Here is a 115343-nt window from a genome sequence, read left to right on the forward strand (position 1 = left end):
GCGAAGCAGGAACCCCCTGGGGCGACCCAGGGAATCCCCGTTCCTTCAGGGCGGGGAGGAAGTCAACGCCATACTCCTTCGGTGGTCACAGGCCGATCTTCCCGGTGGCCCAGTACGCATTGACCGTGACGTCACGGCGACGCGGGCCCTTGGCGCGCAGCAGCGCGCGGGCCCGCTGGGCGGTCCGCGCGTGCCCGGCCAGCATGATGCGGACTCGTACGGAGGCGGCCGCCTCGATGCGGTCGGTCCAGGCGGTGAGGGCGGTACCCGCCCCGTCGCCGACCGCGCGGGTTCTGCTCTTCGAAGGTCGGCATCGTGGATGCGTCCTCTCAGGAGGTGGCGGGTGCCGGGGCGGCGGGGGCGAGCCGCCAGCCACCGGCGCGTTCGCGCTCGCGCCAGAACGCGGCATACCGGCCGTCGGTGGCCAGCAGTTCGTCGTGACTGCCTTGCTCGGCGACGCTGCCGCTGTCCAGCACGAGGATCTGGTCGGCGTCGCGGACCGTCTGCAGGCGGTGTGCGATGACCAGCAGCGTCTTGTTCGCGGTCAGCGCGGTCAGCGCTTCCTGGACCGCGGCTTCGTTGGCCGGGTCGAGCGCTGCGGTCGCCTCGTCGAGCAGCACGATCGGGGCGTCCTTGACGATGGCGCGGGCGATGGCGATGCGCTGACGTTCCCCGCCGGACAGCCGGGCCCCGCCCTCACCGACCCGGGTCCGGTAACCGTCGGGCAGCCGGTCGACGATCTCGTCGACGCGGGCCAGCCGCCCGGCGCGTTCGATGTCATCGTCGGTGGCGTCGGGGCGACCGGTGCGGATGTTGTCGGCGATCGTGGCGTCGAACAGGTAGACGTCCTGGAACACCAGCGACAACTGGGCCATGAGCTGCTCGGTGGTCTGCTCGCGCACGTCGGTCCCGCCGACCCGTACGACGCCGGCATCGACGTCGAAGAACCGGGCGACGAGCCGGGTGATGGTGGTCTTGCCGGAGCCGGACGCACCGACCAGCGCGGTCATGCTGCGGGGCGGCACCCGCAGGCTCACGTCCGACAGCACCGGCCGCTCGGTGGTGTAGCCGAAGCTGACCCCGGCCAGTTCGATGCTGCCGTCACCCGGATGGCCGGCGGCGGGGTGGGCCGGTTCCGGCAGTGTCGCGGTACGTAGCAGTTCGTCGATCCGGGTGAGGGAGTTGCGGGCGATCCGCAGCGCACCGCCGAGGTCGGCCGCCGTGACCAGCGGCTCAGCGAACCGGATCACCAGGACGAGCAGAGCGATCAGTTCGGCCGCGTCAACGTCGCCGCCGACGGCGAGTGCGGCACCGACGAGGAGCACGGTGGTGACGGCGACCTGCACGGTGAGTACGAAAGCGGCCAATCCTGGAACGGCGCGGACGAGTTGTGCCCGTCCGGCGCGTGCCTGTTCCGTCAGGGACGCGTCGAGTTGGGCGAAGCCGTCGCGGGCGCGGCCGTGGGCCCGCAGCACCGCCTGGGTCTGGGCGTACTCGACGACCCGGGCGGCGGCCTCCGCCCCGGCCGCGTCGACGGCATGGTCGCTGGCGGCGACCAGGTTGCCGGTCCACCGGTAGACGAGGATCAGGACGGGGACGGTGAGCAGGGTGGCTGCCGCCAACCGCCAGTCGAACACGGCGAGTACGGCGACCACGGCGGCCGGGGTGACCACGGCGGAGACGACCGGCTGCAGCAGGTGCGCCGGTACCCCCATGATGTCGACGACGCCCTGGCTGGCCAGCCGGGCGACCCGGCCCACCTTCTCCCCGGTGAACCAGCCCAGCGGCAGCGCGGCGAGGTGGTCGCCGGTGCGGTGGTGCACGGCCCGGGACAACGCCATGCCGACGCGGTAGCCCAGTTGCGCCTGCACGTAGTAGGCGGCCGCGGTGGCGGCCACCGCCACCGCCAGGACACCGAGCCACCGCCAGGCAGCCGTGGTGTCACCGGCCAGCAGGGCCCGCAGCACCGGAACGAGCAGCGTGAACACCACCGCCTGCAGCAGGCTGTAGACGATCATCGCGGCCAGGTGTCGGCGGAGTGGACGGGCATAGTCGGGGCCGAGTACCCGGCTGAGCAGGCCGATCATCGCGTTACCTCCAGCGATTCGACGGTGGCGGTGTGTGGTGCCCACCGGCCGGCGCGTTCGTGGGCCTGCCACAGCTGGCTGTACCGGCCGTCGGCGGACATCAGGTCGGCGTGCCGGCCGCGTTCGACGACGCGGCCGGTGTCGAGCACGACGATCTGGTCGGCGTCGACGACAGTGGACAGCCGGTGCGCGATGACCAGCAGCGTCCGCCCGGCGATCAACGTGGACAGCGCGTCCTGGATCGCGGCCTCGGATTCCGGGTCGGCGAACGCGGTGGCCTCGTCGAGCACCAGGATCGGCGCGTCGGCCAGGAGCGCCCGGGCGATCGACACGCGCTGTGCCTCGCCACCGGAGAGGTGCGTGTCAGCGCCGAGGACCGTGTCGTATCCGTCCGGCAGGGCGAGGATCCGGTCGTGGATCTGCGCGGCCCGCGCGGCGGCGTGAATCTGCTCGTCGGTGGCGTCCGGCCGGGCCAGCGCGATGTTGTCCCGCACGCTCGCGCGGACGAGCTGGACCTGCTGGAAGACGAACCCGACCCGCCGGTACAACTCATCGCCAGCGATCTGCCGCAGGTCGACGCCGCCGAGCGTGATCGCCCCGGAGTCGACATCATGGAACCGCGGCAACAGCGACGCCAGCGTCGACTTGCCCGAGCCGGACGATCCGACCAGCGCGGTCACGGTACCGGGCTCCAACACCAGATCGACGCTGGCGAGCACCTCGGTGCGACCGTCGTAACTGAAGCCCACCTGATCAAACACGACCCGGTTGCCGTCGGGCATCTGCGTCGCTGCGGGTTCCGGCATCGAGGGTGTCTCGAGCAGCGCGATCACCCGGCCGGCGGCCTGCCGGGCCAGGCGCAGCTCGTTGGCACCGTAACCCAGGGTCAGCACCGGCGCGGTCAGGCCGAGACCGAGCAGCACGAACGGCAGCACCTCGGCGGGCCGCACCCAGCCGTTCGCGGTGAACCAGGTGCCCCAGCCGAGCACCACCAGCAGCATCACCGGCGGTGCGACCAACGCGCTGGCGACCGCCTCCGCGCGGACCATCCCGGTGGCCCAGGCGCCGAAGAAGTCCGCGAAGTCGTCGGTGGCCTGCCGGAACCTGCGGTGTGCCCGGCGGGCCTGCCCGAACGTCTTGATCACCGCGATGCCCTGTACGAACTCCACCACCGCTGTGTTGATCCGGGCCAGCGCGGCGGTGTACTGGGCCATCTTCTCCGGATAGCCGCGCATCATCACCGCGTACACGGCCACGAACAGCGGCACCGTCACCAGTGTCAGCAGCGCCAGCCGCCAGTCGACCCACAGCAGGTAGCCGAGGGCCACCAGTGGGGTCACCATCGCTGCGGCCAGATCCGTCAGTGCGTGCCCGACCAGGTGGTGCATCGCGCCCACGTCGTCCTGCACTGCCTTCTTCACCTGCCCGGCCGACCGGTCGGTGAACCAGCCCAGCGGCACCGTCGCCAGGTGGGCGGCCATCCGCCGGCGTATCTGCAACTGCAGCTGCACATCGGCGAAATGGGTGATCCCACCTGCGGCGGCGAGCGTCACGAACCGCACCAGCAGCCCACCGGCCGCCCAGACCACGATTGCCCACACCCGGCCCTCGTCGACGGGCCCGGCCGCCAGCAGGGTGCGGCCGATCTCGGCGACCGCGATGAACGGCACCAGCGACGCCACCGCCGAGACGATCTGTAGCAGCACCGCGAGGACCAGTTGGACCCGGATCGGGGCCAGCAGCGCCGCGAGTGCCTTCGGATCGGACGTCCTTGCCCGTCCGGCGGTGTCCGTGTCGTTCGTGCTCATGCCGACACCTCGGGCATGCCGACGCCCAGCGTCGGTGACGGGTCAGTGGGAAAGCACGGAAAAGCCATTGCCTCACTCCGGTTCACCACATGCTGCGTACGGTGTAAACAAAGGATAGGCTTGCCTGATTAACCGGCGACGTCAAGGTCGCGTCCATGCCTGGTGCAACAACGACCGGACGACCGACCGGCCGGTCATCCGTTCGGATGGTCAGCGGGCAGTGCGCCCCGGATCAGCGCGGTGAGGCCCGCCGCGTAGACCGCTTCCGCGTCGAACTCGACGAGCAGCGGCATGATCGACCGCATCCGTGGAAGCTCGTCCAGTGGCGCCCGGCGGGCCAACTCGTCCCGGCGGGCCCGGGTGGTCGGGTCCTTCGGCGGATGGGCCGACGCCAGATGCCCCAGCGTGTACTGCCACAACGCCGCGTAGACCCCTAGCGCGTCGCTCCCGTGCACCCCTGCGGCGGCCAGTGCCTCCAACACCGCCTCGGTGAACCGCAGCGCCTGCGGCGCGAACAGTTCGCCCTCCCGAAGTACGTCGACCACCCACGGGAACCCACCGAGATACCCGTGCAGGGAATCGAACAACGTGAACAACCGCCGGCCTGACGGGCCGTCGACGACCGGGAGTGGCAACCCGGACGCCACATCGTCGAGTACCAGGATCAACAGCTCGCGCTTGTCCGACACGTGCCGGTACAGCGCCATTGCCGAGCAACCCAGTTCCGCCGCCACTCTCCGCATCGACACCGCACCGACGCCCTCGCTCTGTGCGAGCCGTCTCCCTGCCGCGACGATCGTCGACCGATTCAGTTCCCTGCCGCCCATAGCCACCGACGATGCCATGCCCGCATCCGTTCGACGCCCCGAGGACCGGTGTCTCAGGTGCCTCGGTGGCGGGGCTGACCTGCCGGGACGCCTGGCTGTCAGGCCTGGCGGGTAGGGGGCCTGTCGAGGACGACTGCTATCACCTAAAATGGCAATCATTTTCGGCCGACCTGCCCTGAGCTTGATCGCGGACTCGGGCTGTCGGATGGACGGGAGTGATGACGGTGGACGGTCGACGGGAAGGGTGTCACGACATGGCACAGCCGGGTCGGGGTGCTCGAGTGAGTTACGGCCAGCCGGATGGCTGACCTCGTCGTGGACCCCGATCGGTGCGTTGGTGCCGGGCACTGTGTCCGGTTGGCGCCGGAGCTGTTCGATCAGGATCCGGTGACCGGTGTCGTGGTGGGGCGGGGTGGGGCGGCTGATCCGCTGGACGGTGACGCGCTACGGGAAGCGGTCGCGCTCTGTCCCTCTGGTGCGCTCCGGTGGGGCGGGCCCTCAGCTAGTTGACAATGGTTTTCATCTCAACCATGCTGTCTGGGTGCGGGTGTTCCCGCGCTTCCTGTGCTCGACCCTCCCCGAGGAGCATCCCTTGGTGCGTACTTTTGATCGGCGAACGCTGCTGCGGGCCGGCGCGGTGTCCCTGGCCGCCGCCGCGGGCGTGCCCATCCTCTCGGCCTGCTCGACCGACGACACCGCCTCCACCGCACCGGCCGCAGGCACGCCGACACCTCGACCCGGAGGAACCCTGCGGGCAGCGTTCGTCGGCGGTGGAGCCGCCGAGACGCTCAACTTTCTGATGGGACCGACCGGTCTGGACTACGTCCGGGCCCGCTGCGTGCACGGCGCGCTCGGCGTGCTCGATCCGGCGGCCGAGCACGGCGTCCGGTACGGCGTCCTGGAGCGCATCGACGTCAGCGACGACCTGCGCACGTACACCGTGAAGGTCCGACCCGGCGTCACCTTCACCGACGGCTCCACCCTGACCGCCCGCGACGTGCTCTACTCGCTCAACGCCCCGGTTGCCCTCGGGTCGCTGCCGTTCCTCAAGCCGCCGTCGCAGAACTTCGACCTGGCCGCCGCGACCGTCGACGACGACCTGACCCTCGTCCTGCCGACGCTGCGCCCGATCGCCGACGGCCGGCTCGTGCTCTGCCAGAGCACCCTGGTCTTCAAGGACGGCACCACCGAGTTCACCCCGGACATGCCGACCTGCGGGCCGTTCACCCTGACCGAGTTCGAGCCCGGTCAGGGCGCCGCCTTCACCCGGCACGACGACTACTACGGACTGTCCCTCTGCGGCGGGCCGTACCTGGACGGACTCGAACTGCGGACCATCCCGGACGCCACCGCCCGGGTCAACGCCCTCACCGGCGGCCAGGTCGACTTCGTCAGCGACATCGGTCCGGTGGCCGCCCGCACCGTCGAGGGCGACGAACGGTTCGCGGTGGCCGTGTCCGACCTGCCGTACGCCACGTCGCTGTCCTTCGGGCTCAACCTGGCGTTCGCGCCGTTCGCCGACGTGCGGGTCCGGCAGGCGGTCAAGTACGCGATCGACCGCGAGGCCATCGTCCGCAACGTCTTCTTCGGCCGGGCCTTCGCCGGCAACGACCTGCCGTCTCTCGGATTCAGCGACTACGCCGACGAGATCGAACAGCGGCCATATGACCCGGACCGGGCCAGGGCGCTGCTCGCCGAGGCCGGTGTCGGCACCATCACGGTCGCGGTCACCACCGCGCCGGAGGTGGCGGGCATGGCCGAGACCGCGACGGTCGTCGTCGAGAACCTCAAGGCGGTCGGCATCGACGCCACCCTCGACCAGCGGCCCACCGGGCAGCTCTTCTCCGACTTCGCGGCCTACGTGCAGTTGCCGTTCGCCGCCAGCTACACCCCGCCGGTGCCGCCGCTGTCCAGCTATGCCGCGACCCGTACCGCCGGCTCGCCGTCCACTTTCGGCTTCGACCGCCCCGACATCGACGAGCTCGTCAGCCAGGCCCGTGGGGCCACGGACGCCGACCAGCGTCGGACGGCGGCGGTGCAGGCCCAGCGGCTGATCTGGGCGGAGGGCAACCAGGTGATCCCGGTCTTCGCGCCGTCCATCAACGGGCACGCCACCACGGTGTACGGGGTGCGTGACGAACCGTTCAGCAGCTTCGAGCAGGCATACCTGGCGTGAGTCTGCTCCGGGTCGCCGCGCTCGTCGTCCGGCGTACCGCCGGCGCGGTGCTGGTCCTCGCCGTACTGTCGGTGTTGATCTTCACCGTCACGGAGGTACTGCCGGGCGACGTGGTCGGCGTCGTCGCCGGTGCCGACGCCAGCTTGTCCGAACGGGAACAACTGCGCCGGGAGCTCGGCCTCGACGCGCATCCGGTCCACCGGTACGTCGACTGGGCGACCGCCGCACTGCGCGGCGACCTGGGCACCGGTTACGTCGGCCGGCGCGAGGTGACCGAGGTGCTCGTCGACCGGCTGCCGAACAGCCTGCTGCTGACCAGCTTGGCGATGGCGCTGGCGGTGCCGCTGGCCGTCGCGGTCGGCCTGGTCGCGGGTATGCGGGCCAGCCGGCGTACGGACCGGCTGCTCAGCGCCGCGACCCTGGTCGCGGTCGGTGTTCCCGAGTTCCTCGTCGCGGCGTTGCTGGTGGCGGTGTTCGCCGCCGGCCTCGGTCTGCTGCCCGAGGTCTCCCTGGTGCCGCTCGGCGGCCGGCCGTGGGACGAGCCCCGAATCCTGGTGCTGCCGGTCGCGGCGCTGGCGGTCGCGGCGCTCGCCGCCGCCGCACGGCTGCTGCGGGCCTCGGTCGCGGAGATCGCTTCGGCACCGTACGTCGAAGCGGCCCGGCTGCGGGGGGTGACCGGTTTCCGGCTCGCCGTGCGACACGTGCTGCCGAACGCGGTGGCACCCGCCGTACAGGTGACCGCGGTCATGTTCGCCGGTCTGATCGGTGGCGCGGTGGTCGTCGAGACCTTGCTCAACTACCCAGGGATCGGCTACGAGCTTCAGCAGGCGGTGGCCAACCGGGACGTGCCGATGGTGCAGGGGCTGGCCCTGGCGATCTGCGCCACCGCGCTGGTCCTGCTGCTGCTCGGTGACCTCGCCCAGCTCGCGCTGAGTCCTGCGGCACGGGGGCGGTCATGACCGATGCCGCGCCGGCGATGGCGGTCGGGCGGGTCGCCCACTCCCGGGTGACCCTGCTGTTCGCCGGGTTCGCAGCCGTCGGCGTCGTACTCGTCGCGCTGGCCGGCCCACTGCTGGGCACCGGGTCACCGACAGCACCGGTGGGACTGCCCTTCGAGGCACCTACCGGGGCGTACCCGGCTGGCACCGACGCAGTCGGTCGCGACGTGCTGAGCCGCCTGCTGCACGGTGGTCGCGCTGTGGTGCTCCTCGCTATCGGCGCGACCGCTCTCGCCAGCCTGTGCGGGGCGCTGCTCGGCTTGTTCGCCGGACTGATCGACCGACGGATCGGCGAACTGGTCGTCCGGGTGGTGGACGTCGTCGCGGTCGTGCCCGGCCTGCTGGTGCTGCTGGTGCTGGCGGCCGGCTTTCCTGGCAGCGACAGCGCGGTCCTCGTCGGGGTGGCGCTGGTCAGCCTGCCGTTCTCGGTGCGGGTCGTGCGTGCGGCGACCTGGCAGGTCGCGGTGCGTGGGTTCGTCGACACCGCGCGGGCGCGGGGGGACAGCCGATGGCGGATCATCCGGCACGACCTCGTCCCGAACATCGCCGGCACCATGCTCGCCGAGGCCGGCATCCGGTTCTCGGCCGCCGTACACCTCACCGCCACCGCCGGTTTTCTGGGCCTCGGCGCGGGCCCGCCGACCCCGAACTGGGGCCGGATGGTCAGCGAGAACGCGTCCGGGATCGGCCTGACGATCTGGCCGGTACTGCTCCCGGCGCTGCTGCTGGTGCTCTTCACCGTGTCGGTGAACCTGCTCGCCGACGACCTCGCCGCCCGGTGGACCGACCGGTGAGCGCCGATCAAGGGCTCGCCGAGGTCGACGGACTCGTCGTCGGCCCGGTCTTGGGCGGGCCGCCCACCGTCGACGGCGTGCGGCTACGGATCGCGACCGGCCAGGTGGTGGCGATGATGGGACGTTCCGGATCCGGCAAGAGCACGACGGCGCTGACGCTGCTGGGACACGTCCGGCCCGGACTGGCGCTGCGGGCCGGCACCGTCCGGGTCGCCCGGTACGATCCGTTCACCCCGGCCGGTGCCGCGGCGGTCCGCCATCGCCATGTCGCCTACCTGCCACAGGACGCCTCCGCCACGTTGAATCCGTCCCGTCGGCTCGCCAGCCAGCTCGGCGAGGCCGTCGCCGACGCCGCACGGCGCGGCGAGACCCAGGGCGGTGCGACGGTGGCGCACCTGCTGGAGACCGTACGGCTGCCCGCCGACCGGGAGTTCCTGCGCCGGTACCCGCATCAGATCTCCGGCGGCCAGGCGCAGCGTGTCGCGTTCGCCATTGCCCTCGCGGCCGATCCGGACCTGCTCGTCCTCGACGAGCCGACCGCCGGCCTCGACCCGGTGCTGGCCCGTGGCGTACGGGACCTGATCAGCTCGTTGACCGGGCACCGGGCCACCTTGCTGATCAGCCATGACCCGGATCTGGTCCGGTCGGTCAGCGACGAGGTGGTCGTCCTGGACGGGGGTCGCCCGGCGGTCACCGGACCGCCCGGCCGGGTGCTCGCCGCGCCGGCACCGACCGGGCCCGGACCCGCCCCCGGGCCGGCCGACCCGGTGCTCGCGGTACGCGGGTTGGGCACCCGGCACGGCCGGCGTACGGCGCTCGCCGACGTGGATCTCGACGTCGCGGGTGGGGGTTGCCTCGCCGTGGTCGGGCCGTCGGGTGCCGGCAAGTCGACGCTCGCGCGATGCCTGGTGGGGTTGCACTCCTACGACGGAGCCGTCCTGCTCGACGGTGTGCCGCTGCCGGCGACCACTCGGCGGCGCAGTCCCGCCCAGCGACGTGACCTGCAGCTGGTGGCCCAGGACAGCGCGGGCGCGCTGAACCCTCGGGAGACCGTCGGCCACGCCCTGCTGCGTCCGCTGCGGCAGCTGCGGGGCCTCGACCCGCGAGCGGCCCGAGCGGCAGCGGCCGAGTTGCTGGACCGGGTGCGTCTGCCGGCCGGCGCGGCCGGTCGACGACCGGGTGCACTGTCCGGTGGGGAGCGTCAGCGGGTCAACCTCGCGCGGGCGTTGGCCTGCCGGCCCCGGGTGCTGATCTGCGACGAGGTGACGTCCGCGCTCGACGTCGCGACGGCCGGTACGGTGCTGGCGCTGCTCGCCGAGTTGCGGCGCGATCTGGGGCTCGCGGTGGTGCTGATCACCCACGACCTCGCCGCCGTGGCCGGATGGACCGACGATGTCATGGTGCTCGACGCCGGCACGGTGGTGGAGTCCGGCCCGACCCCGGCGGTGCTCGGCTCACCGCGGCACGAGGTCACCCGGACCCTGCTCGACGCGGCGGGCGGCCGGTGACGAGGGGAGCCGCCGGGCCTAAATTCACGACGGTTCGACCGTCGTGGAGTGCGCCGGTGCGGTGTCGTCGTCGAGCGGAAAGCAGCCGGCGAACGGGTCCGGCAGGTCGCGCCAGCGGTCGAACCCGTCGGCGATCTCGTCGTCGGTGAGCAGGCACGCGGTCAACAGGTCGGTGATCGCCGTCGCGTCGACTCGCAGGCCGACGAAGGCCAGCGCCGTGCGGCGGTCACCATAGTAGGGATCCCAGTTCAGGTCGGCGGCGATGCGGCGGTAGTCGCTGGCCTCGCCCCACCGGTCCGCCGGCAGCGCCGCCAGCCAGTAGCCGAGGCTGCCCATCGCGACGCCGCCGCCAGCGAACTCGAACCCCACCACGGCGTCGGGCTGGCTGGCGATCCACAACTGTCCCCGCCCCCGGAGCAGGTCCTCGGTGAGGTCCTCCAACGCGTCGTGCAGCCGCTGGGGGTGGAACGGGCGGCGGGTCTCGAACAGCACCGACACCACGCCGCAGTCGCTGTCGCTGTCGCTGTCGCTGTCGGGAGCGTGCACGGCGATCGGAAAGCCTTCCAGGGCCCGACCGAGCGGGCCCGGCGCGGCCGGGTCGTGCCGGCCGGTGCGCAGCAACGCGGCCGCCAGATCGCCGTGCTGTCCGGTGTCTTGTGGCCCCGTGTCGTGCTTGGCGCCAATCTTCAGGTGCCGGGCCCACGGCGCGAGCCGGTACAGCAGAGCGGACAGCCGCGCCCGCTCGAAGGGGCCGCCGGAGCGTTCCCATGACACCACCGTGTCGGCGTACTCGATTTGGCGGACCACCACCTCGGCGACGGCCCGGTAGTCGTCGTCGGCGGCGTGCAACCGGCGGTCGCGCAGGTCGTCGGTGCTGGCGAGATCGTCGAGCAGGGACGCGGCGTCGACGACCGTGACGTACGAGTCGAACCGCACCACGTCGGTCACCGGCGCTCCGTCGACCAGGCAGTGCGCACACGCGGCCGCGACCGCCTCGGGCTCGACCACGGTGGGCAGCACCAGCACGATCCCGTGTGCCGGATGCTGGCCGGCCAGCCGGGCCAGGGTCGGCAGGACGTCCTCGCGCAGCGTGCACGACACACAGCCGTGTACGAGTTCCACGGCGGCGTCCTCGACCAGCCCGTCCGCGCCACGTACCGTGCGGCGCACCCGTCCGGCGCGGATCGCGCTGATGTCGTGGCCGACCACGAGCAGTCGTTCGTCGGCGCTCAGCAGCTGCCGCGCCACGGTGGCGGCCGCCGCCTCGGAGAAGCTGGTGAGGACGGTGACGGCGGGACGTTGGTCGAGGTCCGGTGAAGAAGCGGTGGCAGTCGGGTGGGTACTCACCCCGCCATCTTGTTGGAAATGGTTGTCGTTGTAAAGTGGTCACCATGTCGAACATCTGTGATGTCACCGGTGCCAGGCCGAGCTTCGGCAACGCGGTGTCCCACTCCCACCGCCGCACCCGCCGCCGGTGGAACCCCAACGTTCAGCGCCGCCGGTTCCGGCTCGCCGACGGGCGAGCCATCCGTCTCAACGTGAGCACCACCGGTCTGCGGATCATCGACCGCGACGGCATCGACGCTGTCGTCGCCCGCCTGCGTGCCCGGGGAGTGCAGATCTGATGGCCCGTAGCACCGAGATCCGGCCCGTGATCAAGCTGCGCAGCACCGCCGGCACCGGCTACACCTACGTCACCCGCAAGAACCGCCGCAACGACCCCGACCGGCTGGTGCTGCGCAAGTACGATCCGATTGTCCGGCGACACGTCGAGTTCCGGGAGGAGCGCTGATGGCCCGCCGCAGCCTGGTCGAGCGGGAGAACCGGCGGGCGACCCTGGTCGCCCGCCACGCCGACCAGCGGGCCGCCCTCAAGAAGCTGATCTCGGCGCCCGGCACGGAGCCCGACCAACGGGCCGATGCGGTCCGCGACCTCGCCGCACTGCCCCGCGACTCCAGTCGGGTCCGGCGCCGGACCCGCGACGCGATCGACGGTCGGCCCCGTGGCGTACTGCGCCGGTTCGGCCTGTCGCGGGTGCGCTTCCGTGAGATGGCGCTCCGCGGTGAACTGCCCGGCATCCGCAAAGCGTCCTGGTAGAACCTTCGGTACTGTCCGGACAGGTCACCGGCCCGCCCGGTACGAGGGACACTCGGCACCACAACCGGCGGAGCGGTCAACCTAACGGTCGACGAGGCGCCAGCCCTGCGACTCGACCCGTTCCCGCCAGAACGAGGCGTACAGGCCGTCCCGGTCGACGAGTTCGTCGTGGGTGCCCCGGTCGCTGATCCGCCCGTCGGACAGGACCAGGATCTGGTCGGCGGCCTGCACGGTCTGCAGCCGGTGGGCGATGACCAGCAGGGTGGCCCGGCGGGCCAGCGCGGCCACCGCGGTCTGCACCGCGGCGTCGGCCTCGGCGTCCAGGGACGCGGTCGCCTCGTCGAGCACGACGATCGGCGCGTTCTTGAGCAGGGCCCGGGCGATCGACACCCGCTGGCGCTGCCCGCCGGACAACGCCGTACCTCCCTCACCGACCGGGGTGTCCAGCCCGGCCGGCAGGTCGGCGACGACGTCGGCGAGACCGGCCCGGTCGATGGCCTCGCGCACCTCGTCGTCGTCGGCGTCCGGCCGGCCGAGCCGGATGTTGTCGGCGAGGGTGCCGTCGAACAGGTACACGTCCTGGAAGACGAACGACACCCGCGAGGCCAGGTCCGCCGGAGCCATGTCCCGTACGTCGACCCCGCCGACGCGTACCGCCCCGGCGTCGGCGTCCCAGAACCGGGCCAGCAGCCGGGCCACCGTCGTCTTGCCGGCGCCGGACGGCCCGACCAGCGCGGTCATGCTCCGCTGCGGCAGTGTGAAGCTGACCCCGCGCAGCACCGGCCGCCCGTCGTAGCCGAACCGCACGTCGTCGAAGACGACCTCGGAACCGTCCGGTCGCCGGGGCTGACGCGGCTCGGGCAGCGTCGCGGCCCGCAGCACCCGGTTCACCCCGGCGAGGTGCCCCGCCGCCATCCGCAGCGACGCGCCGAGTTCGGCGGCCGTGGCCAGCGGCTCGGTGAACCGGACCGTCAACACCAGTACGGCGGTCAGCGTCGCCGCGTCGAGCGCGCCGCCGATCGCCAGGTAGACCCCGAGCAGCAGTACGGTGCCGAGCAGGACCCGGACGGCGAACCCGAAGGAGACCAGCCCGACGACGGCGCGGCCCAGCAGGGCGTGGTCCGCGCGGCTCTGCGCCAGCAGGGCGTCGTCGAGCAGCCGGTGCTCGCGGGCGGTCCGCCCGTACGCCCGCAGCAGCGGCTGCGCCTGAGCGAACTCGACGATCCGGGCCGCCGCGTCGTCCATCACCCGGTGCCGGTCGGCGTCGGCGCGGGCCACCGCCCGGTTGCTCACACGCAGGATGAGCAGCAGCAGCGGGGCGGCCACCGCGACGGCGGTCCCGAGTCGCGGCTCGACGACCAGCAGCGCCAGCACCACCACGAGCGGTGTCACCGCGGCGGTGACGATCGGCCGCATCAGGTGCGCGGGCACGTTCATCAGTTGCAGTACGCTCTGGCTCGCCAGCCGGCTGACCTCGCCGGTGCGGGCCGGGCCGAACCAGCCCAGTGGCAGCTGGGCGATCTTTTCGCCGAGCCGCTGGTGCAGCACCCGGGCCACCGACTGCCCGGTGGCGAAGCCGAGGTACTGCCCGGACCAGGTCAGCGCGGCGTAGCAGGCGACCGCGACGCCGAAGGCGGCCAGCCAGGGCAGCGCCGCCGCTGGCCGCTCGCCGAGCGCCCCTCGGAGCAGCGGCACCAGCAGGGCGTACGCGACGCCCTGGGCGGTGGCCGCCGCGACCAGCAGGATGAGCAGTCGCCGCAGTGGTCCGGCCTGGGCGGGGCCGAGTGCGGCGGACAGGGCGCGGATCATGCCGACTCCTGGGCGAGACTGGCCGGTGCCGGCCGGTTGGTTTCCTGGGCCTGCCACATCCGGGCGTACCGCCCGTCGCGGGCGAGCAGTTGGGGATGGGTGCCCTGCTCGACGATTTGTCCCTGGTCGAGGACGACGATCCGGTCGGCGGCGCGGACGCTGGCCAGCCGGTGCGCGATGACCAGCAGGGTGCGGCCGGCGGCCAGCGCGGACAACGCCCGCTGGATCGCGGACTCGGCGTGCGGGTCGGCGTAGGCGGTCGCCTCGTCGAGTACCAGCACCGGCGGGTCGGCGAGCAGCGCCCGGGCGATGGAGATCCGTTGCGCCTCACCGCCGGAGAAGGAGACGTCGACGCCGACGACGGCCTCGTAGCCGGTCGGCTCGGCGACGATCCGGTCGTGGATCTGCGCGGCCCGCGCGGCGGCTTCGATCTCGTCGGGGCCGGCGTCCGGGCGGGCCAGCGCGATGTTCTCCGCGACGCTGGCCCGCAGCAGGATCACGTCCTGCAGGACGAACCCGATGGTGCGGTGCAGCACCGCCGGGTCCAGCTCCTCGACGGCGACTCCGCCGACACTGACCAGGCCGGCGGTCGGCCGGTGGAAGCCGGCGATCAGCCGGGCCACCGTCGACTTGCCGGCCCCGGAGGGCCCGACCAGCGCGGTGACGGTGCCCGGGACGAGTTCCAGATCCACGCCGTCGAGCACCTGGCGGGTGCCGTCGTAGGAGAAGCTGACCCCGGTCAACCGGACCGACGTGCCGTCCGAGTGGCCGGTACCGCCGCCGACCTGGTCGTCGGGGTGATGGATGAGCGCGGCGACCTCGGCCGCCGCGCCGAGGCCGGTCCGCAGCGCCTGCACTCGGCCGCCGATGCCGGCCGCCGGCGCGGCCACCGCCGGTGCCAGCAGCACGAACGCCACCAGCGCCGACGGCGTGAGCTGCCCGACGACGGCGGCGGGTACGCCGACGCCGAGCACGATCAGCAGGACGACCGGTGCGGTGACCACCAGCTGCGACGCGGTGGTGATTCCGGTGGTGCCGGCGGCCCAGCGGGCGAAGAAGCCGCTGAACGCCTCGGCGGCCTGGCGGAACCGGCGGTGCGCGACGCCGGTCTGGCCGAAGGTTTTCAGCACGGCGATGCCGTCGACGAACTCCACCGCCGCGCTGTTGATCTCCCGGGCCGCCTGACCGTACGCCGCCATCTTCGGTCCGGCGCCGGCCATCGCCCGGCGGAACAGGCCGAGCCCGGCGGCCAGCGGCAGCAGGCTGATCAGGGCGAGCCACCAGGCGACGCTGGCCAGGTAGGCGACCGCGACCAGTGGGGTCACGACCACGGCGGTCACGTCGAGCACGGTGTGTGCCACCAGGTAGTGCATGGTCTGCACGTCGTCGTGCACGATCTTCTTCACCCGGCCGGAGCCCTGCTGGGTGAACCAGGTCAGCGGCATCCGGCTGAGCCGGTCGGCCAACGCGCGCCGCAGTCGCAACTGCAGCCGGCTGTCGGCGAGGTGGGTGACGACGGTGGCGGCCGTGGCGAGCAGGACGGCGGCCACCGCCGCGCCCGCGCCGGCCAGGGCCACCGGCCACACCGTGCCGGTCGCGGCGGGGCCCAGCAGCCGGTCGCCGACCCGCGCCATCGCGATGAGCACGCCGACGCCGGCGGCGCTGGCCAGTGCCTGCAGGACCATCGCGAGGGCGAGTGGGGCGCGGACCGGGCCGAGAACCGTGGCCAACGGTCGGGGTCTGTCGGTGTCGGTCATAGTAGTCCGAAATCGTACTCGTTTTCATTAGTGTCGTGGGTCTCCGCTGCGACAGCCGCAGCCACCTCGGCCACCGTCGCCGCCGCCAGGAACCGCCGGACCGGCACGTCGACGCCGTACCGCTGCCGTATCGAGGTGAGCATCCGCAGCGCGCTGACACTGTCCCCACCCAGCGTGAAGAAGTTGGCCTCCCGGTCGGCCACCGGCACACCCAGCAGCTCCTGCCAGAGCCGCGCGACCGCCGTCTCGGTGTCGCCGGACGGTGGCCGTGCCTGCGGATCGTCATCGGTCGCCGCCGCCAGTTCGCTCAGCGCGGACCGGTCCACCTTGCCGTTGCCGGTCAGCGGCAGCGCGTCGACGACGGTGATCCGGGCCGGAATCGCGTACCCGGGCAGCCGCTCGCCGAGGAACCGGCGCAGCGCGGCCGTCACGTCCGAGGATCCGTCGCCGGCTTCGACGAACCCGTGCAGCCGACGGGCGGCACGGCCGCCGGTGACCACCACGACAGCCCGTCCGGTGCCCGGGTGTGCCTCCATGGCGGCCTCGATCTCGCCGAGCTCCAACCGGTGGCCGCCCACCTTGACCTGATGGTCGACGCGACCCAGGAACTCAAGGGTGCCGTCCGGCCAGTAGCGGCCCAGGTCGCCGGTGCGGTACCAACGGCCCGACCGGTCGGTGACGAACTTTTCCGTGGTCCGCGCGGGATCACCCCGGTAGCCAAGGGCCACCCCACGGCCGCCGATCCACAGCTCGCCGGCCACCCAGTCCGGCCGGTCCCGTCCCGCGTCGTCGACCACCCGGTACGCCTGGTTGGCCAGCGGGAACCCGTACGGCACCGACCGCCAGTGGTCGGGCACCTCGGCCACCTCGAACGCGTTGGACCAGATCGACGCCTCCGTGGCGCCGCCGAGCGCGACCAGCCGGCACGCCCCGTCGGCGCGTCCGGCGGTCGCGGCGGCCAGCCGGCCGGGCAGGTCCAGGCCGACCCAGTCGCCGGACACCAGCGCCAGCCGCAGGCTCGCCGGTAGCCCGTCGGGTTCGGCCGCCACCAGCAGCATGTCCAACAACGTCGGTACGGTGTTCCACAGTGTCACGCCGTGCGCGGCGACCAGGGCGAGCCAGCGGGGGGCGTCGCGTCGCTCGTCCTCGGCGGGCAGCACCAGCGTGCCGCCGGCGCCGAGGACGCCGAAGATGTCGTACACCGACAGGTCGAAGTCGAGCGCGGACAGGGCGAGTACCCGGTCGTCCGGCCCGACGTCGAACCTGGTGTTGACGTCGGTGCAGGTGTTCGCCGCCGCGTCGTGGCTGATCTCGACGCCCTTCGGGGTGCCGGCGGAACCGGAGGTGAAGATGACGTACGCCGGATCATCCGGGTCGACCGGCACCGGCGCGGCCAGCGGCGTCGCCGCGAGCGCGGCCGCCACCGACAGCGCCGGGGCCGTGCCGGTGTCCACGTCGTCGGCGGTGATCACCGCCGTGACGCCCGCGTCCCGGTAGATCCGCTCGCGGCGCAGCGCTGGCTGCTCCACCCCGACCGGCACGTACACCGCGCCAGCGGCGAGGACGCCGAGGGCCGCCACCACCTGGTCCGGGCCCTTCGGCAGGGTGATCGCCACCGGATCGCCACGGCGTACCCCGACGGTGACCAGCGCGCCCGCTGTCCGCAGCGCCCGCTCGGCCAGCTCGGCGTAGGTCATCGTGGCGGGACCGCCGCCGCTGTCGTGCCAGATGAGCGCCGGGTGCTCCGGTGCGTGGCGGGCGGCGGCGAAGGCGCGGCCGTGCAGCGACTGCCGGGGGATCGGCGCGTCGGTGTCGTTGATCCGTTCCCGGACCGTCCGCTGCCCGGCCGGCAGCAGCGCCGGTACCGGCGTGTCCCAGCCGGCACCAGCGAGATGGTCGAGCAGGCCCAGGTAGGCGTCGAACATCGCGTCCAGTACACCGGGCAGGAACAGTTCGTCGACGCTGTCCCAGGTCACCAGCAACCCGTCGTGCGACTCCAGCACCTGGTTGTCCAGACACACCTGGGGTGACTGGGAGATGCCCCAGACCGGTTGCGGGAACGGCTCCGAGCGGTCCATGGACACCCCGTCGCCGACGCCGATCGCGCTGGTGAACACGACCGGCATCGCCTCCATGCTGCCGGTGACCCGGGCCAGCTCACGCAGCAGCCAGGACGGGCTGACCTCGCGGTGGTCCAGGTCTTCGCCCATCCGCCGGTGCAGCGCGGTGGCGTCGGTCAGGAAGGTGCCGCCGCCGGTCGGCCGGTAGTCGGCCAGCGACAAGGTGGTGAAATCGCCAAGCACCCGGTAGATGTGCGGATGCGCGTCGCGTCGGTTGAACAACGTCAGGGTGACGGTCAGGTCGCGCCGGCCGCTCCAGGCGCCGAGCACCTCGGCGTACGCGGCGAGCAGCACCGTCGACGGGGTGAGCCCGTGCCGGCGCGCCCGGTCCCGGATCGCCGCCCACGCCGGCGGTGCCAGCCGGTGCTGCCGGCGGGTGAACCGGGGCCGGGTCACCTCGGCCGGGTGGCGGGTGGTCGGCAGCTGCGGCGCGGGCGGAAGGCCGGCCAGGCGTTGGGTCCAGTACCGCTGGTCCTGCTCGACGACCTCGGGATCCGGGCGGACCTGCAGCAGGTAGTCGCGAAACGACACGTCGATCGGCGGTAGGTCGGCGTCCGGCTGCCGATAGAGCAGGTCGAGTTCGGTGTAGAGCGTCATGATCGACAACGCGTCGAAGACGATGTAGTCGAGTCCGACCGCGACCCTGGTACGCACCTGCCCGGCGGCGCGGTAGCGGACCGCCGCGACGTCGAACAGTGGCCAGCGGGACAGCTCGGTCAGCAGATGCGACCGGGTCGTCCGGAGTTGCGCCAGCGCCGTGGCCGGATCGGCGTCGCCCACATCGACCTGGTTCACCAGGTCGACCAGGTCCATCCGCACCGGCGGCACCTCGGGCAGGATTCGCTGGTTGCCGTCGGCGTCGAACACGGCCCGCAGCATCTCGTGCCGGTCGACCAGCCGTTGCCAGGCGTGTCGCAGCCGATCGAGGTCGACGTCGACGCCGTCGAACTCGGTGTACTGCCAGGTGCCGACGCCACCGAGCGGCAGTCGGGGATCCCGGCCCACGAAGTAGGCGCGCTGCACGTCCGTTGGCGGGAACGGTTCGTGCCGGTGCGCCAGGTCGGCGACCACCACCGGTTCGGCGACCTGGCTCGGGTCGGTGGCCGGCGTACCGGGCCGGGTCGCGGCGTCGTCCAGTGTCAGACCGGTGGCGAAGTCCGCCAGCCGGGGGTTGGCGAACAGGGCGGCCAGCCGGGCCCCCCGCACGCCGCTGCCGCGCAGCCGGACCAGCAGGCCGGTGGCGAGCAGCGAGTCGCCACCGAGGGCGAAGAACGAATCGTCCCGGCTCACCCGGGCCACGCCGAGCAGCGCGGACCAGACCTCGGCGACCAGCGTCTCCAACGCACCCTGCGGCGGCTGCGCCGGCCGTTCACCGCCGCGCCGCAGCTCGGCGTCGGCGGTCAACGCCGACCGTACGGCGGACCGGTCCACCTTGCCGTTGCCGGTCAACGGCAGTCGCGGCCACACCGTGACGCTGTCACACCGCATGTGCTCCGGCAGCCGGTCGGCGAGCCAACCGTCCAGATCGTCCGGCGGGCCGGCGTCCGTTCCGGCGGACGGCATCGTGACCGCTGCGGCCAGCCGGCGGGTCGGACCCTCGCCGGTCACCACGGCGATCGCCTGCTCGATCGCCGGGTGGGCGACCAGCGCCGCCTCGACCTCGCCGAGCTCGATCCGGTGCCCCCGGATCTTGACCTGATGGTCGGCCCGGCCCAGGAACTCCAGGGTGCCGTCGGGCCGGTAGCGGGCCAGGTCGCCGCTGCGGTACCAGCGCCGTCCGGCGTACGTGACGAACGTGTCGGCGGTGCGCTGCGGGTCACCCCGGTAGCCACGGGCGAGGCTGGCGCCGCCGACCCACAACTCACCGGTCACCCAGTCGGGCCGGTCCCGGCCATCGGCGTCGGCCACCCGGCAGAGCACGTTGTCCAGCGGTACCCCCCAGGGCATCGACGTCTCCTGCGGGCCACCCGGCGGCACCTCGTACACGGTGGAATGGATCGCCGCCTCCGTCATCCCGCCGAGGGCGAGGAACCGGCAGGCCGGGGCGACGGTCCGCAGCCGGTCCGGCAGGTCCGGGCCGATCACGTCGCCGCCGAGCAGGACGGCCCGCAGCGCCGTCGCCGGCTGCTGCTCCGCTGCCGGCTGGTGTTCCGTCGCAGCGTCGGGTGTTTCCGCAGCGTCGGCCGTCGCCGCCCGGTCCGTGGCGGCGACCAGCAGCATGTCGAGCAGCGCCGGCACGGTGTTCCACACGCTGACCCGGTGCCGGGTCACCAGTCGCCACCAGCTGGCCGCGTCGCGCCGCTGGTCCTCACCGACGACCACCAGTGTGCCGCCGGCGGTGAGCAGGCCGAAGACGTCGTACACCGACAGGTCGAACTCCAGCCCCGACAGGGTGAGCACCCGATCGTCGGGGTTGACGTCGAGCCGGGCGTTCAGCGCGTCGACGGTGTTCATCGCCGCCGCGTGGGTCATCTCCACCCCCTTTGGATCCCCTGTGGATCCGGAGGTGAACAGCACGTACGCGAGCGCCTGCGGGTCGACCGGCGCGGGCGTCGACGGTGCCAGCGTCGCCGCGTCGCCGACCAGCATCGGCCGGGCGCCGGCGGCCGACACCAGGTCCCGGTGGTCCGGGTCGGTGAGTACCACCCGTACCCCGCCGAGGGCGTGCACCCGGGCCCGACGGTGGGCCGGCTGGTCGATGCCGACCGGCACGTAACAGGCACCGGCGGCGAGCACGCCGAGCACCGCCACGATCTGGTCGGTCCCCTTGGGCAGGGTGACGCCGACCGGGTCACCGGGGCGCACCCCGTGGGCGGCCAGGAGTGTCTGTACCCGCGCGGCGGCATCGGCCAGCTCGCCGTAGCTGACCGTGCGTTCGCCGTCGATGACGGCGGGCTGGCGCGGCCGGTCGGCGGCGTGCCGCAGGAAGCCGTCGTGCAGACAGCGCGCCGGCCGGTCGACCGCCGTCGCGTTGACCTTCTCCCGGGCCGACGCCTGCCCGGCCGGCAGTATCGACCCCACCGGGCGCCGCCATGCTCCGTCGGTGTCGACCAGCGCCTCCACCAGCTCCCGGTACGCGGTGAAGGCGGCCGTCGCCACCCCGTCGGCCAGCACGTCGAGCCGCACGTCCCAGTTCAGCAGCAGGCCGCCGTCGAGTTCGGTCACCTGGGCGTCGAGCCACACCTGCGGGCCCTGCGAGATGATCCACGACGGCGTACCGAAGGTGTCCTGCAGCGCCGTGTCGTAGATCTCGCCGAGGCCCAGCGCGCTGGTGTAGACGACCGGGGCGAGTACCGGCCGCCCCGCCTGACGGGACAGGTCGCGCAGCACCTCCACCCCGGCGTACGCGCCGTGGTCGACGGCCGCGTGCAGGTCCGACTGCACCCGGCGGGCCCGCTCGGTGAACGGCAGCACCCCGCCGGTGTCCACGCCGAGCAGCACCGAGCTGGAGAAGTCACCGACCAGCCGGTCCACGTCGGACACCAGCGGCTCCCGGGCGAACAGCGGCAGGTTGAGCAGGAACCGGCGGTCGTCGCTGAACGCCCCGAGCACCTCGGCGAAGGCGGTCGCCAGTGCGGCTGCCGGCGTCACCTGGTGTCGGGCCGCCCGATCCAGCAGCGCCCGCTTGCGTCGCGGGTCCAGCCAGTGGTGCAGCCGTTCGCTGTGCGCGGCGGCACCCGGCCGACCGGCGTCCGGACGCAGCGGTAGCTGCGGACCGCCGGGCAGATCCCCGAAGCGGTCCCGCCACCAGTCGCGGGCCCGGTCCCGGTCGGTCGCCGCCGCCCGCCGGTGGGCGGCCAGGTAGTGGGGGAAGCTCGAGGTGACCGGCGGCAGTGGTTCCTCCGGCCGCTGGTACAGCCGGCGCAGGTCGTTGAGCAGGATCCGCATGCTCAACGCGTCCGCGACCAGCATGTCGAGGTCGACGTGCAGCCGGGTGGCACCGTCGGGCAGCAGACTCACCGCGACGGCGAGGACCTCGCCGCGTTCGACGTCCATCCGCTGGTGGGTGTACCGCTGCCGAAGCCCGGCCAACCGCTGGTCCACCTCCCGGGGTGCCTGCGACCGCAGGTCGTGCACGGTCAACGCCGGTCCACCCTCGGCGGCGATCTGCTGCCTCCCGGTGTCGCCGAAGCGGGCCCGCAGCATCCCGTGCCGGGCCGACAGCGCGGCCAGTGCCCGGTCCAGGGTCTGCGGGTCGACGCCGTGGCCGTCGAACTCGACGTAGAAGTGGGCGGCGACCCCGCCGTACGGTTGGCTGTCCTGCCGGCCGATCCAGTACGCGTACTGCATGGTCGCCAGCTCGAAGGGTGCCGCCGGGTCGACCGGACCGGTGGTGTCGTCGGTCGGTGTCGTACCCGGCCCGGCGTCGGCACCCACGCCGTCGCCGCCGTCGGTGTCCTCGGCGAGGCTGCCGGCCGAGGCGTCGGTGCGGCCCCCGGTCGGGGTGCTGGCGAGCGCGGCGGTCCACTCTGCCAGCGTCGGTGCCTCGGCCAGTTGCTCGAAGGTGACCGGGTGTCCGGCCCGGCGCCATCCGGAGACCAGCCGGATCAGGGTGAGCGAGTCCAGTCCGAGCGTGAACAGGTCCGCGTCGGGAGTCAACTCGGCGTACTCGACGTTGAGGGCCGCGGCGACCGCCGCGCGTACCGGGTCGGTGCCCGGCGACGGTGTACCCGCGCCAGCGGCGCTCCGGTCGGTGAACCCCTGGTCGGCGGTGTGTGGGAACGGGATGGTCATCGTGCCTGGCCTTCGCTGTCCGTCGGCTGCCGGCCGTTGTCCTGTCCTGCCACCGACACCGGCGGCTTGGCCGGTACGCCGCCGATGCCCCAGCGGTCGGCCGGCGCGGCCGTCAGGACCACCCAGGTCTGCGCCCGCGCGTCCTCGCCGAGCACCTCGCCGACGGCGTCGGACAACCGGGTGACGAGCGCCTCCTGCACGGCCGGGGTGAGTCGTTCCTCGAAGATGCGGACGTCGATGAAGGGCATGAGATCTCCGTTTCGGTGGCGGGTGACCGGACTCAGGCCGACGTCACGGTGTGGTCGGGCAGGGGTACGGAAACGGCCGTGGGTGGCGGTCCGGCCGGCGACAGCGTCGTGTCGAGGGCCGCGGTGACCGCCTCGATCAGGTAGTCGAGCTGCGTGTCAGTGATTCCCGGATGGCACGGCAGGTTGATCTGCTCGTCGAACCAGAGCCGCTCGGCGACCGGACATTCACCCCGACGGTGGCCACGAGCCCGCCACTCGGGGGTCAGATGGAGTGGGAAGTAGCGCAGCTGGACCTCCACCCCGTGGCGGTCCAGCTCGCGGACCAGGTGTTCACGCGTCGCCCGGCCGGCCTCCACGAAGAAGGTGTACAGGTGGTACGCGTGACCGATCCCCGGCGGCGGGCGGTGCAGACGCACCTGCGGGTAGCGGCCGATGCGCTCGTCGAGTCGCTCGGCGATGTGCCGGCGGCGGGCGGTGAGTCGCGCCATGCGGTCGAGCTGGACGATGCCGACGGCAGCGGCGGCTTCGGACATGGTGGCGTTCGTACCGGGTCTCCTGACGCGGGCGTAGTCGCGCCCGTAGATTCCCTCGGAGAACCGCATCCAGGGAAGCAGGGGAGTGGGCGGCGGCTCCGGGAAGCGGGCCGGACCGAGTTCGACATCGGGCTGGTTCGACCGGATCCGGTCGATTCGCTCGACCCAATCGTCGCGGTCGAAGGTGAGCATTCCGCCCTCACCCAGTGTCGTGATGTTCTTGGAGTTGTGGAAGCTGAAGCACCCGATGTCACCCAACGCGCCGGGGTGCCGTCCGTGCCAGGTCGCGCCGAGTGCGTGGGCGCAGTCCTCGATGACCACGGCACCGTGCCGACGGGCGGCCGCGACGATGCGGCCCATGTCGGCCGGATACCCGCCGTAGTGGACCAGGATCACTGCGGCGGTGCGGCCGTTCACCGCCGCCTCCACCGCCGTCGGATCGATGTTGAGCGACACCGGGTCGACGTCGCAGAAACGCACTCGCACATCGTGCGCCAGCAGCGGGTGGATCGTCGCGGAGAAGGTCTGCGGCGTGGTCAGCACCTCGTCGCCGGGACGGAGGTCGGCCAGGTGGATCGCCAGTTCGAGCGCCACGGTCCCGCTGGTCACCGTCAACGCGTGCCGCGTACCGACGTGGTCGGCGAACCGTCGTTCGAAGGTCGTCCGGCGGCTGCCGGCCGACAGGGTCTGTCCTGAGTCGACCAATTCGGTGATCGCGGCGAGTTCTGTGGCGTCGAGCACGCTGCCGCGCGTCGGAAAGGCAACCTGATAATCCTGATCGTCCATTGGTTTCGCAGCTCCTGCGATGGCGATGGGTGGACGGGAAAGTAGCACGTCGAGTCTGATGTGCAAAAGTGTTGATGTCTTGGTGCATTCGTTTTACGGCAGGCAAAATTGAGCATTGACGGACGTGCCGAAAAATGCTTCAGGGTGTGATCGGGAAGACTTTCTGTGTCCCTCCTTGTTGACATCCGATGTGCTGGTCGACTTCACTTGTACGCGCTACCGGCTATTCGCCACGGAGGGCACTTATGCAATTCGGTGTGGGGTTTTTCCCGGTCCTGTCGCCTAATGAGAAAAGCGCGGTCGACTGGTACGACGAGAGCCTGGCGCTGGCGGAACTCGCCGACGAACTCGGCTACGAGCACGTCCAGGTGGTGGAGCACTACTTCTCCGCCTACGGCGGCTACAGCCCGGACCCGGTGACGTTCCTGTCGGCGGTCGCCGCCCGGACCCGGCGGATCAGGGTGACCACCGGTGCCGTGGTTCCCGCCTTCACCCATCCGATCAAGCTCGCCGGCAAGCTGGCCATGTTGGACAACCTGTCCCACGGGCGGCTCGATGTCGGCTTCGGTCGGGCGTTCCTGCCGGAGGAGTTCGCCGCCTTCGAAGTGCCGATGAGCGCCAGCCGCGCCCGGTTCGCCGAAGGGATCGAGATCTGTCGCCGACTGTGGACGGAGACTGAGGTGTCTTGGTCCGGTGACTGGGTCACGTTCGGCCCGGTCACGATGTTGCCCCGGCCGTACCAGCGGCCGCACCCGCCGATCTTCGTGGCCTCCACCACCAGCCCCGAGTCCTGCGCCGAGGCCGGCCGGGCCGGATACCACCTGCAGGTCGTACCGACGGTGACCAGCCTTGGCGGTTTGCGGGAGATGCTCGCCGCCTACCGCCAGGCCCGGGCCGCTGCCGGCCACCCCGGCCCGGGGCGGGTGCAGATCAAGTACACCTGCTACCTCGCGCAGGACGGTGCCGCCGCGCTGGCCGCCGCCCGCCGCTTCGAGCTCAACTACATCGACAAGATGACCACCGCAATAGCCTCCTGGTCGACGGTGCGCAGCGCCGACTATCCCGGGTACGAGCAGCTCATCGACAAGGTCCGGCAGTACGACTTCGACCGGTCGCACGCCGACAACAAGGTCCTCGCCGGCACCCCCGGCCAGGTACGCGACCAGCTGGCCACGATCGCCGAATGGTTCGGCACCGACGTGACCGTGTGTCTGCAGGTCAACCCGGGAGCGACCGTGCTGGCGGACGCGCAGGGGGCGCTGCGGCTGTTCGCCGAGCAGGTGGCGCCGCACTTCTCCGGCGCCGGACCGGCGGCACCGGACGGTTCCGGTGCCGAACAGGCATCGGACGGTTCTGGTGAGGCCAGCCGTGCGCTCGCCGGACGCTGAGGTCGTCGTCGTCGGTCTCGGGGTGTTCGGTGCCGCCGCGCTGTGGCAACTGGCGGCGGCCGGCGTCAACGCGGTGGGCGTCGACCAGTTCACCCCGGGCCACGGCTTCGGCTCGTCGCACGGCGGGACCAGGATGTTCCGTACCGCCTGTCTGGAACACCCGGACCTGGTGCCACTGGCCCGCCGGTCCGGCCAGCTCTGGCAGGAGCTGGCGCTGGCCGCTGGCGAGAACCTGTTCGAGCCGACCGGCGGGGTGCTGATCGGGCCCCGAGCCGGGCACGTGGTCGCCGGCACCGTCGCCGCCGCCCGTCGCCACGGGCTCGACGTCGAGGTCTGGAACGCCGCCGAGGTGCGCGACCGGCTGCCCCGGCACGCCGGGATCGGCGACCACCACGCCGCGGTGTGGGAGCCGGCCGCCGGCCTGATCGCCGCGGAGGCGGCGGTCCGGGCAGCGGTCCGCGTCGCGGTCGGGCTTGGCGCGCGGGCGCTGACCGGCACCCGGGTGACCCGGATCGAGCTGGTCGCCGGCGGTGCGCTGGTGCACACCGCCGACGGCGGTGCGTTGCGGGCCGGGCGGGTCGTGGTCGCCGCCGGGGCCTGGCTGCCGACCCTGCTGCCGGCGATTCCGTTGCGGGTGCTGCGGGTGCCGATCACCTGGTTCCGGCCGGGCGATCCGGCCGACGCCGACCGGTACGGACTGGCCGACGTGCCGGTGTTCATCCGGGAACTTGACGACGGCACCTGCGTGTGGGGGCACGGGGTGCACTCCGGTGGCGAGCTGAAACTCGGCCTGGAGGACCATGGCGGGCTGCTGCGCGAGATGGGTCCGGACGGCGACGACCGCCAGGTCACCGCCGCCGACTGGGCGCCGCTGGTACGCCGGCTCGGCGTCGCGCTGCCCGGACTGGATCCGGTGCCGTCACGCGCCGCGGTCTGCATGTACCCGATGACCCCGGACCGGCAGTTCGTGCTCGGCAGCCCGGGCGACGACACCCGGCTGATCGTCGCCGGGGGCGACAGCGGGCACGGGTTCAAGCACGCCACCGGTGTCGGTGAGGTGGTGGCTGACCTGGTCCGCGGGGCGCCGCCGCCGGTGCCGGTGGCGTTCATGCATCCGGACCGGTGGTGACCATGGTCGCCGCCAAACGTTGTGCGAGCACCTTCTTGTCGATCTTGCCGACGGCGGTCAGCGGCATCGCGTCGACGCACTCGACGCGGTCCGGCAGCTTGTACGCGGCCAGCCCGCGTCCGCGCAGGAACGCCACCACCTCGGCGGCCGTCGGCGGCGGCCCGGCGCAGACCAGGACGGCCGCCGGCGCCTCACCCCACTGCTCGTCCGGTACGCCGACGAGCGCGGCCTGCCGGACGGCCGGGTGGGCGAGCAGGTGACCCTCCACCTCGGTCGCGGCGATCTTCTCGCCGCCCCGGTTGATTTGGTCCTTGACCCGGCCGACCACGGTGAGGTGCCCGGACGGCAGCTGTCGGACCAGGTCACCGGTGCGGTAGAAGCCGTCGGGTGTGAAGGAGGCGGCCGCCGAGGCGTCGGCCCGGTAGTAGCCGCGCAGCGTGTACGGGCCACGGGTGTGCAGCTCGCCGGGTTCACCCGGTGGTACCGGTCGCCCGTCGGCGGGGTCGACCACGCGGATCTCGTCGGCCGGGGAGCCGGGGCGGCCCTGCGTGGTGCAGACCAGCTCGTCGGGGTCGTCGAGCCGGGTGTAGTTGATCAGGCCCTCGGCCATGCCGTACACCTGCTGCAGCGGCACCCCGAGGGTGGGGGTGAACCGCCGTGCCAGCTCGTCGGCCAGCCGGGCGCTGCCGACCTGCACGAACCGCAGGCTGGACAGGTCGGGCCGGCTGTCGGCGTACTCGGCGAACCAGTACGGCACCAGCGGTGGGTTGAGTGCGGTGCAGGTGACCCGTTCCTGTTCGATCAGTCGGAAGGCGGTGGCCGGGCTCGGGTTGGGTGCGACGACGACGGTGCCGCCGGCCATCAGGGTGCCGAGCACACCGGGGCAGGCAAAGGTGAAGTTGAAGCCGATCGGCAGCACGGCCAGGTAGACGTCGTCCGGTCCGAGCCGGCAGATCTCGGCGCCGCTGCGGGCGTTGTAGGCGTAGTCGTCGTGGCTGCGGGGGATGAGCTTGGGCAGCCCGGTGGTGCCGCCGGAGAGCAGCAGCAGCGCCAGATCGGCGGCGGTCGGCCGAGGGTCGTCGTCGGCGGTCGCGGGCTGTTCGGGCGGGCCGTCGTGCAGGCCGGAGTAGCTGGTGAAGCCGGAGTCCGCCGGGTCACCGAGCACCACGACGTGGCGCAACGGTTCGTCGGCGGTGCGGCGTTCGCCGTACACCTGGGTGGCAAGGGTTCGGTAGTCGAACCGGGCGTGCCGGTCGGCGACGACGTAGCCGGCCGCGCCCGACAGCGCCGCCAGGTGGGCGATCTCCGCGCGGCGGTGTCCGGGCATGGCGTGTACGGGGACCGCGCCGAGCCGCTGCAGACCGAACCAGATTTCGACGAACTCGGCCCGGTTCGGCAGCTGCAGGACGACCCGGTCGCCACGGCGCAGCCCGAGCCGGCGCAGACCGGCGCTGATCCGGTCCGCCGCGTCGTCCAGCTGCCGGTACGTCCACCGTCGATCCCCGTCGACCAGGGCGGTCCGTCCACCGTGCTGCTGTGCCCAGCGTCGGAGCAGGTCAGCGAAGGTATCACCGGTCCAGAAGCCGGCGGCACGGTAGCGCCGTGCGTCGGTCTCCGGCCAGGCCACCCAGCCCGGGTCGACGGTCGTGCCGGGACCGGCGGGTTGGTCCTCGTGGTCGGGGTTCATGCCGGGTCCCTTCTGGTCCGTCGATCAGGACTGTGCTTAGATAACGTCTATCGCAGTTGAATGTCATTTTCAACAAGTCACTGGGTGGAGTGGCCCGAACAGACCGTGACGACGAGGCGGGAGCCCGATGGATGTCGACGAACTGATCACCGAGCTGGACGCCGATGGCGTGACCCTGTGGCTGGAAGGCGACGAGCTACGGTTCCGCGCCCGTAAGGGCGCCTTCACCGAGCAACGGCGGGACGCCGTACGTCGGCACCGCGAGGCCATCCGCGCACACCTGCGGCAGACCGCACCCGCCCAGGTCACCGCCGACCCGGCCGGCCGGCACGAACCCTTCCCGCTGTCCGACCTGCAGGCCGCCTACCTGGTCGGCCGGGGCACCCACTACGAGTACGGCGGCGTCGCCTGCCACGCCTACGTCGAGTACGACTACCCCGACCTGGATCCGCACCGGGTGCAGCACACCTGGGACCGGCTCGTCGCCCGGCACGACATGCTGCGCGCCGTGGTGCACAGCGACGGCTACCAGGTCGTCCTCGCCCAGCCACCGGCCTGTCCGATCGGCGTCACCGACCTGCGTGGACGCGCGGTGACCGAGATCGACGACCACCTGCGCCAGCTGCGCGACAGGCTGTCCCACCGGGTCGCCCCGACCGACCGCTGGCCGCTGTTCGCCCTGCACGTGACTTGCACCGACGACCGGGCGGTCCTGCACCTCTCCCTCGACCTGCTCATCGTGGACTACGCCAGCGTGCAGCGACTCGTCACCGAGTTCGACCAGCTCTACACCGACCCGAGCGCCACACTCGATCCCATCGACGTCACCTACCGTGACTACCTGATCGGCCGTCGTCGGATCACCGACACCCCGGCGTACCGCCGCGACCGCGAGTACTGGCTGCGCCGCCTCGACGAGCTGCCGCCCGCCCCCGAACTGCCGGCCGGCGACGCCAGTGCCGACGGGCCGGTCCGGTTCCGTCGGCGGGAACGCCAACTGCCCGGCCCGCTGTGGACCGCACTGCGCGAGCGCGCGGCCCGCCACCAGGTGAGCGTCTCGACCGTGCTGCTCACCGCCTACGCCGAGGTCATCGGCAGGTGGAGCCGCAACCCGAGATTCACGCTCAACATCCCGACCTTCCAGCGACTGCCGCTGCACCCCGCCGTCGAGTCGTTGGTCGGCGACTTCACCGTCGTCGAACCACTCGCCGTCGACCTCACCGCACCACTTCCATTCGCCGAGCGCGCCACGGCGGTCGCCGGCCAACTCCTGGAGGACCTGTCGCACGGCCTGTTCACCGGCAGCGAGGTCCTCGCCGAGCTGAGCCGACGCACCGGCACCCGGCAACTGCTCCCGGTCGTGTTCACCAGCACCCTCGACACGCCCGCGCCGTCGCCGGCCCGGGGCCAGGTCGGCTACGCGATCAGCCAGACGCCGCAGGTCTGGATCGACTGCCAGGTCATGCCGCGCGGCGACGGACTGGCCCTGTCCTGGGATGTGCGCGACAACGTACTGCCGGCCGACCTGGCCGACGACGCCTTCGGCGCGTGGGTCGATGCCGTCGAGCGTCTGGCCGACGACGACGGCCCGTGGCGGGATCCGTCCCCGGTCGCGTTGCCCGCCGCGCAGTGCGAGCGCCGCCGGCAGGTCAACGCCACCGACGGTCCGCTCCCCGACGGGCTGCTGCACGACGACGTCGTCGCCCAGGCGCACCGCACCCCCGAACGGGTGGCGGTCGTCGCCGACGGACACGAGCTGACCTACCGCGACCTGCTCGACCGCGCCACCGCCGTCGCCGACCTGTTCGCCGGCGCCGGGCTACGTCCCGCCGAACCGGTCGCGGTGCTGATGGACAAGGGCTGGGAGCAGATCGTCGCGGTCCTCGGTGCCCTGCTCGCCGGTGGGGCGTACCTGCCGGTCGACGTCACGCAACCGGCCGCCCGGCGCAACGCCATCCTCACCGACGCGCAGGTGCGTACCGTACTGACCCAGTCCTGGCTGCTCGACGCCGCGGCCCTGCCCGACTCGGTGACCGCCGTCGCGGTCGACACCGTGGCCGTCGACGGGCTGTCGGCGCGGACCGGACCGGCATCCGGGAATCGACCCCCGGCCGTCGCCCGTCCTGGCCCCGACGACCTGGCGTACGTCATCTACACCTCCGGGTCCACCGGGACACCCAAGGGCGTCATGATCAGCCACCGGGCGGCGCGCAACACCATCGACGACATCAACCGCCGGTTCGCCGTCGGCGCGGACGACTCCGTGCTCGGCCTGGCCAGCCTCGGGTTCGACCTGTCGGTCTACGACGTGTTCGGCCCGCTCGCCGTCGGCGGCCGGCTGGTGCTGCCCGACGCGGACCGCCGGGGCGACCCGTCGCACTGGGCCGACCTCGCCGACCGCCACGCCGTCACGATCTGGAACTCAGTGCCCGGCCAGTTGCAGATGCTGCACGACTACCTGCGGGCGGTGCCGGATCTGCGTCCAGCGGGGCTACGGCTGGCCATGCTCTCCGGCGACTGGATTCCGGTCGCCCTGCCGGACGCGGTCCGCGAGCTGCTGCCGCGACTGCGGGTGGTCAGCCTCGGTGGCGCCACCGAGGGATCGATCTGGTCGATCTGGCATCCCATCGACGTCGTCGACCACAACCGGCCCAGCATCCCGTACGGGGTGCCGCTGACCAATCAGACGTTCCACGTGCTCGACGCCCAGCTGCGGGACCGTCCCGACTGGATCGCTGGCGAGCTCTACATCGGTGGTGCCGGCGTGGCCCTGGGCTACTACCACGACCCGCAGCGCACCGCCGACCGGTTCCTGCGGCATCCGAGCACCGGCGAACGGCTCTACCGCACCGGTGACCTGGGCCGCTACTGGCCCGACGGGACCATCGAGTTCCTCGGTCGCCAGGACGACCAGGTCAAGATCCGGGGCTACCGGATCGAACTGGCCGAGGTCGAGACCGCCGTGCAGGCCCACCCCGGTGTCGCCGGCGCTGCCGTGCTGGTCGACGCCGCCCACCCCGGCGGCAAGCGGCTCGCCGCGTTCGTCGAACCCGCCGTCACCCCGCCCGACTCTGCCGCCGCGGCCGCCGCCGCCGGGGCCGGTGCCGTCGCGGCGGCGGCGTCGCGGGCCGCGCAGACCGGGGTCGACCCGCAGGCCCTCGCCGACTTCCAGGCCGCGCTGGCCGACGTCGCACTGACCGCGATGGCCGCCACCCTCGCCGACGCCGACGTCGCCACCGGTGACACCTGGCACAGCGCCGACGAGGTCTGCCAGGCGTTGGACGCCACCGCGGTGACCGCGCCGATCGTGCGTCGCTGGCTCGCCGCGCTGACCCGCGCCGGTCGGATCACCGTCACCGACGACGGCCGGTACGGCGACCTCGTCGTACCGGCGTCCGACGACCTCAAGGATGCCTGGCGCCGACTCGCCGAGGCCGATCGCCGGCTCGACTACAGCACCGACCTGATCGACGCGGTCCGCAGCTGTGTCGAACACCTGCCGGCGCTGATCGCCGGCAGCACCGACATCCGTACGCTGCTGTTCCCCGGTGCCCGCGCCGACGCGATGGCCGCCGCCTACCGCGACAACCTCGCCGTCGCCCACCTGCACCAGGCGACCGTCGCGGCGCTGCGGCACATCGCCGAACGGCACGACGGCGACGGAGCGCTGCGGCTGCTGGAGGTCGGCGGTGGCGTCGCCGGCACCACCAGTCTGCTCGCCCCCGCCCTGGCCGAGTACCGCCCCGACTACCTGTTCACCGACCCGTCGACGTTCTTCCTCAACGAAGCCCGGGACCAGTTCGTCCACCACCCGTGGATCCGCTACGCCCGCTTCGACCTGCGCGACGACCCTCGCTCCCAAGGGCTGACCCCGAACAGCGTCGACGTGGTCATCGCCGCGAACCACCTGCACACCGCACCGGACGCCGCCGCCGCGATCGAGCGGCTCACCGGCCTGCTCGCCTCCGGCGGCTGGCTGGTAATCATGGAACAGACCCGCGACGACGACCCGGCGCTGCTGGTGTCCATGGAGTTCCTGGAGGCCATCGCCGGCCCGTTCACCGACGTGCGCGCCGCCGCCGGCCAGTCGTTCCTCACCGGGCCACAGTGGCGTGAGCTGCTCGCCACGGCCGGAGCCGAGCTGGTCACCCAGCTGCCGGCGGCCGGCGAGCCGCTGCACCCCACCGGTCAGCAGCTGTTCCTCGCCCGGGTCAAGACCGACCGGACGCCGGTGACCACCGCCGACCTGGTCCGGCACACCACCGCCCGACTGCCCGACTACATGGTGCCGACGGTGTGGCAGCTGGTCGACGGGTTGCCCCGTACCAGCAACGGAAAGGTCGACCGCAACCGGCTGCGGACCTGGCTGCCCGGCGCCGACCAGGGCCAGCAGACCGCCGCGGTGGCCGCCGATCCGGTGGACGCGCTGGAACGCCACCTCGCCGCCATCTGGGCGGAACTGCTCGACCGCGAGTACGTCGGCCGCCACGACGACTTCTTCGCCCTCGGCGGCGACTCGCTGCTCGTCGCCCGCCTCGTCGGTCTGCTGCGGGAACGCGTCCCCGACGTGGTCGCCCTCGAATGGGAGGTGGTGCTGCGACACATGCTGCGCCAACCGACCGTCGCCGCCCTCGCCGCCTACCTGCGCACGGTCACCACACCGCAGACATCGGCGCCGGGCGACGGCCCGGTCCGCACCTCACCGGTGGTCCGACTGCACGGCTCCGGCACCGATCCGCTCACCGTACTGGTGCACGCCGGCACCGGCACGATCATGCCGTACCGGGCGCTCATCACCGAGATCCGCCGCCGATCCGCCGGCACCAGCTCGGTCATCGGTGTCGAGGTACCACATCTGCCGACCTTCCTGGACGCCGACCCGGCCGGCCTGATCGACCGGATCGCGGCCGACTACGCGACCGAGATCGGTGAGCTCGGCGCCCGTGAACTGCACGTCGTCGGCTACTGCCTCGGCGGCCTGATCGCCACCGAGATCGCCCGGGGCCTCAGCGAGCGCGGCGCCAACGTCGCCACCCTGACCGCGATCAGCAGTCACAGCCCCCGGTTCCGGCTCGACGACGAACTGTTGTCGGAGTACTCGTTCGCCGTGATGATGGGCATCGCGCCCGCCGACATCGGGTTCCCCGCCGACGAACTCGCGGTGGCCCGCGCCGCCGACGCGGTCCTGGCCGGCAGCCCCGGTGTGCTGCGTGACGGCGGCTTCGTCGAACTGACCGGCGAACACGCCGACGTCGCCGCCGCCTTCCGGGCGCTCGCCGCCCTGCCCCGCGAGCAGCGGGTCGCCCGGATGTGCGAGGCGGTTCCCGCCTCGGCCGGCATGTACGAGCCGGACCACATGATGCGGCTGTTCCGCACCTTCCGGCAGAGCGTGTTCGCCATCACCCGCTACGAACCGGAGCCGTACGCCGGCGACATCACCTTCCTGCGGCACAGCGGTGCCTACCCGTTCCCAGGCAGCCGGGACGCGGTCACCCAGCACTGGGCCGAGCTGTGCCTGGGCGACCTGCGCATCGTCGACGTCCCCGGTGACCACTTCAGCTGCATCGATGTGGCGCATGCCCCGGGTGTGGTCAAACTGCTCAGCGAGATCACCGACGGGGCGGTGACCCGATGATCGGCGTACTGGGTGCCTCCGGCTCGGTCGGTCAGGTTGCCGTCGCGCACCTGCACCGCCTCGGTGTCGGGCCGCTGCGCCTCGCTGCCCGGCACGTCGAACCGGTGCGGCGGGTCGCCGCCGGTCTGCCCGGTGCCGACGTCGACACCGTCGAGGTCGACCTACGGGATCCGGCCGCCCTGGCCGCGTTCTGCGCCGGCACCTCGCTGGTGGTCAACTGTGCCGGGCCGACGTACGAGCTGAAGGAGACGGTCGCGGCGGCGGCGCTGGCCGCCGGCGCGCACTGTGTCGACGTGGCCGGTGACGACCCGGTCCACGAGGCCCTGACCGGCGACGTCCCTGGTGGCGACGTCCCTGGTGGCCGCGCTTGCGGTGGCGGCCGCACCGTGGTGCTGTCCGCCGGCACTCTGCCCGGCCTGTCCAGCCTGCTGCCGCGCTGGCTCGCCAGCACCGAGTTCGACGGCGTCGACACGCTGACCGCCTGGGTCGGTGGCGTCGAGCACTGCTCCCCGGTGGTCGCCGTCGACATGATGCTGTCGCTGCGCTCCGGTGGCGCGGCCGGAGCGGCGTACGGCGAGGCCAACGCCGCCTGGCGGGGCGGGGCGGCGCGGTCCCGGGCGCTGCGCCCGGCGGAGGACGCGACCGTGCCGCAGTTCGCCGGATCCGTCGCGGTGCAACCGTTCCTCAGCGCCGAGACCCGCCGACTGGCCCGTGCGCTGCGGCTGCGCGACGTCGACTGGCTCAACGTCTACCCGGGACCCCAGGTGCGGACGCTACTGGCCGCGCTGCCGGCCGCCGCCAGCGTCGGGGCCGACGAGGCGGACCTCGCCCGGCGGATGATCCGCGCCGCAGAGCTGGACCTCGCGGGCCGCAGCCCCTACTACCAGATGGTCTTCACGATGGGTGGTACGCGCGGCGGCGTCCCCGTCGAGCGGACCGCCGTTCTGCGGGTCACCAGCAGCTACCGCCTCACCGGGCTGGTCGGTGCGCTGGCCGCCGTGGCGGTACTCGGCGGCGACGTTCCACCCGGGGTTCACTTCGCCGCCGACGTGCTGGACCCGGCGGCCACGGTCGCCGCGCTGCGGGGGTCGGGGGAGCCGCTCACGGTACGGCTGGTCGACGGCGACACCGCCGACGACACCGAGGAGGGCACGCTGTGAGCACGCCGCTGCGGGTGCTGGTCTGCGGGACCAACTTCGGCCGGTTCTACCTACGTGCGGTCGCCGACCTCGCACCCGACCTGGTCCTCGCCGGCGTGCTCAGCCGGGGCGGGACCGCCTCCCGGGCACTGGCCGACGAGTACGGGGTGCCCCACCACAACAACCTGGACACGATCGGCGCAGGCGAGATCGACATCGCCTGCGTCGTGGTCGGCTCCACCATCTCCGGGGGAGCAGGCACCGACCTGGCCCGCGCGTTGCTGGCCCGGGGTGTGCACGTGCTGCAGGAGCACCCGGTGCACCACGACGAACTCGTCGACTGTCTGCGGGCTGCGCGCCACCATGGCGTGCAGTACCGGGTCAACGCCCACTACCGGCACGTCGAACCGGTCCGTCGGTTCCTCGCTGCCGCGGCCCGGCTCCGTTCCCGCGAGAAGCTGGTGTTCGTCGATGCCGTGAGCCCGGTGCACGTGCTCCATCCGTTCGTGGACGTGCTCGGTGCCGCCCTTGGTGGCCTGCGTCCCTGGCGCGTCGACGAGGCCGTCGCCGTCGGTTCGCTACGGTCGGTCACCGGCCAGGTCGGCGGGGTACCGCTGACCCTTCGGGTGCACCACGAACTCGACCCGGCCGACCGCGACAACCACGCCCTGTTCTGGCACCGGATCAGCCTCGGTACCCGGGCCGGTGCGCTGACCCTGGCCGACACCCACGGACCGGTGCTGTGGACCCCGACGCTGCACGCCGACCGGGACACCGACGGTCGGCTGGTCTTCACCGGCGGGCAGCTCGACCAGCCGGGCAGCGCGCCGCTGCCGGGCACCGCCGCCGGCACCCAGCGTGACGTCTTCGACCGGCTCTGGCCGCAGGCGGTACGGCGTGCGCTGCGGGAGTTCACGGCGGCGGTCCGCCGGGGCGACGATCCGCTACGGTCGGCCCAGTACGACATCACCGCCTGCCGGATCTGGTCGCAACTGGCGGCCCGGCTCGGCCCGCCGGACGTGGTGCGACCGGCGACCCCGTCACGCGTCACCCTCGCCGATCTGGCTGATCCGCACGACAACGGCGACGGCACCGACGCCAGCGAGAGCGTTACCGACGCCAGCGGCGACGGCACCGATGCCAGGGAGACCGCTACCGACGCCAGCGACGACGCGGCGGAGCCGTACTCGCCGACCGCCGAGTTCTTCGACCTCGCTGCCGCCGCGCACGTCGCGACCGGCAGCGCTCCCGCCGTCGTCGCGGCGCTGGCCGGCCTCGACACCGCCGCCGGCCCGGTGGTCGAGATCGGTGCCGGGACCGGCCTGGTCACCGTCGCCCTCGCCCGAGCCTTCCCGGACCTGGAGATCGTCGCCCACGAACCGGCCACCGGCATGCGTGCCGTGCTGACCAGCCGGATCTACCGGGACCCCGACCTGCGCCGCCGGATCACCGTCTGCACCGAACCCGCCCCGGACCTCGATCTGCCGGACAGCATCAGCGGTGCCGTGGTCTGCGGAGTCGCCGGCCACCTCGACCAGCCCGACCGGGTACGCCTGTGGCGGCGGCTGGCCGAACGGCTGGCACCCGGCGGACGGATCGTCGTCGAACTGATGGCCATCGACCGGCCGCTCGTGCTCGACCCCACCCGGCTGTCCCGCGTCGAGGTCGGCGATCAGCGCTACGAATGGTGGTTCTCCGGCGAACCCGACGGCCCGGACCGGATGCGCCTGCACACCACGTGGCGGGTGTCGACCGAGGACGGTACGCCGGTGCGCGAGGTCGCCGACCTGTACCACTGGTACACCCTCACCCTCGCCGGCGTCGCCGCCGAGTCCGGAATGCCGCTGCACGACATCCCACAGGCCGGCACCGGCGGGCCGCCGATCGGCGTACTCGTGCCGGCGCCCCGGACCACTACCGACCAGGAAGGAACGCGCCGATGACCGAGACACTTCCCACCGCGACCCGGACGCCGCCGGCGTTTCCGATACCGAGGGAGTGCCCCTTCGCCCCGCCGGAGCGCTACGCCGCACTACGCGACGCCGAACCGGTGTCCCGGGTGACCCTGCCCACCGGCAAACAGCCGTGGATCGTCACCCGCTACGCCGACGTCCGTGCGCTGCTGGCCGACCCCCGGGTCAGCGCCGACATCCGGCATCCGAACTTTCCGGCGATGGGCATCGGCGAACAGGAAGCCGGCGCGAAATCGCGACCGTTCATCCGCACCGACCCACCGGAACACACCCGCTTCCGGCGCATGCTCCAGGCCGAGTTCACCGTCAAGCGGATCCGCGACATGCGTCCGACGATCCAGCAGACCGTCGACCAGCTCGTCGACGACATGCTCGCTGCCGGGCCGCCGGTCGATCTGGTCACCGCGTTCGCCAACGCGGTCTCCACGACGACCGTACTGGGCCTGTTCGGCGCGCCCACCGACGACATCGAGTTCTTCCGCGACGTGACCCGCATCTCCGGTGGACGCACCAGCAGCGCCGAGGAGGTCAGCGCCGCCCTCGCCAGCCTGTTCCGGATGCTGGACGGGCTGATCACCGCCCGGGAGCAGGCACCCGGTGACGACCTGCTGTCCAAGCTGGTCGTCGACCACCTGCAGGCCGGCGTGGTCACCCGGCACGAACTGCTCTCCACGATCGGGATCACCATCGTCGCCGGAAGGGAGACCACCACCAGCATGATCGCGCTCGGCACCCTGTTGCTGCTGCGCCACCCGGAGCAGCTGGCCCGGCTGCGCGCCGAGCCCGAGCTGATGCCGGCGGCCGTCGAGGAGCTGCTGCGTATCCTGTCCGTCGCCGACTCGATCCCGCTGCGCGTCGCCGCCGCCGACATCGACCTCGACGGGACGCGCATCCAGGCGGGCGACGGCATCATCGCCCTGCTCGCCGCCGCCGACCACGACCCGGAGGTGTTCGCCGACCCGCAGCGGCTGGATTTCGACCGGACCAACCGGCACCACGTCGCCTTCGGTTACGGGGTGCACCAGTGCATCGGGCAGAACCTGGCCCGGCTGGAGTTGGAGATCGCGATCGGCACCCTGATCCGGCGCATCCCGGATCTGCGGCTGGCCGGCGAGTTCGACGATCTCGAGTTCAACAACGACGCGGCGACGTTCGGCATCCAGGCGATGCGGGTGAGCTGGTGAACGCCGCGACATTCGGCCCGTGGCTGCGCTGCTACCAGCGGCGCCCGGCGGCCGCCGTACGGCTGATCTGCTTCCCGCATGCTGGCGGCGGTGCCGGCAGCTTCCGCGCCTGGGACGCGCTGCTGCCACCGTCGGTCGAGCTGGTCTGCGTGCAGTACCCGGGGCGGGAGGACCGGTTCGCCGATCCGCCCGTCGACGACATGAGCGCGCTGACGACCCCGGTCGCCGACGCCGTGGCGCGCCTCGCCGACCGGCCCTACCTGGTCTTCGGTCACAGTATGGGTACGGCGGTGGCGTACGAGACGGTCCAGCGGCTGCGTGAACTCGGCATCGGACAGCCACAGTGGCTGTTCGTCTCCGGCCGTCCCGCGCCGGGCGACGTCGTCGGAGGCGAGGTGCACCGACGCGACGACGACGGCCTCTGCGCCGAACTGAACCGGCTCGGCGGCACCCACGACGAGGTGCTGGCCGATCCGGAGCTGCGCCGGGCGGTGCTCGGCTACGTCCGCAACGACTACCGGCTCATCGAGACGTACCGGCCGGTGCCGGCGGCGCCGTTGGACTGCCCGGTCATGGTGTTGCGGGGCGACGCCGATCCGGAGCTCGACGACCGGCAGGCGTACGGCTGGGGCCGGCTGACCCGTGGCCGGCTCGACGTGCGGACCTTCCCCGGCGACCACTTCTACCTGGTGCCGCAGCGACCCGCCGTCGTCTCCGCCATCCTCGGCAAGCTCGACCCGGTGCTGACCCGCACCCCGGTGGCCTGGCCCAGCATGCCGTGACCGACACCCGCGTTCCGACCGTCCATGCCAACCCGTTCGATCGGAGGAGAGCCGGTGCGTGACTACTACTCGCCGGTGGCCGAGTTCTACGAGATGGTGGCCGCGCGACAGGCGACCAGCAGCGGACCGGCCCTGGCCGCCGCGCTCGCCGGTGTCGACCCGTCGGCCGGTCCGGTCATCGAGGTCGGCGCCGGCACCGGCCGGGTCACCGAGATCATCGCCGCAGCCCTGCCGAGTGCGCGGATCGTGGCGATCGAGCCGTCCACCGCGATGCGGGCGGTGCTGACCAGCCGGGTCGCGACCGACGACACCCTGCGTCAGCGGGTCACCGTGGTCGACGCTGCGGCGCCGGACCTGCCGCTACCGGCCACCATCTGCGCCGCCGTGGTGTTCGGCGTCGCCGGCCACCTCGACGAACCAGAGCGGATCCGGTTGTGGCGGCTGCTGCGGCGCCGACTCGCCCCCGGCGGCGTGGTGGTGATCGAGCTGATGGGGGTACGGCGGCCCCGGGAGATCCCGTCGGCGCTGTCGATCCGCGATTCGATCGGCCGGCACGACTACGAATGGTGGGTCGCCGGTAGCCCGGCCGGCGGCGACCTGATGCGGTTCACCACCACCTGGCGGGTGTACCGCGCCGGACAGTTGGTGCGTGAGGTGACCGACAGCTACGACTGGCACACCATCGACGGCGACCAGCTCGCCCGCGAGTCCGGCATGGTCAGCCGGCCCGCCGCCGCCGTCACCGGCGCCGGAGCCCCGGAGGTGGTCGTCCTTGCCACGGCATGATTCGGCTGCGGCCGCCCGCCGCACCCTGATCACGGTCAGCGTCGCCGCCGCCATCACCACGATGGACATCACCATCGTGAACGTCGCGTTGGCGGCGATCGCCGCCGATCTGTCGGCCACCCTTCCGCAGCTGCAGTGGACGGTCAACGCGTACCCGCTGCTGTTCGCGGCCTTGCTGCTCGTCGGCGGATCGGTGTCGGACCGCCTCGGCCGGCGGCGGATCTTCGTCACCGGTGTGGCGCTGTTCACCGTCGGTTCGCTGCTGTGCGGCGTCGCGCCCGGCCCGCAGATGCTGATCGCCGGCCGCGCGGTGCAGGGCATCGGTGGCGCGCTCATCTTCGCGCCCGCCTTGCCGTTGCTGGCAGCCGCCTACCCGGGGCAGCGGCGCAACGCCGCGATGGGCGTGTTCAGCGCGACCGCCGCCGTCTCCGCAGCGATCGCGCCGCTGGTGGGCGGTGCGCTGGTGTCGAGTCTCGGCTGGCGGTCCATCTTCCTGGTGAACCTCCTGCCCGGCGCGTTCGTGCTGTTCGGCGCGCTGCGCTGGCTGCCGGCCGCCGGCCGTCAGCCGGGCCGTCGGCTCGACTTCGCCGGTGCGGTCCTCGGGGTGCTGCTGCTCGGCGCGGTCAACCTGGCGGTCATCTCCGGCGCCGACGACGGATGGACGCGACCGGTCACGCTGGTCGCCGCCGGTGTCGCGGTGGTCACCCTGGTCCTGTTCGTCGCCACCGAGCGGCGGGCCGCTGATCCGATGCTGCAGCTGGCGTTGTTCCGGATCAGGGCCTTCACCGGGGTGAGCGTGCTGAGTTTCCTGACCCGGGCGGTGGGGTTCGGCACCATGCCGTACCTGGTGCTGTGGTTGCAGGGCATGCTCGGTCACTCGCCGCTGCAGGCCGGGCTGCAGCTGTCCGCGTTGTCTGCGGCGATCGTGGCCGGCAGCCTCGTGGTGGCGCGGCTGCAGCACCGGTACGGAAACCGCACGGTCGTGGTCACCGGGTTCGTCGCCATCTGCGTGGGCTACCTGCTCGTTGCCCGGGTCGGTGCCGACTCGACCTGGCTGGAAGCGCTGCCGGGTCTGGTGCTGATCGGGGCCGGCATGGGGCTGCTGTTCGCGCCGTTGATGGGCATCTCGGTGTCGGTGGTCCCGCCACAGCAGGCGGGGATGGCCAGCGGTACGGCGAACGCGTTCTTCCCCCTCGGCACGGCGGTCGGTGCCGCGGTCTTCGGCGCGGTGCTCGCCGGCCGGGTCGGCTCCGGGTTGTCCGACGACGCGGTGCGGGCGGCCGGTGTCGCCGACGCGACGGCGACGGAGGTGCGGGATCTGACCTCGGCCGGCCGGTTCGCTGACCTGCCGACCGAGGTGGAGCGGCTGGCCCGGGTCGCGTTCGTCGACGGCCTGACAACGGTCGCCTGGGTGGCCGCCGGGGCGGCGGCCGTCGGGGTCGCGGTGGCGTTGGCGACGGTCCCGTCCCGGCGGGACAAGACAGACAGCTCCGTCGAGCGGGTGCCGACCAGGGCCGATGTTCGGCGACCGGCCGGCGGCGACTGATCGCGGAAGTGGGGCGATGTGGGCACCGGTCGCCCTGCCACCGGTGACCGGTACCCACATCGCCACCGACCCTCCTCGCCACCATTATGATAATGAGAACCGTTATGAACAAGGGGGTGGCGTCGTGAAGCAGCCGCCTGCGGAGGCGGGCCGGTCCACCCGGCAGCGCCACGAGATCCTCACCCTGCTGGACGCGACCGCTGAGTTTCGCAGCGCCCAGCAGCTCTACGCCGAGCTGCGTGCTCAGGGCTCGACCGTCGGTTTGACGACCGTCTACCGGACCCTGCAGGTGTTCGCGAACGCCGGCCAGGTGGACGTGATGCACGGCGCCGGTGGCGAGCAGCTGTACCGCCGGTGCAGCCAGACCGAGCACCATCACCTGGTCTGCCGACTCTGCGCCCGTACCGTCGAGGTGGCCGGACCGCCGACCCAGGAGTGGATCGGCCAGGTCGCCGACGAACACGGCTTCACCGATGTCAACTACATGCTCGAGCTGTTCGGGGTCTGCGCCGACTGCGACCGGCACGGCGATGGCTGAACGGTCGACGTCGGTGGTGACGGCGGGCCGGTTCCGCGAGGTGATGCGCGCCTATCCGACCGGCGTCGTCGGGGTGACCGCAGCCACCGACCGAGGCCCCCGCGCCCTGCTGGTCGGCTCCTTCTTCTCCATTTCGCTGCGGCCGGCGCTGGTCGGGTTCTGCGTGGGGGAGCAGTCCACGACCTGGCCGGACATCCGACGGGCGGCCCGGTTCGGGATCGGCATTCTCGCGGCCGACCAGCAGGACCTCGGCAGAACGCTCGCCGCCCCCGGCCCGCAACGCCTGGCCGGAGTGCCGTGGCGGCCGTCCAGCGCCGGTGTCCCGGTCCTCCCCGGCGTGCTCGCACACCTGGAATGTGTACCGGTCGCCGAGCACCCGGCCGGCGACCACACGATCGTTGTCGCGGAGGTCCGTTCCGTCAGAAGTCTTCGCGACCACCAACCGCTGATCTTCTGCCATCGCACCTTCGGCACCGTCGCCGACGCCCGCAGCGGCGACCGACAGGTACGGTCCGGCTGATCGCCAGTCCCCGCGGCGTAGCTGAACGCCGGATTATCGGCCGAGTGCGACGTGCACAGGTTGCGCCCCTGGCCCGCCACGGACCACCTAAGGTTCAAGCGTAGAAGTCACCATCGAGGCTGAGCTACGCCAGCTCGCCGGCCATGACCCTCGCCGAGATCAACACCGTGGTCGAGGCGCTCTCCGGCATCGCTGACGTCCTACGCACCGCCGACCCCGTCGACAAGGCCCAGGTCTACCAGCAGCTCGGACTCAGGCTCACATACAAACCAGGCCCCCGCATCATCGAAGCGGAGGCCAACCCTGATGGATCAGGTACCAGTTTGTGTCCGAGGGGGGACTTGAACCCCCACGCCCTATACGGGCACTAGCACCTCAAGCTAGCGCGTCTGCCATTCCGCCACCCGGACCTACCCGGACCACTCTACCGCCCCCATTCGGTAGGTCGACAGCCGGACGTCGACACCGTGGGGTCGGCGGCTGAGGGCCGCACGGGGCAAGACTGTACACGAACGGAGTGGATCATGCACAACCGTGCCGACGGGCGTTGCCGGCAGGCACGGCAGCTAACCGGACAGGAGCATCTGGATGGTGCCGGCCACTGCGGTCACCGCGTCGAGCGGGGCGTCCGCGAGCCGGCAGATCGCCACACCGAGCAGTAGCCAGGCTCCTCGGCGGCGCAACACGACCCGGACGGTGACATGGAACTCGACCGGCGGCAGGGGCCGGGCCGCCTGGCTTGCTCCGACGCTGCCATCGCCGCCGGCGTCCGCGCGGTGACCTGGTCCGCGTCGGCCTTGGCCTCCGACCGACCGTCGTCCGGTCGTCATGACCGATTCCGATGTCCGGCCGACCGGTCCCGGATCGACTGACGTACCTCGGTAGCCGACATGCCGAACAGGTGCCTGAAGTCTCGGGCGAACTGGTCCGGACGGGAGTAGCCGTGCGCGGAAACGATCTCGTTGATGGCGGTCGACGACAGTTCCGGGTCGCGCAGGCTGCGGCGGCATTCCGTCAGCCGCAGTTTCTTGACGAGTTGCATCGGTGTCGTCCCGGCGTCTTCGAAGATCCTGTACAGGTAGCGGGGTGAGATGCTGGCGGCCCTGGCGATTGCGTCCGCGTCCAGATGAGGATCGGCGAGTTTCCGACGGATCACTGCGGTGACGTGGGCGCGGTGCAGCCTCCGGCGCGCGCCCGGGCTGATCCCGGGACGTTGACCGAGTCGTTGCCGGATGATGCCGCCCACGCATTCACCGAGAGCGTCGGCGAGCTGGGGGTCCGCCGACGGATCCCGGGCCTCGGCGATTCCGACCAGGAACGCCGCGACGAGCCCGCGTCCCGGCATCCGTCTCGGTAGGGTCGAGCCGACGAGTGGGCGTACCGCCGCCTCGGGCGCTGGCACGAGAGTCCGGGGGAAGGTCACCATTGCCAACCTCATGGGGGTACGCCCGGGCACGTGCCGGGCATCCCAGGGGCGTGACGTGTCATAGAGCGCGATGTCCCGTGGGCGTAGCCGTCCCTGGTTACCGTTCTGCTCGACCCGGAGCTCGCCGCTGACGAGGACGCAGACCCGGTAGGACTCCGGATCACAGGCCCGGATCAGCCGTTGCGTCCGGAGGGCCACGCCTTCGGTGTCGGACAGCCAGCTCGTCGCCTCGACCTCATATTGGCCGACCTGGGCGATCCGCATCGCGGCGGTCAGGGACAGCGACGAACGGCCACGGATCTCCACCGGCGCGACCTCGGCCGTCGCTTCGGTTCGGTAGTACTCGTAGCGGTCCAGGGGATGGACCGAACCGGTGTCGTAGAGGGTACGCACTGCAGATCACTTCCTACTCGAAAACTCTGCTGACAAGAGAAGTGTCGGGCACCGTGGACCGGGTGGAGTTGGCTGTGGATGCACAAATCAAACTGTCGTACGTCGATATGCTGGCCGCCTTGCCGGTCCACCGTGTCGGCGTCAACGGCCGGCCAGGGGCAGGTCAGAGCATGTCAAGGGTCGTTGTGCCCCTGCCTGACAGGCACTGGAGCCGGGAAAAACTGCAGCGGCCCCCCTACGATCGGTCGTGGACGTACCCCCTGATGAGGAGGAATCCGCTCGTGACTGCCGTGACCGATCAGCGCACCGCGACCTGGGCCGGCCGCGCCGGCGCGGACGACGGGCTGCTGCGGGTGCTCGCCGCGCCCGACGACGCCGAACTGGCGCAGCTGGACGCCTGGTGGCGGGCCGCCAACTACCTGACCGTCGGGCAGATCTACCTGCGGGGCAACCCGCTGCTGCGCGAGCCACTCGCCCCGGAGCACATCAAGCCGCGGCTGCTCGGCCACTGGGGGACCAGCCCCGGCCTTTCGTTGATCTACGCCCACGTGTCCCGGTTGATCCGGCACACCGGCCAGCAGGCGATCTACCTCACCGGCCCCGGCCACGGCGGCCCGGCGCTGGTGGCCGCCGGCTACCTGGAGGGCACATACACCGAGATCTACCCGGACGTCACCCGCGACGAGGCCGGCATGCTGCGGCTGTTTCGACAGTTTTCCAGCCCCGGCGGCATCCCCAGCCACGTCTCGGTCACCACCCCCGGCTCCATCCATGAGGGCGGCGAGCTGGGCTATGTCCTGGTGCACGCGTTCGGCGCGGTGATGGACAACCCGGACCTGCTGGCCATCGCCGTGGTCGGTGACGGCGAGGCGGAGACCGGCCCGCTGGAAGGCTCCTGGAAGGGCGTCTCGTTCATCAACCCGGCCCACGACGGCGCCGTACTGCCGATCCTGCATCTCAACGGCGCGAAGATCGCCGGGCCGACGGTGCTGGGGCGTAAGGACCGCGGCGAGGTCCGCTCGCTGCTGGAAGGCCACGGGTACGAGGTCATCGAGGTCGAAGGCGACGACCTGCCCGGGATGCACTACCGGTTCGCCGCCGCCCTCGCCGACGCATGGGGCAGGATCCGCAGGATCCAGGAGGCTGCCCGCTCCGGCGACTGGGACGGCTCCCGCCCCCGCTGGCCGATGATCATCCTGCGGTCGCCGAAGGGCTGGACCGGTCCGGAGCAGGTCGACGGCATCACCGTCACCGGCACCTGGCGGTCGCACCAGGTGCCGCTGTCCGGCGTCCGGGACAACGCCGACCACCTGGCGATCCTGGAGACCTGGCTGCGCTCGTACCGCCCGGAGGAGCTGTTCGACGCCGATGGCGCACCGACCGCGACGGTGACCGGCGTCAACCCCGACGGCGACCTGCGGATGAGCGCCAGCCCGCACGCCAACGGCGGCCTGCTGACCCGCGACCTGGACATGCCCGACTTCCGCGAGTACGCGGTCGACGTGTCGCAGCCGGCGCGGCTGCGCGCCGAGTCGACCCGCAAACTCGGCGAGCTGATGCGTGACATCTACACCCGCAACCCGGACCGGTTCCGGCTGTTCTGCCCGGACGAGACGAACAGCAACCGGCTCGGCGCCGTCTTCGAGGTCTCCGACCGCGGCTTCATGGAGCAGGTGTACCCGTCGGACACCGCGATCAGCCGGCACGGACGGGTGATGGAAGTGCTGTCCGAACACAACTGCCACGGCTGGCTGGAGGGCTACAACCTGACCGGCCGCCACGGCATGTTCGCCACCTACGAGGCGTTCGCCATGGTCAGCGCGTCGCAGACGGTGCAGCACGGCAAGTGGCTGCAGGAGGCGGCGCACCTGCCCTGGCGGGCCAAGGTGCCCAGCCTGAACATCCTGTTGACCTCGACTGCCTGGCGCAACGACCACAACGGCTTCTCCCACCAGGGGCCCGGGCTGATCCAGGTGGTGCTCAACCAGCGGGGCACCGTGTCGCGGGTCTACCTGCCGCCGGACGCCAACTGCCTGCTGTCGGTCGCCGACCACTGCCTGCGGTCCAGGTCGTACGTGAACCTGATCGTCATCGACAAGCAGCCGCAGCTGCAGTGGCTGACCCTGGACGAGGCGGTCGAACACTGCGCCAAGGGTGCGGACATCTGGGAGTGGGCCGGCACCGACGACGGCAGCTCGGAGCCGGACATCGTGCTGGCCTGCGCCGGTGACGTGGTCACCATGGAGACGGTCGCCGCCGCGCAGATCCTGCGGGAGCGGCTGCCCGGCATGAAGGTCCGGGTGGTCAATGTGGTCAACCTGATGCGGCTGCCCCGGCCCAAGGACCACCCGCACGGCATGAGCGAGACGATGTTCACCGAGCTGTTCACCGACTCGGTCGACGTGGTGTTCGCCTTCCACGGCTACCCGGGTGCCATCCACCAGCTGGTGCACGGCCGGCCGGACGCCGACCGGTTCCGGGTGCGGGGCTTCATCGAGGAGGGCACCACCACCACGCCGTTCGACATGACGGTCCGCAACCGGGCGTCGCGCTACCACCTGGTGATGGACGCGATCAACAACGCCCGGCGGCTGCCGCGCGGCGCCGCCGACCTCAAGGTCTGGTGCGAGCAGCAGCTCGCCAAGCACGAGGCGTACGTGGTGGAGCACCTGGAGGACATGCCCGAGGTGCGGGACTGGTCGCTGGGCGACTGGGCCAACCAGGGCTGAGCGCGGGTACCCCCGACTAGGCTGTCCACATGGCAGTCGTGAAGATCAACGCGATCGAGGTCCCCGACGGCGCTGGCGACGAGCTGGAGCGGCGGTTCGCCGCTCGCCAGGGGGCGGTGGAGAACGCGCCCGGGTTCCTGGCGTTCGAGCTGCTGCGCCCGGTCGCGGGGGAGGGCCGCTACTTCGTCTACACCCGCTGGGAGAGTGAGGAGGCCTACCAGGCGTGGGCGGCCGGCCCGGCCCGGCAGGCCCACGCCGCCGGGGACGGCGAACGGCCCCGCCCGCCGGTGGCGACCGGCGCCAGCCTGCTCGAGTTCGAGGTGGTGCAGTCGACCAGCCGGTAAACGGGGTATACCTGCGCCCATGATGTGGCTGTGGGCGGTACCGGGTGGCGCGTTGATCGCCGTGGTGGTGGTCGACGTCTGGTTGACGATCCTGCACCCGGACGCGGAGGGCCCGCTCGCCGGCGCGGTCCGGCGGTCGGTTTGGCGGCTGTCGTCGTTCGCCGCCAACCGGCGTCGCCGACCCGAGCGTACGTTGCTGGTCTGGGCCGGGCCGGTGCTGGTGACCGGCACCTTCCTGGCCTGGATCGTGCCGCTGGTGGTCGGCGTCGCGTTGGTGGTGTGGCCGCACCTGGACGGCTACCACCGGGTCGCCGGCTACGGCCCGACCGGTTTCGACGACGCCCTGTACTTTTCCGCCGGCACCCTCACGGTGCTCGGCTACGGCGACCTCACCCCGGACACCCCGGCGCAGAAACTGCTCGCGGTGTGCGTCGCGGCGCTCGGCTTCGCGTTGTTCGCCGCGCTGGCGACGTACCTGATCGAACTGATCACCGGGTTGACGGTGCGGAACCGGTTCGCGCTCGCCGTGCACGACCAGGTCCGCGGCAGCGACGGCGTCGGGCTGATCGTGCGCAGCCTGACCGCCGAAGGGGTCGACGCCGCCCGACAGCGCTGCGCGGACTGGGCGGCCGACCTTCGCGCGATCGACGACACCGTCCGGCGGTACCCGTTGGTGGCGCTCACCTACCGGCCGCGGCGGCCGGACTACGACCTCGAACCGGCTTTGGAACATGTCGTCGAGGCGACCGTCGCCGCGCTGCTCACCGCCCGCTGCGCCACCTGGCGTGGTCTCGGACCACGGGCCGAAGAGCTGGCGTACGCGTTGCTGCGCGCCCAGGACACGATCGCCCGCCGCTACCTGGACGACACGTTCCTGGACGTCGACGACGACGCCGACCACGACGACGCCGACCAGATGCTGCGGCGCCTGCAGTCGCGGCTAACCGCCGCGCTGGGTGACCGGTACGACCAGAAGACGAGCCGGGACGGGCTGGTCGGGGTGGTGTTGGCCCGGTCCGTACCGTTCCTGGCCGGTCTGCGGGGCTGGTCCGCCCCGTTGGTGACGCTGCGCGACGTCGACCGGTCCTCGGCCGGCACCGGTCAATGTGATTAGCTGGCCGCTGCCGACAAACCGATGGGAAGGAGATGTCGGACGTGTCCGACGCCCTGGTCAGCGCCGCGATCGTGATCGGATCGGCGGCTGCGGCGGCCCTCGCCGTCACCGTCGTCTACCGCATCCTCCGCTTCGCGGGCCGCCGTTCCATGCTGCTCACCGACATCTCCCGGCGCGCCTTCTGGCCGACGGCGATCATCGCCGCGCTTCTCGCCGCCCGCTTCACCATCCCGATCGCCACCACCAACGGCTGGCACGAGCCGGTGCAGCACGCGATCCTGCTGGCCACCATCGCCACCGGCGGCTGGCTGGTCGCCACCCTGCTCGGCCTGGCCGCCGACACCGCGCTGCGCCGATTCCCGATCGACGTCAACGACAACCTCGCCGCCCGCCGCGCGCACACCCAGATCACCGTGATCCGCCGGGTCGCCTTCGCCGTCGTCGGCGTGCTCACCGTCGGCGCGATGCTGATCACCTTCCCGGGGGCCCGCGCCGCCGGGGCGAGCGTGCTGGCCTCCGCCGGTCTGGTCGGTGTGGTCGCCGCGCTCGCCGCGCAGAGCACCCTCGGCAACATCTTCGCCGGTCTGCAGCTTGCCTTCGGCGACGCGCTGCGCCTCGACGACGTGGTCGTCGTCGAGGGCGAGTGGGGTCGCGTCGAGGAGATGACTCTCGGCTACGTGGTGGTGAAGATCTGGGACGAGCGTCGGCTGATCCTGCCGTCGAACTACTTCACCACCACGCCGTTCCAGAACTGGACCCGGACCGCGTCGTCGGTGCTCGGCACCGCCGAGATCGACGTCGACTGGAGCCTGCCGGTCGAGTCGATGCGTCAGGAACTGCGTCGCATCGTCGAGTCGGAGGCGGCCGCGCCGCTGTGGGACGGTCGGGTCTGCGGGCTGCAGGTGACCGGGGCCACCGACGGCAACATCCGGACCCGCGCGCTCGTTTCAGCGGCCAATTCGTCTGATTTGTGGGATTTGCGGTGCCTGGTTCGCGAACAACTCGTCGCCTGGGTGCAGACCCAGCACCCACAGTCGCGACCCCGGGTCCGCGCCGAGGTCGGCGCGGGCGGTCCGGCGGACGAGGCCGCCGCCGACCTCACCGCTGGCGGGCCGCCCAGTGGCAACCCCAACGGCGGTACGCCGCAGCAGCGTACCGCCGAAACCACCCCGGGCGTCGGCGACCAGGACCAGTCCCCGCAGCGGTGACCACCGTGCCACACAGCGGCGGGTAGATCTCCGACACACCACCTGCGCCAGGGCGCATCCTGGGGGTGGGCGCAAGAGGTCAGAATCGGTCGGCGGCGAGCAGCTGGCGCAGTGCCCGGCGGGCCTGCCCGGCAACGACCCGGTGCCGGCGGCCGAGGCACGCCTCGCTCATCAGCCGGTAGCGCCGTAGCAGGTCGACCAGGTCGAGGTCGATCGCTGCCGCGCCGGTCCGGCGTTGTCGGGTCAGGTACGCGGCGAGAAATATCTGGTACAGCTCGTCGACCAGTGACCCGCCGGTCGGCTCGGTGGCCCTTCGCGAGCCGACACACAGGTGCAACAGCGACGTGAAGAGCCCGGCGAGGTCGTACTCGCGTACCGCCAGCAGCCGGCTCGGCCAACCGGGAGCGCGGCTGGTCTCGCCCTCGAAGTCGAGTACGTGTATGCCGGCGTCGGAAAGTCCGACCTGGTAGAGATGCAGGTCGCCGTGTCCGACGGCCAGCGGCCGGCGGCCTGCTGCGAGTACGTCGCGTGCCGTGGCGGCCAAGGTGCCCCATCGGGTATCGGCGGCGGGGATTCGCAAGGTCCGGGCCGCATGGTCGGGCAGTTGGCGAAGGGCCGCGTGCAGCGCTGGACGATCGACCGGCGTCGGCTGCTGCGGTCCTGGCCGGGCCAGCGCCGCGTGCAGGTCAGCGACCAGTGCACCCAGTCGGGACAGATGAGGACCAGCGGTACGGCGGAACCCGGTACCGGTGTCCGTACCGTCGGCAACAGCCTGTAGGTGAGTGCCGAGGCAGCGGTATCCGGGGATCGCCGACATCCGAACGGCGACGGGGATCTCACGCCAGCCGTTGCTGATCGCGATGCGGCCGTGCAGGTGCGGCGTGTCGAGCCGGTCGGCTGCGGTGAGGTGCTGCAGGAGCTGGGCCTCGCGCGCCGTCGTGGCGCTGGCGTGCCGGTAGACCTTCCAGAGGGTGCCGTCACCTGCGTCGAGCAGCGTGTTGGCGCTGGTGGTCACCAGCCGTCGGTGGGCGCCCACTGTGACGACGCGGCTGGTGAGCGCGTCACCGGTCGACCGGAACTCGACCCGGGCCGGCTCGACTGGATGTGGCAGGTCGAACGTCCCGGCGATGGCGACCCCACCAGAGTGCCCGGCCAACGGGCCGTCACGCAGTTCGCCGGCTTCCATCGATCAATTGTGACCAATGAAAGCCGGCAGGGGGGTTGTGTCGAGATGTGACCGATCGGTCACCTTTGGTGTGGGCTGTTCAGTCTCTCTCTATTGAATGAGCTTCCCGATCTCTCCGATCGAGGAGGCAACCCATGTGACCCATTGCGAGATAGCCGTGCTCCAGTCGATGGAGAGGGTGGCTGCCAGGTGGGCCATGACTTCTACCTGGATAATGACGAGCGTCACGAACACGGCGGCAATACTAGTTGATCTTCAGCTCCTGTCCAAAAAGTGATTTGCCACCGAGCCATCCAATGCTACTTAAAGTAGCAGCAGAGTTACTTTTCGTGCATTTCGCTCAGGAGGGCAGATTCGGGGAGTGACTGTGCGTGAAGAAGGTCGCGGAACGGGTAAAACACCCTCCGAGGCTGTGTCTAGCCTTGAGCATCTCTGTCGGAGATCTGTTTGTTGCTGTTGCTGGACCCGGCAAATCGCTATAATAGAAGCCTGTCTCTGAGTGAATTCGGTTCGTTTCTGTCGTTGTCGATCGGGTGATCGAAATGGGCTGTTGATGATCTGTGCAATGGGGGTTCCTGGTGATCGATCCGATTGTCATGGCGATTGTCTCGGCGGCCGCGGGGAAGGGTGCGGAGACACTGATATCAGATACAAGATCGGCTCTGGGTGCGCTTTTCAGAATGGTGCGTGGGCGGCTCGGTGGCGGGGACTCGCCGACAACGCCGTTCGATGCCTTCCTGGTTGAGCCCGCCGACGACGACCGTCGTGACGCCCTGATTTCGGCCCTGAACAGGGAGATTGCCGATGACCCTCAGTTCGCCGACGCCCTGCGCGGCCAGCTGCGGCTTGCTCGGGCGGAGGTCGACGGAGCGGTGGGCGGGGTGCGCAACGAGTTTCACGGCTCGGCGGGAACGGTGATCCAATCGAGGAATATCTCTGGAGGGATCACCTTCTGAGAGTAGTAAACCTGAGTTGCATTCATTTTCTCCCATAAATGATCATTGTGTCGGCGCGGTTTTGATCTTGGAGTGCCGTGAGTGAACCGAACAGCATGTCGGGGACGGTTTCCGGTGCCGTGGTGCAGGCCGGCACGGTGCACGGCGGGATCAACATCCACTCGCCGCCGCATGTCACGGCAATTCCATGGCAACTGCCGCCGTCGATCGGCCAGCTCAGTGGCCGTGCCGCCGAGTTGGGTGGCCTGAGTCGGCTGTTGGATACCGAGCGTGCCAACCCGCTCGTGCTCTGCGGCCCCGGCGGCGTGGGCAAGACCACACTCGCGATCGGTTGGGCCAGCCAGCTACGAGAGCGCTTCCCCGACGGTCAGCTCTACGCCGCGCTGCAGGGATTCAGCGGCGAACAGCCCACCGACCCGTCCACGATCCTGTCCGGGTTCCTGCGTGGGCTGGGGCTGCCCGCCGATCAGGTGCCGGTCAGTCTTGCCGAGCAGACAGCGGCGTACCGGTCGATGACCGCCGGACGCCGGATGATCGTGCTGCTCGACGACGCCTTCTCGGCAGCCCAGGTGCGACCGCTGCTCGGCACGCCGCCGGTGGTCACCCTCGTCACCAGCCGTCGTCGCCTGGTGAGCCTGGTCCGTGACGGAGGCCGGCTGCTCGACGTAGCACCGATGACCCTGGACGCGTCAGTCGAGCTGCTTACCCAGGTCCTCGGCGACGACCGGGCCGCGCGGGAGCCGCAGCACACCGCCGACCTCGCTGCCATCTGCGGGGGACTGCCGATCGCGCTGTGCGTCGTTGCCAGCCGGCTCGCCATGCGCCCCAGGATGTCCATCCGTTCCATGCTGGATGCTCTTGCCGACGGGCCGACCAGACTCGCGACCTTGACCGTTGCCGAGCCAGGATCCGCGATGTCGGTCTTCGACGCGTCCTACCGCAGCCTGAGCCCGGTCGCGGCCGCCGTCTACCGCCGGCTCTCACTGCACCCCGGCCCCGACTTCGGCAGCGACGTAGTCACCGCCCTGCCACTGGACGACATCTGGGACCACCCGGACGCCGACGCGGCGATCAGTGACCTGATCGAAGCGCACCTGCTGGAGGAGCCGGTCGAGGACCGATTCCGTCTCCACGATCTCCTGCGGCTCGACGCCCGCCGCCGGTGCCACGCCGACGACACCGAGTACGACCGGCAGCGGACGACCCACGCGATGCTGGAGTTCTACCTCGCCGCCGCGCACCGGGCCGATCTGGCCGTCACGCCGTACCGTCGGCGGCTCGACCACCAGTACCTCCGTGGACCCGGTATCCGGATCCCGGAGTTCACCGACCGCACCGCGGCCCTCGGCTGGCTCGACCGTGAGCTGACCAACCTCGTCGCCGCCGGCCGTGCCGCACTCGACCAGGGTCACGATGAGCTGGCCTGGCGGCTGTCCGACGTGTTGTGGCCAGTATTTCTGTACCACAAGCATTACCAGCAACGACTGGAGGTGGACTCCCGAGGAGTCGAGGCGGCTCGCCGATGGGGGGACCGCTGGGCCGAGGCCGACATGCTGAAGAGACTGAGTCGGGTCAGCACCAAGTTCGGCCGGCACGACGAGGCCATTCGACACATCCACCTGGCGGTCGAGCGCTACCGCGAGGTCGGCGACGCCCGGGGTGTGCTCGACGCCGAGGACGGGCTGGCGACGCTGCACCGCGACGCCGGTCGGCTCGACCTCGCCGAGCAGACGCTGGTGCGCGTCCTCGCCGGCTACCGCGAACTCGGCGACGCCCGGACCATCGGGCTGACCTGTCTGAACCTCGGCTCGCTGCGGCTGCGGTCGGGTGACCCTGACCAGGCCCTGCCGTTGCTCGCCGAGGCGCGCACGATCTTCGACTCCTTGTCCACCGTGGATCCGTACAACCAGGTACGGGTGCTGACCGCGCTGGCCGCCGCGCAGGTGCGCAGCGGCGATCTGGCGGCAGCGGAGCAGTCGGCGACCGAGGCGGGCCGGCGGATGGGCGACCTCGGCTCGGATCACGAGCGCGCCGAGGCACTCGACGTGCTCGGCCTGGTCGCCCACCGCCGGGGCGACCAGGACACGGCACAGCGGCACTGGTCAACGGCCGCCGAGATCTTCGCCGGACTGGGGCTGGTCGAGCGCGCCCGCCAGGTCGGCCGCGCCAAGTGACCACCGCCCGTACAGCTGGCGGGCCAGCGCGGTGAGCCGCCACGGCCGGCCACCTGGCGAGAGCAGGTAGGTCCGGCCAGGTCCGTCGGCCGCATCGCGCACGGCGACGGTGACCACCCGACCGCTCCCGGCCGTGACGACCAGTGCAATCGCGGCGCCAGGATGCTGGGTCAGCAGCCGCGTCGCCCGGCAGTGCGGGCACCCGGCGGTACGGTCGATCAGCACGTCGGCGAAGACCGGGCTGACCGCTGGCACATTCAGGTCACGGCGGGTCGATGGATACAGGACCGCTATCACGGGGGACTCGCTGGCGGTCGGCCCGATCCCGGTGCCGGTGGTGGTCACGCGGCGGCCCGCCGCTGCGGTGCCGGTCCAGGAGCCGGTACTGGCACCGGCACCGCAGCGGTGCCCAGGTGCCGGTCGGGCTCGGGTAAGCCCATCAGCTCGTACATCCTGCTGCGCAGCACACCCGTCGAGCTCCCGGGCCGGGAGGTCAACGCGGCCGTGACCGCCGCATGGTCGATGACCGGTGCCTGCGCCAGCTGTGTCGCCAGGGGCAAGTCGACCACCAACCGGCCGGCGGTGCTGATCACGACGTGCTGCGGCGAGCCGGGTGTCGGCACCGGCGTCGGCGCTGGCCCGAGCAGCACAGGGCGACCGAGCGCGGCCGCGTACGCGGTCACCGAGCCGTGGTCGCCGACGACGTGATCGGCGGCCACGACCAGCGCCCGCCAGTCGTCGGTGGGCTCGGGCAGGATCAGCCCGGCCTGCCGGCAGCCGCGCAGCCAGGCGCGGACCTGGCGGACGCCGTGCGCGCCCCAGACCGCCGGGTGCAACAGCGCGGCGACCCGGAAGCGTTCGGCGGGCAACTGGTCCATTACGGACGTCAACAGGGCTGGCACCCGGCCGAACAGGCCGGCGCGCCCCCAGGTGGAGCTCACCACGACCAGCTGCTGGTGGTCCCCGACGCGTAGCGCCTGACGGTACCGGTCCCGCAGCGGCAGGCTGGCGACGAGCCGGTCGTAGCAGGGATCGCCGATGACCAGTGCGGCCGGCACCGCCTCCGGGCACTGACAACGCAGGATGGTGAGCTCGTCCTCGTGGCACAGGGCCACCACGGCGGCGATGCCGCGGCCGTCACGGCTCAGCCGTTGGGCGTCGAGTCCATACACCGGCAGTTCCCGGGCCAGCGCACCGCCGTTGGCCGGCGGGTGGACCGGCTTACCGTGGCCGGCCCCGTGCGCCAGCACTACCAGCGGTGCGTGGATCTGGTGCAGGCCGCCGTAGGCGGCGGCCAGCGCCAGGTCGAACCGGTGGTTGACCGCCTGCTCCCAGGGCAGCAGCAGGGCGCCGAGCTTGCTCAGGTAGTCGGCCACCCCTTGGTTGAACACGTCCGGGGCGACGGTGAACACGACCTGGATTCGCGGGTCGTCCTCGATGCACTCGACGACGTCGAGGACCCGTTGGGCACTGACCACAGTGTGCGCGGCGCAGAGTACCGTCCGGCATACCGGGCGACTGACCCATCTGCCAGCGTCGATGCGCAAAGCAACCGGTGGTGATTCGTCGACCGCCATGATGTTCCTCCCTCGTGACTTCATGGGCACATGGGAGTAGCGTCAGTCATCCGGTTGCCGGGCGGTTGCGGCTTGACTTGCAGGTAGCCTTGCGCCTTCCTTGCACAATGGTGGGCAGCGGTTTGTCGGATTTTGGACTCTGGGTAGTTCGCCTTGGTAGCCGGCGTGGCCACGTCAAGAATGGAACTGATCGTCAGCGCCGCCCTACAGGAAGGCTTGACGGGTGTTCGTCATACTCGGCCCGACATCGGTGCAGGTCAACGACGATGAGCTGCCGCTCGGGTCCGGTCGGCATCGCGCTCTGCTCGCACTGCTACTCTTCCACGCCGGCGAGAAACTCTCGATCGACCGCATCGTCGAGCATCTTTGGCCGGGAAATTCCGTCGGCTCGCGCCAGCGCAACTTGCACGAGGTCGTCAGCCGGGCCCGAGCGGTGCTGCGTGACATCGGCGGGGACACCACCCTGCTCCGCCTCGGGGCCGCGTACCGGCTGGTGACGACCACCCGCCAGGTCGACTACCACTACTTCCGCGAGCTGGTGTTGTCCGCTCGGCGGATCCTTGCGGATGACCCCGACCGGGCCGCCGACACGGTGTCCCTGGCGCTGCAACTGTGGCGCGACGAACCACTCGCCGAGCTCCACTCGGCCGAGGCTGAGCTGATGCGTAACCGCATGCGCGAGAGTCACCTGGAGGCGCGGCGAATCCTGGTGGACGCCCACCTGACAACGAATCGACCAGAACTCGCACTACACACCCTGGAATTGATCATTGATGAACATCCGTACGACTGTGGCCTTGCGTCCGCCAAAGTCCGGGCGATGCTGGAGCTCGGCCGCCGCGACGATGCCGACGCCTTCGCGAGAAAGTTCAACAGCGAATACCGCAGAACGATGGGATCGCTACCGGACCTCGACCTCCTGTCGCTGATCCGACGAGATCAACAAGGGCCGGCCAGCCTGGAGAACGCCGCGATGGACTCGAGGTTCGGACCGTCCAGCACGCCAACGTCCATACCCCACTCCCCGCCGCAGCAGATCCGGCCCCGAGCGGCTCGACTAATCGGACGGGACGCGTCACTCGCGGCACTGGACAATCTCGTTGAAAGGCTGTCGCTGCGGGCGATTCTCCTCACCGGAATGCCCGGAGTCGGCAAGACCACCCTTGCCGCCCACTGGGGTCACCTGCACGCCAACCGGTACCCGGACGGACAGCTCTACCTAGACCTCCAAGGACACGGCCCCGGCGAGCCGATGAGACCCGGCGACGCCCTCGGTCGCCTGCTCGGCACGCTGGGCGTGCCACCGAGCTCCATCCCGGCCGATGTCGACCACCGCCACGAACGCTACAACCAGATCCTGCACGGCAAACGAGCGCTGATCATCCTGGACAACGTCCGGGACAGTGGCCAGGTCCGGCCCCTGCTGACCAACTCGGCAACCTGCGTCACCCTGTTCATCAGCCGCAACCGCACCCACGGACTGTTCCACTTCGACAGCACCCGGCAAGTCTCCGTCGAGCCACTCGACGCCGACCAAAGTGCACAGTTACTGGCCCATCTCGCCCTCCCCGACGGCCACGTCGGCGACCCCGAACACGGGGAGCCCGAGGGCTTGCATGCCCTCGCGAAACTCTCCGGCGGCCTGCCACTGGCCCTGAGCATAATCGGCGCGTACGTCAACGATCGGCCTGGGATCGACCTCACCGACCTGGCCGGCAACCTTGCCACCGACCTACTCGACCGCGACGTCGACGACAGCCGCGACATCACCCTACGCAGTATCTTCGCCTGGTCTTACCAGGCACTCGATCCGATCGACGCCCGCCTGTTCCGCTCCTTCGGGCTGTTTCCCGGCAGCACGATCAGCACCGGCGCAGCCGCCGCCCTGCTCGGCGAGAACGCCCGCCGCAGCCTGGACAAACTTATCCGCGCGAACCTGATGAAAGGCGAGCCGGCCGGCTATCACAGCGTGCACGACCTGCTGCGGCGCTACGCCATCGACCTCGCCGCCACCGACCTCGCCGCCGACGAGCGGCGCAATGCCCTGCGTCGGCTGTTCGGCTGGTACCTGCACACCGCTGCCGCTGCCGCAATGATCCTCGATCCACACGAGGACCCGGTGCCCGATCTGCCGACCACACCACATGTCCAGCCCGAGCACCTCAGCACTGCCGACGCCGCGCTGGCCTGGTTCGACGCCGAGCGCCCCAACCTCCTGGCGGTGGTCCGCGCCGCCCATACCGCGGGAATGCATCGCTACGCCTGGCAGATCGCCGCCAACGTGCACCAGAGCCTGAGCCGTCGCGGCCGGCTCGACGAAGTCCTCGACCTGCTGCGCTGCGCGGTCACCGCCGCTATCGCGGACGGACACGACCACGGCCACGTCGGCACCATGTTTAACATCGCCGCCACCCACTTCGCCATGCACGACTATCGACGCTCCGCCGAGGTGTGCACCACCGCACTGCGTCTCGCCCGGGAGAAAAATCTCCCTGGCTACGAACTCGTCGGGCTGCACAACCTCGGATCGGCATACCTCAGGGCCGGCGAGCCGGCCCGCGCGGTCGCACTACTTCGTGAGGTCCTCGGTGCCGTCACCGAAGCCGGCTTCCTGCCTGGTCAGGCGGCCACCCTGATCTCTCTCGGCAACGCCTACCGCGACCTGCGTCAGCATGACAACGCCGCCAACTGCTACCACGACGCACTTGCCTTGTTCGATCGGATCAACGAACCACGCGGCCAGGGCCGGGCACAGATCCGCCTCGCCGAGCTCCGGCTCGCGCTCGGCGACCCCGGACAGGCACTCGGCCACTGCACCGCGGCCCTGCAACTGTACGAACAGGCCCGCGACGACGCCCAGCACAGCGACGCGTTGGCCACCGCCGCCGAAGCGCACCGACTGCTGGGCCGCTACCGCGACGCTCAGCATCTCGCCACCCGGGCGCTGCAGCTCAGCGACACCATCGGCGACCTGCACCGGCGCGCGCGGGCGCTCGCCGTACTCGCCGACAGTCTCGCCGCCACCGGCGACCGGGCGGGCGCCCGCGCCCGGTGCGAGGAGGCGCTCACCATCACCGCCGACCTGACCGACCCGCAGGCCCGCACCGTCCATCAACGGCTGCACGCCACCGCCGCCGCACTGACCCGGCCCCCGCGTTGACCCGACCCCGCGCCCCCGCCGATCCGGGTGTCCCGCCACGGGATCTCGCGGGAACTTCCGCGCCAGCATGTCCGACTCAATTATCGGAAGACCTCGAACGGCAAGACATGTGCCGGCTGCCGGGTGGACCCCGCGGCCGGCCTACCCTCGCATCCGAACAGGGAGAACACGACACGTGAACATCAACGGATCGGACCGCTGGCGTACCGCTGTCGCGGTGGTCGGCTTCGCGGCGGTCGGCGTCCTCGCCGGCTGCGGCGACGACTCGTCCGGCACCACCGACGCCGCCGACGCGACCCCGGAACCGTCGGCGTCGGCCTCCGCGATGTCCGACAACATGGACTCCGATGGCATGGACGGGATGGACGGCATGGACGGGATGATGAACGACCCGTCCGCCACCCCGGCCGACCAGATCGACGGCGCGGTGGAGGCTACGTTCGCCCTGCTCGACACCCGGCCACCGGGCACCGACAACGCCGCCGGGACCGCCTGGCTGGCGCAGACCGACGACGGTACGACAGTCACCGTCACCATGACCGGGCTGGAGCCCGGCGCGCAGTACATGGGCCACCTGCACGCCCAGGAGTGCGCCGCCGACAACGGCGGACCGCACTTCAAGTTCGACGAGAGCGGCCCGGAGACCCCGCCCAACGAGGTCCACCTCGGCTTCACCGCCGCCGACGACGGCACCGGCACCGCGACCGTCACCAACGAGCAGCAGGTCGGCGACGCCGCCAAGTCGGTGGTCATCCACCCGATGGAAGCCATGGACAACCGGCTGGCATGCGCCGACTTCTGACCCACGCCACGGTCCTGGCCTGCGCGGGGGTGGCGGCGGTCGCGTTCGCCGCTCCCGCGTGGGCGCACACCGAGCTGGTCTCCGCCGCCCCCGGGCCGGGTGACGAGGTCGCCCCCGGTGTGGAGACCATCGCGTTGACGTTCGGCCCGCTGTCCGGCACCGGCGACCGGCGGATCACCGTCACCGGCCCCGACGATGCCGCCGTCGCGGTGGGGGAGGCGGTCGTGGTCAACGCGAAGACCCTGTGCGCCACCGTCGACCCGCTGACCACCGGCGTGCACGCGCTCACCTACCAGGCGACGTCGGCCGACGGGCACGAGATCACCGGCACGTTCTACTTTGAGGTCGTCGACGGCGGCAGCGACGGCGCCGACCCGACCGACTGCGCCCGCGCGGTGCTGCCGGCACCGGGCACCGCGACGGAACCGGAACCAGCCGGCTCCGTCGACGGTGCCGACACCGACGGCGGTACGGCCGACACATCCGCCGCCGGGTCGGACGACCGAGGCAGTGGGCCGCTGCTGGCCGGGGTCGCCGCCGCCAGCGGGGGACTGCTCGTGCTGCTGCTCGCCGGCTGGCTGCTCCGTCGGCGGGCCCGGCAACGCCCAGCCAGCTGACCGGCGACACCACCGGATGGCAGACAGCCCGGCCGGCTCGACATCGAGCCGGCCGGGCTCAGCCCGTGCGGTCGCGCAGCAGCGCCACCGCCTCGTCGGCGCGACCCTGCCGGGCCAGCAGGGTCACCAACAGACCCACCCCGTGCCAGTCGTCGGCGCCCACCCCGGCCTGCAGCAACGCAATCGCCTCGTCGACGTCGCCCCGCCCGGCAAGCACCGTCGCCAACTCGGTACGCGCCGACGGCTCGCCCTTGTCCGCCGCCAGCCGCCAGAAGTGCTCCGCTTCGGCCTGCTCACCCTGCGCATACAGCAGGGTCGCCAGCCGCGATGCCGCATGCCAGTCGCCGCTGGCCGCCAGGGTCCGCAGCTGGTCCAAATGCCCCCGGTCGGCGAGCAGATCGACCAGAATGCGCCCGGCCGGCGACTCACCGGCCGCCGCCAGGTCCCGCAGGTATCCGGTCGGGTCGGGCAACGCCTCCATGCCCGGCGACTCCGGTCCGGCCGCCCGGCTGCCACCGAACTCCCGCTGCAGCTGGTCGTCGAGGTCGTCGGCGAGGCGGAGCATCGCCCGGATCGCCAGCAGCAGCTGGGTGGGCTGGAAGTCGACACCGAACACCGGGATCGACGCCCACACCGTGTCGCCAGTGCAGTAGATCCGGCCGACCGGCATCGTCACGGTCAGCTCGGTCAACCGCCGCAGCAGCGCCTCGGACGGCTGCACCCCGGTCAGCAGCGGCGAGAAGACCTCCACCAGCGGGGGGTCCTCCTGCGCGCGTACCAGGATCATCGCCGAACCGGCGCGGATGCCGATGTCACCGTCGGAGTCCAGCTGCAACTGGTCCACGGTGGTCCTCAGCAGCTCCGCGACGACCAGCTTGACCTGGCCGGTCAGCTTGTCCCCGGCGGACACCGCGCCGGCCGCAGCCCCGGTGACGGCACCGTCGGCGGGCGGGTCGACCGGCTGCCCGACCACCGGCCGGGCGGCGAGCGCCGCCGCCAGCCGGGTCCGCGCCGGCAGCGGCACCGACGTGGTGGTCTCGGCCGGACGGGCGGCCAGCGCCGCGACCAGCCGGGACAGGAAACCGTCACGGGCATTCATCGCCAGGCTCCCGTACAGGTGAATCCAGGTCGGCGGCGGGGCGGTGCGTGATCGACGGCGGCGGCGTGCCCCGGTCCACCACCCGGACCTGGTCGAACATCCGCGCGATGAACAGCGGCGCGGCGACGCCGAAGACGAACGTCGCGAACGCGGTGGTGGCCACCCCACCGGCCGCCGCTGCGGCGGCCAGCCCGGTGCCCGCGACGGCCCGCAACGTGACGGCGAAGATGATGATGGGCTGGTCCGCCCGGGTACGCCACGGCCACTGCCAACGCCCCTTCGACTCGGTGGTCGGGCGCATCATGGCGTAGAGATTGAGCGCTTCGGCGACCACGCTGCCGACCAGTCCCCACGTCGCTGCGATCCACAGAGGCACGTCCCCACTCTACTGATCGTGGTCGCCCGTTCACGTGCGGGGACCGACCTGATCGACCTCGCTACCGTGAGTCGACCGGTCACTCTCGCAACGGTAACCGAGCCGGGCAACGAACCCGGCGAACATCGATCCGGCCGCCGATGTACATGCGGTGCTGCCGGCACCGGACGCCGCGGCGGCCGAGCCAGCTGGCCCGGCCGCCCCGTTACCGCTGTCTGCGCACGGCGTCGGTCAGTCGTCGGCGTCGCTGGTGCTCTTCGGACCCTGGTTCAGCAGTCCGCCGAGAGCGCTGACGCTGTCGGCGACCTGACCGGCGGGCACGGCCTTCGAGATGGCTTCGACGGCGATCTGCGCCATCTTCTGCATGTGCTCGGTTGCCGTCTTCATCGCGTCGCTGGCGCGTTGGGCGGCGGCCTGGTCGTTGCCGCCCGCCAACTCCAGGCCCTTGCTGAGAAGTTGGCTGATCTCGGACATCCCGCTCATGTCGCGGAACAGGTTGGCGGATGAAATGGTCCGCAGCGTCGCGTCCATTCCGGTGGGGGCGGGCAACGCCGGCACCACCTGGAGCTTGGCCTCGCTCGGGGCCAGGGCCGCCACCTTCACGTCGACGTCCCGCGTCCGACCGCCGGTGGCGACGGGGGCGATGTCGGTGGGCAGGATCGGGATCGGCGAGTCCTTCCAGTTCCAGAACCGGGTGAGGTCGATCTTCTCGGCGGAGTTGGACCGGCCCAGGACCGCCTCGGCGAAGACGCCGTTGGTGGCGATGCCGACGACACTCGTCACCTCGGGGCCGAGACTGCTGGGGTGTGGCCGGTTGGCCGCCCGGCGGGCGCTGACCCAGTCCAGGCGCTCCTCCTCGGTGGCGAAGTTCCACCGGAAACCGAGGTAGTTGCCGGTCACCGCGACCGGTTTCGGATCGAGCCGCACCCCGAGCGGCACCGTGTCGGCCTTGCCTCCCGGCGGGGTGTACGTGTAGTTGGCCAGGATGCGGCTGAGCGTCAACTCGTCGGCGTTGGCCCAGACCGCCTGGCTGTAGTGCCGGCGGTTGTCGTTGAGGTGGTCGAGGACGTCCTGCGACACCATTCCGCCGCGTACGTGGAACCCGAGCGCCGTGAGGTAGGTGCGGGTGGCGCCGGCCGCCTCCGACGGCTGGGTGACCAGCGTCGACCCGTGCAGGCCGCACAGGATGGCACCGCCGGTGTCCTCGGTGTAGTCCGCCGGGGTGGTCGAGCCGACCGCCGATCCGAAGTCGACCACACCGGACTGCATGGTCAGCCGCATCCCGGTGAGGCAGCCGCTGCCGCCCGCGCTGTCGGTCCAGTAGCTCACCGACAGCAGCTTGTCGCCGGCGGCGAAGGTGTGGGTCTTGTCGGCGCTTCCGGAGCCACGCGTGTCGCCGCAGCGGAAGGTCTGGCCGGGCGTGCTGAGTGAGACGGCCTGAATGCCGGCGCTGTCCCACCAGACATCGATCCTGGTGGCCGAGCCCGCCTCGGCTTTGGGCTGGTCGCCGACGGTGTACCGGATGCCGCGGTGGGTGTGCAGCAGGCTTACCGGTAACCGGTCGAGCGGGGCTCCGTTGGCCGTCTGCGGCGTCGTCCAGGCCGAGGTGCCCGGCTTGACCACGAGCAGCGTGGTGTCCTCCGTGACGCCCCAGATCGCACCGTCCGGTGCCGCGACCATCCGGGCCAACCTGCTGGTGGCTGGTGTGCGATCCTGCCAGCCTCGATGGCCGGGTTCATCGGTCAGTTCGTACGTCTTGCCGTCCGGCCCGAGGCACCAGAGCTTGTTCGCACCGAGGACCACAAGGTCGCGCATACCGTACGCCTTGAACTGGTCGGTCAGCGTGCCAGGCCCGGAAAGCCGATAGGTGGTGTCATCGATGCCCAGCATGTACGCGCTGTCGTCCGGCCCACAGGCGATGCGGTGTGCCGAGGAAAAGGGCTGGTGGACCTTCCAGGTTGTTCCGTCGAACACCACGGAATAGTCGTTCTCCACCTGTATCGCCCAGACCACGCTCCTGCCCGGCGCGATTGCCTTCAACCGGCCACTGGCCAGTCCGGTGGTCGGCATTGCGTCCCACTTCTTGGTGCCTGGGTTGTACCGGACCGGTGCGCTGTCGGACTTGCGTACGCCGTAGACGCCCATGCTCGACTCGGCTATGTCGATCAACTCCACGCCCTGGGTGGCCGGGGTGGTCGGTGCCTTGGCGGCCGGGCAGCCGTCGAGTTTGCGGACCGCGGCGCTGAACGGGTTCGCGCCGCGGATCTTCTTGGCCCATTCCTCGGGTGCCGCTGCGGCCAGCGCGTCCGAGTACCGCTTCAGGATGCTCTGCGTGAAGTGCAGCTCCTTGAGGGGGATGAACAGACACCGTTCCAGCTTGGTCGGCTTGGTGGTCACCTGGTAGATCTGGACGACTTCGTAGTACTGCACCGACATCGCGTGCATGTGGTTGTAGTTGGTGACCACCCGGGTGAGGACCTGCTCCTTCTCCGACTGTGAGGTCTCCCGTACCACGGTCATGTTCCGGCTGCGTGCTGCGGTCGCCAGCTGCTGGGTCCGCGCGTCGATCCGCTGGGCGGCCTCGGCGGCGATCTCCCGCTGCCCGGTCGAGCGGGCCACCGACGTGGCGACCCCCTTGTTCGTCGAGTGGCTCAGCGAGGCACCGATGCCGGCGCCGAAGAACGCGATGCCCGCGTTGATTCCCGCGCTCGTCGACGAGCTGGACTGGGACATGCTGGACGATCCGTGCTGTTCCTCCATGGCGATGCTGCTGGCCAGCTCACTGATCGACCGGTTCTGGTCGGTCGCGCTGGTCAGTACGTCGCTTTCGGTCGTCTTCTCCGTGCCGGTCCCGACTGTGCGGCGCTCCCAGTCGATGACCGCGACCTTCGTGCTCTCGCCGGGTGCCAGCGCGAGGCTGTGCAGGAGCCGGCCGAGTGTCACGCCCTTCACGGACCACGACTGCTCGGTGGTGACGATCATGCCTTGTGCCGGGCGATCGTAGAGCGGGAGATTCTCCTCCCCGAGGTCGATCGCGCCGGCCAACTCCGGGTACTGTTTCGCGCCCGGAATGTCGGTCAGTACGACGGTCTGGTACTGCACGATCTCCACCGGATGGTCGCCGCTGGCGGGCAACAGGTCCTTCGGGGTCGGCCCATCGAGTGTGGTCGGTGAAACCGTGGAGGTGGTGCTGGTCGGGGTCGCCGATCCGTTGGTGCCGGGACTCATCGAGTTCCTCTCCATGTGGGGTTGGTGACAGTGGACTCACCAGATTTCGATGGTTCAGGCACCTCGAAAAGCTGTCAAGCAAACAATTGTGAGAAATGGTTTTCTGGCAGATCCGTGACAGTGTGGACTTCGTATTCCTTGAAAAACTGCACCGTCGGGGTCAATGCCTACATTCAGTCATATCGAGTGAGGTTTCCGGGAGGGTCTGAGCGGCCGTCGACGGCGGGAAGCTCGACCGGTCGCGACCGTGTGTCATAAGCCGACTACCAAGAGTGGCAACTGTGGTGGTTGGGGTCTGGTGCCTTGTCGAAGTGACACAACTCGGTGGCTCCGGGTACTGGCGCACCATGCGGGCGAAATGAGAATGTATGCGCCGCGACGCAGTGACAGGGCCAGGACGGGCTGTGAGCCGGAGGTGGGATGACCGATGTCCGACGAGGACACCCAGCAGGATCCGCCGCGCGTCGGGCGCTGGCTCGCGTCGCCCGAGGGCCAGCCGACGTCCGGCGGCGAGCTGCCCCGCCGGGCCGGCTCCGCCCCGCGTTGGCCACGGCCACCGGCGGACAGTCCACTCACTCTGGCCACCGCCCGGCTCGGCCAGGTCAGCTGGTCGGCGTCCTCGACGATCGACGGCGAAGTCACCGACGGCACATCGGCCGCCGGCGCAGGCCCTGCCGCCGACCGCCCGGCCCCGGGCGGCAGGGCATCGGGCGGCAGGGCGCCCGGCACCCACGCCCTACCCGCCGCACCGGTCAGCCACGCCGACCGCTCGACGGGACCGCCGCGCCGTACCGCCATCGGCGCCGTTGCGGTCCTCACCGCCGCTGTCATCGCCGCGACCGTGGCCACCAACCGGGGTGCCCAGCAGGAGCCGATCCGGGGCGAGTTCGTCGCCGGAGCCCCGAGCGCCAGTACGTCCGCCGCACCGCCGACCGAGGAGCCGAGCGGCGGGCCGACCGGCGGGCCGACCAGTGAGCCGAGTGAAGAGCCGACCGACCGGGCTGAGCAGGTTCGCCCGATCGGCGACGGCGTACACACCACCACGCCCGACGCCGCCGCACCCGGCGGCGGATCGACCTCGGCCGCGCCGGCACCGCCGCCGGCCACCGACCCGAAGCCGGACCCGAAACCGACCGCCCCCGCGCACCTCACCCTGACCGTCGGCAGCACGTACGGGCTGGAGCCGGTCAACCTGCCCGGCCGCCGGGTGCGGCACCGCGACTTCGAGGGCCGCGTCGACGTCGTCGACCAGCGCAGCAGGGCCGACGCCGCGTTCGTGGTCCGCCGCGGCCTGGCCAAGTCGAGCTGCATCTCCCTGGAGTCGGTCAACTTCCCCGGCTACTACCTGCGCCACCAGGACTTCCGCTTCTTCCTGCACCGGATCGACGGCAGCGCCCTGTTCCGGGCCGACGCCACGTTCTGCCCGGTCGCCGGACTGACCGGGCAGCACACCTCACTGCGCTCCTACAACTACCCGGACCGCTACCTGCACCACGACGGCAGGTACCTGAAACTCGCCGAGATCGGCAGAGGCGCCAACGCGTCCTACGCGACCTTCATCGTCCGTACCCCGCTGTAGGCGGAATCGGCCGGGTGCCGGGGTCGCGGCGCATCGACCACAGCGGCGGCCCGCCGGGGGAGAGGTGCCGAGGGCCGGGCGTCCGCCAACCCCGCACCGCCAGCAGGTCACGGGCGTACTCCTCATCGGTGACGGTGTGCCCGACCAGCCCGGCGGCGTCCAACGTGCGCTGATGGTGGTCGAGCAGGGTCGCGCCGATGCGGCGGCGACGCAGCCACGGCGCCGCCGCCAGATACACCAGCTCGTGGCCGACCACCGGCTCCGGCGCGGACCCGTCGGCCGGCCCGTCGGCCGGCCCGGTCGACCCCACCGGCGACCGCGCCGACAGGCCGGCCGACGGCCCGACCGGCAGCCGCAACGCCGCCGCCCGGTGCTCGTCACGCACCGCCCGCAGGTGCGCGACCCGCCGCCGGTAGATGCCGGCCGCACCGAGCACCTCCCGCTCGTGGTCGGTCACCGTCGTCAACCGCATCGGGTACGGCTGCCAAACGGCCACCCCTTCGCGGTTGCCGGCGACATGCACGACGCCGTGCCTCAGCCCGTGCGTCAACTCGACGTCGAACAGCCGCAGGAACGTGGTGTACCGGTTGGACACGTCGGTGATCAGCCAGCCGGCCACCGGATTGGTCACGAACGCCTCAGCGAGCAGCGCCGACAACTCGGCGATGTCGGTCACGTCGGCGTCCCGGACGGTCATCTCGGATTCCATCGTGGTCTCTCCAGTGGGTTCGGAACGGGTGGCGGCCCGCGCCCAGCCGAGGAACCGGGCGTACGCCGCCGCCGGGGTCAGCCCCGGCAGGTCGAGGGCTGCCTCCGCGGACCGTTCGGCCACGTACATGCACAGGCCGATCCGGTCGTACGCGGCGACAAGTTGCGCCTTCGCCGGCTGACACGGCCACGGTGCCCGGCACACCCGGCACCGCCACGACGGCCGCGCCGCCACATGCTCGACGGTCACCGGCCGGCGGCCCGGGGCGCCGACCGCGCCCGGGGCGACCAGCGCCGCCCGGTCGTCGGCCGGATGTCGAAGGTGACGAACTGCCGGGAGCCGCAGTCGGGGCAGCGCAGCGTCTGCCCGCAGGCCGGGCACCAGCGCCGCCGCAGCCGGCACAGCAGCAGACCCGGCGGAATGCCGAGCACAAAGCCGGCGGCAATGAACGCGAAGGCGGTGGACATTTCATTTCCTCCCGAGCGAAGATCAATTAATCGTGCTGGCAGGAGCGCATGCGCCGGGCCCGCCGCAGCCGGTCACGGGGGGTTCTCCGACTGCGGCGGGTGACTATGGACAGCACCGGCATCAGTTATCTAAGTTGGACCGCATGCATAAGACAAGGCGCGATGCGCACTCATCGTCGTGGGCAACCTCTGGTCGAGGTCAATCATTTCAGTGCCGAGCGCCTTCACGATTATGAAGGCGCTCGTCAGTTGATTGTCCGCCACGTTGGTGACTACACTCACCACAGAGGATGAAGGGGGCGAGCGATTTGTCCGGCTCCATCGGCACAACCCTGCTCCGCCGACACATCGGCCGCTGGCTCACCGTCTTGCGGGAGTCCGCCGGCATCAGCCAGGACGCCGCAGCTCGGGCACTGCAACGCGGCTCCTCCACCATCTGGCGCATCGAGGCCGGCGACGAGCGGATCCGCTTCCGCGACGTCGACGTCGACGCCATGTGCACCCTCTACCGGGTCTCCCCGGAGACCCGCCACCGCCTGCTCACCATGACCAGGGAGACCCGCGACGCCCCGAGGCGTGCCTGGTGGCACGACTACACCGAATCGGCCCTACCTGCCTGGTTCGGCCTCTACGTCTCCCTCGAAGACAGCGCCGCCACGATCCGGCACTTCGTTTCCGAGTCGGTTCCAGGGCTCTTGCAGACCCGTGAGTACGCCGAAGCGGTAACGCGTCTACCGGTCGGCCTGCTCACCGATGAAGAGGTCGAACGACGAGTCAAGATCAGGCTCGAACGGCAAGCGTTGTTGAACTCGCCTCGACCACCTCATCTGCGTACGATCATCAACCAGGCGGTTCTCGATCGTCTGGTTGGCGGTCCGGAAGTCATGGTGGCTCAGCTTGAACACATTCTTGACGCCATGAAACGGCACAGCGTCTCTGTGCGGGTCCTGCCCTACTCGGCTGGGGAGCACGCGGGAATGACCTCGACGTTCACCCTGCTCAGCTTCCCGAACGCCCCGCTTGCTACCGAGCCAGTCGAACCACCGTTGGCCTACGTGGACACGTTGACCGGGGCGCTCTACCTGAACAAGGCCGAGGAGATTCGAGCCTACGATCTGGTCTGGAGCGACCTCGAAAGCCGCGCCCTCGACGAAGCCTCGTCCAGGGAAATGATAGAGAGAGCATTGGAGGCACTGACCAGTGGTCGACCTGACCCGCGCGACTTGGCGCAAGAGTAGCCGTAGCGGCAACGCCGGAGCCTGCGTTGAAGTGGCGACGAACCTGCCCGACGTCATCGCCGTACGGGACAGCAAGGACACGACCGGCCCGGTCCTGACCTTCGCCCCCGCCCAGTGGGCCACCTTCACCACCCACCTGCCCACCCGATAGGTCACCGGCTGGCGGATGCAGGCAGGTACCCTGCCTGCATCCGCCCCGCAACACTTCGTTGGACCTGGAGTAGCTCCGAATGAAAGTGAACGAAAACCGGCCGGTAACCTCGTAAACGCCCAGGTCAGAAACTGCTCCCCGCCTACGCGGGGATGATCCCCTCAACCGGGACGACACCGGCTCACCGAAAACCTGCTCCCCGCGCATGCGGGGATGGTCCCCCTCAACCGCTACCGGCTCCGGTTCCGGTTGACTGCTCCCCGCGCCGCCGGCATCGCCGGACCCGCGCAGCAGGCCCATCGATTTAGATGTGCGCTTGGGACTCTCCACCAGGCCTAGGACGTGTTCAGCCGTCTACCTGCGCGGTTGCCTGACTCGGCTGCCGTCGGTCGCTAGACCTACCTGGCTGCCCACGTCCTCACTGTCCGCAGCGGCCAGGACGGCGTCCAGGAGGCCGGGGAAGCGGGTGTGCAGGTCCTCGCTGCGCAGGACGACGTAGCAGCGGGTGCCTTCCTGTCGGGTACGGGTAAGCCCCGCGTCCCGCAGCACCCGTAGGTGGTGGCTCAACGTCGACTTGGAGACTGGGACTCGCAGCGCTCCCCAGCCGCGTTCCTGGCCGTCGGACAGCAACCGAACCACCCCAACCCGGATCGGGTCGCTCAGTGCCGCCATCACCTCAGTGAGAACCATCTCCCCGGGATCCGGGTGCCGTGCCTCCTTCACCATCACATGATAGCTTGTTCGATGTTCTACGAACATCGAACGAAAGGCGTAGTGATGACGGTACCCAGTGACAGCGTGTGGTTCACCGACCGTGTGGCGATCGTCACCGGAGCGGGGTCGGGAATTGGCCGTGCGACCGCGATCGCATTTGCTGAGGCCGGCGCACACGTACTCGGGGTCGGGCGCCGTCAAGACGCGCTGAACATCACCGCGCAGCAACACCCACGCATCGCCGTGCTCGCCGCCGATATCCGCGCCACACATGCACCCCAGGCGATCATCGACGCCGCCGTTGACCGATGGGACCGGGTCGACGTGCTGGTCAACAACGCCGGTGCCACGACGATCATGCCGCTGGCCGATGCAACTGCACAGGGCATCGCCAACCTATTTGATCTTCACGTCACCGCGCCCAGCCTGCTCGCTCGCGCGGCCCTGCCCCACCTGCAGCAGACCCACGGATCGATCATCAACCTTTCCAGCACCTACGGGCACCGCCCGGCATCCGGCGTCGCCCACTACGCTGCCTCCAAAGCCGCCCTGGAGCAACTCACCCGATGCTGGGCACTGGAACTGGCAACCACGGGAATCCGAGTCAACGCTCTGGCTCCCGGCCCCACCGAAAGCGAGGCCCTGACCGCCGCCGGCCTCCCCGAACCGATGCTCAACGAGATCAAGCGAGACGAGGCCGGACGGATCCCGCTCGGTCGGCGCGGAGAGCCTGACGAGGTCGCCACGTGGGTCCTCCGGCTGGCTGATCCCGCCGCCGCCTGGCTGACCGGACAGATCCTTACCATCGACGGAGGTCTCGAACTCACCTGACATCACCCGGACCAGAGTTGGCGAGGCACGCAAGTGCTCGTCGAACACGGTGCTCAAGGCGGGCACTGCGCCGGACCGGGTCCGGCGAGGATCGCGACTTCCAGCTTGCCGCGTACGCGGGATGGCTCTTGCGGGTTAGCGTTTGCGCCGCTTGACGGCCACGAGTAGGGCGGCGACAACAGCAGCGGTGCCGCCGGCACACAGTAGACCGGTGAGCAGCAGGACGGCCAGATGCCAGGGCTTCAGCGCGTGCATGACACGTCACCGTACCGGGTGGAGACACGAGGCGTGTACCGCCGCATCGAGGGGGAGTGCTTACTGGGTAACTACTTACTTGGTAGGGTGTCCGGTATGCAGCGAACTGCGGTGCGGTGGGGGCTACTGGCTCTCTTCGCCGACGGCCCCAAGTACGGCTACCAGCTCAGGACCGAGTTCGACGCCCGCACCGGCGGCAGCTGGGCGGTGAACGTCGGACAGATCTACACCACACTGGACCGTCTCGCCCGGGACGGCGACGTCGCTCCGGTCGGGATCAACGAGGACGGCCGGGAGATGTTCGCGATCACCGAGCAGGGTCGGCGAGCTCTGGAGAGCTGGTACGTCACTCCGATCACCGAAACCGACCGTCCACGCAGTGAACTGGCCATCAAGCTGGCGATGGCGGCGGTCGACCCGCATGTCGACATCGCACTCGTGGTGCAGAAGCAGCGAACCGAATCAATGCGGCAGATGCGTGACTACACCGATCTGCGTCGGCGCGCCGACGCGGAGGACGATCTCACCTGGACGCTGTTGCTGGACCACCTGATCTTCGGCCTGGAGAGCGAGATCCGGTGGCTCGACCATGCCGAGGCGACGACGCTGCGCCGTCGGCACGACCGGCCACCGCCCGATCCGAGCCGGATCGCGACCGAGCAGCCGATGCCCGAGCAGGCGCGGCGATGAGCGGCCCGGTGCTGCGGCTCACCGACGTGGAGCGGGTGTACCAGGCTGGCGAGGTGTCCGTACGGGCGTTGGCGGGTGTCAGCCTGTCGGTCAGGCCGGGTGAGCTGGTCGCGGTGATGGGGCCGTCCGGGTCCGGCAAGTCGACGCTTCTCGCCGTCGCGGGTGGTCTCGACACGCCCACCGCCGGCTCGGTCGAGGTCGAAGGGGTGCAGCTCGGCGGTCTCGACCCGACAGCGGTCGCGCACCTGCGGCGGGATCGGATCGGCTACGTGTTCCAGGACTACAACCTGGTGACCGACCTGACGGCGGCTGAGAACGTCGCCCTGCCGCTGGAGCTGGCCGGTGCCGGTGTGCGGTCGGCGCGGTCGGCGGCGGTCGCCGCGCTGGACGAGGTCGGCCTGGCCGCCGAAGCCGACCGTTTCCCTGATCAGCTTTCCGGCGGGCAGCAGCAGCGGGTGGCGATCGCCCGGGCGTTGGTCGGCGGGCGGCGGCTGGTGCTGGCGGACGAGCCGACCGGCGCCCTGGACTCGCAGACCAGCATCGCCGTACTGAAGGTACTGCGGGCGCGGATCGACGCCGGTGCGGCGGGCGTGCTGGTCACCCACGAGGCGAGGTACGCCGGTTGGGCGGACCGGACCATCTTCGTCCGCGACGGGCGTCTCGTCGACGCGACGCCGGAACGCGACGATCCTCGGCGGCTGCTGGGTGAGTCGTCATGATCGGGGCCAATCTGGTCGGCCCGTCGCGGGTGGCGCTGCGCCTCGCCCGTCGTTCGGCGCTGCGGCACCGGGGGCGCAGCGTACTCGTGCTGCTGATGCTGTTCATCCCCGCGTACGCCGGCACGATCCTGACCGCGAGCTGGAGCAACCTTGGCGGCACGTCGGCGCAGGAGATCACCTTTACGCTGGGCGGTGCGGATCTGATCGTCGGGTCGGGTGACCTCGCGGCGGTCGAAGCCACCCTGCCGCCCGGCAGCGACACCACCGGGTTGATCCAGGCCAGTACGGTGCTGCGGACCCCGGCCGGGCTGCGGGCACAGGAGTACGAAGCGACGGATCCGGCGCATCCGGCCAACGACGGCCGGTACGTGGTGCGGTCCGGGCGGGCACCGGACGGCTCCGCCGAGGTGGCTGTGACCCGGCGGCTGGCGGCGGATCTAGGGCTGCGGCTGGGTAGCTCGGTCACCGCTGGGATGCCGCAGCGGGAGCTCACCGTCGTCGGCGTCGTCGACTGGAGCCGGTCGCTGCGTACGTCGGGGCTGCTCGTCCCGCACGGGTTTCCGCTCTCGTCGGCGCCCGGAAAGCTGATGGTGCGGCTGCCCGACGGCGACGAATGGATGCCGCCACGAATGGACGCCGGGTCCGGCAACCTCTCGGTGCTGTCCAGGGAGCAGATGGCCCCGACCGCCGGGGAACGCCGGCTCGAGGCTGCGGCGGCGTTGCTCGTGGTGACGTTCGCGGGCGCGCAGGTCGTGCTGCTCGTCGGGGCGGCGTTCCTGGTCGGGGCGGCGCGTCAGCGTCGGGAGCTGGCTCTGGTCTCCGCCGCTGGTGCGACGCCCCGGCAGGTCACCTGGATCGTCGTCGCTGGCGGGCTGCTGCTCGGTGTCGTGGCCGCGTTCGCAGCGGTGCTCCTGGGGCTGGCGACGTTCGCCGCTGCTGCCCCGCTGATCGAACAGGTCGCCAACCATCCGCTGATCGACGTGTCGCTTCCGGCCGGTCGGCTGCTGGGCGTCGTCGGCGTCACGCTGTGCATCGCGATGCTGGCCACGCTGCTGCCGGCCCGCGCCGTCCGGCAAGGCTCGGTCCGTGGCGCCCTCGGCGGCCAGCGGGACACGTCGAAGGTCGATGGCCTCGGCGCGGTGGCTGGGCTGGCGCTCCTTGTCGTGGGGATTGTGGCGTTGCTGGTCTCCGGCAACCCACAAGGGCGGCCGCAGGTGCTTGCCGCTGGCGGCGTCGCGCTGTTGCTCGGCGTGGTCGCCGGCACGCCGACGCTGGTGCGGATGAGCGGCCGAGTCGCTGGTCTGCTTCCCATGCCGTCACGGCTGGCGTTGCGCCATGCTGCCCGGCATCGGCTCCGTACGGCTGCGGCCGTTGCCGCGGTGACCGCCGCGGTCGCCGGCAGCGTCGCACTTGCCCTGGCGGGCGCGGCTCGCGGCGAGGTGACCCCGAGCCGACTCGACGCCCGTCCCGGCCAGGTGCTGGTTTCGGTGGACGCGGCGGAGAAGCTGGGGCCGGACGGTCTGCGACGGGTCGCCGGTGCCCTGCCGAGCCGTGCCACGGTCACGGTGATCACCGCTACGGACCTGCAGGCCAACGTTGCCCACCATGATCTGCCGGCCGGCCCGACCGCGACGGTGTCCGTCGCCGCCGAGCAGCGGGACGTGGCCGTCGGCGGGGCGGAGGTCGTCCAGTTGGTGACCGGCCGGCCCGCCACCCGGCCCGAGCGGGAGGCGCTCGACCGAGGTGACGCGGTCGCGTTCAACGACACACTGGTGACGCCCGATGACCGTGTCGCGCTGTCGTCGGACGGCCAAGGGCTCACGCTGTTGCCAGCCGTCGTTGCCAGCCGGTCGGAGTACTACGCGAGGCTTCCCGGCCTGGTGATCGCGCCGGAGACCGCGCAGCGGATCGGCCTGGACACCAGGGTCCGGCTCGTTGTGGTGGACACGACGCGGATGCCGGATGAGCAGGAGCTGGCTGCGGCGAACTCGATCCTGCTCGCGGCGCAGCTCACCGCCGCCGAACCGCCGGCGTCGCCGGTCACCGTCGACGCCGTGCCGGCGGACGACCAGTCGTCGCGTGAGGTGGGCGTGATGTTCTACCTCTTGGCGACGGTGAGTGTCCTGGTCACCGTCGTGGCTAGCACCGTGGCGGTCGGACTGGCGTCGGTGGAGCTGCGGCCGGACCTGGCGACCATGGCTGCGATCGGCGCGGCTCCCCGCGTCCGCCGACGCATCACGACAGCTCAAGCGTGGCTTATCGTCGGGGTCGGCACCGCGCTCGGCCTGCTTTCCGGGATCGGTCCGGCGGCGGCTTACGTCAGTTTCAGCACCGAGCTTCATTGGCACGTACCGTGGCTGGCGCTGTCGGCCATCGTGCTCGGGCCGCCTCTGCTTGCCGTGATCATGGCAGGTCGCCTCGTCCTCGGCGAGCAGACTCTTGTCCGGCGTCTGAACTGAATATAGCCAGAATCCTGACCGAGTTGAGTGCAAAGGTTATCAAACTTGCTAAAATTAATCAATGTGAATTTGATAATACTTGCTCAGGGTAAACTTGATCTAGTCAAAGTTGATAAGCTCTGGTTGTCGGCTGATTGGTATCCCGCGATAGTGGCTTGAGTCTTATGTTTTCACGATGGCGCGTAATCGATTCTGCGTACCTCGGGTTGCTGTGGCTAGATCCTGATCAAATATCTGCACAGAGAGGAATCAACCGTGGCAGGTAGGCGAATCTTCAGGTTGGCTGCCGTTTTGGCGCTCTCGGGGTCGCTAACAATGGGCGCTGCAAGCCCGGCGATGGCTGCCGAGATGGCTCCGATCGGTTCCATTGGGGTCTTTGGCGGTTGTGGGGCGGTATTCAACAACGTGACTGTCGATGGTGGGGCCGCCTCATGGAACATCAGCTGCACCTTTGGAACAGACGCCCGGATCGAAGGCTTCGTCGAAGATACGGATGCGGATGGCAAGTGTGCTCGAATAAAGGCATTCGCGGATAACGGCCAATCTCGTGTGCCGCTCGCTAGCGCCTGCCCGAAGGGAACTCGAACGAACTTCGACTGGACAACCGACGGTGCCGAAAATATCGATGCATACCTATATACATCGTGAAGCTTGGCTAAGAATTCAAAGGCCGCTGTCGCTGTAGTTTGACTCGGAGTGGCGGTCGCACTGCGTGCTTGACATGTTGGGACGGCAGCAGGTGCTATTGGGCTTTAGGTTCGGAAGTGCGGGCTGCTCCGGCGGTGCGCGGACCTCAGTCGGCGTTGGGCAAGATCCATGCGGACTCGTGCCGGGTGCCGCCGGGCTCCCCGAGATCAGTGGTGGGGTCGGCCTTGTGGTCCAGGCTCTGATAGCAGTGGTTGCGGCGATATACCGGTTCGCTGGGGACGGGCTGGTCGTTGCGATCTGAGTGCGGGATGCAATGACCAGCCGCTTGACTGCGTATCATGCGACCGTCGACTGATCCCCCGATGCATGGGGATGGTCCCTGTCGGACTGTCGTCTGATTTGCGCGGGAAATTCTGCCTCTTGCGCGCCTGCGGATGATTCGCATGGTCATCCAAGGCGGAGTCCTTCGGTCGACACGGGGTTGTACCGTGCCGGCGATGGATGCCTCCAGGACAACGGCCTTGCTATACGATAGTGCATGAGGTGGACTTTTACCAGGTCCTCAAGTTCATGTCCGGAAGTGGTATGACGTGCATGATTCCGCGCGACGACGCCCGCTGTCGATCAGTCGCCGTCCTGGTCGGCGCCTTCGAGCCCGGCAAGATATACCGGATCCGCGCCGAGTTCAGGCTCGGTGATGGTTGTCTACGGCGTCGAATACCACGCCTTCGTCTGGGTGTCTCAGTAGCTGCAGGGCTGGTTGGTGAGTCGTCACACGCGGTGCAGGTCGGTGCGGGCGGCGCCGGTCGACGGGTCGTAAAGGTACGTAAGGTGCTGGTGGATTATCCGCCACGCGCCATCGCGGCGTTGGAAGACGCGGGTCCCGGCCAGGCAGACCTCGCGTACGGCGTCGATGCCGACGGACCGCAGAGGTTGCTCGTGTTCGTTAGGAGACGACGTCATCGGCGAATGGGGCGGTCAGCCGGTCGAGGTCTTTCCCCGTGGTGGCGTCGAATCAGTCGTGGTGCAGCTGGCGTAGGTCCTGTTCGGCTTGGGCCGCGCCCTGATCCGGGGCCGGGTCCTGCGGGGTGGGGTCGGCCAGTGGGAAGGAATGGTGCTCGTGGGCGACGATCCACCGGCCGTTCTGCCTGCGCAGGCCGAGGGTCAGTCGCAGCCGGACGTCCGGCTGCTCGGCGAGGCTCGCCTCGGTGCCGCAGCGCAGCAGCGCGTATGCGAAAGCGACGTCGTCGCCTGCGGTGACCTCCAGCGATTCGATCTCGAACACCCCACCTCCGCCGGCCAGCCACTGGAAGAACGGCGGCCAGCTCTCCCGGTAGGCGTCAATGCCGCGTACCCCCTGCTGCGGTGGTGGGACGTCGAACATCACGATGTCGTCGGCGTGGTCGGCCAGGACGGCCGCCAGGTCGCGGCGCTGGACCGCCGCCGTCCAGCGTCCGATCAGCGTACGGATCTGTTCTTCGGTGGTGGCCATGGTCGGTGGTGTCCTTCCGGTTGGTGTGTCCGTCGGGACTACCACCCCGGCCGGGCCGCAAACTCATCGCGCAGCGCCACACCGGTCCGATCGGCTGGCCAGTCAGCGGGTCAGCTGGGCCGGCAGGCTGAAGGTCGGGAAGTCGGCGTCGAGGAACGAGACCACCTCGGCGACCTGCTGTCCGCGTAGCGTGAGCACGTCCAGGCCGGCGGGGACGTACGCGTCCCGGTCGCCGTTCCACAGGTACGTGCCGAAGGCGAGTTGCCCGTTGGCGCGGGTCGGCAGGAACCGCCAGCGGTGCCGCAGCACCACGTCGACCAGGAAGGGGCGGATCGCGTCGCGTCCGTCGTACCAGGTGGTCATCGGCGGCATCGAGTAGCGCGCGTCCTCGGTCAGCATCGCCACGATGGTGTCGACGTCGTTCGCCTGCCACGCGGCCGCGTACCGTCGGGCGAGCTCGCGCTGTGCGGCGTCGCCGAGCGCGGCCAGGGTCCGCTGCTGGCTGGGGGTCGGATGCAGCTCGGCGACGGCTCTGCGGGCGCGTTGCAGGGCGCTGTTGACGGCGGGGACGGTCGTGTTCAGCAGGTCGGCGACGTCGCTGGCGGGGTAGGCGAGTACGTCGCGGAGCAGCAGGACCGCGTGCTGCGTGGCCGACAGGTGTTGCAGGGCCGCGACGAACGCCAGCTCGACGCTTTCCTGGGCGATGATCTGCGCTTCCGGGCTGCGCGACGCCGTCGGTCCGGCCGGCTGGTCCGGGTACGGACCCAGCCACACCGTCTCGACCAGGGGTGCCCCCTGCGGGCTCAGGTCGGTGGGGAGTTCCCGCCGGCCGCGACGCTCGATAATGGTCAGAGCCCGGTTAGTGGCGATCTTGTACAGCCAGGGCCGGATCGACCCGTCCCGGTCCTCGAACCGGTCCAGGCTGCGCCACGCCCGGTCGAAGGTGTCCTGTACCGCGTCGTCGGCGTCGTGCACCGAGCCGAGCATCCGGTAGCAGTAGGCGTGCAGTTCGTCGCGGAGCGGGCCGACCAGGTGGCCGAAGGCGGTGCCGTCGCCCGCGCGTGCCGCGGTCAACAGCTGTGGTACAGGCGTCCCACTTGTCTGATCCGGGATGCTCACCCGGTGTCCTGCCTCGCTCATCTGCGAAACGGTACGCGTCTGCCGTAGCGATCTGCCGCTGTCGCCCCATCAACCGGTCAGTTCGGCGGTGGCGGCGTTCGGCCGGTCTTCTCCGGTAGATCGGCGAGGGGCGAGGTCGGCGATCAGCTGGCAGCGGTGAGTCGGTGCGCGGCGGCGGCGAAGTCGTCGGCGCGGGTGGTGTCGCTGCTGAAGAAGCGGACCGCTTCCACCAGTTCTGACAAGCCGCCGGAGTAACGGCTGCATGTCCGAAGCGCGCTGATGGCCTCCAGCCGGGCGTTGGCCTGCCGATTGATCGACGCGTAGATGCTGCGGCGCAGCGTAGACAATATTTCCTCGCGTGTGTCCATGCGGACGAACTCGTCGATCATCACCAGGGCGTCGGCAGCGGTGCCCAGCAGCCGCAGGTCGACCCGGGCCGAGCGGGTGGGCGTGGCTGGCGCCGGGCCGGACTGCAGCAGCTGTCCCTCGTCGCCGTGCCGACTGCGGTACCACAGGTAGGTAGGTGTCTGTCCGTGGACGCCGCTGTCGCGCAACCGGGTGAAGTGCTCCCGGAGCCGGGCGGTGAGCGCGTCGATGTCGGGCGGCCACGGCCCCGTGTCGGCGGCTTCGAGTTCGCGCAGGACCTCGGCGCTGAACAGGCCGGTGCGCGCGACCGTCAGGTTCAACGCTGGCTGTCCCAGGCTGGCTGCGAACAGCGCGTCCTGGTCGCGGGCCTGTTCCGGAGTGCCGAGCGGGAACGTCTCGGTCCCGGCTACCCAGCGTGGTCTGGCTGCGATGCCGTGAGTTTGGCAGGCGTCAACGATCCAGATCTGCCGATCGAACGCCGGGATGTAGCTGCTCGCCGCCATGGCCATCGCCGATTCGAGGTCGAGGGTTGCCGGGTCGGCGTGGGTGGAGTCAGCGTAGTAGAGGCGCCGCCGCCGTAGTTCGTCGACGGCGCCGTGGCCGCCCCAGACCACCCACAGCAGATCGCCGTCCCATTCCGGCAGGTCGCGGGTGAGTAGGCGGTGGACGTCGGCTTTTCCGGCGCTACGGACGTCGACGCCGGCGCTTCGGAGTTCGTCGGCCTCCGGAGGGCACGGCGTGACGGCGAGATGCAGCCTGGTGGCGGGCACGCCGCTCTTGAGGAACCACTGGGTGAACCGGATCGCGTCGTCGACGGGTCCGGTCAGCCGTGCCTCGGTCCCGATTTCGTACTCGTCGATCCCGACGACGATGGCGTGTGTACGAGAAGGACCGGCCATGAACGACACCATCGCATGGAGCCAGACGGTTTGCCTATCGGCCGGGCGTGTCAGCTGTATGCGAGTGGCCTTCGATGCTTGCGTTGCGGGTACGCCGATCAATTAGCATGCCATCAGTGGACCAAGCCGGTAGCCGGCTACAACGCTTTGGACGGTGCTCAGCCGCATGCCGGAGACGCCTGCTTTCGATCATGGTTCGAAGACGGCCATGCATGACCGGTGGCGCCTCCGCGGACGGCTCGTTGCTCTCCTCGAGGAGTCGCCCACCATCCGCAGTACCGCAGGACGTCAGCTCTTTCTGCAGGAACTCGACACCGTACTGGGCGGTCCGCCGCCCAGGCGCGAGCACGAGGTGCTTCATCTGCAGTTGGTCGAGCTGGTGAAGTCGTGCGCTGAGCAGCCGGGAGCCCTCCGGTCACTGGCCGAGTGTCTGGAGTCGCTGGAGCCGAACACCCGGCGGGTCGCCGAGGTGTACCGGCTGGTGGACGAGTGGCATGTGACCGAGGTCTTCGATGGACACGAGGTCTGGTGGCTGCGGGAGGAGTTGCACCGTCTGCGCGGGCGTGAGGTCCTGCGCCATCTGCTCGTGGCGGCCAGATCACCGGAGGCACCACCGTACTGCGCATCAGCGTGGCACGTCCTCGCCCATCTGTCCGGGCTCAACGCCGTCGACGGCATGCCGCCCTGGCTGCGGTTCCTCGACGCTGTGGCACCGTTGCTGCCGCCCGAGGCGGAGTCGCGACTGCAGGCGCTGGCCGCAGCGCTGGCCGACAACTGGGGCATGGGAGCGCAGTTGACGGCCCTGCGGACGCGCCGATCCGAGCCGTCACCGGGTCCCAGCATGGCCTACCTGGTGATTCAGTTCGAGAAGTACGGCGGAGACGACGACTCGTACATCGTCTCCTACTGGCGGCAATGGGCGTCGCCGGTCTGGCAGCCGATCCGGGGTGAGGACCAGCGGGTCGAGCGGGACGGTCTGGAGGCTGCGGTCGACCGCATCGTCCTCCGGACAGAGAGCGACTGGGCGGACAAGGACGGCCCGGTGACGATCGAGTTCGTCCTGCCCTGGGAGTTGCTCAACACGCCGGTGGACGCTTGGCGTAAGGAGCTCTCGTCGCCGTCGCCGACGCCACTGGCGATGGACTACCCCGTGGTGATCCGGAGTCTCGACCGTCTCTACGCCCGGCAGTGGCACCGCCTGTGGCGATCCCGCTGGCGACAGCTTACCGACGGCTCCGGGCACCCACACCCGGTCTACTACGCCGAGCCCGATCAGAACGACATTCGGCTCGAGGCGATCCTGAAGGACGAGGCCGGCATCGTGGCGATGGTCCTCAACCAGCCGCCGACACCGAGGAGCCCTGGCGAGAGCCAGGCGCTCGCCGGGCTCCGCGCCGGTCTGCCGATTCTCATCTGGCACCGGAGTCAGGTGGTGGACTCGAGCCTCCGGTCGCTGGTGGCGGCGCTGTTGGGCGTAGGGACGTCCACGGAGTCCGAGCTGGCGCAGTTGCCGGTGCGGATGGCCCAGCTGAGGCGTCGGGCGTGGACCGAGGACACCGCGCATCGGGAGCAGCACGTCGGGCACGGACTCTCCATCTTGTGGGACGATCCGGATCGGCAGCCCGGACGTATCTGGCCACCAGACAGCGCACCGAAAGAGGCTCGTAATGACTGACCAGGACCAGCAGGATCCGCCTCCGGCTGCGGGGTGGTGGCTGTATGACGGATCGGGACACCCCCGCCTTGGAGCAGACGAGGGTACCTGGCCTGATCCGCCGCAGTGGCGCGCCTTCAACGGTGGTCCCGACCTACCGGACCCACCGGACGACCCGGAAGAGACCGCACGCCGGCTGGGCAGCCCTGGTGTGGCCCGCCCCGACCGCGACCAGTTGGACGTGATCAACACGGCGCTGCGGCTCTACCGACCGCTCCTGGTCACCGGGCGTCCTGGTGTCGGCAAGTCGAGCCTGGCCTATCAGCTCGCCCGGGATCTCCGGTTGGGTCGGGTGCTGCACTGGCCGATCACGTCCCGGTCCAATCTGCAGTCCGGTCTGTACGACTACGACGCGATCGGCCGGGCGCAGGCCGCCGCCGAGCGGCCCGCCGGCGAGCAGCCGCCGGATGGCCCCGAATCGGTTCTCGGCGACTTCATCCATCTCGGCCCGCTCGGCACCGCGTTGCTGCCGTACCGGCGTCCCCGCGTCCTGCTCATCGACGAGCTCGACAAGAGCGACATCGATCTGCCGAACGACCTGCTGAACGTCTTCGAGGACGGCATGTTCTCGATTCCCGAGTTGATCCGGGTCAGGAACCGGACGCCGGCGGCTGAGGTGCACACGGCCGACCCCGGCCACCGCGCCGTTATCCGGGAGGGGATGGTCCACTGCCATGCGTTCCCTGTCGTGGTGATCACCTCGAACGGCGAGCGGGACTTCCCGCCCCCGTTCCTGCGCCGCTGCATCCGGCTCGATCTGCCGGATCCGGATGAGAAGCGGCTTGCTGACCTGGTCTCGGCGCACTTTCCGAGAACTGATGAGAACGCGCGGCAGCTGATCACGGCTTTCATCGAGCGGCGCGGCGAACAAGGCACGCTCGCGGCGGACCAACTCCTCAACGCCGTCTTCCTGGCGGCGTCCGGGGCACGCCCGGCCGGCAACGAGGCGGAGTGGGCCCGGCTGCTCGACACGGTGTGGCGCAACCTGTACGCGACGGGTGTGTAATGGAACCTTCGCAGTGGCCGCGCCCGACTTCACTGCATTGGTCAGACATCGCCGATGCGCTGTGGCTGGCCAGCCGTGACGGGTTCGAGGCGGCCACGCGGGCACTGGTTGCGGTGCCGGACGAGGCGGAGCAGGCAGCTGCCGCAGGAGGCGGTGTCTCCGATCCGGAGGCATCGCCCGGCGGGCCCGACCCGGCAGACCCGGAGCCGTCGGTGCCGGACCCCGGCGTCGGTGCCGGCATCGACGCCGGATTCGCTGAGGCGGCACGGCCCGAGCCTTCGGCGCGTACCCGGCAGCAACTGGCCGTCCCAGTCACGCAGGGGCGGGCCGACTTCTTCGCGAGCCTGCGCCAGGACGTGCCGTCCAGCACGGACATGGTCATCGACGAGGAGGCGACAGCGGAACGTGGCGTGATCGACCGCCGCTGGCTGCCGGTGATGCGTCCCGCAGTCGAGCGCCGGTGGAGTGTCGTGCTGTTGGTGGACACCGGGCCGTCGATGTGGATCTGGTCCGGCTATGTCGCCACGATCTCCGCGTTGCTCGAACGGCAGGGTGTGTTCCGGGACATCCGGGTACGGACCATGGCGTCCGACGGGCGTGACGGGATCGGGATCGGCTCTGTCTCCGGCCGGGCGACGATGGCCCCAGCCAACATCGTCGACCCCACCGGTCGTACCGTCGTGTTGATCCTGACCGACGGATACTCGGAGATCTGGTGGACCGGCGCAGCGCAATCGGCCGTCGCACTCTGGTCGTCGCGCATGGTGGTCGCGCTGCTGAACCCGCTACCGCAGCAGCGGTGGTCGCAGACCGCGCTCGACCCGCGGCGGACCTGGCTGCGCACGACCAAGATGGCCACGACCGCGCAGGTGCCGTGGAGCAGATCCGCGATCGATGCCGCGGACCCGGACGCGGCCCGGCTGGCCGACCCGGTCGCGGTGCCGGTGCTGGAGATCGACGGCCGGTGGGTTCGCCGCTGGGCGAACCTGGTCGCGGGGACCGGGCCTGGTGTGGTGGCGATGCCGGCGATTCTCGTCTCGGCCAGCCACCCGCGGATGACCGCAGCACAGGACGACGACGTGGGCCAGCACTCCGCGGAGTATGCGGTAGCCCGGTTCCGGGCGATGGCCTCGCCCACTGCGGTCCGGCTCGCGATCGCGCTTGCCGCCGCGCCGCTCAACGTCCGTACCATGCTCGCCGTTGCGCGGAGGTTGCCACGGGCCGGCCCGGCAGAGCTGGCGGAGGTGCTCACCAGTGGGCTCATCCGCGCTGTCGTGCCGGACGAGGAGGTCACCGATCCGGCCAGGGTGACCTTCGACTTCACCCGTGGGGTCCGGCAGCGGCTGCTGGAGTACGGGCACCGCGACCGGACGATCGACGTTGTCAGGATCGTCGAGGCGGAACTCCGCGACGAGGTGGAAGCCGTCCAGGGCCTGAGTCGCCGGATCGCCGCGCCGGCCACCGCCGAACCGCCTGGCCCAACCGAGGGTAACCGTCCGTTTCTGCGGGTCGAGCTGGCCATCAACGAGGCGTTGAGCGGACCCCATCTGGTCGCGGCCGCCCGGCTGCGGAATCTTCTCGCTGATCGCCCGGCGGTCTCCGGGCCACGCCCTACGCTGGTAACCATGGCGCCGGTGGATCGGTCCGACGTTCCCGCCTCCCGCCTCGACGAGCTGCTCGGGCCCGACCAGCACCGCGCCGGCGACACCGATCTCGGCCGTGGCGTGGAGTCGTCCGCCGAGCGGGAGAGCCGCCGTGTCGCCACCATCAGCAACATTCCCCCGCGGAACGCGAATTTCACCGGCCGAGCCGAGCTGCTCGCCATCCTTCATTCGCGGCTGGGTTCGGGGACGACCGCAGTGCTGCCGGAGGCGATCCACGGTTTCGGCGGGGTGGGGAAGTCCCAACTGGCGAACGAGTATGTGCATCGCTACCAGAACGACTACGACATCGTTTGGTGGATTCCCGCCGAGCGGCCTGCACAGATCCGCAGCGCACTCGTCGAACTGGCGCAACGCCTCAACCTGCCGGTCGCGCCGCTTGCGGGTTCGGCGGTCCCGGCCGTCATCGACGCGCTTGCCCGGGGTGATCCGTCGCCGTCCTGGCTGCTGGTATTCGACAACGCCGTGCATCCCGACGATGTCCAACCGTTCTTCCCGACGGGGGAGTTCGGAAAGATCATGGTGACGTCACGGAACCCGAAGTGGAGCGAGGTGGCCAACCCTATCCCGGTCGACGTGTTCAGCCGTGCGGAGAGTATCCAACTGTTGCGGCGGCGACGTGGGCGCGCGTTGTCCGAAAGCGATGCTGACCGGCTGGCCGAGGCGTTGGGCGACCTTCCGCTGGCCGTCGAGCTGGCTGCGGCCTGGGTTGCCGAGACCGGCATGACGACCGATGAGTACCTGCGGCGCCTGGACGCTGGACGGCCGGCTCTGACCACGGCGGCCACCGATGGCACGGCGGTCTCCTCGCCGCTGGACTATCCGGAGGCGGTCGCCGCTGCGTGGAGCATGTCGCTGATCGCGCTCCGGGAACGGGAGCCTGCAGCGTTGCGCCTGCTACAGGTGTGCGCCTTCTTCGCGCCCGAGCCGATCAGCCGTATCCTGCTGTCCAACGCGCGAGGCCTGGGCATCCATTCGGACCTCGATCCGGTGCTGCGCAACGCGACCCGGTTCAACCAGGCGGTGAGGACCATCGGCCGCTACTCGCTGGCGAGAGTGGACTACCGCACCAACTCGCTGCACATGCACCGCCTGGTGCAGCGGGTGCTGGTAGCCCAGATGGATCCAGACGAGCGTGATGAGCTGCGTCACAGCGCGCATCTGCTGCTCGCCGCCAATGACCCAAATCTTCCCGACGAGACTGACCACTGGCCACGGTACGCGGAGCTGTACCCGCACGTGCTGGCGTCGCATGCGTCGCAGTGTCGGAACGGATACGTCCGTGACCTGGTGCTCAACGAGGCGAAGTACCTGTCCCGCTGGGGTGACTTCCGAGGTGCCCGGGACCTGGCCAGACAGGCGTACGACGTGCTGGTCCGCGTCGAGGGTTCGTCGCATCTCGACACGCTCCGAATGGCAAACTGGTTGGGCTACATGCATTTCACCGTCGGTGACTACCGTGCGGCGGCCGAGCTGAACGCCGACACCTTGCAGCTCTACCGGCAGGCGCTGGGTGACGACCGTGAGGAGACCCTGGACGCCATCGGCTCGGTCGCCGCGGATCTGCGGGTGGCCGGTGACTTCTCTGGCGCACTCGACCGATCGCTGACGGTCTATGAGCGGTCCCGCGCCAGTTTTGGCGAGGGCGAGCCGTTCACCCTCCGGGCCGCGCACAATCTCGCCGTCAGCCTTCGGCTGTCCGGGCTGTTCAGCCGGGCGCTTCAGCTGGACGAGCGGACCTATCCCCAGCTTGTTCAAGTGCTTGGTGCGGACCATCTGGAGACTCTGAACACCCGGGGCGGCATCAATCTGGACCGGCGTGAGCTCGGCGATCACGTGGCGGCCCGTACCGACCAGGAGAGCCTGGTCACCCTGGTTCGTAGCCTGCTGCCGGACGAACGCCATGCGCTGCTGCTCAGCCAGACGCAGCAGCTGGCGGTCACCCGCCGGAAGGCCGGTGACCTGGCGAACGCGCTGACGATGTCAGAAGGGGTGCTGCTGCGTTACCAGGAGCGGTACGGCGAGGGCTATCCGGACACCACGCTGGCGAGACTGACCGTGTCGATAGATCAGCGGGTGCTGGGCAACCTCACGGCCGCCCGTGAGGCGGGCGAACTCGCGGCCGAGCAACTGCGCCAGCTGTACGGCCCGGACCATCCGCACACGGCCAGCGCCGACGTCAACCTGGCGATTACGATGCGCCTGCAAGGGGAAAGCGAGACCGTACGGCAGCTGGACGAGCGGTCGATCGCCCGGCTGACCGACCGGCTGGGCCCGAACCACCAGAACGTTCTGCACGCCCGCATCAATCTCGCGAGCGACTACCAGGCCGTCGGTGAGGTGGCCCAAGCGCGCGACTTGGGCGCGATCGTCCTGCGGCAATGCCGGGACCTGCTCGGCGTCAACCATCCCACGACCCTGGCCTGTGCGGTGAATCTTGCCTGGGACCTACAGCGGACCGGACGTGCCGAGGACGGTGAGCGGCTGCTGGCGGACACACTCGTCCGATTCCGGGCGGTCCTCGGTGCGAGGCATCCCGCGACGGTCAGCGCGGCCGACGGGGTCCGCGCCAACTGTGACATCGACCCGTTACCGCTGTAGTCGGCCGTTCAGACGATCTGCCAGACCGCAGGCACCGGCATGTCCAGCGACTCCGCTGGTAGCCCGGCGCCGAGCCACGCGGCCAGCCGCACCGGATCGGGTGAGGGTTCAAGTAGGGACGCCACCGCTAGGACGAGTTCCGGTCTGCTCAGGAGGGCGCGGGCGGCCGCGTCGCCGGTCTGCTCCGACCGGGCCAGCCCGAGACCGACCCAGGCATGGACGCTCGCGGGGTCCGCCGCGATGATTTCCGCGTACGCCGCCTGCGCGGCCCACCGATCGCCGGAGATCAGCAGGGCGTCGGCCGGCCGGGCACCGGACACGGTGGCGGTTAACAGATCGGGATTGTCCCGCATTCGCCGCATTGCGGCCGGGTCGGTGAGCTGATGCCGGATCAGCACCGCGCGGGTGTCGAACAGCCCGACCTCGGGACTGGTCGACGGGGTCACCCGGCAGTTGCCTGCCGGGACGACGGCCGGCCTGCCTCGCCGCCACGCATCCGCCAGCGCCTCTGCGGATGCCGGATCCACGACCAGGTGGTGGCCCCGCCACATCGCGCGGTGGTCGATCGCGGCCATCCGGGCAAGGCGTTCCACTGGCCCGGGCACGGGCTTGTCGAGGCACGCTTGCACGGGTCCGTGCAGGAGTTCGAGGAACTGCCGCCCGCGCAGGGTGAGCCTGCCGCTGGCGATGAGGGTCTGCAATGAGCCGGAGGTCTGCCCACGCCACAGGCTCAGTTCGAACCCGGCGAGATCCGCGTGTTCGGGTGACTGGTGCCGGCTCCAGAACTCGGTTATCCCGGCGAAGGCGTACACACCCTGCAGAAGACCGCTCAAGGGCCGGGGGTCGTCACGCCACGGCGCGTAGTACCGCCGATCCGCATCTTCGTCATGGAATGTGAGCAGATGGAGAAGAGCGCCCAGCTTCTGATGCTGTGTCTCGTGGACGAGGGTAACCGCCAGGTCGACGGCGTCATCGAGACCGGACAGCAGAACGTTGCCGAAGGCCTCGCCGCCGGAGGCGGACAGGTAGCGGAACCGTTCGCGGGACTGCACCGGGGTGAGTGCCCGTAGGGTGGCGGCGATCGCCGGGGCGCGTTCCGGTTGTTCGCGGACGAGGATGGACCAGGCCTCGGCCAGTAACCGTTGCCACTGGGTGACCTCGGTGGGCGATAGTGAACGGGGCGCGGCCGGGCCGCGGAGGTCCCGGTAGCGGTCCCGGTCCATCAGTTCCACGGACAGGGCGAGTCCGTCCGCCGTAGCGGTCACGATGATCGGCGGCCGCCAGGCACCGGTGCCCGGCCCCACCGGGCTCCCATCGGCGGCGAGGACCTCGAACACTCCGTTCACGCAGCTGATATGAGCCGTAGACCAGGGCCCGGCATCCGGCACGGCTGCCGAGCCGATCGTGGGTAGCACTACCATTCCGTCACGCGCCGGGACCGTCAGCTCGAACGTCAGACCGGCACGGATCGCGGCGGAGGCTGCCAGCGTGTGCAGATACCCGGCCTCGGCCCACAGCGGAGGTGTTCCGCTGCCCTGGTCCCAGCCGTTGAGGCGGCGCAGCAGGTGGGCGGCCCAGATGCCGACCTGGGGCTGGGCTAGGACGTCCTCGGCAACACCAGGATCGGCCCGGTCGGCTGCCACCACCAGTTGCCAGGCTTCACTGGCCGGGACCAGATTGCCGGATTTATCGCCAGCACTGGCCAGCCCGTTGAGCAGGAGAGACAGCACGACCATGCGCCAGCTGCGCTCGGTGGACCGCAACTGCTGAATGGCTTTCTCATCGCCGAGGCCGGCGGAGAGGGCTCGGTAGCCGTCTACGCTCAGGCGGTGTCGAGGCCGTGTGGCGGCCAAGCCGATCGTCATGACCCGTGTGCTGTGGTTGGCGCTGAGTTGTCCGGTTCGGCGAACTTGCCGCTGTAACCGCTGATGCTGCCGCCGGAAGCTCGTAAACGACGTGAGACCCAGGCTTCGGCTTCCGTCAGCTGGGTTCGGTGCAGTTCCGCGAGAGCGACCAGGGACAGGTCGACCAACTCGCACTCGACCGAGGGCTCAACCTCTCGCGAGGGTTCAGTCATCTGGGGCAGTCCTTCCACCCACCGCTTGGCGACGGCTAATCATGCCTTACCGCCTGACGCCGACGGGCCATCGGGCAAGAGGTTCCATGCTGCACCGCTGGAGGGATCGTACCGGCGGTCCTGCACTCCGACCGCCTAGCCGCGCGTAATCGCCACTTGTGGGAGCCTGGACAGAAGCGCTGCGGCGCGGCGCGAGCGCAACCGCGAACCTGCGCATCAAGATCGTCGCCGAACGGTAGTCGCCGCGAGGAAGCCGAGCGGTACGCAGACCTTGCCAGTCCGTTCGCTGAAGCCGCTTCGTCGGGCGGGGAGGTACGAGGTCGCCGCTCTGGGCGGGGCCGGTGCGTGGTGAGCACCGCTACGTGCGCTGCGGCGATCTGGAGGCTGCGGTCGACCGCATTGTCGGGGTGCAGTACACCGTGGAGAATGAGTTCGGCCGGGACACCGAGGCGGTACGCAACCTGACCGGTCGGGTCGCATCCCCCCGCCCGGCCACCTGGCCCGGGGGACCCCGGCGTCCGAGCCGCATCTGCGGGTCGAGCTGGCGATGCACCTGGCGTTGAGCGGCCCGAACCTGGTCGCAGCCGAGCGACTCGGTCGGCGTTGCGATCGCTGGGGGGGCACCCGCAATCGCGCTATCCGCCGACAAGTCCGGAAGAGAGACATACAGGAATGGAGCCGCCGATGTCTGACCTAACGGCGTCGCCGGGAGCGCCCTTCCCGTCCGGTGCCCGACAGCCGACGCCCCACCCCGGATCCGACCCTGCGGGCAGTGCGGTGCCTCCAACCGGCAGTGCCGTCCCGCCGACCACCGCTGTCCTGCACGCCCAGCGACGCGGCCAGCAGCCGGGCATCGTCGGTAACCTGCCGCAGCGCAATGCCAACTTCACCGGGCGGCGGGCGCTGCTCGACACGCTGCACCAGCGGCTGCGCGCCGGCACCACCGCGGTGCTGCCCGAGGCGGTGCACGGTGCCGGCGGCGTCGGCAAGTCCCATCTGGTCATCGAGTACGTCTACCAGCACCAGCAGGACTTCGACCTCATCTGGTGGATTCCCGCCGAGCGGCCGGCGCAGATCCAGTCCGCGCTAGCTGAGCTCGCCAACCGGCTCGACCTGCAGGTGTCGGCGACGGCGAACACCGCCGTGCCGGCGGTGCTCGACGCGTTGCGCATCGGTCGTCCGTACGCCAACTGGCTGCTGGTGTTCGACAACGCCGAGGATCCCGACGACGTTGAGCGGTTCTTCCCCCGGGGTGGGCCCGGCAGCATCGTGGTCACCTCGCGCGACCCCCGGTGGGGTGAGATCGCCAGCAGCCTGCCGGTCGACGTGTTCGACCGGCAGGAGAGCCTCGAGCTGCTCCGCCGGCGCGACCCGGACCTGCCGGTCAGCGCCGCCGAGCGGCTCGCCGCCGCGCTGGGCGACCTGCCGCTGGCCATCGAGCAGGCGGCGGCTTGGCGCGCGGAGACGACGATGACCGCTGACGAGTACCTGCAGCTGCTGCACGACAGCCAACCCGACGTCGACGACGTGACGGAGGTGGAGCAGGATTATCCGCCGTTGGTCGCCGCCGCCTGGCACATCTCCCTCAACGGGTTGCGGGAGCGGGACCCGTCGGCGCTGCGGCTGCTGCAGGTCTGCGCGTTCTTCGCGTCCGAGCCGATCGGTCGGTCGCTGCTGTCCAAGCCCCGGTTGCAGATCCACCCTGACCTGGATCCGCTGGTGCGCAGCCCGATCCGGCTCAAGCAGGCGATCCGGACCATCGGCCGGTTGTCGTTGGCCCGCATCGACCACCGGACCAACTCGTTGCAGATGCACCGGCTGGTCCAGCGGGTGCTGATCCACCAGATGAGTGAGCAGGATCGCGAGGACCTGCGGCACAGCGCCCATCTGCTGCTCGCCGGCAACGACCCCGACGAGCCGGACGACGCGGACCACTGGCCCCGCTACGCAGAGCTGTATCCGCACATCGTCGCGTCCGGCGCGGAGACCTGCCGTAACGAGCTGGTCCGGGACATGGTGCTCAACGAGGCGAAGTACCTGTGGCGTTGGGGCGATCACATCGGTGCCCGTGACCTCGCCCAGCGGGCGTACCGATCGTGGATCGACCGGGGTGACGAGACCGATCCGGACAGTCTGCGGATGGCGACCTGGCTCGGGTTCATGTACTTCGTCGTCGGCGACTACGCCGCCGCCGCGGAACTCAACGCCCGGACGTTGCAGCTGTACCGGCAGACGGTCGGCGACACCGAGGAGGAGACGCTCGACGCGCTCGGCGCGGTCGCCGCTGACCATCGCGTCGCCGGTGACTTCGACGGGGCGTTGGAACGCTCGATCACCGTCTACGAGCAGTCCAAGCGCAACTTCGGTGACGAGGAGCCGTTCACGCTGCGGGCCGTGCACAACCTTGCGGTCAGCATGCGGCTGTCCGGGCTGTTCGGCCGGGCGCTGCAGCTCGACGAGCAGACCTACGAGCAGTTGGTGCACATCTACGGCACCGACCACCCGGACAGCCTGAACACCCTCGGCGGCATCAATCTCGACCGGCGCGAGCTGGGTGACTACGTGACGGCGCACGCCAGCCAGGAGAACCTGATCGCAGACGCCCGTCGGGTGCTGAAGTACGACGACCATCCGGACCTGGTCCGGCAGAGCCACCAGCTGGCCTGTTTCCGGCGTAAGGCCGGCCAGCATCACGAGGCGCTGGACCTGTCCACCGACGCACTGCGGCGGTTCCGTACCCGCTACGGAGACGACCACCCGGACACGGTGCTGGCCAACCTGACCCTCTCGATCGACCTGCGGGTCACCGGTGACCTGCGGGCCGCCCGGCAGGCCGGTGAGGCGGCTGTGCAAGGTCTGCGGGCGCTCTACGGCGACGACCACCCGCACACCGCCGGGGCGCAGGTCGACCTGGCGGTGACGCTGCGCCTGCTCCGCGAGCACGAGCAGGCCCGGGAGTTGGCCGAGGACGGTCTGCGCAGACTGACGCGGCGTCTCGGGAAAGGACATCCCGTGGTGCTCGCCGCCCGCATCAACGTGGCCAGCGCACTGTACGAGCTTGGAGAGCAAGAAGCGGCGCGAGCGCTCGACGCCGCGACGTTCACCAACTGTGCCGATCAGCTCGGCGTCAGCCATCCGACCACGCTGGCCTGTGCGGTCAACCTTGCGATGGATTTACGCGGGCTGGGTCGGGAGCCGGCGGCGAGCCTGCTGTTCGACGACGCCGTTGAGCGGTACCGGTCGACGTTCGGCGAGCTGCATCCGGCGACGGCGGCAGCAGCGGCCGAGGTGCGGGCCAACTGCGACATCGATCCGCTGCCGCTGTGATTTGCCCGGCCGGGTCCGGGTTCAGCGGTGGGTCGGGTCCAGGACCAGCCAGCCGGCTGGATTCGTCGGCTGGCTGGCGTCCAGGGAGCAGTCCGGCACCGGCCCAGGCCGCCAGTTCGACCGGATTGGGTACGTCGACCGGGGCACCGTCATCGGGTTATCTACCGCAGGTAGCCGGCGCGGGCCTGGTCGGCGTCGCCGCCGGCCAGCGCGACGTCGGCGGTGGTCGCGCCGGTGACCAGGTCGGTCACGGCATCTGGCTACCTCTGCAGTAGCCCGCCGACCGGTCTCGGATTGTCACGGCCACGGACCGTAGAACCGCCGGTTGGAACCGGCGTGAGTAGGTGTCTCAGCGCGCCGAGTCTATGGTGCTGCGACTCGTGCACCAATGTCGCCGCCAGCTGGATGGCGTCGTCCGGCTCGGAGAGCAGCGCGCTGCCGAACGCCTCCGCGCCCGAGGCCGACAACGGGCGGAATCGCTGCCCGGTGGGCAACGGAGCGATGGTAAGCAGGATCGCCACGATCGACCGGGCGCGTGCCGGCTGTTCCCGTACCAACAGCTCCCAGGCACGCCTTGTTGGTGAACAGGTCCACGTTGCCGGCGGGTACGCCGTGGGCGACGAAGAACCGCGCGATCCGGACGGCGTCGTCGACCGGCCCGGTCAGGGTCCAGCCGTCGCCGGTCTGGTAGGCGCCGACGCCGACGGCGACCACGCGGGTGTCGGGGTGCTGAGGTGCGGTCGTGGTCACCGTCCGACGGTACGGGCCGCCGACCCGGCTTGCGCCGTCCGGTGCCCTGCTTCAGGTCCGAGGTCCAGGCCCGTTTCAAATCCCGGGCCGGGGGCGAAGCCCGGGCCCGCGTTGTACCCGGGGCCGGGGCCGGCTGGCTGGACTCCCGCCAACAGATCGCCGGTGGTGTGGGCCCGCACGTCGTCGGGGGCCGCGTCACCGGCGAAGCGGGTGACGACGGCTCGGACGTGTCGTTCGGCGACGTCGGCGAGACCGTCGTAGACGGCGGCGAAGACCTCCCGGGCGGGATCCCGTAGCCAGTTGGCCGGCAGCAGCTCGACCGGCAGCTGCGGATCAAGGGTGGGGAACCGCCGGAAGGTGTCCATCACCTCGGTGCGGGCCCGTACCGCCGCCGGTCCGCCGACCTGACCGGAGCGCACCTGGGGCAGCAGCGCCTGCCACCGGTCGACGAAGTCGCCGTACTGTCCGGCGATGGCCTCTACGTCCCAGGCGTCGAGCGGGTCGCGACCGGTGGTGGCGCCCAGGTCGGCCTGCCGGCCGCGGAAGACCGAGATGGTCCCGGGAGTGAGCTGGGCGAGTTGGCGCATCGCGGGCCCGGGCAGCGTGCGGGGGGAGATCCACAACCCGTCGTACAGCGGGGCGAACCCCAACCACCGGAGCTGGCCGCGCAGCGCCCGCCGCTGCGCGCTGTGCTCCTGCGGCAAGGTGAACGCGACCAGGGTCCACTGGCCGTCCCACGGCCGGGCCGTCGCGGTGGCGGTGAGGATCCAGTGTCCGCCGATCGCCAGGCTGGCGGCGGCGGCGTGGGCGAGCCGGTACGAGCTGTGCCGACCGCGTCGACTGCCTTCGAGTACCCCTCGGCGGGCGAGCCGGCTGATGGCGGTCCGGGCACCGGCGGGGGTGACGCCGGATTCGGCGAGCAGCGCGACGATGGCGGCCGACGGCAGCCAGGCGCGGGTCCGCAGGGTGTAGTCGGCCAGCAGGGTCACCGCGAGGCCCTGCGGCGAGTTGCCGGTCTGCCGTCGGGGCAGCCGCACCGGCCGGCCCGCCTCCTCCGGATAGATCTCCTCGATGCTGAACAGGCTCGTCACAGGCACTCCGGCGTGGCTCGGGGGCAGCGGTACCGACTGTAGACGGCGTGATCTCCGGTTGGCGCAGGTGACCTGGGTTCCTGGCAACGACCCGAGATTGCGATCGAGCTATATCGATTGACACTTGTCTGTCCGGCGGGAACACTAAGTGCCACACGTTGCCGTGCGAAGGCCGGGCGGGGCAGGGCCGGACGTCCCGCCGGCCGGCACACGACAGGGGACAGCACACGACAGGAAGGAGTCAGGTGCATGAGAGTCAGACGAAAACTGCTGCTCGGCATGGCGATGTCGCTGGTCGCCGCCGGCCTGGTCGTCCCGGCGCTCCGGCCGGCGTACGCGGCGTCGTTGGTCCAGGTGACCAACTTCGGTAACAACCCGGGCGGGATGCAGATGCACGTCTACGTGCCGGACAGCCGTCCGGCGAACCCGGCGATCGTCGTGGCGATGCACGGCTGCGGCGGATCCGGGCCCGGCTTCTACTCCGGCAGTGAGTTCGCCTCACTGTCCGACCGGTACGGCTTCATCGTGATCTACCCGACCGCCACCCAGCAGGCCGGCTTCGGCAACTGCTTCGACGTCTGGTCCGAGGCGGCGAAGCGGCGGGGCGGCGGCAGCGACCCGGTGTCGATCATGTCGATGGTCCAGTACGCCCAGCAGCAGTACGGTGGCGACCCCAACCGGGTGTACGCCACCGGCAGTTCGTCCGGCGGCATGATGACCAATCACATGCTGGCCGTCTACCCGGACGTGTTCAAGGCCGGGTCGGCCTTCATGGGAGTTCCGTACAACTGTTTCGCCAACGCGGCGGACTATCCGCCATGGAGCAGTCAGTGCACCGGCGGCAACATGAACCGGACACCGCAGCAGTGGGGTGACGCCGTCCGTCAGGCGTACCCGGGTTACTCCGGCCCACGGCCGCGGGCGCAGCTGTGGCACGGCACCGCCGACACCCTGGTGCCGTACTCGTTGCTGCAGGAGGCGGTCGACCAGTGGACCAACGTGTTCGGGCTCAGCCAGACGCCGACCCGTACCGACACCCCACGGTCCGGCTGGAACCGCCGCCAGTTCGCTGACAGCTCCGGCACCGTCCAGGTCGAGGCGTACAGCGTCCAGGGCGCCGGCCACAGCCTGCCGAGCGGCGGCATGGCCGCCGTTGCCATCGAGTTCTTCGGGTTGACCTCGACCCCACCGCCGACGACCGCACCGCCGCCGACGACGGCTCCGCCGCCGACGACGGCTCCGCCGCCGACGACGGCTCCGCCACCGACCACCGCACCGCCACCCACGACCGCACCGCCACCCACGACCGCACCGCCACCCACGACGGCTCCGCCACCCGCCGGTGCCTGCCGGGTCGCGGCCACCATCAACGCCTGGAACAACGGACTGACCGGGAACTTCCGGATCACCAACACCGGTTCCAGCGCCGTCAACGGCTGGTCGCTGGTCTTCACCCTGCCCGGTGGGCAGACCATCACCGGGGGCTGGAACGCCAGCTACTCACCGAGTTCGGGGCAGGTGACAACCCGCAACATGTCCTACAACGCCAGTATCCCGGTCAACGGCTCGGTGGACATCGGCTTCCAGGCCACCCACACCGGCAACGCCGGGGCGCCGAGCTCGTTCACCCTCAACGGTGCCGCCTGCACGGTCAGCTGACCAGCGGCTCCAACGCCGGTCCGGACAGGCTGGAACACCGGTCCGGACCGGCGGACAGGGAGAGTCCCCGGGGCACCACCGTTCGGTGGTGCCCCGGGGACTCTGTCCCGCAGTAGTCGTCGACGTCGGCCTCGACGTCCGGCGGGTTCGGTCTACTCGTAGTGGTAGGGCCAGTAGATGTACCGGCCGCTGACCCGCTTCCTGCCGGCCAGTCGGGCGGCCAGGTGGCGCAGTGTCCGCATGGCTACCTCCTCGCTCGATCGAGGTGAGTGATTCTCATGACCATTGCACACCGGTTGCCTGTACGCAACGAAATGTGATCACGACTTTCCGTCGACAAAGCGGGCCAGCAGGCCGGCCGGTGCGAGCCGGCCGGCGAACCGCAGCCGGGTCGACGCGGCGTTCGACGACTCGACCGAACCGCGCTGGGCCAGCCGGGAGACGGTGAGGGTGAGCTGGCGCATGGTCAACGCCGTACCGATGCAGACCCGGGGCCCGGCGCCGAAGGGCAGGAACGCCGCCCCCGGTGCCGGCCGACCAGCGGCCCACCGGCCGGGGTCGAACTCGTCGGGCCGCTGCCACCACCGTGGATCCCGGTGGATCAGGTAGGCGCCGATCAGCACCTCGTCGCCGGGTCGCAGCGTCCACGGACCCAACCCGGTGGTCGTACGGGCGGTCCGCGTCATCAGCCACGCCGGCGGATACAGCCGCAGCGCCTCGTTGACCACGGCCTCGGCCAGCGGTAGCCGGGCCGCCGGCGGCGGGTCGCCGGACCCGGCCGGCCCGCCCGCCTCCGCCCGCAGCGCGGCGACAAGCTCCGGTCGGTCGGCGAGTTCCCAGGTCAGCGAGGTCAGCGCGGCGGCCGGCACGCCGTGTCCGCCGAGCAGGACCGGGCGCAGCGTCGACACGACCGCCCGGTCCGGCATGGCCGGCCGGGCGGCTAGCAGCACGTCCAGCAGGTCCGGTGTGGACATGCCGGCCTTGCTGGACGTGCCGGCCCGACGGCGTCGCACCACCGACAGCAGGGCGTCGGTGAACGCGCGGTGCGCGCGAAAGAACCGACGGTTTCGGCGCACCGGCAGCCAGGCCGCGAACCCGTACTTCGCGGTCTCGAACGGCGCGGTGGCGGCGACGCCCTCGGCGAGCAGCTCCGGGAACCCTGTGGCGTCAACGCCAAAGCAATAGTCGGCGATCGTCGCGGCGGCGTACCGTCGCATCATCGCCAGCACGTCGGTCTCCCGGCCGGCGGCCGCGTCGAGGGCCGCGTCGAGGATCTCGACGGTACGCCCGTCGAAGGCGGTGCTGGCCTGCCGGTCGAGACCGGCCCACGCGGCCCGCCGGGCCGGCATCCAGGCCTCGGCCCGCTCGGCGGCCCGGCCGAGATCGGGCCGGGCGTCGAACGGGGCCAGTTCGGGCAGGAACGCGTTGCCCGGCCGGGTGAGCACGTCGTGGGCCAGCTCCGGGTCGATCACGAACACGGTGCGGTCGTCGAAGGTGAACACGTCGCCGTACTCGCGGTGACTGCGCTCGATGAAGCCGATCCGGTCGGCCTCGTAGGCCGGGGTGTTGCCGGTGAGCCAGCGCCCGCGCGGCCCCGGTGGCCGGTCGCCCTGCTTCAGTGGTGCCATCTGCGGCTCCTAACCGAGTGCAGGACCCCGCTGCCGAGGTCCTGCCTTCTTCCCGGTGTCCGACGGGCTGTCTACGCCTGGTGGTAGTACCACCACTCGTACCGGCCGCTGATCCGTCTCCTGCCCACCAGCCGGGCTGCCAGGTGCCGCAACGTCCGCATGTCCACCTCCTTGATCGGATCAGGTGAATGCTCTTCCTGATCGTGTCACCTGAGGATGCCGCACACAACGCCGTCCCGGCGTAGCTGTCTGTCCGACAGGATTGTGGCAAAGTCTGACGAGGAGGGTCCGATGGATCTGGCGGTGTCACGCGACGTCGACCGGCGAAAGGCGGCAGCCCGGGAATGGGACGACACCGTCGCCCAGGTCCGCAGACTGCCCGGCTTCGAGGACTTCCTGCTGCCGCCCCGGATGTCCACCTTGCTGCCGGCGACCGGCAGCGGACCGGTCGCGGTGATCAACGTCAGCCGGTGGCGGTGCGACGCGCTGATCGTCGAACCCGCGGGTGTACGGGTGGTCGAGCTGCCCCGGCTCACCGCACAGACCGTGGCCGAGCGGGCGGACGCCTACCTGACCAGCCTCGGTGTCGCCGAACGTGCCGCCCGGGAGTTCGACACCGTGCCGGCGCCGGCCGACGACGACACCCTTGCCGACGTGCTCGGATGGCTCTGGGACGACGTGGCCGGACCGGTGCTCGACGCGCTCGGCCTGGCCGACACACCACCGGCCGGCACGCCGTGGCCGCGGATGTGGTGGTGCCCGACCGGGCCGCTGGCGCTGCTGCCGCTGCACGCCGCCGGCCACCACCGCGCCGCCGGTGGTCCGTTGACCGGCACGCCCCCGCGTACGGTCATCGACCGGGTGGTCTCCTCCTACACGCCGACGCTGCGGGTGCTGCGGGAAGCAGCCGAGGCCCGCCGGGACGGTCCAACCGACCCCCGGATGCTGGTCGTCGGGCTGCCACACACCCCCGGCCAGCCGCCGCTGCGCAACGTTGCCCGGGAACAGGCCGTGCTGCGCCGGCTGCTCCCCGGCAGCTGCACGTTCCTCGACGATGGGCAGGCCACCCGAGCGGCCGTGCTCGACCAGCTGCCCTGGCACAGCTGGGCGCACTTCGCCTGCCACGGCGACCAGAACCTGCAGCGGCCCTCCGACGGCGGTCTGCTGCTGCACGACGGCGCGCTCACCGTCACCGACCTCAGCCAGCAGCAGCACCAGGGCGAGTTCGCCTTCCTGTCCGCCTGCAAGACCGCCGTCGGTGGGGTGAACCTGCCCGACGAGGCGATCACCCTGACCGCAGCCCTGCACTACACCGGCTACCGGCACGTCATCGGCACCCTGTGGTCGGTGCTGGACGCGACGGCGGCCGACGTCGCCGAGGCCGTCTACACCGCTCTGGCGGTCGACGGCCGGCTCGACGCCGACCGGTCGGCATACGCCCTGCACGACGCGGTCCACCAGGTGCGGGCCGCCGGAGCGCCGATGGCCGCGTGGAGCCCGTTCACGCACACCGGCCCGTGACCGGGGCGGGTGACCGGTACGGGGCGGCGGCGCAGGCTGTCGTCGACGCCGCGTACGCGGCGGCCGCCCACCGGGCGACCGGGCCGGCGGCGACCACCGTGGACGATCTGGTCGCGGCGCCACGGATCGGCGGCGACCCGGTTGTCGCACCGGTGCTGGCGGCGCTCGGCGCACCGGAACACCCGATCCCGGGGTCCGCGCCGGTGCACCGCCCAGCGGACGCCGGCCTGGTCCGGGTGCTGCTCGCCGCCGCGTCGGTCGCCGGCCGGTTCGGTGCGGCCGGGATCGAACCGGTGCACCTGCTGCTGGCCGCGTTGTCGGAGCCGGACGGGGAACTGGCCACCCGTACCGGCTGCGGCGCATGGCGGGTGCTGCGATGGCGTACCTGACCCGGTCCACCATCACCGGTTCCGCCGACGGTCTGACCACCGGGCTCTGGTATGCCCACCTGGCCGCCAGCCAACTGCCGGCCGACGATCCGCTGTTCGGCGCGGTGTTGGCGCTGTACGCGTCGATGATCGTGCACGACCAGGACCTGCGCGGCGAGGTCGCCGAGATTCCGCAGGCGATCGCGGCCGTCCGTCGGGCGGTGGTGGTGGCCCGGGCCGGCCGGCCCGAACCGGGCCAGGACCCGAACACGGATCTGCTGTCCCCGGCCCTCGACGCGCTCGGCAACGCGGCACAGCTGTGGTTCGAGGCCACCGGCCACCGGCAGTTCGCCGACCTGGCGGTGGCGGCCGGCGTCGGCGCGTTGCGGCACAGCTCCCCGCACCACCCGAAACGGGTGGCGTTCCTCAGCAACCTCAGCCGGGCGCTGACCACCCGGACGATGGTGCTGTCCGGCCCGGACGCCGGCCGGGCCCGGGCGATCCGGCTGGGTGAGGCGGCGGTGCGGCGCTGCCCACCCGGGCATCCGGAGCGGGTGCTGGCCCTGACGAACCTCGGCGCCGCCCTGCTCAACGCGCCGCCCGGCTGGCCGGTGGACCACCCGCGGGTGGTCGACATCAGCCGGCAGGTCCTCGACCTGACGCCGGCGGATCATCCGCAACGGTCGCGGCGGCTGGCGAACCTCGCCGACGCGGCCCGGCTGTACGCCGAACACGGCGGTGGTTCGCCCGCTCTCGACACGGCGGTCGATCGGGCGACCGAGGCCTGCGCGGCGGCATCCAACGGGGTGGTCCGGGCGCACGCGCTGTCGGCGCTGGGCAGCGCGCTCGTCACCCGCTACGACTGGTGGGCCGAGCCATCCGATCTGGACGAGGCGTTGTTGCGTACGGCGGAGGCGGTCGAGGCCTGCCCGGAGGGCCACCGGGACAGGTGGACGTACCTCAGCAGCTACGCGGTGATCGCGGCCGACCGGTGGAATGCGTACCGTGACGAGCATGCCCGGGACACCGCGCTGGAGGTGAGCACCCGGCTGCTGGCCGAATTGCCGCACTGGCACCGGGACCGGCCGGCGGCGCTGGCCATGCACGCGCTGCGGTTGAAGTCGGTCGGCCGCATCGACGAAGCGGTCGGGCTCGGCGAGGCCGCCGTGCGGGCCGCCGAGGAGGCCCTGCCGGCCGCCGACGTCGGCGCAGCTGCCGACCTGGTCATCTGGTTGAACAACCTGGTCAGCATCTACCGTCGTCGCTGGCGCCAGGACGGTGACGCCGCCGACCTCGACCGGGCGGTCGAGGCGGGGGAGCGCGGGACGCGGGTGCTGGCGCGGATGCCGTCGGAAGCCGCGTCCGCCGTGTCGGCAGCCTGGCTGCGGTACGGTCTGTCGCTGGCCCTGCGGGACCGTTACCGGCAGCGGCGCGGCCTCGACCCGGACTCGTGGGTGGGCCCGGAACCGGCGGGCCGGGGTACCGGTGCCGCACCCGTTGCGGCACCGGCCGACGTGGCGGCCGATCGCGACGCCTGGGCCGCGTCGGCCGGCTGGCGGCAGGTGCTACAGGACCCGTCGTTGCCGGTCGACCTGCTGGTCAGCTCCGCCGTGGAGTTGGCCGGCCTGCATGCCGGGCGGGGTGAACTGGTGGACGGCGGCGATCCGGGTGCCGGCGTCGCGCTGCTCGACCAGGCTCGAGGTGTGCTGTGGGGGCAGTTGCTCGACGACCGGTCTGCCGCGCATCGGCTGCGGCAGGCCCATCCGGCGCTGGCCGACCGGTTGGCGGCGGCCGGCGCCGGCTTGGACGTGGCCGGCTCGGGCTTGGACGCGGCCGGCGGCCGGGGTGGGCGGTGATCATCCCACCCCGGCCGTCCGGACCGGACGTCCTTAATGGTGGTGCAGCGGACGGGTGACCGCGGCGAAGGCGTCGACGACGCCGTGGCCGTAGAAGCCGTTGAAGCTCGTGCCGCCGTCGCAGTAGGCATCCCATTCGGGGGACCGGCCCTCATTGGCGTAGGACACCAGGCGCGGCTCGGGGCAGGCCGTGTCGGCCGCGGTCCGGTACAGGTGCCGTTCCACCTTGTCCGGGTCCAGGGTCAGCCCGCCCCGGCGGCCGTCGCGCTTGCCGTACCGGCTGACGATCAGCGCGGCCACCCCGGAGACGTGCGGTGACGCCATCGAGGTGCCCTGCAGGTACGTGTAGTAGCCGCACACCCCGGCCGACGTACATTCCTTGAACACGTACGACTCGGCGTCCGGCACGATGTTGCCGTCGGCGTCGACCACACCCTCCTCCTGCAGCACGTGCAGCGGGTACGACGACAGGATGGTGTTGTCGTAGGTCCGGTGGGTCGGCGTGCCGTAGCCGTCGCGGAACCAGCCGCCGGGCGCGGCGACCGAGATTTCCTCGGTGCCGTAGTTGGAGTAGTCCGCCTTGGCCTTCGACGGGCCGAGCGCCGACACACCGATCACGTGCGCGCCTTCGACCGGCAGGTCCCAGCAGGTGTCGTTGTCGATGGTGCGCAGCCGGGGGGTGCCGCCGTAGTTGGGGCTGGACGAGTCCGGGCGGGGGTCGCCCAGGTCCTCGTGGTTGTTGCCGAGCGAGCCGACCAGGGTGACGCCCCGCTTGTGCGCGTACCGCAGTGCCCGGTTGACCGCCTCGATGGTGGCCCGCTGCGACGCCTGCTCCTCGGCGGAGTCGGCCGGGTTGTCCAGGCAGTTGTACAGCCACGGGTCGATGTAGAACGACATGTTGACCACGTCGATGCCGGCGTCACCGGCGTAGACCAGGGCGTTGACCACCGAGTCGAGGAAGAAGTAGCCGGAGTCCTGGCCGCCCTTGAGCGCCACCAGCGTGACGTTGGGGGCGACGCCGGACAGGCCGAAGCGGTTGGCGGCGGCGCCGATGGTGCCGGCGACGTGGGTGCCGTGGCCGCTGTCGTCCCGGTCGACCGGGTCCAGGCAGGACTCCACCTCACACGGGCCGTCGATGCCGGGGATGTCGGGGGCGAAGTTGCGCGACAGCGAGTAGCTGAAGTTGGGTCGGATGTCCGGGTGCTGCCCGTCGACGCCGGTGTCCAGGATGCCGACGGTGACCCGCCGGTCGCCCGGCTCGACCCGGCGTGACTTGTCCGCCCGCATCATCGGCAGGCCCCACAGCTTGTCGTCCAGCGGGTCCATCCGGGTGCCGCGCCGCCCGGCCGCCCCGGCGGATGCCGCGCCGGCGATGCGGTGCTCCTGCTCCACCGCGTCGAAGCGCTGGCGTGGCGCGTACCCGATGGCCCGCTTCTCCGCGGCGCCGAGCAGCGCGGGAGCGGCGGCGACCTCAGCGGCGAACTCGGCGTCGTCGGTGACGACCTGGTACATGCCCACGTCGGCGGTGCTGCCGGTGACGGTGCCGCCGGCAGCCTCGATGGCCGCCATCGCCTCGGCGGCGCCGGTGCCGGCCTCAGCGACCACCGTGTACTCGGTGACGTCACCTGCGGCGTCGGGGGCGGCGGCGGCCGGTCCGGCCGGTACGGCGCCCAGCAGGGCCAGCGCGGTCGCGGTCGCGACGGCGCCGGCGGTGAAGCGTCTGCTCACCACATCATCCCTTTCGTAGAGTGTGCCGGTTTCACAATGAAGTTGGACGGCGACTCTTCGCGGTCCTGGGAGGTACTGTACCGCCGGTTGATCTCGAGGCGGACCGCCAGTTCGGCCCGGAGTGCTCCGCCGGATCCTCGCTGGACGCCCGGGGGGAAGTGCACCGCCGTGCCTTTTCAGTCTACAGTGGCTGAAACAAACTGCCTGTCCTAACCCGAGATGTCCTCGTCGTTGGTGTCATTCATGATCGACTTCGGGTGGCCAAGGTGGTGGCCGGAAAACCATGCGCCATCCGCTCCGATAAATATTTCCTGGCGGCTCGATGTCCTCCGGGTCGACGTGAGAAGTGGTGAGTCGGTTGACTATGCTCCCCGTCTGATTCGGCAATCGTGGCTCGGTGGCCAGCTATCTGCCGTGCCGCACCGAACTGCACAGTCCAGATGCGGGAGTGATTACGTATGTTCAAAGTTGGTCGGGTTGTCCTGGTGCGTCGTTGGTCGGTATTGGCGGTCCGGGTCGCGCTGGTGGTCGGTGCCGGACTGGTCACACTGTGGTGGGACCAGGCGGAGCAGGCGGCCGTCGTCCTGTCCGCACTGGCGGGAGCCGCTCCGATCGGTGCGCTGCCGGCCCGGTCCGATAGGTCGGTGCTGGAGCCGACTCCTGGCCGGCAACTGCCCGACAACGGCGAGCGGGGAGAAGAATCGGCCGATCGTGTCCACCAACCCGCTGGTCCGGCAGGCCCTGCAGCCGCGGTGCCGGCGGAGATACGGGTCACCGCCACCGGTGCGGTAACGGCCACCGCCGGCGGGACGGCGGTCAGCGGTCTGAGCGCACCGGCCCACGCGGTGCCGGCGAGGGTGGACGTTTCGAACACCGGCGACGTCGAGGCCGTCGGCGACGGCAGCATCGCGATAAGCGGCGTCCATCTCAGCTGACTCGGGTGGTACGGGTGATCTGGCACACGCGACGGACGGGTGACACCGTCACTGCGGCTGGAACGGGGCCGGCAGCGGCCATCGGCGACCGGCCGATCGCCGTGAGCGGCATTTTCTTCAGCTTGTTTGGGCCTTTTGGCTACCGCGACCGGGGCAGCCGTGGAACTTCCATCGTCCTCGAACGACTGGCCAGGCAGGTGCGCGACCAGTTGGATGAGGAGATGAGACACGTCGGCCCGCAGGCTCGGATTTCGTTGCGCAAACCGTCGCGGTCCGGACTGGCGCAAAATGACCGAGTTGTGTACGGCAGCGATGACGTCGCCATGCGCTGGTCGACCGGATTTTCCAGCGAATCGCTCGCCGATCTCGCCGACGCCTTCGAGCGGCTACCCAGGCGGCGTCTCGTCCTGCTCGGGGCGCAAGGCGCCGGCAAGACCGCCGTGTCGGTGGCGCTTGCCCACGAGTTGCTGTCCCGGCGTGCGTCGTCCCAGCCCGGGACGACCCAGCCGAACCGGCCGATCCCGGTGTTGTTTCCGCTGGGCGCCAGCGACCCAGGTGATCTCCTTACCTACCGTCCACCCGGCTCGCGGCGGCGGGTGCCGCAGCCGAGGCCGTTCGACCAGTGGCTGGCCCGGCAGCTGGTCAGCCGGTACGGGTGGGCCTTCGGCGGGCCGCGACGGCGCGCCCTGCGCCACGCGCTGACGTTGGTACGCGACGGCCAGGTACTCCCGATTCTCGACGAGTTCGACGCGTGGGCGGGTTCTTCCGCGCGGGCGGTCACGATGATCGGCGACAGCCCGCATCCGATCATCGTGAACTGCCGCAGCGACGAATACACGTCCGCTGTCAACGGTGTGGACGAACACTGGTACCGCGTCCCGCTCCCCGGTGCGGCCGTGCTCGAACTGCAGCCGGTGCCGCCGGAGCAGGCCATGGCCTACCTGCGCCAGGTGACACCCGATCACCATCAGGCCAAGTGGGACGAGGTGTTCGCCCGTCTCGACCGCTCGCCGGACGGACCACTGGCCGAGGCGATGGCGACGCCATTCATGCTCTGGCTGGCCGGCATCGGGTACGGTGCCCGGGACGCCGGTCCCGGTGGCCTGTTGGACGCGAGCCGGTTCCCTGACCGGACGAGCGTCCAGAGCCGGCTGATCGACACCTTCATCGATGCCGGCGATCCCGACCGGCGCGACCCGGACTGGGCGCGGCGGCACTGGGCACCGCTGGCGTTCCTCGCCGCGCGGCTGCGACGCAGCGGGACCAGCGAGCTCGCGTGGTGGAGGCTGCCGGCGGAGCTGCCGCCACATCTGACGGGAGCCGTCCTGGGTGGTCTCGGCGGGGTCTGCACGGTGCTCACCGTGATCGCCGGAGCAGCCTTCGGCCGGTGGATGGACGTGGTCACGACCTTGGGCCCGGAGATGGCCGGCAGGGTCGGGTTGTGGGCCGCGATGGACGTAGTCCCGGTCGGGATCGCCTTCGCGGTGGTCGTCGCCCTGCTGACCGGCATCGCCGGCTGGCAGGCCGCGCGGCGATCACCGGCTCCAGTCACCTTTACCTGGCGGCTCGGCTCGCGGCCGCGGATCCTGATCGAGGAGTCGACAAGGGGCGCGGCGTTCGGGGCCGCCGGAGCCACACTGTTCGTGGCGATTCTGATGGTGTTGTTCGGCCGCGACCCGGCCTGGCACATGGCACCGGCCGGCTACCTGATCGCGGTGCCGGCCGGCGCGGTCATGCTGCTGATGCAGGGCCAGGTCATGACGGACACGACGCAGGGGGACCGGCCGTCCGGGGTGCTGCGCAACGACCGCAGGGCCGCACTGGTGAGCATGGCGTTCAGCGCGATCGTGACCGGCGTGCTCGCTGGGCTCGTGCTCAAGCTCGTGGTCAGACCCGCCGACAATCCGCCCGTAATGGCCACGGCCTTCACGTTCGGCCTCGGTGCGGCGATCGTGCGAGGTGCCCGAGCGGCCTGGCTGCACTTCACGATCGCGCGTATCTGGCTGACTGCGCGCAGCCCGCTGCCGTGGCAACTGATACGTTTTCTCGATCAGGCGTACGAGTCACGACACAAGGGACTGCGTCGGGTGGGCGGTGTGTACGAGTTTCGGCACCGGTTGCTGCGGGAGCGTCTGGCCCACCGCTGGGAGAACGAGCATCCCGAGCCCGTACGCCGTGACGGGCGCCGTCGATGGTGGGCGGCCATGACGGCCGGCTGCGCCCTGGTGGTGACCGCAGGCGCGGTCGGAACCACCGCCGGTCCGAGCCGGACCACGCCCACCGTCGCGTGTGACGCGGTGGCCGCCCACCGGCCGGTCGAAGCCCCCGTGCCGGTCGTGCTGCACCGCACCGGCTGTGTCCTGCGAGCGACGACGGACGTGTTCACCAACTATCGCGACAAGATCGACGCCGACACCGGCGAGCCTGGCCATGGCAGCACCGGGCGGCTGGTCGGCCCGGTCCGCGATGGTGGCCTGGCCGACCTCATCGTCGAGTACCACCGGATCCGCAGCGCGTCGGACACGCCCTCGTTCGCGCTCGTGCGGGCTGGCCGGCCGGGCGGTTACCAGGCGTGCCGGACGTTTCAGCAGCGACCGGGCCGGTTGGTGGCCACGATCTGGCACAGCGAGATCCGCCGCGGCGACCAGCTGTGCGTGCTGACCGACGAGCGGCGTACCGCGCTGGTCCAGGTCGTCGAACCGCCGACTCCGCCCCGACCCCGGATGGTGGTCGACGTCACGGTCTGGGCGGACCGGTGAGGCCTGGGCGACCTACCTCTGCGGGCACCGCGGGTGGCCTCGTCGTCGCGCCGGAGCAGCGCCGGTTCAGTGCGTCTTGCCGAGTCGCCAGTAGCCGGTGAAGCTGATCCGGCGCTTCGGGACACCGATTTCCACCAGATGACGGCGGGCCCCGGCGGGCAGGGCCTGTTCGCCGGCGAGGTAGGCGGACACGGTGGTCGGACTGTCGGTCGTCCAGGCCCGCACCGCGGCGAGCGCGAGGCTGCCCGGCCGGGCCTCGGCCGGCCGGGGCAACCAACGGACCTCGAACCCGGCGGGCGCGTCGACCTGCTGGGTGTCAGCGGGGTCGGGGATCTCGACCACGGCCAGACCGGTGGCGTCGCGCGGTAGGTCCCGCAGGATGCCGACGATCGCCGGCAGCGCGGTCTCGTCGCCGGCCAGCAGGTGGAACGTGGTGTCGGGGGCGAACTCGTAGCCGCGGCCCTGGTCGAGCAGAGCGACGGTGTCACCGGCCCTGGTGCGTTGCACCCACCGGCTGGCGACCCCCTCGTCGCCGTGTACGACGAAGTCGATGTCGAGTTCGCGGGCCTGCGGCCGGAACGCGCGGACCGTGTAGTTGCGCAGGTGTGGGCGGGTCGCCGACGGGATCCGCAGGTACTTCAGGTAGCCGATGGTGTCGGCCCGGTTGGGCAGGTCGAAGGTGGTCTGGCCGTGTTCCTGCGGCAGGAAAAGCCGGAACCAGTGGTCGAAGCCGTGGTCGGGCAGGCGCTGCAACTGGTCGCCGCCGAGGGTGACCCGGATGAAGTTCGGGCTGATCCGTTCGGTGCCGACGACGTTCACCACACACAGCGTGGTGTGCTTCTTGGCGTCCTTGAAGCTCATCGCTCTCCATAAGGTCGCGCGGGAGCGCGCCCGGCCGAGCGACAGCGGCCGGTGCGGCTGGGGTGGCCACGGACTCCCGGAGTGGTCAGGTTTGGCTAACCTTAGTTGGTGGTGCCGGTGTCCGGAAGGCCGACCCGCAGCGAGCGTCGGGGCACCGTGTCCGTCAGACGACGAAACTGCGGGCCGCCCACCCACCGGGTGGACGGCCCGCACCACGCCGAAGCGTGTCCGGTCACTGGGTGAGCTCGGCGACCTCCTCAGCGGTCAACCGGCCCCGCGACAACGTCGCCGCCGTGGACCGGGCGGCGCTGGCCGCCCCGGCCGGTGCCGGGTCGGCCGCCGGTGGGTCGGCCGGTCGCCGCCAGTGCCAGTCGGTGACCGCCTGGTACGCGGCGGCCACCGACAGCAGGCGGTCCTCGGCGTACGGCTGCCCGCCGAGGATGGTGCCGATCGGCACTCCACCGCCGGAGAAGCCGATCGGGAACGCGATCTCCGGCAGGCCGACGATGTCGAACGGCACCGGGCTGGTCTGCACCACCACGTCGCAGCTACTGAAGATCTGGTCCAGGATCCGGTCCAGCAGCAGCAGCTTGGCGCGCTGGCCGGTGACCCAGCCGTTGGCGCCCAGCAGCGCACCCTGCAGCCAACTGGTCACCGACACCCCGAAGCCGCGCAGGTCGCTGCGCAGGTACGGCATGAACGGCTCGCTGCGCTCCGGCAGCCGTACGTTGTTGAACGCGCTCCCGGTGAGCAGGCTCCACTCGTCCGGCAACGGCACCTCGACCAGCTCGCACTCCGGGATGGCGGCCATCTCGGCGAGGAACGCCCGGCGGGCGGCCGCCGTCTCCGAGCCGCCGTCGGCGTAGCCGGGCAGCACCCCGATCCGGGTCTTCCACCGCATCCGCAGGTGCTCCCCGTCGTAGCGGGGCGTCGCCGCGTTGATCAGGTTCGGCACCGGCGGCAGGCCCTGGCTGCGCGGGTCGGCCGGGTCCGGCCCGGCCATCGCCATCAGCATGATCGCCGCGTCCTTGGCGTCGCGGGCGAGCGGGCCGGGGTGGTCGCGGGTGTAGGTGAGCGGGACGATCCCGGCCAGCGACACCCGGCCCATCGTCGGTTTGATGCCGGTGAGGTTCTGCGCGTTGGACGGCGAGGTGATCGAACCGCCGGTCTGGGTGCCGATCCCCGAGCTGGCCAGGCGGCCGGCGACGGCGGTGGCGGTGCCGGTCGACGAGCCGCCCGGGTTGGTCGACGGGTTCGTCGGCGTCCAGGCGTTGACGGTGGTGACCTGACCGTTGGGCAGGGTCGCCCGGGTGGTGGCCAGCGGACCCATCTGGGTCTTGCCGAGCACGATGCCGCCCTGCACGACCAGCTTGGCGACCGAGGTGGCGTCGTACGGTGGGACGAAGTCCTGGAACAGGTACGAGTTCGCGGTGGTCGGCACACCCTCGGTGAAGTAGTTGTCCTTTATGGCCAGCGGGATGCCGTGCAACGGCCCCCGGTGCGGCCGGTTCGCCCACTGCCGGGCGGCCTTGACCGCCGCCTCCGCGAGCACCACGTTGAACGCCTGGTACGTCGACTCGTACGCGGCGATCCGGTTCAGATAGGCCTGCACCAGCTCGACCGGCACGATCTTGTTGTGCCGGATCATCCAGGCGGCTTCCGAGATGGTCCATTCGGTCGGGTCGGACATTGCCGACTCGCGCGGTTTGTTGTACGCGGCCCCCCGGTCCAGCTCCGGGTTGAACCTGACGGCCGGGGCGCTGGTGCCACTCGGCGCGGCCGAGGCGAGCCCGGCCAGGCCAGGCAGCGCCACGGTGCCGACGGTGGCGGTGGCGGCCAGCGCGGCGGTGCGGGCCAGGAACGCCCGGCGGTCGAGGAGCCGGTCGAGCGGCAGTTGTACGTCCGTGGATGAGTCTGTCATGGCGTCCTCTGTTGTCATCGGGGCTTGCGCCATTCGGTGCTGATCGACGGGTAGAGGACCGGTGCGGGCTGCTGGGACAGCGCCATGGCGGTCGCCGGGTCGGCGGCGTCCGGCGTCGGCATCTGGTACCCGGCGAGGGTCGGCACCGTACTGCGCATGAAGGACCGCAGCGAGGCGAGAACCGAGTCGCGGCCGGGGGAGCCGGTGACCGGGTCGGAGGTGGTGCCGGCCGGCAACTGGTCGAGATCGATGCCGAGCGAGGCGAGTTGAGCGACGATGAACGTGTTCAACTCGTCGTCGGTCGGAGGGGTGGGGGCCATGGAAACCTCCTGGCGGTGAAGCGGTGGCCACAATCTCCGGCCGATTGATGTCGGCACCGTGACGGAACGATCACGTGATCATGAATCCGCGCAGCTCAGACCAGGTCGGTAGGTCATTGGGTCGGCAGTGGTACGGATTGCCAGCTGGTTCCGTCGGTGGTGACCGAGCCGGGAGCGCCGACCTGCCCGCCTGAGACCCACAGCCGCCCGGGCAGGGCGCCGAGCTCGCCGTACGGGCCGGCGGTGCCGGCGGTGAAGGTCGTGCCGTCGTCGTCGCTGGTCCACGTCGGCACCGTGTGCCGGCCGAGGCCGCCCACCAGCAGCCGGCCGTCGTCGCCGACGGTCAGCGCGCTCTGGCCCAGCCGGGGCAGCGGGATGGCCAGGTCCTGCCAGCTGCGTGCGCCGTCGGTGGTGCGCCACAGCACCGGCCGGGCAGCCGACGAGCCGGTGTCGCCCGCGTCGAACGGGTCGAACAGGACGAACGCCTGCCGGGCGTCGCGGGCCGCGAGACCGGCGACCAGCACACCGGCCGGCCCGGCGGTGACCCGCCAACTGGCGCCCCGGTCGGTGCTGACCGCGACCACGGTGCCCGGCCCGTCTCCGGCCGGTCCGGCGGTCCAGATCGCCCCGTCCGGAGCCACGTACACCCGCCCGCCGACCGTCGGCGGGTCGGCCAGCCGGTACACCGTGCCGTCGACCGGGTCTACCGCGACCGGCGGGCGCAGGTCGGCGCAGTGGGTCAGGCAGTCCACCGGCTGCGCCTCGGGCGGGAACGCGGTGACGGTGCGGGTCGTCGCGGTGGCGTCCCGCCAGGTCCGGCCGGCGTCGGTGGACACGTGGTCGGTGACGCCGACGCCGACCAGGAAGACCTCCGGGGTGAGGCTGAACGCCACCGCCCGGGACACCGGGTGGCCGTCCGCGTCGTGCAGGCAGTCCGCTGTGGTGTCCGGCCCGTTCAGCGGCAGCCACGTCGATCCGGCGTCGTCGCTGCGGGTGAACCGGAACCGGCAGTCCTCGCCGGGGCCGTCGAAGCCCACCACGGTCTGGTCGTCCCACACGGTGATCCGCAGCGGGCCGGGCGGCGCGGGGCCGTCGGACCGGTGGCGGCCCACGGTGGCGGCCAGGCCCGGCGCGACCAGCGCCACCAGCAGCAGGCCGAGCGCGGCGGCGACGATCATGGTCCGCCGTCGGCGTCGGGCCCGCGCCCGGAGCCGGTCCAGCGCCGGCTGGATCACCGCTTCGCTGATCCGGTCCCGGTCGAAGGTGGTCAGCCGCAGGTCAGACATGGCTGCTCCGGGTGTGACTGGTCGGCGTGTCGACGAGCAGGCCGGCGAGGGCCGTCCGGCCTCGGGAGAGCCGGGACTTGACGGTGCCCTCGGTGACGCCGAGCGCGTCGGCGACCTCGGCGACCGGCAGGTCGGCCAGGTAGTGCAGGGCGATCGCGTGTCGTTGCCCGGCCGGCAGTTGGCGCAGCGCCCGCATCAGCGCGACATGCTCGGCCGAGCTGTCGGCGATCAGCCGTTCGGTGTCGACCGGGGCGGCCAGCCGGGGCAGCAGCCGGGCGAGAACGGCCCGGCGTCGGTGCCGGCTGCGGGCGACGTTGACCGCCACCCGGCGTAGCCACGCCTCCGGGTTGTCCAGCTCGGCGAAGCGGTGCGGCGCGAGCAGGGCGCGGACGAACGCCTCCTGCACCGTCTCCTGTGCCTCGCCCAGGTCGCCGGTGACGGCGTACAACTGCACGACGAGCCGCCGGTAGCTGCCGGCGTACACCTGGCCGACGACGTCGTCGGGGTGCGCCAGGCCGCCGCCGTCGGCGTCCGGCGGGGATTCTCCCATGCAGTGCCCGACTCCCCGGCGGTCCGGAAGGTTCCATCCGTCGGCCGGTGGGCGGCTCAGCCGGTGTCGCCGGTCGGGGCAGCCGGGGCCGGATGGCAGCCGGGTGGGTCCTCCGGCCGCGCCCGGCCGCAGTAGAAGACCTCCTGCGGTTCCTGGTCGACCTGTGGCACGCTGGCCACGTACATCAGCGACAGTCGCTTCTCCACCGGCTCGCCGGTGTCGGCCGAGAACCGGGTCGGCCCGGTCACCCCCGGGTACGCCGCTGCGGCGTTCTGTCGTAGCACCTCGGTGAAGACCGCGACCGGACTGACCGCCCGTGCGTCCCAGGGCCGGGAGCCGACGTTCAGCCGGGCCGCGAGCTGCTCCACCGCCGCGATCAGCATCATCGTGGCGTCGTAGGCCAGCGCCACGCGTTCGCCGACCGGCGGCCCGGAACCGTTCACGCACCGCCGCTCGCCGAGCAGGTCGTCGCGCCGGATCAGATCGAGGAACCGGCGGCGCGACTCGTCGGCGACCGCGTCGGCCACCAGCCGGGTGCACATCGCCAACGCCGCCTTCGACACGTACGTCACCGGCAGGTTGCCCGGTGCGCTCGCCCGCAACTGGTGGTTGGCCAGGTACCGGTTGACCGAGTCGTCGGCCACCAGATGCAGCGGAGGGTTGTTCCGGCAGCCCCGCAGTGCCTCCAGGAACTCGTCGAACTCGGAGTACCGGCCGGCGAAGAAGAGCAGGCCGGGGTAGCCGCACTCGTGTGCGAGCGAGTCGCCGACCCGGAACGCGCGGGCGCTGGCCCGCTCACCGAGCCGGTCGGTCAGTCCGGTGACCAGCGTGTTGACGTACAGGTCGTCGGCAAGTGGGCTGTTGTCTCCGGTGGTGTAGTAGATGTGCGCCTCGGAGAAGTCGAGCACCCGGGTGGTGTACGCCGACACCAGCTCGGCCTGATCGGCGTTGGGCGCGACCATCTGCAGGTACAGCCGCGAGTTGCGGTGCAGCCCGTCGGCGGACAGCGTCGGCGCGACCGCCGGCAGCCCCACCTCGTTGAGTCGCCGCAGCGCCCGTGCCGTTGTGGTGCGGCTCTCCACCAGGCCGACCACGCCGACCACCGTCGGATCCCGGCGGGCCAGCCCGGCGAGCAGCTCCACCGTCCGCTCCGCGTGTCGCATCTGCTTGCCGCCGTTGGCCACCACGATGCGCAGCAGCGCCTGGCCGTCGGTGCTCGCCGACGCCTTCATCCGGGCGTACTGAGCGACCGCCATCCCTTCGAGCTCTTCGCGTTCGGAGACGTAGGAGACCTCCCGTGGACCGGTCCGCTGACCGGTCATGATTCCCAGATAGACGAGCGTCATCAGCGGGCGACGGCGCTGGCTGCTCCGCCAGACCTGCATGACCTCCTCGTTCTGCCGGAAGATGCGTTCCTGCACCCCGCGCAGCGCCTCCTGGCCCGGGTCGTGGTTGAACACGTACCCCAGGTTGTCGCTGTAACCGATGCACTCGCCGTCGATCAGCCGCAGCGAAATCTCACCCTGCCCGGGATGCGGCAGGCAGCCGGGACCCCACCGCCCGCCGGCCCAGAACAACCCCCCGGCGAGCAGGGCCAGGACCACGGCGGCGGCGACGCTCCGCCGGGCCCACCACGGTGGTGCCGGTGGTGCGAGGTCGGCGGCGGCCGGATGCCCGTACCGGTCCCCAGGATCGGTCGTCGCCGCCAGCGGCAGGAACCAGGCGTCGGCGCGGCGCAGCCGGCGCTGCTCCGGCAGGGCGTCACGCCACTCGTCGAGCCCGATGTCCACCTCGGTCAGCCGGACCGGGCTCGCGGTATCCGGCACCGGGGTGTAGCCCTCGGCCGCAGTCGCCAGGATCAGCAGCGGATCCCACCGGCCGGTTTCGTTGCGGACGTCGTTGACCAGCCGCAGCAGGGCGTGTCCGGCGTTGCCCGGCGCGACGTCGCGCAGCAGTAGCACCGGATAGGCGGTGCGCTGCCAGCCGTTCGGTGACCAGACACGGCGCAGGTACTCGGCGCGCAGGTCCTCGAGGAAGGCGTGCACCAGCAGCTTGCGCACCTGCTCGGGCTGCTCGCCGGTACGCAGGTCGGTGGTGAGTCGTTCGGCGAAGCCGACGAAGGTGCCGCTCTGCCGTGGCGCGAGGTACTGCTGGCGCATGAACCAGCGGTACCGGCCGCCGATCACCGGTAGCCGCCCGGACAACGCGGCCCGGAAGACCACGTCCGGGACCGCCCGCAGGACCAGCCAGAGCAGCAGCCGGTACGCGGTGGCGAACATGGTCTCGGCGTCCGAGGTTCCGCTGAGGTTCTCGGCGGCCGGCCTGCGACGCCAGTCGCGCAGCACCTGGGTGAGCCGGGCCCGGCGTTCGGTGACCTCGACGTCGGCCAACCGCTGGTCCATCAGCCAGCGGGCCAGCGGATAGTGGCGGAAGGCGAACGGCTCGCCGCCGAACGCGTCGAGGGCGAGCTGGTGGTGCATCGCGTCGAGCAGCGGGCGGATTCCGGCTCCGTCGGGGAACTCGGCGGCGTCGACGTCGACGTGCGGCACCCGGCGACGGGCCGGCCGACGCAGCCGGCGCAGCACCCCGGCGTGCACGTCGGGCCCGGCCCCGCCCACGGCCACGACGACCGGCAGATCGTGCTCGCCGCGCCGGGGCCGACGCAGCAACCGTCCGACGACCGCGAGCAACTCGGCCACGCCCCGGGAGACGAGCCGATCTCGCGCCCGGTCCGCCCCGGCCTCGATGGTCACGTCCGCACCTCGATCCTGCAGTCGAGTGGGCAGTCCACCCAGTGTCGGTCAGGCACGCCACGCCGGCGTCGGACGGACCGGACGATTGGGGCAGAGCGGCCAACGGTTGACGGAAATCCGTCAGGTTCACCCGGGTGCGTGACGATGAATGTCTGTCACGGCCGGTGGCCGGACAGGAAAGTGAAAGCGGATAAGACCGGCGTGGATGATTAAAGTGGATCATCGACCGTCCCGGGGGGACATCAGCCGGAAATCTTCGTCAGTACTATCACTGACATGTCACGTCGAGAACAGCTCGTGGATCCGACGGCCACCCACGAGTTGGGCGGGGTGGCCGACGGGGTGCGGCCGGGGACGCAGGCTCCCGGGTCGGTGATGGACTCCGCCACCGCACCACCGCGTCGCCGTCGGCGCGGGCTGCGGATCGTTCTGACGGTGCTCGTGGTCCTGGCGCTGCTCGGTGGCGGTGGGCTGCTCGTCGGTGGGTTCTACCTGCGGTCGATCGAGTCCGGGATCGAGCGGGTGGAGGCGTTCGTGGACGTGCCGGAGGAGTTCCGGCCAGAAAAGGTGACCACCGCCACGAACATCCTCATCCTCGGCAGCGACACCCGGGACCCACAGAGCACGTCGGGCTCCCGCAGTGACACGATCATCCTGGCGCACATCGCGGCCGACCGGCAGAGCGCCCAGTTGATCTCCATTCCCCGGGACACCTGGGTCTTCGTGCCGGAGAACCAGGAAGGTACGCACGGCGGACGGGAAGCGAAGATCAACGCCGCGTACGCCTGGGGTGGTATCCCGCTGATGGTGCAGACCGTCGAGGAGTTCACCGGAGTGCGGGTGGACAACGTCGCCCTGGTGGACTTCGCCGGATTCCGGGAGATCGTCGACGCGCTCGGCGGGGTCGAGATCGATGTCGAGGAAGCGTTCACCTCCAACCATTCCCTCAACCCGGACCACCGACGGTCGTTCGCCGCCGGCCCCCAGACCATGGACGGCGCGGCGGCCCTCGACTACGCCCGCGAGCGGTACGCCTTCGCCGATGGCGACTTCGCCCGGATCCGCCACCAGCAGCAGGTCATCAAGGCCATCCTGGAGAAGGCGGCCTCCGGTGGAGTGCTGTCCAGCCCGGCCACACTGAACTCGTTCATCCGGGCCACCGCCGACGCGGTAGCGGTCGACGAGACGTTGTCCCTGCTCGACTTCGGCATGGACCTGCGACACCTGCGCGGCGACGACCTCACCTTCGTCACCAGCCCGACCGAGGGCACCGGGCGGGTCGGTGACGAGAGCGTGGTGTTCGCCGACCCCGAGGCGGTCGATTCCTTCTACGACGCGGTCCGTCGCGACGCGGTCGACGAGATCCTCGCTGCGGCGCAGTGACCTCCAGCACCGACCACCAGCCCCGCTCCACCGAACCGGGAAGGCATGGCCACGTCGTGGAAGCCCCGTCGCTGCCGCTGGTGCCCCGGCCACGGCCGGACGTGGGGCCGGACCCGTCGGCCGGCGCCACCGCGGTGCTGCCGTACGCCGGTTCGCGGGCATCGAGCCGCACTCGACCGCTACGGGCCTGGATGATCGCCGCCCCGGTGGACCTCGCCGCGTTGCTCGCTCCGCTGCTGATCTCCGACCGTTACTGGCGGGGCACCCTGTTCAT

General features: G+C 70.9%; 83 protein-coding genes, 1 tRNA gene and 1 pseudogene (1 of these 85 running past the window's edge). 49 read left to right on the forward strand and 36 right to left on the reverse strand.

Features of this window, described 5'->3' with window-relative positions; genetic code table 11:
• Positions 1 to 329: 329 nt before the first annotated feature.
• From ACFHWT_RS13615 to ACFHWT_RS13625, 3 genes are all read right to left on the reverse strand, one after another.
• Positions 330 to 2087: an ABC transporter ATP-binding protein gene (locus ACFHWT_RS13615; RefSeq protein WP_416594965.1), complete on the reverse strand. Its 1758-nt coding sequence runs from the start codon at positions 2085 to 2087 to the stop codon at positions 330 to 332.
• Positions 2084 to 3895, reverse strand: a complete 1812-nt coding sequence (locus ACFHWT_RS13620) for an ABC transporter ATP-binding protein (protein ID WP_416594966.1) — start codon at positions 3893 to 3895, stop codon at positions 2084 to 2086. The genes ACFHWT_RS13615 and ACFHWT_RS13620 overlap by 4 nt, the downstream gene beginning before the upstream one ends.
• Positions 3896 to 4089: 194 nt before the next feature.
• The gene (locus ACFHWT_RS13625; protein ID WP_416594968.1) at positions 4090 to 4740 is read right to left on the reverse strand and encodes a TetR/AcrR family transcriptional regulator; all 651 of its coding nucleotides are present in this window, start codon (positions 4738 to 4740) and stop codon (positions 4090 to 4092) included.
• 282 nt (positions 4741 to 5022) lie between these two features.
• Between ACFHWT_RS13625 and ACFHWT_RS13630 the strand changes: the two genes are divergently transcribed.
• From ACFHWT_RS13630 to ACFHWT_RS13650, 5 genes are all read left to right on the forward strand, one after another.
• Positions 5023 to 5232 carry a ferredoxin gene (locus tag ACFHWT_RS13630; RefSeq protein WP_416594969.1) on the forward strand — a complete coding sequence of 70 codons (210 nt, stop codon included), beginning with the start codon at positions 5023 to 5025 and terminating at the stop codon, positions 5230 to 5232.
• A gap of 85 nt (positions 5233 to 5317) precedes the next feature.
• The gene (locus tag ACFHWT_RS13635) at positions 5318 to 6898 is read left to right on the forward strand and encodes an ABC transporter substrate-binding protein (protein WP_416594970.1); all 1581 of its coding nucleotides are present in this window, start codon (positions 5318 to 5320) and stop codon (positions 6896 to 6898) included.
• Positions 6895 to 7857, forward strand: a complete 963-nt coding sequence (locus tag ACFHWT_RS13640; RefSeq protein WP_416594971.1) for an ABC transporter permease — start codon at positions 6895 to 6897, stop codon at positions 7855 to 7857. Before ACFHWT_RS13635 ends, ACFHWT_RS13640 begins: the two co-directional genes overlap by 4 nt.
• On the forward strand, positions 7854 to 8690 hold the full coding sequence (locus tag ACFHWT_RS13645; RefSeq protein WP_416594972.1) for an ABC transporter permease: 837 nt from the start codon (positions 7854 to 7856) through the stop codon (positions 8688 to 8690). Before ACFHWT_RS13640 ends, ACFHWT_RS13645 begins: the two co-directional genes overlap by 4 nt.
• On the forward strand, positions 8687 to 10198 hold the full coding sequence (locus ACFHWT_RS13650; RefSeq protein ID WP_416594973.1) for an ABC transporter ATP-binding protein: 1512 nt from the start codon (positions 8687 to 8689) through the stop codon (positions 10196 to 10198). The genes ACFHWT_RS13645 and ACFHWT_RS13650 overlap by 4 nt, the downstream gene beginning before the upstream one ends.
• A 24-nt stretch (positions 10199 to 10222) precedes the next feature.
• On the opposite strand, the gene ACFHWT_RS13655 is transcribed toward ACFHWT_RS13650, so the two are convergent.
• Positions 10223 to 11545, reverse strand: coding sequence for a CobW family GTP-binding protein (locus ACFHWT_RS13655; protein ID WP_416594974.1), 1323 nt, complete (start codon positions 11543 to 11545; stop codon positions 10223 to 10225).
• A gap of 44 nt (positions 11546 to 11589) precedes the next feature.
• On the opposite strand from ACFHWT_RS13655, the gene rpmB reads away from it, so the two are divergent.
• The 3 genes from rpmB to rpsN are packed head-to-tail and all read left to right on the forward strand — an operon-like array spanning position 11590 to position 12295.
• On the forward strand, positions 11590 to 11823 hold the full coding sequence (gene rpmB / locus ACFHWT_RS13660) for a 50S ribosomal protein L28 (RefSeq protein ID WP_416594975.1): 234 nt from the start codon (positions 11590 to 11592) through the stop codon (positions 11821 to 11823).
• On the forward strand, positions 11823 to 11990 hold the full coding sequence (gene rpmG / locus ACFHWT_RS13665) for a 50S ribosomal protein L33 (RefSeq protein WP_289212977.1): 168 nt from the start codon (positions 11823 to 11825) through the stop codon (positions 11988 to 11990). Before rpmB ends, rpmG begins: the two co-directional genes overlap by 1 nt.
• The gene (rpsN, locus tag ACFHWT_RS13670; protein ID WP_416594976.1) at positions 11990 to 12295 is read left to right on the forward strand and encodes a 30S ribosomal protein S14; all 306 of its coding nucleotides are present in this window, start codon (positions 11990 to 11992) and stop codon (positions 12293 to 12295) included. Before rpmG ends, rpsN begins: the two co-directional genes overlap by 1 nt.
• An 81-nt stretch (positions 12296 to 12376) precedes the next feature.
• On the opposite strand, the gene ACFHWT_RS13675 is transcribed toward rpsN, so the two are convergent.
• From ACFHWT_RS13675 to ACFHWT_RS13695, 5 genes are read right to left on the reverse strand one after another with little or no spacing between them, the layout of a single operon-like run.
• A complete protein-coding gene (locus ACFHWT_RS13675) occupies positions 12377 to 14104 on the reverse strand; it encodes an ABC transporter ATP-binding protein (protein WP_416594977.1) in 1728 nt (575 codons plus the stop codon).
• On the reverse strand, positions 14101 to 15861 hold the full coding sequence (locus ACFHWT_RS13680; RefSeq protein WP_416594978.1) for an ABC transporter ATP-binding protein: 1761 nt from the start codon (positions 15859 to 15861) through the stop codon (positions 14101 to 14103). Before ACFHWT_RS13680 ends, ACFHWT_RS13675 begins: the two co-directional genes overlap by 4 nt.
• On the reverse strand, positions 15858 to 22715 hold the full coding sequence (locus tag ACFHWT_RS13685; protein ID WP_416594979.1) for an amino acid adenylation domain-containing protein: 6858 nt from the start codon (positions 22713 to 22715) through the stop codon (positions 15858 to 15860). Before ACFHWT_RS13685 ends, ACFHWT_RS13680 begins: the two co-directional genes overlap by 4 nt.
• Entirely contained in the window at positions 22712 to 22963 is a 252-nt protein-coding gene (locus ACFHWT_RS13690) for a tautomerase family protein (RefSeq protein WP_416594980.1), read from the reverse strand. The genes ACFHWT_RS13685 and ACFHWT_RS13690 overlap by 4 nt, the downstream gene beginning before the upstream one ends.
• Positions 22964 to 22995: 32 nt before the next feature.
• Positions 22996 to 24282 (reverse strand): DegT/DnrJ/EryC1/StrS family aminotransferase, encoded by a 1287-nt coding sequence (locus ACFHWT_RS13695; RefSeq protein WP_416594981.1) that lies wholly within the window; start codon positions 24280 to 24282, stop codon positions 22996 to 22998.
• A 245-nt stretch (positions 24283 to 24527) separates the two neighbouring features.
• On the opposite strand from ACFHWT_RS13695, the gene ACFHWT_RS13700 reads away from it, so the two are divergent.
• Positions 24528 to 25670 carry an LLM class flavin-dependent oxidoreductase gene (locus ACFHWT_RS13700; RefSeq protein ID WP_416594982.1) on the forward strand — a complete coding sequence of 381 codons (1143 nt, stop codon included), beginning with the start codon at positions 24528 to 24530 and terminating at the stop codon, positions 25668 to 25670.
• Positions 25651 to 26799, forward strand: coding sequence for an N-methyl-L-tryptophan oxidase (solA, locus tag ACFHWT_RS13705; protein WP_416594983.1), 1149 nt, complete (start codon positions 25651 to 25653; stop codon positions 26797 to 26799). The genes ACFHWT_RS13700 and solA overlap by 20 nt, the downstream gene beginning before the upstream one ends.
• Here solA and ACFHWT_RS13710 read toward each other — a convergent pair.
• A complete protein-coding gene (locus ACFHWT_RS13710; RefSeq protein ID WP_416594984.1) occupies positions 26777 to 28486 on the reverse strand; it encodes a (2,3-dihydroxybenzoyl)adenylate synthase in 1710 nt (569 codons plus the stop codon). The genes solA and ACFHWT_RS13710 overlap by 23 nt on opposite strands.
• 127 nt (positions 28487 to 28613) lie before the next feature.
• Here ACFHWT_RS13710 and ACFHWT_RS13715 point away from each other — a divergent pair, with 127 nt between their 5' ends.
• The 9 genes from ACFHWT_RS13715 to ACFHWT_RS13755 all read left to right on the forward strand — a co-directional run bounded on the left by ACFHWT_RS13715 (position 28614) and on the right by ACFHWT_RS13755 (position 42589).
• Positions 28614 to 34121, forward strand: a complete 5508-nt coding sequence (locus ACFHWT_RS13715) for an amino acid adenylation domain-containing protein (protein WP_416594985.1) — start codon at positions 28614 to 28616, stop codon at positions 34119 to 34121.
• Entirely contained in the window at positions 34118 to 35281 is a 1164-nt protein-coding gene (locus ACFHWT_RS13720; protein ID WP_416594986.1) for a saccharopine dehydrogenase NADP-binding domain-containing protein, read from the forward strand. The genes ACFHWT_RS13715 and ACFHWT_RS13720 overlap by 4 nt, the downstream gene beginning before the upstream one ends.
• Positions 35278 to 37203 carry a Gfo/Idh/MocA family oxidoreductase gene (locus ACFHWT_RS13725; RefSeq protein ID WP_416594987.1) on the forward strand — a complete coding sequence of 642 codons (1926 nt, stop codon included), beginning with the start codon at positions 35278 to 35280 and terminating at the stop codon, positions 37201 to 37203. Before ACFHWT_RS13720 ends, ACFHWT_RS13725 begins: the two co-directional genes overlap by 4 nt.
• Positions 37200 to 38417 carry a cytochrome P450 gene (locus tag ACFHWT_RS13730; protein ID WP_416594988.1) on the forward strand — a complete coding sequence of 406 codons (1218 nt, stop codon included), beginning with the start codon at positions 37200 to 37202 and terminating at the stop codon, positions 38415 to 38417. Before ACFHWT_RS13725 ends, ACFHWT_RS13730 begins: the two co-directional genes overlap by 4 nt.
• On the forward strand, positions 38414 to 39199 hold the full coding sequence (locus ACFHWT_RS13735) for a thioesterase II family protein (protein WP_416594989.1): 786 nt from the start codon (positions 38414 to 38416) through the stop codon (positions 39197 to 39199). Before ACFHWT_RS13730 ends, ACFHWT_RS13735 begins: the two co-directional genes overlap by 4 nt.
• 54 nt (positions 39200 to 39253) lie before the next feature.
• The gene (locus tag ACFHWT_RS13740) at positions 39254 to 39985 is read left to right on the forward strand and encodes a class I SAM-dependent methyltransferase (RefSeq protein ID WP_416594990.1); all 732 of its coding nucleotides are present in this window, start codon (positions 39254 to 39256) and stop codon (positions 39983 to 39985) included.
• On the forward strand, positions 39972 to 41531 hold the full coding sequence (locus ACFHWT_RS13745; RefSeq protein WP_416594991.1) for an MFS transporter: 1560 nt from the start codon (positions 39972 to 39974) through the stop codon (positions 41529 to 41531). Before ACFHWT_RS13740 ends, ACFHWT_RS13745 begins: the two co-directional genes overlap by 14 nt.
• 124 nt (positions 41532 to 41655) lie before the next feature.
• Positions 41656 to 42069, forward strand: a complete 414-nt coding sequence (locus ACFHWT_RS13750; protein WP_416594992.1) for a Fur family transcriptional regulator — start codon at positions 41656 to 41658, stop codon at positions 42067 to 42069.
• The gene (locus ACFHWT_RS13755; protein WP_416594993.1) at positions 42062 to 42589 is read left to right on the forward strand and encodes a flavin reductase family protein; all 528 of its coding nucleotides are present in this window, start codon (positions 42062 to 42064) and stop codon (positions 42587 to 42589) included. The genes ACFHWT_RS13750 and ACFHWT_RS13755 overlap by 8 nt, the downstream gene beginning before the upstream one ends.
• A 326-nt stretch (positions 42590 to 42915) precedes the next feature.
• Here ACFHWT_RS13755 and ACFHWT_RS13760 read toward each other — a convergent pair.
• Together ACFHWT_RS13760 and ACFHWT_RS13765 are read right to left on the reverse strand one after the other, a co-directional pair.
• Positions 42916 to 42999, reverse strand: a tRNA-Leu gene (locus tag ACFHWT_RS13760).
• A gap of 416 nt (positions 43000 to 43415) precedes the next feature.
• The gene (locus tag ACFHWT_RS13765; protein WP_416594994.1) at positions 43416 to 44408 is read right to left on the reverse strand and encodes a helix-turn-helix domain-containing protein; all 993 of its coding nucleotides are present in this window, start codon (positions 44406 to 44408) and stop codon (positions 43416 to 43418) included.
• 263 nt (positions 44409 to 44671) lie between these two features.
• Between ACFHWT_RS13765 and ACFHWT_RS13770 the strand changes: the two genes are divergently transcribed.
• Genes ACFHWT_RS13770 through ACFHWT_RS13785 form a run of 4 tightly spaced genes read left to right on the forward strand, consistent with a single transcriptional unit; the run spans position 44672 to position 49803 of the window.
• Positions 44672 to 47137, forward strand: a complete 2466-nt coding sequence (locus ACFHWT_RS13770) for a phosphoketolase (RefSeq protein WP_416594995.1) — start codon at positions 44672 to 44674, stop codon at positions 47135 to 47137.
• A gap of 29 nt (positions 47138 to 47166) precedes the next feature.
• The gene (locus ACFHWT_RS13775; protein ID WP_282230987.1) at positions 47167 to 47481 is read left to right on the forward strand and encodes an antibiotic biosynthesis monooxygenase family protein; all 315 of its coding nucleotides are present in this window, start codon (positions 47167 to 47169) and stop codon (positions 47479 to 47481) included.
• A gap of 19 nt (positions 47482 to 47500) precedes the next feature.
• A complete protein-coding gene (locus ACFHWT_RS13780) occupies positions 47501 to 48595 on the forward strand; it encodes a potassium channel family protein (protein WP_416594996.1) in 1095 nt (364 codons plus the stop codon).
• 41 nt (positions 48596 to 48636) lie between these two features.
• Positions 48637 to 49803: a mechanosensitive ion channel family protein gene (locus tag ACFHWT_RS13785; RefSeq protein ID WP_416594997.1), complete on the forward strand. Its 1167-nt coding sequence runs from the start codon at positions 48637 to 48639 to the stop codon at positions 49801 to 49803.
• 79 nt (positions 49804 to 49882) lie between these two features.
• Here the strand turns inward: ACFHWT_RS13785 and ACFHWT_RS13790 are convergent, their stop codons facing one another.
• Positions 49883 to 50989: a hypothetical protein gene (locus ACFHWT_RS13790; RefSeq protein ID WP_416594998.1), complete on the reverse strand. Its 1107-nt coding sequence runs from the start codon at positions 50987 to 50989 to the stop codon at positions 49883 to 49885.
• Positions 50990 to 51079: 90 nt separating this feature from the next.
• Entirely contained in the window at positions 51080 to 51223 is a 144-nt protein-coding gene (locus ACFHWT_RS13795; protein WP_416595000.1) for a hypothetical protein, read from the reverse strand.
• A gap of 344 nt (positions 51224 to 51567) precedes the next feature.
• Here ACFHWT_RS13795 and ACFHWT_RS13800 point away from each other — a divergent pair, with 344 nt between their 5' ends.
• Positions 51568 to 51945, forward strand: coding sequence for a hypothetical protein (locus tag ACFHWT_RS13800; RefSeq protein ID WP_416595001.1), 378 nt, complete (start codon positions 51568 to 51570; stop codon positions 51943 to 51945).
• Positions 51946 to 52022: 77 nt separating this feature from the next.
• Positions 52023 to 54119, forward strand: coding sequence for a tetratricopeptide repeat protein (locus tag ACFHWT_RS13805; protein WP_416595002.1), 2097 nt, complete (start codon positions 52023 to 52025; stop codon positions 54117 to 54119).
• On the opposite strand, the gene ACFHWT_RS13810 is transcribed toward ACFHWT_RS13805, so the two are convergent.
• A complete protein-coding gene (locus ACFHWT_RS13810) occupies positions 54048 to 54464 on the reverse strand; it encodes a hypothetical protein (RefSeq protein WP_416595003.1) in 417 nt (138 codons plus the stop codon). The two genes, ACFHWT_RS13805 and ACFHWT_RS13810, sit on opposite strands and share 72 nt — an antisense overlap.
• A complete protein-coding gene (locus ACFHWT_RS13815; RefSeq protein ID WP_416595004.1) occupies positions 54461 to 55597 on the reverse strand; it encodes a hypothetical protein in 1137 nt (378 codons plus the stop codon). Before ACFHWT_RS13815 ends, ACFHWT_RS13810 begins: the two co-directional genes overlap by 4 nt.
• A 322-nt stretch (positions 55598 to 55919) precedes the next feature.
• On the opposite strand from ACFHWT_RS13815, the gene ACFHWT_RS13820 reads away from it, so the two are divergent.
• The 3 genes from ACFHWT_RS13820 to ACFHWT_RS13830 all read left to right on the forward strand — a co-directional run bounded on the left by ACFHWT_RS13820 (position 55920) and on the right by ACFHWT_RS13830 (position 60275).
• The gene (locus ACFHWT_RS13820; RefSeq protein ID WP_416595005.1) at positions 55920 to 58856 is read left to right on the forward strand and encodes an AfsR/SARP family transcriptional regulator; all 2937 of its coding nucleotides are present in this window, start codon (positions 55920 to 55922) and stop codon (positions 58854 to 58856) included.
• A gap of 175 nt (positions 58857 to 59031) precedes the next feature.
• Positions 59032 to 59658: a CHRD domain-containing protein gene (locus ACFHWT_RS13825; protein WP_416595006.1), complete on the forward strand. Its 627-nt coding sequence runs from the start codon at positions 59032 to 59034 to the stop codon at positions 59656 to 59658.
• On the forward strand, positions 59643 to 60275 hold the full coding sequence (locus tag ACFHWT_RS13830) for a copper resistance CopC family protein (RefSeq protein ID WP_416595007.1): 633 nt from the start codon (positions 59643 to 59645) through the stop codon (positions 60273 to 60275). Before ACFHWT_RS13825 ends, ACFHWT_RS13830 begins: the two co-directional genes overlap by 16 nt.
• A gap of 58 nt (positions 60276 to 60333) precedes the next feature.
• On the opposite strand, the gene ACFHWT_RS13835 is transcribed toward ACFHWT_RS13830, so the two are convergent.
• The 3 genes from ACFHWT_RS13835 to ACFHWT_RS13845 all read right to left on the reverse strand — a co-directional run bounded on the left by ACFHWT_RS13835 (position 60334) and on the right by ACFHWT_RS13845 (position 64978).
• The gene (locus ACFHWT_RS13835; protein WP_416595008.1) at positions 60334 to 61374 is read right to left on the reverse strand and encodes a T3SS (YopN, CesT) and YbjN peptide-binding chaperone 1; all 1041 of its coding nucleotides are present in this window, start codon (positions 61372 to 61374) and stop codon (positions 60334 to 60336) included.
• Positions 61361 to 61750 (reverse strand): hypothetical protein, encoded by a 390-nt coding sequence (locus ACFHWT_RS13840; protein WP_282230977.1) that lies wholly within the window; start codon positions 61748 to 61750, stop codon positions 61361 to 61363. Before ACFHWT_RS13840 ends, ACFHWT_RS13835 begins: the two co-directional genes overlap by 14 nt.
• Before the next feature lie 231 nt (positions 61751 to 61981).
• Positions 61982 to 64978: a hypothetical protein gene (locus ACFHWT_RS13845; protein ID WP_416595009.1), complete on the reverse strand. Its 2997-nt coding sequence runs from the start codon at positions 64976 to 64978 to the stop codon at positions 61982 to 61984.
• A 427-nt stretch (positions 64979 to 65405) separates the two neighbouring features.
• On the opposite strand from ACFHWT_RS13845, the gene ACFHWT_RS13850 reads away from it, so the two are divergent.
• Complete coding sequence (locus ACFHWT_RS13850; RefSeq protein ID WP_416595010.1) at positions 65406 to 66557, forward strand: AbfB domain-containing protein; 1152 nt, start codon at positions 65406 to 65408, stop codon at positions 66555 to 66557.
• Here ACFHWT_RS13850 and ACFHWT_RS13855 read toward each other — a convergent pair.
• Positions 66535 to 67515, reverse strand: a complete 981-nt coding sequence (locus ACFHWT_RS13855; RefSeq protein WP_416595011.1) for a hypothetical protein — start codon at positions 67513 to 67515, stop codon at positions 66535 to 66537. The two genes, ACFHWT_RS13850 and ACFHWT_RS13855, sit on opposite strands and share 23 nt — an antisense overlap.
• Positions 67512 to 67733: a hypothetical protein gene (locus ACFHWT_RS13860; protein ID WP_416595012.1), complete on the reverse strand. Its 222-nt coding sequence runs from the start codon at positions 67731 to 67733 to the stop codon at positions 67512 to 67514. Before ACFHWT_RS13860 ends, ACFHWT_RS13855 begins: the two co-directional genes overlap by 4 nt.
• A gap of 290 nt (positions 67734 to 68023) precedes the next feature.
• Between ACFHWT_RS13860 and ACFHWT_RS13865 the strand changes: the two genes are divergently transcribed.
• Both ACFHWT_RS13865 and ACFHWT_RS13870 read left to right on the forward strand, forming a co-directional pair.
• Positions 68024 to 68971 (forward strand): helix-turn-helix domain-containing protein, encoded by a 948-nt coding sequence (locus tag ACFHWT_RS13865; RefSeq protein WP_416595013.1) that lies wholly within the window; start codon positions 68024 to 68026, stop codon positions 68969 to 68971.
• Positions 68934 to 69122 carry a DUF397 domain-containing protein gene (locus ACFHWT_RS13870; protein ID WP_416595014.1) on the forward strand — a complete coding sequence of 63 codons (189 nt, stop codon included), beginning with the start codon at positions 68934 to 68936 and terminating at the stop codon, positions 69120 to 69122. The genes ACFHWT_RS13865 and ACFHWT_RS13870 overlap by 38 nt, the downstream gene beginning before the upstream one ends.
• Positions 69123 to 69476: 354 nt before the next feature.
• Here ACFHWT_RS13870 and ACFHWT_RS13875 read toward each other — a convergent pair whose 3' ends face one another.
• On the reverse strand, positions 69477 to 69848 hold the full coding sequence (locus ACFHWT_RS13875) for an ArsR/SmtB family transcription factor (RefSeq protein WP_416595015.1): 372 nt from the start codon (positions 69846 to 69848) through the stop codon (positions 69477 to 69479).
• Positions 69849 to 69899: 51 nt separating this feature from the next.
• On the opposite strand from ACFHWT_RS13875, the gene ACFHWT_RS13880 reads away from it, so the two are divergent.
• From ACFHWT_RS13880 to ACFHWT_RS13900, 5 genes are all read left to right on the forward strand, one after another.
• Positions 69900 to 70667, forward strand: coding sequence for an SDR family NAD(P)-dependent oxidoreductase (locus ACFHWT_RS13880; RefSeq protein WP_416595050.1), 768 nt, complete (start codon positions 69900 to 69902; stop codon positions 70665 to 70667).
• A 351-nt stretch (positions 70668 to 71018) separates the two neighbouring features.
• A complete protein-coding gene (locus ACFHWT_RS13885; RefSeq protein WP_416595016.1) occupies positions 71019 to 71612 on the forward strand; it encodes a PadR family transcriptional regulator in 594 nt (197 codons plus the stop codon).
• Positions 71609 to 72331, forward strand: coding sequence for an ABC transporter ATP-binding protein (locus tag ACFHWT_RS13890; protein ID WP_416595017.1), 723 nt, complete (start codon positions 71609 to 71611; stop codon positions 72329 to 72331). The genes ACFHWT_RS13885 and ACFHWT_RS13890 overlap by 4 nt, the downstream gene beginning before the upstream one ends.
• Positions 72328 to 74790 (forward strand): FtsX-like permease family protein, encoded by a 2463-nt coding sequence (locus tag ACFHWT_RS13895; protein WP_416595018.1) that lies wholly within the window; start codon positions 72328 to 72330, stop codon positions 74788 to 74790. The genes ACFHWT_RS13890 and ACFHWT_RS13895 overlap by 4 nt, the downstream gene beginning before the upstream one ends.
• 315 nt (positions 74791 to 75105) lie before the next feature.
• A complete protein-coding gene (locus ACFHWT_RS13900; protein WP_416595019.1) occupies positions 75106 to 75438 on the forward strand; it encodes a hypothetical protein in 333 nt (110 codons plus the stop codon).
• A 771-nt stretch (positions 75439 to 76209) separates the two neighbouring features.
• On the opposite strand, the pseudogene ACFHWT_RS13905 reads toward ACFHWT_RS13900, so the two are convergent.
• From ACFHWT_RS13905 to ACFHWT_RS13915, 3 genes and pseudogenes are all read right to left on the reverse strand, one after another.
• Positions 76210 to 76930: pseudogene (locus tag ACFHWT_RS13905) on the reverse strand (YybH family protein).
• A 102-nt stretch (positions 76931 to 77032) separates the two neighbouring features.
• Entirely contained in the window at positions 77033 to 78070 is a 1038-nt protein-coding gene (locus tag ACFHWT_RS13910) for a sigma-70 family RNA polymerase sigma factor (RefSeq protein ID WP_416595020.1), read from the reverse strand.
• Positions 78071 to 78192: 122 nt separating this feature from the next.
• On the reverse strand, positions 78193 to 79416 hold the full coding sequence (locus ACFHWT_RS13915; RefSeq protein ID WP_416595021.1) for an effector-associated domain 2-containing protein: 1224 nt from the start codon (positions 79414 to 79416) through the stop codon (positions 78193 to 78195).
• A gap of 106 nt (positions 79417 to 79522) precedes the next feature.
• Between ACFHWT_RS13915 and ACFHWT_RS13920 the strand changes: the two genes are divergently transcribed.
• The 3 genes from ACFHWT_RS13920 to fxsT (ACFHWT_RS13930) are packed head-to-tail and all read left to right on the forward strand — an operon-like array spanning position 79523 to position 86296.
• Complete coding sequence (locus tag ACFHWT_RS13920) at positions 79523 to 80989, forward strand: effector-associated domain 2-containing protein (protein ID WP_416595022.1); 1467 nt, start codon at positions 79523 to 79525, stop codon at positions 80987 to 80989.
• Positions 80982 to 82034, forward strand: coding sequence for an AAA family ATPase (locus tag ACFHWT_RS13925; RefSeq protein WP_416595023.1), 1053 nt, complete (start codon positions 80982 to 80984; stop codon positions 82032 to 82034). The genes ACFHWT_RS13920 and ACFHWT_RS13925 overlap by 8 nt, the downstream gene beginning before the upstream one ends.
• Complete coding sequence (gene fxsT, locus ACFHWT_RS13930) at positions 82034 to 86296, forward strand: FxSxx-COOH system tetratricopeptide repeat protein (protein ID WP_416595024.1); 4263 nt, start codon at positions 82034 to 82036, stop codon at positions 86294 to 86296. Before ACFHWT_RS13925 ends, fxsT (ACFHWT_RS13930) begins: the two co-directional genes overlap by 1 nt.
• Positions 86297 to 86304: 8 nt before the next feature.
• Here the strand turns inward: fxsT (ACFHWT_RS13930) and ACFHWT_RS13935 are convergent, their stop codons facing one another.
• Positions 86305 to 88032, reverse strand: coding sequence for an HEXXH motif domain-containing protein (locus ACFHWT_RS13935; protein WP_416595025.1), 1728 nt, complete (start codon positions 88030 to 88032; stop codon positions 86305 to 86307).
• A gap of 682 nt (positions 88033 to 88714) precedes the next feature.
• Here ACFHWT_RS13935 and ACFHWT_RS13940 point away from each other — a divergent pair.
• Both ACFHWT_RS13940 and fxsT (ACFHWT_RS13945) read left to right on the forward strand, forming a co-directional pair.
• Positions 88715 to 88936 (forward strand): hypothetical protein, encoded by a 222-nt coding sequence (locus ACFHWT_RS13940; RefSeq protein ID WP_416595026.1) that lies wholly within the window; start codon positions 88715 to 88717, stop codon positions 88934 to 88936.
• Positions 88937 to 89057: 121 nt separating this feature from the next.
• A complete protein-coding gene (gene fxsT / locus ACFHWT_RS13945; protein ID WP_416595027.1) occupies positions 89058 to 91700 on the forward strand; it encodes an FxSxx-COOH system tetratricopeptide repeat protein in 2643 nt (880 codons plus the stop codon).
• 260 nt (positions 91701 to 91960) lie between these two features.
• On the opposite strand, the gene ACFHWT_RS13950 is transcribed toward fxsT (ACFHWT_RS13945), so the two are convergent.
• Both ACFHWT_RS13950 and ACFHWT_RS13955 read right to left on the reverse strand, forming a co-directional pair.
• Positions 91961 to 92221, reverse strand: coding sequence for an aKG-HExxH-type peptide beta-hydroxylase (locus tag ACFHWT_RS13950; RefSeq protein WP_416595028.1), 261 nt, complete (start codon positions 92219 to 92221; stop codon positions 91961 to 91963).
• Positions 92222 to 92446: 225 nt separating this feature from the next.
• Entirely contained in the window at positions 92447 to 93541 is a 1095-nt protein-coding gene (locus ACFHWT_RS13955) for a PaaX family transcriptional regulator C-terminal domain-containing protein (RefSeq protein ID WP_416595029.1), read from the reverse strand.
• A 249-nt stretch (positions 93542 to 93790) separates the two neighbouring features.
• On the opposite strand from ACFHWT_RS13955, the gene ACFHWT_RS13960 reads away from it, so the two are divergent.
• Positions 93791 to 95200 (forward strand): PHB depolymerase family esterase, encoded by a 1410-nt coding sequence (locus ACFHWT_RS13960; RefSeq protein WP_416595030.1) that lies wholly within the window; start codon positions 93791 to 93793, stop codon positions 95198 to 95200.
• 320 nt (positions 95201 to 95520) lie between these two features.
• Here ACFHWT_RS13960 and ACFHWT_RS13965 read toward each other — a convergent pair whose 3' ends face one another.
• Positions 95521 to 96828 carry a cytochrome P450 gene (locus ACFHWT_RS13965; RefSeq protein ID WP_416595031.1) on the reverse strand — a complete coding sequence of 436 codons (1308 nt, stop codon included), beginning with the start codon at positions 96826 to 96828 and terminating at the stop codon, positions 95521 to 95523.
• Positions 96829 to 97119: 291 nt separating this feature from the next.
• Between ACFHWT_RS13965 and ACFHWT_RS13970 the strand changes: the two genes are divergently transcribed.
• The 3 genes from ACFHWT_RS13970 to ACFHWT_RS13980 are packed head-to-tail and all read left to right on the forward strand — an operon-like array spanning position 97120 to position 100573.
• Positions 97120 to 98349 (forward strand): CHAT domain-containing protein, encoded by a 1230-nt coding sequence (locus tag ACFHWT_RS13970; RefSeq protein WP_416595032.1) that lies wholly within the window; start codon positions 97120 to 97122, stop codon positions 98347 to 98349.
• A complete protein-coding gene (locus ACFHWT_RS13975) occupies positions 98346 to 98738 on the forward strand; it encodes a hypothetical protein (protein ID WP_416595033.1) in 393 nt (130 codons plus the stop codon). The genes ACFHWT_RS13970 and ACFHWT_RS13975 overlap by 4 nt, the downstream gene beginning before the upstream one ends.
• Positions 98726 to 100573, forward strand: coding sequence for a hypothetical protein (locus tag ACFHWT_RS13980; protein WP_416595034.1), 1848 nt, complete (start codon positions 98726 to 98728; stop codon positions 100571 to 100573). The genes ACFHWT_RS13975 and ACFHWT_RS13980 overlap by 13 nt, the downstream gene beginning before the upstream one ends.
• Before the next feature lie 33 nt (positions 100574 to 100606).
• On the opposite strand, the gene ACFHWT_RS13985 is transcribed toward ACFHWT_RS13980, so the two are convergent.
• On the reverse strand, positions 100607 to 102301 hold the full coding sequence (locus tag ACFHWT_RS13985) for a S8 family serine peptidase (protein WP_416595035.1): 1695 nt from the start codon (positions 102299 to 102301) through the stop codon (positions 100607 to 100609).
• 485 nt (positions 102302 to 102786) lie between these two features.
• Between ACFHWT_RS13985 and ACFHWT_RS13990 the strand changes: the two genes are divergently transcribed.
• Both ACFHWT_RS13990 and ACFHWT_RS13995 read left to right on the forward strand, forming a co-directional pair.
• Positions 102787 to 103236 (forward strand): hypothetical protein, encoded by a 450-nt coding sequence (locus tag ACFHWT_RS13990; protein WP_416595036.1) that lies wholly within the window; start codon positions 102787 to 102789, stop codon positions 103234 to 103236.
• A 299-nt stretch (positions 103237 to 103535) separates the two neighbouring features.
• A complete protein-coding gene (locus ACFHWT_RS13995; protein ID WP_416595037.1) occupies positions 103536 to 105995 on the forward strand; it encodes a hypothetical protein in 2460 nt (819 codons plus the stop codon).
• A 66-nt stretch (positions 105996 to 106061) separates the two neighbouring features.
• On the opposite strand, the gene ACFHWT_RS14000 is transcribed toward ACFHWT_RS13995, so the two are convergent.
• The 6 genes from ACFHWT_RS14000 to ACFHWT_RS14025 all read right to left on the reverse strand — a co-directional run bounded on the left by ACFHWT_RS14000 (position 106062) and on the right by ACFHWT_RS14025 (position 113686).
• Positions 106062 to 106856 (reverse strand): siderophore-interacting protein, encoded by a 795-nt coding sequence (locus ACFHWT_RS14000; RefSeq protein WP_416595038.1) that lies wholly within the window; start codon positions 106854 to 106856, stop codon positions 106062 to 106064.
• 232 nt (positions 106857 to 107088) lie between these two features.
• The gene (locus ACFHWT_RS14005; RefSeq protein WP_416595040.1) at positions 107089 to 108777 is read right to left on the reverse strand and encodes an amidase; all 1689 of its coding nucleotides are present in this window, start codon (positions 108775 to 108777) and stop codon (positions 107089 to 107091) included.
• Positions 108778 to 108791: 14 nt separating this feature from the next.
• Complete coding sequence (locus tag ACFHWT_RS14010) at positions 108792 to 109097, reverse strand: hypothetical protein (protein WP_416595041.1); 306 nt, start codon at positions 109095 to 109097, stop codon at positions 108792 to 108794.
• A 113-nt stretch (positions 109098 to 109210) separates the two neighbouring features.
• Positions 109211 to 110383: a hypothetical protein gene (locus ACFHWT_RS14015; protein ID WP_416595042.1), complete on the reverse strand. Its 1173-nt coding sequence runs from the start codon at positions 110381 to 110383 to the stop codon at positions 109211 to 109213.
• Positions 110376 to 110933, reverse strand: a complete 558-nt coding sequence (locus ACFHWT_RS14020) for an RNA polymerase sigma factor (RefSeq protein WP_416595043.1) — start codon at positions 110931 to 110933, stop codon at positions 110376 to 110378. Before ACFHWT_RS14020 ends, ACFHWT_RS14015 begins: the two co-directional genes overlap by 8 nt.
• Positions 110934 to 110989: 56 nt before the next feature.
• Positions 110990 to 113686 carry a hypothetical protein gene (locus ACFHWT_RS14025; protein WP_416595044.1) on the reverse strand — a complete coding sequence of 899 codons (2697 nt, stop codon included), beginning with the start codon at positions 113684 to 113686 and terminating at the stop codon, positions 110990 to 110992.
• A gap of 276 nt (positions 113687 to 113962) precedes the next feature.
• Between ACFHWT_RS14025 and ACFHWT_RS14030 the strand changes: the two genes are divergently transcribed.
• Both ACFHWT_RS14030 and ACFHWT_RS14035 read left to right on the forward strand, forming a co-directional pair.
• Positions 113963 to 115069 (forward strand): LCP family protein, encoded by a 1107-nt coding sequence (locus ACFHWT_RS14030; protein WP_416595045.1) that lies wholly within the window; start codon positions 113963 to 113965, stop codon positions 115067 to 115069.
• Positions 115070 to 115125: 56 nt separating this feature from the next.
• Positions 115126 to 115343 carry the beginning of a sugar transferase gene (locus ACFHWT_RS14035; RefSeq protein ID WP_416595046.1) on the forward strand. The gene runs 1225 nt beyond the window's last position, so 218 of the gene's 1443 nt are visible here — the first part of the coding sequence; the start codon lies at positions 115126 to 115128; its stop codon lies beyond the right edge, outside the window.

The organism is Micromonospora sp. LOL_021 (assembly GCF_048060215.1).
In the GTDB taxonomy this organism is placed as follows: domain Bacteria; phylum Actinomycetota; class Actinomycetes; order Mycobacteriales; family Micromonosporaceae; genus Micromonospora_E.

Bases quoted from the DNA above. Each gene is read 5' to 3' on its own strand.
- ACFHWT_RS13615 (WP_416594965.1), bottom strand. From the start codon at position 2,087: ATGATCGGCCTGCTCAGCCGGGTACTCGGCCCCGACTATGCCCGTCCA.
- ACFHWT_RS13620 (WP_416594966.1), bottom strand. From the start codon at position 3,895: ATGAGCACGAACGACACGGACACCGCCGGACGGGCAAGGACGTCCGAT.
- ACFHWT_RS13625 (WP_416594968.1), bottom strand. From the start codon at position 4,740: ATGGCATCGTCGGTGGCTATGGGCGGCAGGGAACTGAATCGGTCGACG.
- ACFHWT_RS13630 (WP_416594969.1), top strand. From the start codon at position 5,023: ATGGCTGACCTCGTCGTGGACCCCGATCGGTGCGTTGGTGCCGGGCAC.
- ACFHWT_RS13645 (WP_416594972.1), top strand. From the start codon at position 7,854: ATGACCGATGCCGCGCCGGCGATGGCGGTCGGGCGGGTCGCCCACTCC.
- rpmB (WP_416594975.1), top strand. From the start codon at position 11,590: ATGTCGAACATCTGTGATGTCACCGGTGCCAGGCCGAGCTTCGGCAAC.
- rpmG (WP_289212977.1), top strand. From the start codon at position 11,823: ATGGCCCGTAGCACCGAGATCCGGCCCGTGATCAAGCTGCGCAGCACC.
- rpsN (WP_416594976.1), top strand. From the start codon at position 11,990: ATGGCCCGCCGCAGCCTGGTCGAGCGGGAGAACCGGCGGGCGACCCTG.
- ACFHWT_RS13675 (WP_416594977.1), bottom strand. From the start codon at position 14,104: ATGATCCGCGCCCTGTCCGCCGCACTCGGCCCCGCCCAGGCCGGACCA.
- ACFHWT_RS13680 (WP_416594978.1), bottom strand. From the start codon at position 15,861: ATGACCGACACCGACAGACCCCGACCGTTGGCCACGGTTCTCGGCCCG.
- ACFHWT_RS13685 (WP_416594979.1), bottom strand. From the start codon at position 22,715: ATGACCATCCCGTTCCCACACACCGCCGACCAGGGGTTCACCGACCGG.
- ACFHWT_RS13690 (WP_416594980.1), bottom strand. From the start codon at position 22,963: ATGCCCTTCATCGACGTCCGCATCTTCGAGGAACGACTCACCCCGGCC.
- ACFHWT_RS13695 (WP_416594981.1), bottom strand. From the start codon at position 24,282: ATGGACGATCAGGATTATCAGGTTGCCTTTCCGACGCGCGGCAGCGTG.
- ACFHWT_RS13700 (WP_416594982.1), top strand. From the start codon at position 24,528: ATGCAATTCGGTGTGGGGTTTTTCCCGGTCCTGTCGCCTAATGAGAAA.
- ACFHWT_RS13710 (WP_416594984.1), bottom strand. From the start codon at position 28,486: ATGAACCCCGACCACGAGGACCAACCCGCCGGTCCCGGCACGACCGTC.
- ACFHWT_RS13715 (WP_416594985.1), top strand. From the start codon at position 28,614: ATGGATGTCGACGAACTGATCACCGAGCTGGACGCCGATGGCGTGACC.
- ACFHWT_RS13720 (WP_416594986.1), top strand. From the start codon at position 34,118: ATGATCGGCGTACTGGGTGCCTCCGGCTCGGTCGGTCAGGTTGCCGTC.
- ACFHWT_RS13730 (WP_416594988.1), top strand. From the start codon at position 37,200: ATGACCGAGACACTTCCCACCGCGACCCGGACGCCGCCGGCGTTTCCG.
- ACFHWT_RS13755 (WP_416594993.1), top strand. From the start codon at position 42,062: ATGGCTGAACGGTCGACGTCGGTGGTGACGGCGGGCCGGTTCCGCGAG.
- ACFHWT_RS13770 (WP_416594995.1), top strand. From the start codon at position 44,672: ATGAGGAGGAATCCGCTCGTGACTGCCGTGACCGATCAGCGCACCGCG.
- ACFHWT_RS13775 (WP_282230987.1), top strand. From the start codon at position 47,167: ATGGCAGTCGTGAAGATCAACGCGATCGAGGTCCCCGACGGCGCTGGC.
- ACFHWT_RS13780 (WP_416594996.1), top strand. From the start codon at position 47,501: ATGATGTGGCTGTGGGCGGTACCGGGTGGCGCGTTGATCGCCGTGGTG.
- ACFHWT_RS13790 (WP_416594998.1), bottom strand. From the start codon at position 50,989: ATGGAAGCCGGCGAACTGCGTGACGGCCCGTTGGCCGGGCACTCTGGT.
- ACFHWT_RS13830 (WP_416595007.1), top strand. From the start codon at position 59,643: ATGCGCCGACTTCTGACCCACGCCACGGTCCTGGCCTGCGCGGGGGTG.
- ACFHWT_RS13835 (WP_416595008.1), bottom strand. From the start codon at position 61,374: ATGAATGCCCGTGACGGTTTCCTGTCCCGGCTGGTCGCGGCGCTGGCC.
- ACFHWT_RS13845 (WP_416595009.1), bottom strand. From the start codon at position 64,978: ATGAGTCCCGGCACCAACGGATCGGCGACCCCGACCAGCACCACCTCC.
- ACFHWT_RS13850 (WP_416595010.1), top strand. From the start codon at position 65,406: ATGTCCGACGAGGACACCCAGCAGGATCCGCCGCGCGTCGGGCGCTGG.
- ACFHWT_RS13860 (WP_416595012.1), bottom strand. From the start codon at position 67,733: ATGTCCACCGCCTTCGCGTTCATTGCCGCCGGCTTTGTGCTCGGCATT.
- ACFHWT_RS13865 (WP_416595013.1), top strand. From the start codon at position 68,024: ATGAAGGGGGCGAGCGATTTGTCCGGCTCCATCGGCACAACCCTGCTC.
- ACFHWT_RS13875 (WP_416595015.1), bottom strand. From the start codon at position 69,848: ATGGTGAAGGAGGCACGGCACCCGGATCCCGGGGAGATGGTTCTCACT.
- ACFHWT_RS13880 (WP_416595050.1), top strand. From the start codon at position 69,900: ATGACGGTACCCAGTGACAGCGTGTGGTTCACCGACCGTGTGGCGATC.
- ACFHWT_RS13885 (WP_416595016.1), top strand. From the start codon at position 71,019: ATGCAGCGAACTGCGGTGCGGTGGGGGCTACTGGCTCTCTTCGCCGAC.
- ACFHWT_RS13890 (WP_416595017.1), top strand. From the start codon at position 71,609: ATGAGCGGCCCGGTGCTGCGGCTCACCGACGTGGAGCGGGTGTACCAG.
- ACFHWT_RS13895 (WP_416595018.1), top strand. From the start codon at position 72,328: ATGATCGGGGCCAATCTGGTCGGCCCGTCGCGGGTGGCGCTGCGCCTC.
- ACFHWT_RS13900 (WP_416595019.1), top strand. From the start codon at position 75,106: ATGGGCGCTGCAAGCCCGGCGATGGCTGCCGAGATGGCTCCGATCGGT.
- ACFHWT_RS13910 (WP_416595020.1), bottom strand. From the start codon at position 78,070: ATGAGCGAGGCAGGACACCGGGTGAGCATCCCGGATCAGACAAGTGGG.
- ACFHWT_RS13920 (WP_416595022.1), top strand. From the start codon at position 79,523: ATGCATGACCGGTGGCGCCTCCGCGGACGGCTCGTTGCTCTCCTCGAG.
- ACFHWT_RS13925 (WP_416595023.1), top strand. From the start codon at position 80,982: ATGACTGACCAGGACCAGCAGGATCCGCCTCCGGCTGCGGGGTGGTGG.
- fxsT (WP_416595024.1), top strand. From the start codon at position 82,034: ATGGAACCTTCGCAGTGGCCGCGCCCGACTTCACTGCATTGGTCAGAC.
- ACFHWT_RS13935 (WP_416595025.1), bottom strand. From the start codon at position 88,032: ATGGTCGTGCTGTCTCTCCTGCTCAACGGGCTGGCCAGTGCTGGCGAT.
- fxsT (WP_416595027.1), top strand. From the start codon at position 89,058: ATGTCTGACCTAACGGCGTCGCCGGGAGCGCCCTTCCCGTCCGGTGCC.
- ACFHWT_RS13960 (WP_416595030.1), top strand. From the start codon at position 93,791: ATGAGAGTCAGACGAAAACTGCTGCTCGGCATGGCGATGTCGCTGGTC.
- ACFHWT_RS13965 (WP_416595031.1), bottom strand. From the start codon at position 96,828: ATGGCACCACTGAAGCAGGGCGACCGGCCACCGGGGCCGCGCGGGCGC.
- ACFHWT_RS13970 (WP_416595032.1), top strand. From the start codon at position 97,120: ATGGATCTGGCGGTGTCACGCGACGTCGACCGGCGAAAGGCGGCAGCC.
- ACFHWT_RS13980 (WP_416595034.1), top strand. From the start codon at position 98,726: ATGGCGTACCTGACCCGGTCCACCATCACCGGTTCCGCCGACGGTCTG.
- ACFHWT_RS14000 (WP_416595038.1), bottom strand. From the start codon at position 106,856: ATGAGCTTCAAGGACGCCAAGAAGCACACCACGCTGTGTGTGGTGAAC.
- ACFHWT_RS14005 (WP_416595040.1), bottom strand. From the start codon at position 108,777: ATGACAGACTCATCCACGGACGTACAACTGCCGCTCGACCGGCTCCTC.
- ACFHWT_RS14010 (WP_416595041.1), bottom strand. From the start codon at position 109,097: ATGGCCCCCACCCCTCCGACCGACGACGAGTTGAACACGTTCATCGTC.
- ACFHWT_RS14015 (WP_416595042.1), bottom strand. From the start codon at position 110,383: ATGTCTGACCTGCGGCTGACCACCTTCGACCGGGACCGGATCAGCGAA.
- ACFHWT_RS14020 (WP_416595043.1), bottom strand. From the start codon at position 110,933: ATGGGAGAATCCCCGCCGGACGCCGACGGCGGCGGCCTGGCGCACCCC.
- ACFHWT_RS14030 (WP_416595045.1), top strand. From the start codon at position 113,963: ATGTCACGTCGAGAACAGCTCGTGGATCCGACGGCCACCCACGAGTTG.